General features: G+C 62.7%; 108 protein-coding genes and 1 tRNA gene. 48 read left to right on the forward strand and 61 right to left on the reverse strand.

The window, feature by feature from the left end; translation table 11 throughout:
- From FHX11_RS24840 to FHX11_RS24855, 4 genes are all read right to left on the reverse strand, one after another.
- The coding region (locus tag FHX11_RS24840; protein WP_184362413.1) for an ACT domain-containing protein at positions 1-137 on the reverse strand (137 nt) is incomplete at its 3' end.
- 212 nt (positions 138-349) lie between these two features.
- The gene (locus FHX11_RS24845) at positions 350-1,375 is read right to left on the reverse strand and encodes an acyltransferase (protein ID WP_184362416.1); all 1,026 of its coding nucleotides are present in this window, start codon (positions 1,373-1,375) and stop codon (positions 350-352) included.
- A 33-nt stretch (positions 1,376-1,408) separates the two neighbouring features.
- Positions 1,409-2,653, reverse strand: a complete 1,245-nt coding sequence (locus tag FHX11_RS24850) for a hypothetical protein (protein ID WP_184362419.1) — start codon at positions 2,651-2,653, stop codon at positions 1,409-1,411.
- A 94-nt stretch (positions 2,654-2,747) separates the two neighbouring features.
- Entirely contained in the window at positions 2,748-3,827 is a 1,080-nt protein-coding gene (locus FHX11_RS24855) for a glycoside hydrolase family 5 protein (protein WP_184362421.1), read from the reverse strand.
- 196 nt (positions 3,828-4,023) lie between these two features.
- Between FHX11_RS24855 and FHX11_RS24860 the strand changes: the two genes are divergently transcribed.
- Together FHX11_RS24860 and FHX11_RS24865 are read left to right on the forward strand one after the other, a co-directional pair.
- Positions 4,024-5,676, forward strand: coding sequence for a GumC family protein (locus FHX11_RS24860; RefSeq protein ID WP_184362423.1), 1,653 nt, complete (start codon positions 4,024-4,026; stop codon positions 5,674-5,676).
- A gap of 280 nt (positions 5,677-5,956) precedes the next feature.
- On the forward strand, positions 5,957-7,945 hold the full coding sequence (locus FHX11_RS24865; protein ID WP_184362426.1) for a nucleoside-diphosphate sugar epimerase/dehydratase: 1,989 nt from the start codon (positions 5,957-5,959) through the stop codon (positions 7,943-7,945).
- Between the two features lie 60 nt (positions 7,946-8,005).
- Here the strand turns inward: FHX11_RS24865 and FHX11_RS24870 are convergent, their stop codons facing one another.
- The gene (locus tag FHX11_RS24870) at positions 8,006-8,839 is read right to left on the reverse strand and encodes a glycosyltransferase family 25 protein (RefSeq protein WP_184362428.1); all 834 of its coding nucleotides are present in this window, start codon (positions 8,837-8,839) and stop codon (positions 8,006-8,008) included.
- A 294-nt stretch (positions 8,840-9,133) separates the two neighbouring features.
- Between FHX11_RS24870 and FHX11_RS24875 the strand changes: the two genes are divergently transcribed.
- The 6 genes from FHX11_RS24875 (at position 9,134) to ugpC (ending at position 15,066) form a co-directional block, all read left to right on the forward strand.
- Complete coding sequence (locus FHX11_RS24875) at positions 9,134-9,466, forward strand: hypothetical protein (protein ID WP_184362429.1); 333 nt, start codon at positions 9,134-9,136, stop codon at positions 9,464-9,466.
- Between the two features lie 195 nt (positions 9,467-9,661).
- Positions 9,662-10,822 carry a Gfo/Idh/MocA family oxidoreductase gene (locus tag FHX11_RS24880; RefSeq protein WP_184362431.1) on the forward strand — a complete coding sequence of 387 codons (1,161 nt, stop codon included), beginning with the start codon at positions 9,662-9,664 and terminating at the stop codon, positions 10,820-10,822.
- A 14-nt stretch (positions 10,823-10,836) separates the two neighbouring features.
- A complete protein-coding gene (locus tag FHX11_RS24885) occupies positions 10,837-11,721 on the forward strand; it encodes a sugar ABC transporter permease (protein WP_184362433.1) in 885 nt (294 codons plus the stop codon).
- Positions 11,718-12,575, forward strand: coding sequence for a carbohydrate ABC transporter permease (locus FHX11_RS24890; protein WP_184362435.1), 858 nt, complete (start codon positions 11,718-11,720; stop codon positions 12,573-12,575). The genes FHX11_RS24885 and FHX11_RS24890 overlap by 4 nt, the downstream gene beginning before the upstream one ends.
- Before the next feature lie 39 nt (positions 12,576-12,614).
- Entirely contained in the window at positions 12,615-13,844 is a 1,230-nt protein-coding gene (locus tag FHX11_RS24895) for an extracellular solute-binding protein (RefSeq protein WP_184362438.1), read from the forward strand.
- 85 nt (positions 13,845-13,929) lie between these two features.
- Positions 13,930-15,066: a sn-glycerol-3-phosphate ABC transporter ATP-binding protein UgpC gene (gene ugpC, locus FHX11_RS24900; RefSeq protein ID WP_184362440.1), complete on the forward strand. Its 1,137-nt coding sequence runs from the start codon at positions 13,930-13,932 to the stop codon at positions 15,064-15,066.
- Positions 15,067-15,271: 205 nt separating this feature from the next.
- On the opposite strand, the gene FHX11_RS24905 is transcribed toward ugpC, so the two are convergent.
- From FHX11_RS24905 to FHX11_RS24915, 3 genes are read right to left on the reverse strand one after another with little or no spacing between them, the layout of a single operon-like run.
- Positions 15,272-16,375 (reverse strand): D-TA family PLP-dependent enzyme, encoded by a 1,104-nt coding sequence (locus tag FHX11_RS24905; RefSeq protein ID WP_184362442.1) that lies wholly within the window; start codon positions 16,373-16,375, stop codon positions 15,272-15,274.
- 1 nt (position 16,376) lies between these two features.
- Complete coding sequence (locus tag FHX11_RS24910; RefSeq protein ID WP_184362444.1) at positions 16,377-17,852, reverse strand: M81 family metallopeptidase; 1,476 nt, start codon at positions 17,850-17,852, stop codon at positions 16,377-16,379.
- An 11-nt stretch (positions 17,853-17,863) separates the two neighbouring features.
- On the reverse strand, positions 17,864-18,349 hold the full coding sequence (locus FHX11_RS24915; protein WP_184362446.1) for a hypothetical protein: 486 nt from the start codon (positions 18,347-18,349) through the stop codon (positions 17,864-17,866).
- 112 nt (positions 18,350-18,461) lie between these two features.
- On the opposite strand from FHX11_RS24915, the gene FHX11_RS24920 reads away from it, so the two are divergent.
- The 5 genes from FHX11_RS24920 to FHX11_RS24940 all read left to right on the forward strand — a co-directional run bounded on the left by FHX11_RS24920 (position 18,462) and on the right by FHX11_RS24940 (position 23,037).
- On the forward strand, positions 18,462-18,851 hold the full coding sequence (locus FHX11_RS24920) for a RidA family protein (RefSeq protein WP_184362448.1): 390 nt from the start codon (positions 18,462-18,464) through the stop codon (positions 18,849-18,851).
- A gap of 24 nt (positions 18,852-18,875) precedes the next feature.
- The gene (locus tag FHX11_RS24925) at positions 18,876-19,739 is read left to right on the forward strand and encodes a MurR/RpiR family transcriptional regulator (RefSeq protein ID WP_184362450.1); all 864 of its coding nucleotides are present in this window, start codon (positions 18,876-18,878) and stop codon (positions 19,737-19,739) included.
- A gap of 24 nt (positions 19,740-19,763) precedes the next feature.
- On the forward strand, positions 19,764-20,540 hold the full coding sequence (locus FHX11_RS24930) for an SDR family oxidoreductase (RefSeq protein ID WP_184362452.1): 777 nt from the start codon (positions 19,764-19,766) through the stop codon (positions 20,538-20,540).
- A gap of 27 nt (positions 20,541-20,567) precedes the next feature.
- On the forward strand, positions 20,568-22,487 hold the full coding sequence (locus FHX11_RS24935) for a beta-N-acetylhexosaminidase (protein WP_184362455.1): 1,920 nt from the start codon (positions 20,568-20,570) through the stop codon (positions 22,485-22,487).
- A gap of 235 nt (positions 22,488-22,722) precedes the next feature.
- Positions 22,723-23,037: a hypothetical protein gene (locus tag FHX11_RS24940; protein ID WP_184362458.1), complete on the forward strand. Its 315-nt coding sequence runs from the start codon at positions 22,723-22,725 to the stop codon at positions 23,035-23,037.
- A gap of 47 nt (positions 23,038-23,084) precedes the next feature.
- Here FHX11_RS24940 and FHX11_RS24945 read toward each other — a convergent pair whose 3' ends face one another.
- The 3 genes from FHX11_RS24945 to FHX11_RS24955 all read right to left on the reverse strand — a co-directional run bounded on the left by FHX11_RS24945 (position 23,085) and on the right by FHX11_RS24955 (position 25,975).
- Positions 23,085-23,945 (reverse strand): WcbI family polysaccharide biosynthesis putative acetyltransferase, encoded by an 861-nt coding sequence (locus tag FHX11_RS24945; RefSeq protein ID WP_184362461.1) that lies wholly within the window; start codon positions 23,943-23,945, stop codon positions 23,085-23,087.
- 431 nt (positions 23,946-24,376) lie between these two features.
- Positions 24,377-24,461 (reverse strand) — tRNA-Leu (locus FHX11_RS24950).
- 92 nt (positions 24,462-24,553) lie between these two features.
- Positions 24,554-25,975, reverse strand: a complete 1,422-nt coding sequence (locus tag FHX11_RS24955) for a phosphomannomutase (RefSeq protein WP_184363062.1) — start codon at positions 25,973-25,975, stop codon at positions 24,554-24,556.
- A 195-nt stretch (positions 25,976-26,170) separates the two neighbouring features.
- On the opposite strand from FHX11_RS24955, the gene FHX11_RS24960 reads away from it, so the two are divergent.
- The gene (locus FHX11_RS24960) at positions 26,171-26,602 is read left to right on the forward strand and encodes a BA14K family protein (protein ID WP_184362463.1); all 432 of its coding nucleotides are present in this window, start codon (positions 26,171-26,173) and stop codon (positions 26,600-26,602) included.
- Positions 26,603-26,620: 18 nt separating this feature from the next.
- On the opposite strand, the gene FHX11_RS24965 is transcribed toward FHX11_RS24960, so the two are convergent.
- Positions 26,621-26,914 carry a SelT/SelW/SelH family protein gene (locus FHX11_RS24965; protein WP_184362466.1) on the reverse strand — a complete coding sequence of 98 codons (294 nt, stop codon included), beginning with the start codon at positions 26,912-26,914 and terminating at the stop codon, positions 26,621-26,623.
- A gap of 227 nt (positions 26,915-27,141) precedes the next feature.
- Here FHX11_RS24965 and FHX11_RS24970 point away from each other — a divergent pair, with 227 nt between their 5' ends.
- The 5 genes from FHX11_RS24970 to FHX11_RS24990 all read left to right on the forward strand — a co-directional run bounded on the left by FHX11_RS24970 (position 27,142) and on the right by FHX11_RS24990 (position 30,116).
- Positions 27,142-27,870 carry a type 1 glutamine amidotransferase gene (locus FHX11_RS24970; protein ID WP_184362469.1) on the forward strand — a complete coding sequence of 243 codons (729 nt, stop codon included), beginning with the start codon at positions 27,142-27,144 and terminating at the stop codon, positions 27,868-27,870.
- Between the two features lie 137 nt (positions 27,871-28,007).
- A complete protein-coding gene (locus tag FHX11_RS24975; RefSeq protein ID WP_184362471.1) occupies positions 28,008-28,259 on the forward strand; it encodes a type II toxin-antitoxin system Phd/YefM family antitoxin in 252 nt (83 codons plus the stop codon).
- Positions 28,256-28,705, forward strand: a complete 450-nt coding sequence (locus FHX11_RS24980) for a type II toxin-antitoxin system VapC family toxin (RefSeq protein WP_184362474.1) — start codon at positions 28,256-28,258, stop codon at positions 28,703-28,705. Before FHX11_RS24975 ends, FHX11_RS24980 begins: the two co-directional genes overlap by 4 nt.
- Positions 28,706-28,792: 87 nt before the next feature.
- Positions 28,793-29,248 carry a GFA family protein gene (locus FHX11_RS24985; RefSeq protein WP_184362476.1) on the forward strand — a complete coding sequence of 152 codons (456 nt, stop codon included), beginning with the start codon at positions 28,793-28,795 and terminating at the stop codon, positions 29,246-29,248.
- Positions 29,249-29,402: 154 nt separating this feature from the next.
- A complete protein-coding gene (locus tag FHX11_RS24990) occupies positions 29,403-30,116 on the forward strand; it encodes a class I SAM-dependent methyltransferase (RefSeq protein WP_184362479.1) in 714 nt (237 codons plus the stop codon).
- Positions 30,117-30,177: 61 nt separating this feature from the next.
- On the opposite strand, the gene lepA is transcribed toward FHX11_RS24990, so the two are convergent.
- The 3 genes from lepA to FHX11_RS25005 form a co-directional block, all read right to left on the reverse strand.
- On the reverse strand, positions 30,178-32,010 hold the full coding sequence (gene lepA / locus FHX11_RS24995) for a translation elongation factor 4 (protein ID WP_184362483.1): 1,833 nt from the start codon (positions 32,008-32,010) through the stop codon (positions 30,178-30,180).
- 96 nt (positions 32,011-32,106) lie between these two features.
- Complete coding sequence (locus tag FHX11_RS25000; RefSeq protein WP_184362486.1) at positions 32,107-33,267, reverse strand: pentapeptide repeat-containing protein; 1,161 nt, start codon at positions 33,265-33,267, stop codon at positions 32,107-32,109.
- On the reverse strand, positions 33,260-34,030 hold the full coding sequence (locus tag FHX11_RS25005; RefSeq protein WP_184362489.1) for a hypothetical protein: 771 nt from the start codon (positions 34,028-34,030) through the stop codon (positions 33,260-33,262). The genes FHX11_RS25000 and FHX11_RS25005 overlap by 8 nt, the downstream gene beginning before the upstream one ends.
- A gap of 217 nt (positions 34,031-34,247) precedes the next feature.
- Here FHX11_RS25005 and FHX11_RS25010 point away from each other — a divergent pair, with 217 nt between their 5' ends.
- A complete protein-coding gene (locus FHX11_RS25010) occupies positions 34,248-34,817 on the forward strand; it encodes a helix-turn-helix domain-containing protein (RefSeq protein ID WP_184363064.1) in 570 nt (189 codons plus the stop codon).
- A 30-nt stretch (positions 34,818-34,847) separates the two neighbouring features.
- A complete protein-coding gene (locus FHX11_RS25015; RefSeq protein ID WP_184362492.1) occupies positions 34,848-35,369 on the forward strand; it encodes a GNAT family N-acetyltransferase in 522 nt (173 codons plus the stop codon).
- A 3-nt stretch (positions 35,370-35,372) separates the two neighbouring features.
- On the opposite strand, the gene FHX11_RS25020 is transcribed toward FHX11_RS25015, so the two are convergent.
- On the reverse strand, positions 35,373-35,981 hold the full coding sequence (locus FHX11_RS25020) for an HAD-IA family hydrolase (protein ID WP_184362495.1): 609 nt from the start codon (positions 35,979-35,981) through the stop codon (positions 35,373-35,375).
- Between the two features lie 151 nt (positions 35,982-36,132).
- On the opposite strand from FHX11_RS25020, the gene FHX11_RS25025 reads away from it, so the two are divergent.
- A complete protein-coding gene (locus FHX11_RS25025) occupies positions 36,133-37,158 on the forward strand; it encodes a histone deacetylase family protein (protein ID WP_184362497.1) in 1,026 nt (341 codons plus the stop codon).
- Between the two features lie 101 nt (positions 37,159-37,259).
- Positions 37,260-38,174, forward strand: a complete 915-nt coding sequence (locus FHX11_RS25030; protein WP_184362498.1) for an EamA family transporter — start codon at positions 37,260-37,262, stop codon at positions 38,172-38,174.
- Positions 38,175-38,177: 3 nt separating this feature from the next.
- Here the strand turns inward: FHX11_RS25030 and FHX11_RS25035 are convergent, their stop codons facing one another.
- Complete coding sequence (locus tag FHX11_RS25035; protein WP_184362500.1) at positions 38,178-38,645, reverse strand: truncated hemoglobin; 468 nt, start codon at positions 38,643-38,645, stop codon at positions 38,178-38,180.
- A 258-nt stretch (positions 38,646-38,903) separates the two neighbouring features.
- Here FHX11_RS25035 and mbfA point away from each other — a divergent pair, with 258 nt between their 5' ends.
- The gene (gene mbfA, locus FHX11_RS25040; protein WP_184362502.1) at positions 38,904-39,887 is read left to right on the forward strand and encodes an iron exporter MbfA; all 984 of its coding nucleotides are present in this window, start codon (positions 38,904-38,906) and stop codon (positions 39,885-39,887) included.
- 80 nt (positions 39,888-39,967) lie between these two features.
- Here the strand turns inward: mbfA and FHX11_RS25045 are convergent, their stop codons facing one another.
- On the reverse strand, positions 39,968-40,567 hold the full coding sequence (locus tag FHX11_RS25045; RefSeq protein WP_184362504.1) for a transglutaminase-like cysteine peptidase: 600 nt from the start codon (positions 40,565-40,567) through the stop codon (positions 39,968-39,970).
- A gap of 235 nt (positions 40,568-40,802) precedes the next feature.
- Positions 40,803-41,615 carry an alpha/beta hydrolase gene (locus FHX11_RS25050; RefSeq protein WP_184362506.1) on the reverse strand — a complete coding sequence of 271 codons (813 nt, stop codon included), beginning with the start codon at positions 41,613-41,615 and terminating at the stop codon, positions 40,803-40,805.
- 279 nt (positions 41,616-41,894) lie between these two features.
- On the opposite strand from FHX11_RS25050, the gene infC reads away from it, so the two are divergent.
- The 6 genes from infC (at position 41,895) to pheT (ending at position 47,951) form a co-directional block, all read left to right on the forward strand.
- On the forward strand, positions 41,895-42,431 hold the full coding sequence (gene infC, locus FHX11_RS25055) for a translation initiation factor IF-3 (RefSeq protein WP_184363066.1): 537 nt from the start codon (positions 41,895-41,897) through the stop codon (positions 42,429-42,431).
- A gap of 335 nt (positions 42,432-42,766) precedes the next feature.
- On the forward strand, positions 42,767-42,970 hold the full coding sequence (rpmI, locus tag FHX11_RS25060; RefSeq protein WP_003544621.1) for a 50S ribosomal protein L35: 204 nt from the start codon (positions 42,767-42,769) through the stop codon (positions 42,968-42,970).
- A 37-nt stretch (positions 42,971-43,007) separates the two neighbouring features.
- On the forward strand, positions 43,008-43,412 hold the full coding sequence (gene rplT / locus FHX11_RS25065) for a 50S ribosomal protein L20 (RefSeq protein WP_107106685.1): 405 nt from the start codon (positions 43,008-43,010) through the stop codon (positions 43,410-43,412).
- Positions 43,372-44,391 (forward strand): serine/threonine protein phosphatase, encoded by a 1,020-nt coding sequence (locus FHX11_RS25070; protein ID WP_246781139.1) that lies wholly within the window; start codon positions 43,372-43,374, stop codon positions 44,389-44,391. The genes rplT and FHX11_RS25070 overlap by 41 nt, the downstream gene beginning before the upstream one ends.
- Before the next feature lie 38 nt (positions 44,392-44,429).
- Positions 44,430-45,512, forward strand: a complete 1,083-nt coding sequence (pheS, locus tag FHX11_RS25075; RefSeq protein ID WP_184362508.1) for a phenylalanine--tRNA ligase subunit alpha — start codon at positions 44,430-44,432, stop codon at positions 45,510-45,512.
- 15 nt (positions 45,513-45,527) lie between these two features.
- Positions 45,528-47,951 (forward strand): phenylalanine--tRNA ligase subunit beta, encoded by a 2,424-nt coding sequence (gene pheT, locus FHX11_RS25080; protein ID WP_184362511.1) that lies wholly within the window; start codon positions 45,528-45,530, stop codon positions 47,949-47,951.
- A 39-nt stretch (positions 47,952-47,990) separates the two neighbouring features.
- On the opposite strand, the gene FHX11_RS25085 is transcribed toward pheT, so the two are convergent.
- The 4 genes from FHX11_RS25085 to FHX11_RS25100 form a co-directional block, all read right to left on the reverse strand.
- Positions 47,991-48,350, reverse strand: coding sequence for a nuclear transport factor 2 family protein (locus FHX11_RS25085; RefSeq protein WP_184362513.1), 360 nt, complete (start codon positions 48,348-48,350; stop codon positions 47,991-47,993).
- A gap of 155 nt (positions 48,351-48,505) precedes the next feature.
- A complete protein-coding gene (pbpC, locus tag FHX11_RS25090) occupies positions 48,506-50,593 on the reverse strand; it encodes a penicillin-binding protein 1C (RefSeq protein WP_184362515.1) in 2,088 nt (695 codons plus the stop codon).
- Between the two features lie 9 nt (positions 50,594-50,602).
- The gene (locus tag FHX11_RS25095) at positions 50,603-56,113 is read right to left on the reverse strand and encodes an alpha-2-macroglobulin family protein (RefSeq protein ID WP_184362517.1); all 5,511 of its coding nucleotides are present in this window, start codon (positions 56,111-56,113) and stop codon (positions 50,603-50,605) included.
- A gap of 260 nt (positions 56,114-56,373) precedes the next feature.
- A complete protein-coding gene (locus FHX11_RS25100; protein WP_184362519.1) occupies positions 56,374-57,369 on the reverse strand; it encodes an aldo/keto reductase in 996 nt (331 codons plus the stop codon).
- 137 nt (positions 57,370-57,506) lie between these two features.
- Here FHX11_RS25100 and FHX11_RS25105 point away from each other — a divergent pair, with 137 nt between their 5' ends.
- A complete protein-coding gene (locus FHX11_RS25105) occupies positions 57,507-58,400 on the forward strand; it encodes a LysR family transcriptional regulator (protein WP_184362521.1) in 894 nt (297 codons plus the stop codon).
- Between the two features lie 138 nt (positions 58,401-58,538).
- Positions 58,539-59,159: a hypothetical protein gene (locus tag FHX11_RS25110; RefSeq protein WP_184362523.1), complete on the forward strand. Its 621-nt coding sequence runs from the start codon at positions 58,539-58,541 to the stop codon at positions 59,157-59,159.
- On the opposite strand, the gene FHX11_RS25115 is transcribed toward FHX11_RS25110, so the two are convergent.
- The 4 genes from FHX11_RS25115 to FHX11_RS25130 form a co-directional block, all read right to left on the reverse strand.
- The gene (locus tag FHX11_RS25115; RefSeq protein WP_184362526.1) at positions 59,149-59,592 is read right to left on the reverse strand and encodes a GNAT family N-acetyltransferase; all 444 of its coding nucleotides are present in this window, start codon (positions 59,590-59,592) and stop codon (positions 59,149-59,151) included. The two genes, FHX11_RS25110 and FHX11_RS25115, sit on opposite strands and share 11 nt — an antisense overlap.
- Positions 59,593-59,622: 30 nt before the next feature.
- Entirely contained in the window at positions 59,623-60,573 is a 951-nt protein-coding gene (locus FHX11_RS25120) for an aldo/keto reductase (protein WP_184362529.1), read from the reverse strand.
- 220 nt (positions 60,574-60,793) lie between these two features.
- A complete protein-coding gene (locus FHX11_RS25125) occupies positions 60,794-61,792 on the reverse strand; it encodes a helix-turn-helix domain-containing protein (RefSeq protein WP_184362532.1) in 999 nt (332 codons plus the stop codon).
- On the reverse strand, positions 61,789-62,358 hold the full coding sequence (locus tag FHX11_RS25130; RefSeq protein ID WP_184362535.1) for an isochorismatase family protein: 570 nt from the start codon (positions 62,356-62,358) through the stop codon (positions 61,789-61,791). Before FHX11_RS25130 ends, FHX11_RS25125 begins: the two co-directional genes overlap by 4 nt.
- 311 nt (positions 62,359-62,669) lie before the next feature.
- Here FHX11_RS25130 and FHX11_RS25135 point away from each other — a divergent pair, with 311 nt between their 5' ends.
- The gene (locus FHX11_RS25135; protein ID WP_184362538.1) at positions 62,670-63,656 is read left to right on the forward strand and encodes a Gfo/Idh/MocA family oxidoreductase; all 987 of its coding nucleotides are present in this window, start codon (positions 62,670-62,672) and stop codon (positions 63,654-63,656) included.
- A 77-nt stretch (positions 63,657-63,733) separates the two neighbouring features.
- Here FHX11_RS25135 and FHX11_RS25140 read toward each other — a convergent pair whose 3' ends face one another.
- Together FHX11_RS25140 and FHX11_RS25145 are read right to left on the reverse strand one after the other, a co-directional pair.
- On the reverse strand, positions 63,734-64,120 hold the full coding sequence (locus FHX11_RS25140) for a GtrA family protein (protein WP_184362541.1): 387 nt from the start codon (positions 64,118-64,120) through the stop codon (positions 63,734-63,736).
- Positions 64,117-65,130, reverse strand: coding sequence for a glycosyltransferase (locus FHX11_RS25145; protein ID WP_184362544.1), 1,014 nt, complete (start codon positions 65,128-65,130; stop codon positions 64,117-64,119). Before FHX11_RS25145 ends, FHX11_RS25140 begins: the two co-directional genes overlap by 4 nt.
- 229 nt (positions 65,131-65,359) lie before the next feature.
- Between FHX11_RS25145 and FHX11_RS25150 the strand changes: the two genes are divergently transcribed.
- Positions 65,360-67,198, forward strand: coding sequence for a hypothetical protein (locus tag FHX11_RS25150; protein ID WP_184362546.1), 1,839 nt, complete (start codon positions 65,360-65,362; stop codon positions 67,196-67,198).
- Between the two features lie 9 nt (positions 67,199-67,207).
- Here the strand turns inward: FHX11_RS25150 and FHX11_RS25155 are convergent, their stop codons facing one another.
- Positions 67,208-67,435, reverse strand: a complete 228-nt coding sequence (locus FHX11_RS25155) for a homogentisate export protein (RefSeq protein ID WP_184362548.1) — start codon at positions 67,433-67,435, stop codon at positions 67,208-67,210.
- Positions 67,436-67,620: 185 nt separating this feature from the next.
- Between FHX11_RS25155 and xseA the strand changes: the two genes are divergently transcribed.
- Positions 67,621-69,237: an exodeoxyribonuclease VII large subunit gene (xseA, locus tag FHX11_RS25160; protein WP_184362550.1), complete on the forward strand. Its 1,617-nt coding sequence runs from the start codon at positions 67,621-67,623 to the stop codon at positions 69,235-69,237.
- Between the two features lie 377 nt (positions 69,238-69,614).
- On the opposite strand, the gene FHX11_RS25165 is transcribed toward xseA, so the two are convergent.
- From FHX11_RS25165 to FHX11_RS25190, 6 genes are all read right to left on the reverse strand, one after another.
- Complete coding sequence (locus FHX11_RS25165; protein ID WP_184362552.1) at positions 69,615-70,868, reverse strand: aminopeptidase; 1,254 nt, start codon at positions 70,866-70,868, stop codon at positions 69,615-69,617.
- 95 nt (positions 70,869-70,963) lie between these two features.
- A complete protein-coding gene (gene ybaK, locus FHX11_RS25170) occupies positions 70,964-71,437 on the reverse strand; it encodes a Cys-tRNA(Pro) deacylase (RefSeq protein ID WP_184362554.1) in 474 nt (157 codons plus the stop codon).
- 10 nt (positions 71,438-71,447) lie between these two features.
- On the reverse strand, positions 71,448-71,804 hold the full coding sequence (locus FHX11_RS25175; RefSeq protein WP_184362555.1) for an ArsC family reductase: 357 nt from the start codon (positions 71,802-71,804) through the stop codon (positions 71,448-71,450).
- A 24-nt stretch (positions 71,805-71,828) separates the two neighbouring features.
- Positions 71,829-72,890, reverse strand: a complete 1,062-nt coding sequence (locus tag FHX11_RS25180) for a succinylglutamate desuccinylase/aspartoacylase family protein (protein ID WP_184362558.1) — start codon at positions 72,888-72,890, stop codon at positions 71,829-71,831.
- Positions 72,891-73,016: 126 nt separating this feature from the next.
- Positions 73,017-74,198: an MFS transporter gene (locus FHX11_RS25185; RefSeq protein WP_184362561.1), complete on the reverse strand. Its 1,182-nt coding sequence runs from the start codon at positions 74,196-74,198 to the stop codon at positions 73,017-73,019.
- A 203-nt stretch (positions 74,199-74,401) separates the two neighbouring features.
- Complete coding sequence (locus tag FHX11_RS25190) at positions 74,402-75,376, reverse strand: quinone oxidoreductase (RefSeq protein WP_184362564.1); 975 nt, start codon at positions 75,374-75,376, stop codon at positions 74,402-74,404.
- A 60-nt stretch (positions 75,377-75,436) separates the two neighbouring features.
- Between FHX11_RS25190 and FHX11_RS25195 the strand changes: the two genes are divergently transcribed.
- Positions 75,437-76,348 carry a LysR family transcriptional regulator gene (locus FHX11_RS25195; protein ID WP_246781140.1) on the forward strand — a complete coding sequence of 304 codons (912 nt, stop codon included), beginning with the start codon at positions 75,437-75,439 and terminating at the stop codon, positions 76,346-76,348.
- A gap of 89 nt (positions 76,349-76,437) precedes the next feature.
- Positions 76,438-78,069: a SulP family inorganic anion transporter gene (locus FHX11_RS25200; RefSeq protein WP_184362566.1), complete on the forward strand. Its 1,632-nt coding sequence runs from the start codon at positions 76,438-76,440 to the stop codon at positions 78,067-78,069.
- A 10-nt stretch (positions 78,070-78,079) separates the two neighbouring features.
- Here the strand turns inward: FHX11_RS25200 and FHX11_RS25205 are convergent, their stop codons facing one another.
- Complete coding sequence (locus FHX11_RS25205) at positions 78,080-78,691, reverse strand: 2'-5' RNA ligase family protein (protein WP_184362569.1); 612 nt, start codon at positions 78,689-78,691, stop codon at positions 78,080-78,082.
- Between the two features lie 287 nt (positions 78,692-78,978).
- On the opposite strand from FHX11_RS25205, the gene FHX11_RS25210 reads away from it, so the two are divergent.
- Positions 78,979-79,542: a methylated-DNA--[protein]-cysteine S-methyltransferase gene (locus FHX11_RS25210; protein WP_184362572.1), complete on the forward strand. Its 564-nt coding sequence runs from the start codon at positions 78,979-78,981 to the stop codon at positions 79,540-79,542.
- 31 nt (positions 79,543-79,573) lie between these two features.
- Here FHX11_RS25210 and FHX11_RS25215 read toward each other — a convergent pair whose 3' ends face one another.
- Positions 79,574-80,491, reverse strand: coding sequence for a LysR family transcriptional regulator (locus tag FHX11_RS25215; RefSeq protein ID WP_184362575.1), 918 nt, complete (start codon positions 80,489-80,491; stop codon positions 79,574-79,576).
- A 199-nt stretch (positions 80,492-80,690) separates the two neighbouring features.
- Between FHX11_RS25215 and FHX11_RS25220 the strand changes: the two genes are divergently transcribed.
- The gene (locus FHX11_RS25220; protein WP_184362577.1) at positions 80,691-81,680 is read left to right on the forward strand and encodes a zinc-dependent alcohol dehydrogenase family protein; all 990 of its coding nucleotides are present in this window, start codon (positions 80,691-80,693) and stop codon (positions 81,678-81,680) included.
- A gap of 40 nt (positions 81,681-81,720) precedes the next feature.
- On the opposite strand, the gene FHX11_RS25225 is transcribed toward FHX11_RS25220, so the two are convergent.
- A complete protein-coding gene (locus tag FHX11_RS25225; RefSeq protein WP_184362580.1) occupies positions 81,721-82,653 on the reverse strand; it encodes a LysR family transcriptional regulator in 933 nt (310 codons plus the stop codon).
- 99 nt (positions 82,654-82,752) lie between these two features.
- Here FHX11_RS25225 and FHX11_RS25230 point away from each other — a divergent pair, with 99 nt between their 5' ends.
- Entirely contained in the window at positions 82,753-83,550 is a 798-nt protein-coding gene (locus FHX11_RS25230; protein WP_184362583.1) for an NAD(P)H-dependent oxidoreductase, read from the forward strand.
- A 31-nt stretch (positions 83,551-83,581) separates the two neighbouring features.
- On the opposite strand, the gene FHX11_RS25235 is transcribed toward FHX11_RS25230, so the two are convergent.
- The gene (locus FHX11_RS25235; protein WP_184362586.1) at positions 83,582-84,013 is read right to left on the reverse strand and encodes a helix-turn-helix domain-containing protein; all 432 of its coding nucleotides are present in this window, start codon (positions 84,011-84,013) and stop codon (positions 83,582-83,584) included.
- Positions 84,014-84,103: 90 nt separating this feature from the next.
- On the opposite strand from FHX11_RS25235, the gene FHX11_RS25240 reads away from it, so the two are divergent.
- The gene (locus FHX11_RS25240; protein ID WP_184362588.1) at positions 84,104-84,919 is read left to right on the forward strand and encodes an oxidoreductase; all 816 of its coding nucleotides are present in this window, start codon (positions 84,104-84,106) and stop codon (positions 84,917-84,919) included.
- Between the two features lie 35 nt (positions 84,920-84,954).
- On the forward strand, positions 84,955-85,956 hold the full coding sequence (locus tag FHX11_RS25245) for an NADP-dependent oxidoreductase (protein WP_184362591.1): 1,002 nt from the start codon (positions 84,955-84,957) through the stop codon (positions 85,954-85,956).
- A 112-nt stretch (positions 85,957-86,068) separates the two neighbouring features.
- Here FHX11_RS25245 and mug read toward each other — a convergent pair whose 3' ends face one another.
- The gene (gene mug, locus FHX11_RS25250) at positions 86,069-86,638 is read right to left on the reverse strand and encodes a G/U mismatch-specific DNA glycosylase (protein ID WP_246781141.1); all 570 of its coding nucleotides are present in this window, start codon (positions 86,636-86,638) and stop codon (positions 86,069-86,071) included.
- Positions 86,639-86,993: 355 nt separating this feature from the next.
- Here mug and FHX11_RS25255 point away from each other — a divergent pair, with 355 nt between their 5' ends.
- Positions 86,994-87,434, forward strand: coding sequence for a hypothetical protein (locus tag FHX11_RS25255; protein ID WP_184362597.1), 441 nt, complete (start codon positions 86,994-86,996; stop codon positions 87,432-87,434).
- 264 nt (positions 87,435-87,698) lie between these two features.
- Here the strand turns inward: FHX11_RS25255 and FHX11_RS25260 are convergent, their stop codons facing one another.
- Positions 87,699-88,595: a LysR family transcriptional regulator gene (locus tag FHX11_RS25260; RefSeq protein WP_184362600.1), complete on the reverse strand. Its 897-nt coding sequence runs from the start codon at positions 88,593-88,595 to the stop codon at positions 87,699-87,701.
- Between the two features lie 322 nt (positions 88,596-88,917).
- On the opposite strand from FHX11_RS25260, the gene FHX11_RS25265 reads away from it, so the two are divergent.
- Both FHX11_RS25265 and FHX11_RS25270 read left to right on the forward strand, forming a co-directional pair.
- Complete coding sequence (locus FHX11_RS25265) at positions 88,918-89,667, forward strand: glucose 1-dehydrogenase (protein ID WP_184362603.1); 750 nt, start codon at positions 88,918-88,920, stop codon at positions 89,665-89,667.
- An 81-nt stretch (positions 89,668-89,748) separates the two neighbouring features.
- The gene (locus FHX11_RS25270) at positions 89,749-90,351 is read left to right on the forward strand and encodes an NADPH-dependent F420 reductase (protein WP_281411636.1); all 603 of its coding nucleotides are present in this window, start codon (positions 89,749-89,751) and stop codon (positions 90,349-90,351) included.
- A 148-nt stretch (positions 90,352-90,499) separates the two neighbouring features.
- Here FHX11_RS25270 and guaA read toward each other — a convergent pair whose 3' ends face one another.
- The 4 genes from guaA to FHX11_RS25290 all read right to left on the reverse strand — a co-directional run bounded on the left by guaA (position 90,500) and on the right by FHX11_RS25290 (position 93,733).
- A complete protein-coding gene (gene guaA, locus FHX11_RS25275; protein WP_184362608.1) occupies positions 90,500-92,062 on the reverse strand; it encodes a glutamine-hydrolyzing GMP synthase in 1,563 nt (520 codons plus the stop codon).
- Positions 92,063-92,165: 103 nt separating this feature from the next.
- Complete coding sequence (locus FHX11_RS25280; RefSeq protein ID WP_184362610.1) at positions 92,166-92,807, reverse strand: 5'-methylthioadenosine/S-adenosylhomocysteine nucleosidase; 642 nt, start codon at positions 92,805-92,807, stop codon at positions 92,166-92,168.
- Positions 92,804-93,253, reverse strand: coding sequence for a PaaI family thioesterase (locus FHX11_RS25285; RefSeq protein ID WP_184362614.1), 450 nt, complete (start codon positions 93,251-93,253; stop codon positions 92,804-92,806). Before FHX11_RS25285 ends, FHX11_RS25280 begins: the two co-directional genes overlap by 4 nt.
- Positions 93,254-93,352: 99 nt before the next feature.
- Entirely contained in the window at positions 93,353-93,733 is a 381-nt protein-coding gene (locus FHX11_RS25290; protein ID WP_184362617.1) for a nuclear transport factor 2 family protein, read from the reverse strand.
- A 125-nt stretch (positions 93,734-93,858) separates the two neighbouring features.
- On the opposite strand from FHX11_RS25290, the gene FHX11_RS25295 reads away from it, so the two are divergent.
- Entirely contained in the window at positions 93,859-94,935 is a 1,077-nt protein-coding gene (locus FHX11_RS25295) for a DUF2252 family protein (protein WP_184362620.1), read from the forward strand.
- 55 nt (positions 94,936-94,990) lie between these two features.
- Here the strand turns inward: FHX11_RS25295 and FHX11_RS25300 are convergent, their stop codons facing one another.
- From FHX11_RS25300 to FHX11_RS25325, 6 genes are all read right to left on the reverse strand, one after another.
- Positions 94,991-96,091: a DUF1513 domain-containing protein gene (locus FHX11_RS25300; protein WP_184362623.1), complete on the reverse strand. Its 1,101-nt coding sequence runs from the start codon at positions 96,089-96,091 to the stop codon at positions 94,991-94,993.
- A gap of 5 nt (positions 96,092-96,096) precedes the next feature.
- A complete protein-coding gene (locus FHX11_RS25305) occupies positions 96,097-97,218 on the reverse strand; it encodes an imelysin family protein (RefSeq protein ID WP_184362626.1) in 1,122 nt (373 codons plus the stop codon).
- Positions 97,218-98,777, reverse strand: a complete 1,560-nt coding sequence (locus tag FHX11_RS25310; RefSeq protein ID WP_184362629.1) for a di-heme oxidoredictase family protein — start codon at positions 98,775-98,777, stop codon at positions 97,218-97,220. Before FHX11_RS25310 ends, FHX11_RS25305 begins: the two co-directional genes overlap by 1 nt.
- 48 nt (positions 98,778-98,825) lie before the next feature.
- Positions 98,826-100,103: an imelysin family protein gene (locus tag FHX11_RS25315; RefSeq protein ID WP_184362632.1), complete on the reverse strand. Its 1,278-nt coding sequence runs from the start codon at positions 100,101-100,103 to the stop codon at positions 98,826-98,828.
- Positions 100,104-100,294: 191 nt separating this feature from the next.
- Positions 100,295-101,584 carry an RsmB/NOP family class I SAM-dependent RNA methyltransferase gene (locus FHX11_RS25320; protein WP_184362635.1) on the reverse strand — a complete coding sequence of 430 codons (1,290 nt, stop codon included), beginning with the start codon at positions 101,582-101,584 and terminating at the stop codon, positions 100,295-100,297.
- A gap of 216 nt (positions 101,585-101,800) precedes the next feature.
- Positions 101,801-102,160 carry a septal ring lytic transglycosylase RlpA family protein gene (locus FHX11_RS25325; RefSeq protein ID WP_348649734.1) on the reverse strand — a complete coding sequence of 120 codons (360 nt, stop codon included), beginning with the start codon at positions 102,158-102,160 and terminating at the stop codon, positions 101,801-101,803.
- Between FHX11_RS25325 and FHX11_RS30145 the strand changes: the two genes are divergently transcribed.
- Positions 102,045-102,368 carry a hypothetical protein gene (locus FHX11_RS30145; protein ID WP_348649736.1) on the forward strand — a complete coding sequence of 108 codons (324 nt, stop codon included), beginning with the start codon at positions 102,045-102,047 and terminating at the stop codon, positions 102,366-102,368. The two genes, FHX11_RS25325 and FHX11_RS30145, sit on opposite strands and share 116 nt — an antisense overlap.
- 196 nt (positions 102,369-102,564) lie before the next feature.
- Here FHX11_RS30145 and FHX11_RS25330 read toward each other — a convergent pair whose 3' ends face one another.
- The 3 genes from FHX11_RS25330 to FHX11_RS25340 are packed head-to-tail and all read right to left on the reverse strand — an operon-like array spanning position 102,565 to position 105,299.
- A complete protein-coding gene (locus FHX11_RS25330) occupies positions 102,565-103,437 on the reverse strand; it encodes an SDR family oxidoreductase (RefSeq protein WP_184362641.1) in 873 nt (290 codons plus the stop codon).
- Complete coding sequence (queG, locus tag FHX11_RS25335) at positions 103,437-104,594, reverse strand: tRNA epoxyqueuosine(34) reductase QueG (RefSeq protein ID WP_184362644.1); 1,158 nt, start codon at positions 104,592-104,594, stop codon at positions 103,437-103,439. The genes FHX11_RS25330 and queG overlap by 1 nt, the downstream gene beginning before the upstream one ends.
- A 12-nt stretch (positions 104,595-104,606) precedes the next feature.
- Complete coding sequence (locus tag FHX11_RS25340; RefSeq protein ID WP_184362647.1) at positions 104,607-105,299, reverse strand: glutathione S-transferase family protein; 693 nt, start codon at positions 105,297-105,299, stop codon at positions 104,607-104,609.
- Positions 105,300-105,450: 151 nt separating this feature from the next.
- Between FHX11_RS25340 and FHX11_RS25345 the strand changes: the two genes are divergently transcribed.
- Positions 105,451-106,251 (forward strand): undecaprenyl-diphosphate phosphatase, encoded by an 801-nt coding sequence (locus FHX11_RS25345; RefSeq protein WP_184362650.1) that lies wholly within the window; start codon positions 105,451-105,453, stop codon positions 106,249-106,251.
- Between the two features lie 517 nt (positions 106,252-106,768).
- Here FHX11_RS25345 and FHX11_RS25350 read toward each other — a convergent pair.
- From FHX11_RS25350 to dnaN, 6 genes are all read right to left on the reverse strand, one after another.
- A complete protein-coding gene (locus FHX11_RS25350) occupies positions 106,769-107,749 on the reverse strand; it encodes a complex I NDUFA9 subunit family protein (protein ID WP_184362653.1) in 981 nt (326 codons plus the stop codon).
- A 111-nt stretch (positions 107,750-107,860) separates the two neighbouring features.
- A complete protein-coding gene (locus tag FHX11_RS25355; protein WP_184362656.1) occupies positions 107,861-108,148 on the reverse strand; it encodes a DUF1330 domain-containing protein in 288 nt (95 codons plus the stop codon).
- 27 nt (positions 108,149-108,175) lie between these two features.
- A complete protein-coding gene (pyrF, locus tag FHX11_RS25360) occupies positions 108,176-108,868 on the reverse strand; it encodes an orotidine-5'-phosphate decarboxylase (RefSeq protein ID WP_184362660.1) in 693 nt (230 codons plus the stop codon).
- A gap of 1 nt (position 108,869) precedes the next feature.
- Positions 108,870-109,457, reverse strand: a complete 588-nt coding sequence (locus FHX11_RS25365) for a histidine phosphatase family protein (RefSeq protein ID WP_184362663.1) — start codon at positions 109,455-109,457, stop codon at positions 108,870-108,872.
- Between the two features lie 87 nt (positions 109,458-109,544).
- A complete protein-coding gene (gene pmtA / locus FHX11_RS25370; RefSeq protein ID WP_184362666.1) occupies positions 109,545-110,138 on the reverse strand; it encodes a phospholipid N-methyltransferase PmtA in 594 nt (197 codons plus the stop codon).
- Between the two features lie 166 nt (positions 110,139-110,304).
- On the reverse strand, positions 110,305-111,423 hold the full coding sequence (gene dnaN / locus FHX11_RS25375) for a DNA polymerase III subunit beta (protein ID WP_184362669.1): 1,119 nt from the start codon (positions 111,421-111,423) through the stop codon (positions 110,305-110,307).
- Positions 111,424-111,670 lie beyond the last annotated feature (247 nt).

The raw sequence follows: 111,670 nt of genomic DNA on the forward strand, positions 1-111,670 counted from the left end.
AAGAACTTGCCGGTGTCGAGATCGTCGAACTGGCTGGAATCGACGATGTTGCAGCCCTGATCGGCCAGATAATTGGCGATCGCAGCCACAATCCCGCGCGTCGATTGGCACGATACCCTCAAAACATAGCTCTTCATGTCTCTTCCCTCTTACGGCGGCCCGTGATGTCGCCACCCGCTTATAGCAATCGAAAGGCGCGGGGAAGCTCCCCGCTTCGGATGCGCATTCTCGCTCCGATCTGGATGCTGAGATTAGGACAGGCGGCGGAAAATTCCGTTCCCGTTGCGTCTTCCAGACGCGTATCCCCGTCGTCCGCCGGGGAAAGCATCGGCAAATCGGCGAAAATTGCTCAGGCGATCGCCGCCTGTTTCCTTTTCCACCGTGCCCAGCGGCTGGGCGTGGTCAGCTCATGGACGATCGCCCCACCGATCGCGGATGCGACAAGGCAGCAGCCGATGAAGATCGGCGCGTGCTGCGGGATGTCGATCTTCAGCACGCCGCAGACCACGCGCAGGAAGGCCAGCGTGAAGGCATGGGTGATGTAGATGCTGTAGGAGGCGTCGCCGAGATAGTTCAGCCAGCCGAGGACAGGCAGCCGGGAGAAATCGATCGAGACGGCCGAGTAGACGATGACGATGGCGGGGATACCCCACATATAGGACCGCATGCTGGCGTCGCAGAGCGCCTCGTTGATCAGCAGGAAGGCAAAGCCGACCAGCAGAGCCGGCCATGCGACCGCCTGCGGTAGAAGCACCTTGTCGCGATAGAGCTTGGCAAGGACGACGCCGGCCAGGAACTCGTAGATGATCGGATTGCCGTAGAAGGCGGTGGCCGCCGTCGGCACCGGGAACAGCTGGCAAAGGAGGATGATTGCCGTCATCGCACCGAAAAGGGCGGGAAGCCGCCATGCCTCGCGCACCAAAAGCAGCAGACCGAAGACGAAATAGAAGAACATTTCATAGTTCAGTGTCCAGCCGGGCACGACGACGGGGGTGATGAGATCGGGACTGGCGGGATTGTGCCAGGGCAGGAACAGCAGCGAGGCGACAAGATGCGGACCATCGAAGACCGTCGATTTCAGGATGGAGGGTGCGATGAGGGCGACCGTGGCGGAAAACAATGTCGCCAGCCAGTAGAGCGGCACGATGCGTTGGATGCGGCGGCGATAGAAGTCGAGCGGCCGGATCTCCCGACCCGCCGTCGTCAACCACATGACGAAGCCGCTGAGCACGAAGAAAATGTCGACGCCGGTCTCGCCGAACAGATGAAGCTGCGTATCGATGCCGCCATCGGGCTTCGGCACCTGCAGCACCGAATGGAAATAGACGACCATGAGCGCAGCGATCGCGCGCAGATACTGCAACTGAACAAGCATCCCGACCCTCACGCGGCCGGCCGACGCGAGGAGTCAGCCCGGCACTCTGCTGCCATCTAGCTTTGCCGGCTGTGGCTGGGCGGCGCGCGGCCTGTCCGAAACGCGCATGTAACCGACCAGAAGCCAGAGCAGCCCGGCAATCTTGATGGAAAAGATCGCCGTGCCGCCGATCATCATATTCAGAAAAATGAAAAGAGAGAGTGAATGGGCGCAACGTCTCTGCGCCGGGGTCGCGCCTGCCGGATAGAGGCAGACGAACAGCCAGAAGACGATCAGGCCGAAAATGGTCGAGCCGTAGATCAGATAGACATAGCCGCTGTCGGCGAATTCGCCGATGCGCGCGATCGACAGGCCGAGCATCGACTGGATATCGAGTTCCAGCATCTTCTTGACGGTGACGCCGATGCGGCCGGTGAAGTTGTCGCCCATTTCGTCCGGCTTCATGAAATGCACGAAGAAGCCGGTGAGGATGATCAGCGGCATCAGCAGGAGGTCGAAGGCTTTCGGGATCTTCGGGAAGACGAAATAGCCGACGATGCTGACAAAGGAAAAGATCAGCATGGTGCGCGTGTCGTTGGTGAGCAGGATCAGCACCACGGTCGAGACGAAGAGCACCTTCTCCTTGCCCGTGAGCCTCGGCCAGAACGAGAGCAGGTAGATGACGATGACACCGCAGAAATTGGCGAGCGACACCTGTTCCAGGAAGAGCGATGAGGAACGATGGTCGATCAGGCCGAAGGAAAAACGGCCCTCGAAGCCGAGCGCGTTGGCGAAGAGGCCGGTATTGTTGAAGCTCGCCTGCTTGATGCCGCGCGTATTCTCGAAATATTCGCCGGGATGGAACAGGCTGACATAGAAGGGCGTGCTGACGATCTCGCAGATCAGGAAGAGCAGCACGCAGAAGCAGCCGATCCGGAAGGCGAGCTTTACCGTCCGCTCGCTCGCCCAGCTGCCGATGCCGGCAAAGGCGACGATGATCAGCACGTTGCGGAACTGGTCGATGAAGGGCACCCGGTTGAAGATCGTGATGTAGATGGTGACGATCAGCGTGAAGATCAGGAAGAGAAAGATCGGCAGATCCTCCTCGTAGATGCCCTTTTTCAGCAGATAGGCGACGCTGGAGAGCATCATCAGGCCCTCGCAGAGCACGACATGCGAGACGGACAGCGGCATGACGTTATGGTTTATGTAGGCGAGGATGCCGTTGTAGAGCAGCGAAAACAGCGTGATCGCCAGGATCGGGTAATCGATGCGCTGTGTGTCGGTGGGGCTATTCATGAAATGTCCAGGGCTGCCGCATCCGTCGGCCGGCGCAACCATAGCAGCGCCGTGATTCGCGACAAAGCGCTATCCGTTCGGGCCTTTCGGACCGTCAGCCGCCCGGCTTGACACTGGCGCAGGCCGGCGCGAGTGGCGCCTTTCTGCCGGCGGCGGCCGTAATGACCTTCATCTGCGGTCGGTCCTTGCCGCTGCGCGGCTGCACGTTGAGTGGCTCCTCGGCCGGCCACCATTCGCCGGCGGCCCAATAGGTCCAGCCGAGCCAGACATCGCCGTTGCCCGCCATCACATCGAAGACGCCCTTCAGCCCGTCGAGGCAGGGCTGGCTCGCGGGCGTGCCGAATTCGCCGAGAAAGCCGCGTTTGCCATTCTCGCGCAGCCAGGTCGTCACGTCGATGAGCCCTTGCCTGGCCGCATCGCTGCCATCGCAGACCGGATGCGTGCCGGAGCTGTCGGCATCGAGATATTGATGGAATTCATAGGCGTAGAAATCGAGCGGGTCCTTGACGCCGAGCATGACGGTCGCGTTCGCGCCGCCGCCGAGCCTGTCGGTTCCCCAGCTGGCGGCGCCTGTCCAGTTCGTGCCCGGCACGAGGATGAGATTGCGGGCGCCGACGGTGCGGATGCTGCGAATGGCGGTATTGGCCGCTTCCAGCCAGTCGGGTGCCTTGATGTCGTGCGGCTCGTTCATCAGGCCAAAGATCACGCCCTTGCGATTGGCGAATTCGGCGGCAAGCCGCGCCCAGAAGTCGCCGAAGGCGAGGTCGGTTGCGGGCGCCTGCGTCAGTTGCCCCTTGTCGTAATAGCCGAAATTATGAGGGTCGAGGAGGACGGCCATGCCATGCTTCTGGATAAGATCGACGGCATCCTTGAGCCGCTGTAACTCGGCCCCGTCGAGCGGCTGGCCCAGCACAGGTTGCAGCCGCTCCCATTTGAACGGCAGGCGGACGATGGTCATGCCCTTGCCGGCGAAATAGCGCACCGTAGCTTCGGACGGATAGGTGAAATTGGTGCCGGGAACGCCGTCGCGGTCGCCATATTCGGCGCCGGAGAGATTGATGCCGCGATAGCAGAGCTGCGGCGCGGCAAGGCCGGCATCGGCCCGTGCGACGACGGCGAGCAACAGGGTCGCGGCGAGCGACCGGCGCAACAGTCTCGTCATCGATCCGGCCATTGCAAGCTCCCGCTTTCCCGTCGCGCTAGGCCCGCTTCATGAAGGCCGCCCGGTTGAATATTGGTGAAGAACCCGGCTTTGCCGGCGTTTGCCGGGGGACTTCATGGGAATGTCCTTAATGTTCCGTTAGCCAAACATTTCTAAACTCCGGGCATCTGCTGCGCGGACCGTGCGAGCGGGTTCCTGAAAGTCTGGTATGAGCTCATTGGAACGAAGCAAACGATCGAGCCACTTTCCGAGTTGGCGCAGCAACGAGCCTGCCGAAGGGCAGGGCGAAGGCCTGCGCCTGCGCGGTCCGGTGGTGCGTCCGAGGGATTTCGTCCGTGAGCCCCGGCCCGTTGCCGTCGAGCAGGCAGCCGAGACCGCAAAGCCGATACCGCCCGAACAGCCGCGTATGATCGCGCCTGAACCGCAAGCCGCATCGCAGCCGGCAGCCATACCGACCGTGGCCACCACCGCACCGGCCGCCGCCTCGCCGCCGGCGTCGCCCGTGCTTGCCGCTGACGCCGACGCGCCGCTTCTGGACCTGCGTTCCGCCGTCCGCTCCATCTGGGCGAAGAAACGGCTGGTCCTGACCCTTGCAGCTGCCGGCGCCGTGCTGGGCGCGGCGATCATCCCCTTATTGCCGCAGAAGTTCACGGCCGAAACCAGCCTTTATTTCGATCCGCGCCAGGTCGGCGGCGGCGATGCGTCCCAGTCCGCGCCGGTCGCGCCGGAACTGATCCTGACCATGATCGACAGCCAGACGCAGATCCTGTCCTCCGGCAAGGTGCTCGGCCGGGTGGTCGATGCGCTGAAGCTCGATCAGGACCCGCAATTCGACGGCGGCGCCAGCGGCGAGGCGGCGAAACACATGGCCGCCGCAGTTCTGGCGAAGGCCGTGCAGATCGCCCGCGAGGCCAGCACCTATGTCGTATCGCTGAAGGTGACGACGCGCGACCCGCAGAAGTCGGCGCTGATCGCCAACCAGCTCGTTGCATCCTTCCTTGAGGAAGAAAACAAGGCGGCGGCGAACAGCTACCAGACCAGCAATACCGCGCTCGACGGCAGGCTGGACGAGCTGCGCCAGCAGGTGCTCGCCGCCGAAAAGGCGGTGGAATCCTATCGCGCCGACAACGACATGGTCGCGGTCGAAGGCAACCTGATTTCCGACAAGCGCCTGACCGCGCTGAATGAGATGCTGGTGGCTGCCCAGCAGAAGACGATCGAGGCCAAGGCGCGCGCCGACGCCGCCGACAGGCTGAGCTTCGAGGACGTCGTCGCGACCGGACCTTCGGCCGGGGCGACCGCCGCATCCACATCGCTCGGCAACCTGCGCCAGCAATATGCGGTGCTCGCGGCCAATGTCGGCAGCCTGCAAAGCCAGCTCGGCGCTCGCCATCCGCGCCTGCTGGCCGCAAAATCCTCGTTGGACAGTCTCGCGGCCGAAATCCGCAGCGAGCTGCAGCGGCAGACGACCTCGGCCCGCGCCGATTACGAACAGGCGCGGAAGGCCGAGCAGGATGTCGCCAAGGAGCTTTCGGTGCAGAAGGCCTCGCAGGTCAATACCTCGGGCAAGCTGGTCGGGCTCAACGAGTTGCAGCGAAAAGCCGCCGCCGCGCGCGAACAATACGAGGCGCTGCTGAAGCGCTCCGGCCAGACGAGCGACGCCCGCGACCTGTCGCAGAGCAATATCCGCGTCATTTCCGAAGCCGAGCCGCCGCTGACCGCGGATGGGCCGAGCCGCAAGGTGATGATGGTCGCCGGTCTGATTGCCGGCGCGGTCTTCGGCATGGGGCTCGGCATGGCCTTTGCCGTCTTTGCCGGCCTGTTCCGGCATCCGCTGGTCCGCACCTATCTCGGGAAGTGACGTCCATTGCCATCTTTTTGCAGCAAGTCTCTGTTTCAAGATCAAGGATGCAATTGCGCGCCGGCTGTTCTATCTCTCTGCTTTGACGCAATTCCGGACGGAAAGCCGTTGTGCGCTTTTCCTGGAATTGCTCTAGAAGTGAATGGGCCCAGAGAATGATTGCTTTTTGCTAATAGAAGCCTGAAGACGATCATACTGAGTCGAGCAATACATGGTGGTGCAATTTATGCGAGAGAAGCGGTGTGCCGTTCCGTTGACCGGCGCCGGGGGAAAATGACCGATGGTGCCCGCGGATAAGCTCGTCCTGCCGTTCCTGGCGCTGCCGCGCTCGACCAAGCGCGCGCTGGCGCTGCTTGTCGATGCCAGCCTTTGCGTGCTGACCGTCTGGTTCGCCTATTGCCTGCGCCTGGATGACTGGGTGATTCTCGAGGGCGTCGAATGGCTGCCCGCCATCGTCTCCCTGCTCGTCGCCATCCCGATCTTCATCGTCCTCGGCCTTTACCGCGCTATTTTCCGCTATGCCGGCATGTCGGCCTTCATGACGGTGGTCAAGGCGGTGGCGATCTACGCGCTCGCCTTCATGACGATCTTCACGGCCATCAGCGTGCCGGGCGTCCCGCGCACGGTCGGCATTCTACAGCCGCTGCTGCTCCTGATCGCCATCGGCCTGTCGCGCATGTGGACGCGCTATTGGCTCGGCAATGCCTATCAGCGGCTTTTGAACCGCAACCAGCTTGCCAAGGTGCTGATCTACGGCGCCGGCGCTTCCGGCCGCCAGCTCGCCGGCGCGCTCGCCAACAGCTCCGAGCTGAACGTCGTCGGCTATCTGGACGATGACCGCAACCTGCACGGCAGCATCATGGGCGGCCTGCCGATCTATGATCCGACCGACCTGCCGGCGCTGTCGGCCTCGGGCGATATTCACGAAGTGCTGCTTGCGTTGCCGAACGCCTCGCGTCAGCGCCGCAACGAGATCCTCGAAGACATTCGCAAGGCCCGCGTTACCGTGCGCACCATGCCCGACCTGACGGCTCTCGCCCAGGGACGCGTTGCCGTGTCCGATCTGCGCGAGCTGGATATCGAGGATCTGCTCGGCCGCAACGTCATCGCGCCCGATCGCGCGCTGATCGACAAGAACATCCGTGGCAAGGTCGTCATGGTGACCGGTGCCGGCGGCTCGATCGGCAGCGAGCTTTGCCGCCAGATCCTGAAGAACGGCCCCTCCTGCCTGCTGCTGGTGGAGCAGAACGAGTTCGGGCTCTATGCCATCCATGGCGAACTGGAAAAAACGCTGGCGACGGCGGAAAACAGCGATATCCGCATCATCCCCTTCCTGGCCTCCATCCGTGACGGCCATCGGCTTCGGCAGATCATGGAAGCCTGGCGGCCGAAGACCGTCTATCACGCCGCCGCCTACAAGCATGTGCCGCTCGTCGAATACAATCCCGTCGAGGGCATCCGCAACAATGTGCTGGGAACGCAGACGACGGCCGAGGTGGCGCGCGATTGCGGCGTCGAGGATTTCGTCCTCATCAGCACCGACAAGGCCGTGCGCCCGACCAATATCATGGGGGCCAGCAAGCGGCTGGCGGAGATGGTGCTGCAGGCGATGGACGCCGACCGCAAGGCTGGCGTCGAGAGCACGAATTTCGCCATGGTCCGTTTCGGCAACGTGCTCGGCTCCTCCGGCTCCGTCGTGCCGCTCTTCCGCCAGCAGATTCGCGATGGCGGGCCGATCACGCTGACACATCCCGACATCACCCGCTATTTCATGACGATCCCCGAGGCGTCGCAGCTCGTCATCCAGGCTGGCGCCATGTCCGGCGGTGGCGACGTTTTCCTGCTCGACATGGGCGAGCCGGTCCGCATCGCCGATCTCGCGCGCCGCATGGTCGAGTTGTCCGGCCTGACCGTCAGGGATGAGAACGAGCCCGATGGCGATATCGAGCTGGAGATCACCGGCCTTAGGCCAGGCGAGAAGCTCTACGAAGAGCTGTTGATCGGCGACAATCCGCAGGCGACCACGCATCCGCGCATCATGCGGGCCAAGGAGGATTTCCTCCCCTGGGCGGAGCTGTCGAAGAGGCTCGCGGCGCTCGAGAGCGCCCTCGACGAAAACGACATACCGCTGGCGCGGGAACTGCTGCAGAAACTCGTCTCCGGCTACGCGCCGAGCGGGGAGGTGGTCGATCTCGTCTTCCGCGAGCGTGAGGTGGATTTCCCGCTCGACGAGCCGGGATTCGACAATGCGGTGCGGCTGTCTCCCTGAGGCAATTCAAGGAAAATTCGCGGCGGGTTTGCGTGCGGAATTGTGCCGGACGAGATCGTCTCAGCGTTTGTCCGGCTTCGGCTGAGGTTTGGCCTTCATGGTATAATACCACCGACGAAGCTGATCGCAGGCGCGGAACCAATGCGCCGTCGCCCGCAGCAGGAAATGCCGCTTCACCGCGCGGTAATGGATGCGCTTGCCGATTGTCGTATCGGCGCGGTGCGGGCTGAAGTCCGCGAGATTTTCCAGCGTGGAGAAGGTTTCGACCCCGGTTGACCAGCCGCGCTCCAGGGCGACGTCATAGGGCAGCAGCAACTGCTTCAGCGTGACCACCAGCTTCTTTGCCGCGGCGCGATTGACGATATAACAGGCGGCCGACCCCTGCGGACCATGCATGCAGCGGCCGACGACGTCGTTTTCACGGGTTTCGGCGATCGGCTTGAAGCCGACCAGGCGGTGATTGACGAGCTTGACCAGGCGTGCGCCGCAGACGCTGTCCATGGCCGCCAGCGCGCGGGGAACCAGCCTCTCGTTGAGCTCGACATCGTCTTCCATGACCAGCGCCATCTTGTCGCCGCTGGCGATGAATTGCTGAAGCGCCAGCAGATGGCTGCGATAACAGCCATATTCGCCGGCCAGAAGTTGGCGCCCGTTATGATAGACGAATTGCTGCGGATGGAAATCGATCCGCTCGCTCTCGGGAATCTTGCTGCCGTCGATAGCGGAAACGCGGACGACGTTCAGGCCGTAAAGCACGGCCTGGCGGCACAGCCGTTCCCAGCGCTCGTGTGAACGATCGAGGTTGATGACGTAAATCTGGACCTGCCGGGCCAGACAGTCGTCGCCGCTTTCTTGCGTATGTTCGATGATTCGATTGGCTCGCTCGAGAATCACCTGTACTCCCACAAGTAGAAATTATGACGACTGCATACTATAGCGCTAGTACCTTTACTATATAACGGTGAGCTTATTTTTCGCAAACCCGGATTCCGGGTGCCCGGCTCATCTTTCGGTAAAAGCGTTCCCGCCATCGTAACTTGCCGTGATCGGCCTTCATGTTCACGTCTTCGTTTCCGGTGTCGATTCTGGCCGGCAGCCTGTTGGCCCGGTGCGAGAGCGACATTATATCTGTGACGAGCCCGACGGCTGTTTGTCGGGTTCGTGCATGCGGAAGGATCGTAAGGCGCCATGTGGATCAGATCGAAAATCGTCATCGCTGCTTTGCTGCTTGCAAGCGCCGTGCCGGCGACGAGCTTTGCCGACAATCCGCTGCTTCCCAAACCCTATGTCCGTCCGGTCTACCCCTACAAGAACCTGCCCGGGGTAACCGCGCCGAAAATGGCCGAGGACGAGAAATTCCAGTGCCGCACGACCACCATCCATCTTCGCGGCTTTCGCGACGGCATCTTCTGGCGCGGTCTGCCGCGCCTCGGTTACGTTTGCGAACAGGACGGCGTCATCTCCGAGAGCACGAGCAAGCCTAACTATCAATATTGGCAATATAACGGTCCCGGCAGATAATCCCGCCACGCTGCCGAAATAAACGGCAGAAATGCCAGTTTCCATGCAGTCCGCCTTTTTCGCGTCTCCACGTTGCTTTAGCTTGGTCTGAAAATAAATTTCATCTTTTCGGCTATTTTACCGAAGCTCGTTGACGAATGCGAAAATTTGTCTCAAGCTGACGAAAATAAATTACGTAGCGGGAACGATACGAGTATGCGAGTGGGAATTATTGGGCTCGGATTCCGTCTGGGGTATCTGGGCTATGTATTCAAGGCGGTCGATCCAAGCTTCGAGATCGTGGGCTATGTCGATCCGGAGCCGGCGGGTCTGCCCGGTCTGATCGAAAACGGCGTTTCCGCCGGCAAGGCCTATGCCACGCCCCAGGAACTGATCGCCAACGAGACGCTCGATCTGCTGATGATCGGCTCGCCGAACCATCTGCATCTCGACCATATCCGCCTGGGGCTCGAAGCGGGCCTGAAGATCTTCTGCGAAAAGCCCGTCGTGACCAGTATCGAGGACAGCATCGAGCTGGCGCGTCTGATGGCCAAGTACGGTCACGAGCAGCTGACCGTCGGCCTCGTGTTGCGCTATTCGCCGATGTATCGCGATCTTCTGGCCGCGCAGGCCGCCGGCAAGCTGGGCAATATTGTCTCCATCGAGGCGGCCGAGCATATCGAGCCTTACCACGGCGCCTTCTTCATGCGCGACTGGCGCCGTTACGAGCATTATTCCGGCAGCTTCATGCTGGAGAAATGCTGCCACGATCTCGACCTTTATAATGGCGTGGTCGGCGCGCGACCGGAGCGGGTCGCCAGCTTCGGCGGCCGCAAGAGCTTCATTCCGGACAACGATCCGGCAAAGGAAGGGATCAACGACCTCGAACTCTTCCATCGCAAGCCGAGCGGCTGGATGGGATCGGACAAGGTCTTCGACAGCGACGGCGACATCATCGATTATCAGGTGGCGATCGTCGAATACGCCAATGGTGTCGGCATGAATTTCCACACCAACCTCAATGTGCCGGACCAGTTCCGCCGTTTCGCGATCATGGGCTCGCGCGGCATGGCCGAGGGCGATTTCATCCGCGGCTATCTGAATGTCCATGAAATGCTGACCGGCAACAAGGTGGTCGAGAATACCTATGCGACGCGGACGGTGCTCTCCCAGCATTACGGCGCCGACGAGCAGATGGCGGCCGATATCATCGCTCACGTCAAATCGGGCCAGCATCTGCCGGTCTCGACGCTGAACGCGCTCGAGGCGGGCATCCTGGCTCTGTCCATGGACGAGGCGCGGATCAAGAAGCAGGTGGTGGACCTGCGACCCGTCTGGGACAGGTTCGACGAAGCGCTGCATTCGCGGGCCGTATAAGAGGGAGGCGCGAGATGGGTGTTCAACGCAGCACGGTCATCTTCGCCTGGCTCCTGCTTCTTCCGGCGGTCCTCTACGTCACCGTCATCGTCGCCTACCCGCTGGTCGATACCATCATCCTGTCCTTCACCGACGCGTCGCTGAAGAAGCTGACGAACTGGGTCGGCTTCGACAATTATGCCAAGATCTTCAACGACACCTTCGCCTCGGTGATCGTCCGCACCTTCATCTGGACGTTCTTTTCCGTGTCGATCAAGATGATCATCGGCACTTGCGGAGCGATGCTTCTGAACGCCGCCGTCCCCGGCCGCGCGTTGTTCCGGGTGCTGACCATGCCGCCCTGGATCGTGCCGATGGCCATCGGCATCTTCATGTGGGGCTGGATGTACAACGGCCAGTTCGGCATGATTTCCGGTCTTCTGCAGCGCTTCGGCCTCGTCGACAGTCCGGTTGCCTTTCTCGCCTATGGCAGCACCGCCTTCTGGGCGACGATCATCACCGACGTCTGGATCGGCGTGCCGATGGTGACGCTCTACATGCTGGCGGCGATGCAGGCGATCCCGCAGGATCTCTATGAGGCGGCCTGGACCGACGGCGCCGGCCGCTTCTATCGCCTCCGCCGCATCACGCTGCCGCTCATGGTGCCCTCGATGGTCACCATGTCGATGCTGTCGCTGATCTCGACCTTCAATTCCTTCGACATCATCTGGATCTTGACGCGCGGTGGCCCGGACGGCGAGACGACGACGATGATCATCGATACCTATCGCACGGCGATCGGGTCGTACAAATACGGCGAAGGAGCGGCCCGGGCGGTGCTGATCTGCATCTTCCTGTCGCTCTTCTGCCTTGCCTACTTCCGCCTGACCAGCCGCTTCTCAGCAGGAGCCAAGCGATGAACCACCCGATGATGATCAATCGCTACAAATGGTATGAGCTGATCGGCATCTATGCCGGCGTCCTGCTGTTCCTGACCTTCGTTCTCGCCCCCTTCGTCGAGGGCTTTCTGGTCTCGCTGAAGCCGCTCAGCCAGCTCTTCTCCTCTCCCTATCGCTTCATTCCCGAAAACGGCTCGTTCGAGGCCTATCGAACGATGTGGGAAAGCGTGCCGGGCTTCGGCTGGTACATCTTCAACTCCTTCCTGATATCAGGCACCATCACCATCATCGTGCTGATTCTGGTGGTGCCGGCGGCCTATGCCTTCGCCCGCTTCGAGTTCAGGGGATCGGGCCTGCTGCTCGGTGCCTTTCTCGCCGTCAAGATGTTCTCCGGCGCCGTGCTGCTGATCCCGCTGTTCCGGCTGATGCGCTCCTTTGGCGTGCTCAACACCTATTTCGCCATGATCGTGCCGGGCGTCGCCTTCATCATCCCCACCGGGATCTGGCTGCTGCATACCTATATGAGACGCATCCCGCGGGAGCTCGACGAGGCCGCCTATGTCGACGGCGCCAGCCAGCTCTATACGCTGCGCCGCGTCATCCTGCCGATCGCCATGCCCGGCATCATCGTGGTGGCGATCTCCTCCTTCATCGAGGCCTATGCGCAGCAGTTCATCTATGCGCTGACCTTCAATTCAAAGACCGAATACATGCCGCTGCCGGTCGGGCTGTTTGCCTATTTCGGCCGGCAGGAGGTTGTCTGGAACGAGCTCATGGCCGCAAGCTTCGTCGGGATCGCGCCGGCGCTGGTCGTGATCTTCTTCCTGCAACGCTATCTCGTCAGCGGCCTGACCGCCGGCGCGGTAAAGCAATAATAAGTCAAAGAACAACCACCAGAGAACGGGAGCTTAAACGTGACAATCCATTTCAAGACAGGGCTGCTTGCCCTCGCTTTGCTCGGCTCCACCGCGCTTGGCGCCGTGAATGCCCAGGCCGCCGACAAGGAGATCAGCTGGATCTATTGCGGCGACAAGATCGACCCGATCCATGAGAAATACATCAAGGAGTGGGAAGGCAAGAATCCGGGTTGGGCGGTCAAGCCCGAGGTCGTCGGCTGGGAACAGTGCCAGGACAAGGCGACGACGCTGGCCGCGGCCGGCACGCCGGTCGCCATGGCCTATGTCGGCTCGCGCACGCTCAAGCAGTTTGGCGAGAACGACCTCATCGTTCCGGTGCCGATGACGGACGACGAGAAGAAGAGCTATTACCCGAACATCGTCGATACCGTGACCTCGGACGGCCAGCAGTGGGGCGTGCCGATCGCCTTCTCCACCAAGGCTCTCTACTGGAACAAGGATCTCTTCAAGCAGGCCGGCCTCGATCCGGAAAAGCCGCCGACCACCTGGGCGGAGGAAATCGCCGACGCCAAGGCGATCAAGGAAAAGACCGGGATCGCCGGCTACGGCCTGCCGGCCAAGACCTTCGACAACACCATGCACCAGTTCCTGCATTGGGTTTACACAAATAATGGCAAGGTGATCGACGGCGACAAGATCGTCCTCGACAGCCCGGAAGTGCTGGCGGCCCTTCAGGCCTACAAGGACATCACACCCTATTCCGTTGAGGGTGCCACCGCCTATGAGCAGAACGAGATTCGCGCCATCTTCCTCGACGGCAAGATCGGCATGATCCAGGCCGGTTCCGGCGCCGCCGCGCGCCTGAAGGATACGAAGATCAACTGGGGTGTGGCGCCGCTGCCGCTCGGTCCTGCGGCCAAGGGCCAGGGCACCCTGCTCATCACCGACAGCCTTGCCGTCTTCAAGGGCAGCGGTGTCGAGGACAAGGCGATCGAATTCGCCAAGTTCATTACTTCGCCGGCTCCGCAGGGCGAATACGAACTGCAGGGCGGCGCCGGTCTCACGCCGTTGCGCCCGTCCGCGCAGGTCGACGAGTTCGTCAAGAAGGACGCTTCCTGGAAGCCGTTCATCGACGGCATCGCCTATGGTGGCCCCGAGCCGTTGTTCAAGGACTACAAGGGCTTCCAGAACGTGATGATCCAGATGGTCCAGTCGGTCGTGACGGGCAAGGCCGAGCCGGCGGATGCCTTGAAGAAGGCGGCCGCCGATCTCGAGCAGTACAAGTAAACTTGCAACTCGCCGGGCCGCGCGCATCGCGCGCGGCCTTTCGAGCCCTGCCCGCCTTTGTTGCGGTGCCGTGCGGAGACAGAGTTTGGGACAGCTTCACCTTAAACAGGTCAAGAAATTCTACGGCCATTTCGAAGTCATCAAGGGCGTCGAGCTCGATGTGACGGATGGCGAGTTCGTGGTGTTCGTCGGCCCGTCCGGCTGCGGCAAGTCGACCCTGCTGCGCATGATCGCCGGCCTCGACGACGTCAGCAGCGGCGATATCGTCATCGACGGCGCCCGCGTCAACGATCTGCCGCCGGTCAAGCGCGGCATCGCCATGGTCTTCCAGTCCTACGCGCTCTATCCGCACATGACGGTGTTCGAGAACATCGCCTTTCCGTTGCGCGTCGAGAAGATGGCCGAAGACAAGCTCAAGGCCAGGGTGGAGCATGCCGCCCGCATCCTGCATCTCGACCAGCGGCTGCAGCAGAAGCCGGGCATGCTGTCGGGCGGCCAGCGCCAGCGCGTCGCCATCGGCCGGGCGATCGTGCGCGAGCCGAAAATCTTCCTGTTCGACGAGCCGCTGTCGAACCTCGACGCTGCGCTGCGCGCCGACATGCGCATCGAGCTTGCCAAGCTGCATCGCCAGCTGCAGGCGACGATGATCTATGTGACGCATGACCAGGTCGAGGCCATGACCATGGCCGACCGCATCGTCGTGCTCAATGCCGGCGAGATCGCCCAGACCGGCGAGCCGCTGGAGCTGTATCATAAGCCGGCGAATAAATTCGTCGCTGGCTTCATCGGCAATCCGAAGATGAATTTCCTGCCCGTGACCTGCAGGGGCGTCAGCGAGGCCGGCGTCGAGGTCGAGTATCGCGGCCAGACAGTGTCGCTGCCCGTTGCCCCGCGCGACGGCGTCGTCGGCAAGGCGCTGACGCTCGGCATCAGGCCGGAGCATGTGCAGATCGGCGATGGCGACATATCGATCACTATTGTGCCCACGGTGATCGAACGGCTCGGCGCGCAGACCGTCGCCTATGCGGCGCTGGAGGAAGGCGGAGCTGAGAATTTCTGCGCCACCCTGCCGGGAAGCGTCGCCATCCGGCCGGAAGCACCGCTGAAGACCGGCATTCGCGCCGTCGACTGCCATCTCTTCGATGAAGAGGGTGTGGCGTTCGAGCGCCGCGTCGAGCTGACGGATATCGATATGGATCTGCTGAGCTCGGCTGCCTCTTGAGGAGCAGGCGTTGAGCCACGGGCCATCCTCGTCCTTCGAGGCTTCGGCCTCCGCGCCTTAGGATGAGGATGGAGTGAACTTCAGGCCTGCGGGGAACGATCCCGGATGAGAGGACCAGCCCTCATGCTGAGGAGGCCTAAAGGGTCGTCTCGAAGCACGAGGGCGGATGATGGGCTGCTGAGCCTGCAAGAACGCGGGCGGTGGCCTACCAGACCAGCCCGCGCGCCGCGACATCCTCGACGCGGGTGACGATGCCGTCGCGGTGGAACACCATCGTGTCGAACAGGTTGGACACCACGCAGGTATGATTGGGGATGATGCGGATCTTGTCGCCGATCTCCGGGCGGGGGCCGGTACATTTGGAAAGATCGATCACTCCATGCTCTTCCGAAAGGCCGGTGATGACCGCTTCGGGATAGCCGACGACGACGCCGTGATCGGAAAAGCCGAGCAGATCGGAGGTCAGCGCCTTTGAGCCGGCGTCGACGACGGCCCGGTCGGGCGTCGGCCGCGAGACGACGGTCGCGAGGATATGCATGGCGCAATCCTCCTCGCGGCAATGGCCGGCGCGCACCATGGAGCGGTCGTTATAGATATAGGTGCCGGCGCGATGTTCGGTGGCGGCGGGAACGAGATGGGCGTCGAACAGGCTCGGCGAGCCGCCATTGCTGACGATCGCGCAGTCGATGCCGTCCCGCTTCAGAAGCGCAATGGTCTCGGCCAGGAAGGCTTGCGTGGCGGCGGCGCTGTTCGGCTTCGGATAGTTCATCAATCCGCCGAAGGTGAGGCCCGGCTTGGTGGCGATGCGTTTCGCCAGTGCCGCGGCATCCTGCGGTGACTGCACGCCGCAGCGCCCGCCGCCGGTGTCGCATTCCACCAGCACGGTCAGCGGCTTGCGTGCCGCAAACCACGTCGAAAGACCGTCGACCGTATGATTGCTGTCGGCGACCACCTTCAGTCCCGCGATGCGGTCGTTGAGCGCCGAGAGGCGGGCGAGCTTCTCCGGCCCCATGATATTGTAGGTGATGAGGATGTCCTCGAAGCCGGTATCGGCGAAGACCTCGGCCTCGGTGATCTTCTGGCAGTTGATCCCCTTGGCGCCGGCCGCCACCTGGGCGCTGGCAAGCGCGGGAATCTTGTGCGTCTTGATGTGCGGCCGGAAGTTCAGCCCATGCGCGTCCATATAGGACTGCACGCGGGCGATGTTGGCCGCCATGCGGTCTTCGTCGATGATCGGCCGCGGCGTCGAAATATCCTCGATGCGCTCGCCCGGCTTCGGGCTGATCTCGGAGGCGATGGCGTTCGTCATCTCAGTTTGCTCCCTGCTTTGCCGCATGCGGATCGGCAATCATCGGCCAGATGTCCCTGGGCGCGCGGCGATAGGGCGTACGCGCCGGATTGTTCGGATAGGGCGTTCCCGCCGAGCAGTAAAGAATGTCCGACGCGATTTTCGAGAAAGAAGCATAGAAGTGATTGGTCGACTTGATCACCAATATCTTCTTGCGCGTAGGATCGATGCCCATCACCGAGAACAGGCTGGGATCGAAGCTCTGGGCGCGTGTGGAATTGAGGATGATGTCGATGCCGTCGAGTTCGATATGCGCCGCATCGCCGAAGGGCGCGAAGCTCTCGCCGAAGCGCATCTCGGCATTGGCGACCAGGCGGACGACCTTGACGATGCCGTCGATCGGATGGCCGGTGCCGGGCGCCGATTTCGCGCCGAAGCGCAGCGGGATTTCCGCGCCTTCACCGGCGGCCATGCAGATCTGCACCGCCATCGGGTCCCAGATCGTTCCGATCGCCGTGTCGCGCGCGCCGCGGTCGAGCAGCTCCTGAAGGACGACGGTGGCGTCGCCCGCCGTGCCGCCGCCGGGATTGTCCCAGAGATCGGCGATGACGACCGGACCGGCGGTCGCCGCCATGGCCTGGGCCACCGCCTGCTTCTCGTCGATCTGCGGCATGATGAAGGTGCCGCGCTTGGAAAAAAGCTCCAGGCCGAGCTCGCGGGCGATGTCGGCGCCCTTATCCGGCTTATTATCGGTGACGACCAGTAGCTTCGTGCCCATTTCCGGGACGTCGCCGGCCATGAAGCCATGGATGACGGAGATCGACAGTATCTCCTTGTCGTCCTTTTCCATGGCCATGATCTTGTCGACGAAGGAGCGCATCGGCTCGCGCGAGGTCGGGAAGACATCGATCATCCGGCAGTCGAAGACCGACATGACCGGTTTTGCGCGGCCCTCCAGCGTGTCGATGGCGATGCGCCAGAGATCCTCGGCACGATCGACGAAATCGGTATGCGGAAACTCCTTGAAATAGACGAGGAAATCCACCGCCGCGAGGCGCTTCTTCGTCAGGTGGCTGTGCGGATCGAGTTCGGCGCAGACCAGGATGTCCGGCCCGACGATCTCGCGCACGCGGGCAAGAAAATCGCCTTCGGTGTCCTCGTAGCCGTCGGCAACCATGGCGCCGTGCAGGCCGAGCACCACGGCATCGACCGGCATGGCGGCGCGAAGCTGATCGAGGATTTCGTCGCGCAGATCCTCATAGGCGCGGCGGTTGACCAGGCCGGCCGGGTCGGCCCAGGCAGCACTACCCTCGATCAGTTCGAAGCCCTTTTCGGCGGCGATCCTGCGGCCCACGGTGATCGGCGCGGAGCAGAGCGTCGGCGTTTCCGGATGCTTGCCGGGCGGCGCATAGAGGGACGCCTCGAAGGCGCGCCGATCGATACAGATCGGCGAGAACGTATTGGTCTCGGTGGCGAGCACCGCCGTAAAAATGCGCAATGCGGTTGCCTCTATTCCATCGGGTTGGGCAGATAACCGGTAAAGCCGGAAATCTTCCAGCGGCCCTCATGCAGGCGGCAATAGTAGAGTGTCTGCCATTTCAGCACGTCGATGCCGCCATCGGCCTTCTTCAGGCTGCCGTCGAATTTCTTGCGCACCAGCGCTGTCTCGCCTTCGATCTCGATGTCTTCCAGCGTCGTGGTGGTGAAAATGGCGGTGCGGGGGTCTTCGGCGAAGGACTGGCCGGCGAAATCGCGCGCCTGGCGCAGCCATTCGTCGCGATAGGCTGATAGCGTCGGGAAGGCGAGGCGCCATTTGTCGGGGCTGACCTCGCGGCGGCCGTCGATGCCGATGAAGCCGTCCTCGACGAAATCATCCGCGACAAGGGACCAGTCGGCGGCGAGAAAAGCATCGATATCGCGCGGGACAAGCATCTCCCAGATTGCGTGCCTGATGGTATCGTCGGCGGGGAAGGGATTTTTGAATGGATCGCGCATCGGATTGGCCCGTATTTAAATTCTTTTCATAAATTGCGATTTTGACTGGTCAAATTCTGCTTTCTATGGTCACTTGTCAACGTATTAAGAAAATAATTTGCAGGAATGGAAAATGACCATCAAGCGTTATGGCACCGTCCAGGCCGGTGCCGGCGGTAAGCCCTTGCCTTTTGCGCGCGCTGTCGAGGCCAATGGCTGGCTGCATGTCTCCGGCCAGGTTGCCATGGAGGGTGGCGAGGTCATCGACGGCGGCATCGTCGTCCAGACGCACAAGGCGATCGGCAATCTCATCGCCATCCTCCACGAGGCGGGCTATGGCGTCGAGCATGTCGTGCGCTGCGGCGTCTGGCTTGACGATCCCCGCGATTTCTGGAGCTTCAACAAGATCTATCAGGATTATTTCGGCGCCCATCCGCCGGCGCGCGCCTGCGTGCAGTCGTCGATGATGGTGGATTGCAAGGTGGAGATCGATTGCGTCGCCTATAAAGCACCGGAAGCTTGAGGCGCAGCGGGAAGGGGAGGCTTGATGGACATTTTCACGACGATGCAGGAGGAGAAGGCGCGGCTTTCGCAATCGGAAAGCCGCATCGCCGATATCGTCCTCAATGACTTCGAATTCGCGGTCAATGCCTCCATCATCGAGCTTGCCGGCAGGGCCGACGTCTCGCCGCCGACCGTCACCCGCTTCTGCCGCCGGCTCGGCTGCGAGAGCTTTTCCGATTTCAAGGTTCAGCTCGCCCGCACCGCCTATGTCGGCATGCGCTATATCAAGCCGGAGCCGAAGAGCATCGCGCCGGCCGACGTCGCCCAGGACATCATCACCAAGGCGCAGAACGCCCTGTTCCTGCTGCATCGCGGACTCGATATCCCGGCCATAGAACGGGCGGCGGACCGGCTTGCGGGCGCCGAGATGATCTATGCCTTCGGCTCCGGCGGCAATTCCTCGATGATCGCCAGCGAATTGCAGAACCGCCTGTTCCGCCTCGGCCTGCGCGTCACGGCAAGTTCCGATCACAGCATGCAGCTGATGATGACGGCCGCCGCCAAGCCGGCGGACGTGCTGATCGGCTCGTCCTTCTCCGGCCGCAATGCCGAACTGGTGCGCGCCTTCACGCTGGCGCGCGAAGCGAAATTGCCGACGATCGCCTTGACGCAGAGCAACAGCCCGGTGGCGCTGGCAGCCGATATCACCGTGCCCGTCGACTTGCCGGAAGGCGACAATATCTATCGGCCGACATCGACGCGCATCGCCTATCTCGCGGTGGTGGATATCCTTGCAAGCCTGGTCGCCTATCGCGTCCAGCCGCAGGCGACGGTGACCTTGCGCCGCATCAAACAGCAGCTCGTTGCCCACCGGGATGGCGATGACCGCCAGCTCCTCGGCGACTAGACCATAATAGAGGGCCATAACCACATGAGCAGATCCGTCGCCATCGTCACCGGAGCCGCTGGCGATATCGGCCGCGCCATCGCGCGGCGCCTCGCCGAAGACCACGATATCGTCCTGCTTGCCGATATCGATGCTTCCGCCGCCGAGGAGGCCGCACGCGCTCTGGGGCCGGCGGAACGCTTCGTCGCCCTGAAGGTCGATGTGACCAGTGAGGCCGATACTGCGAGCATGGCGAAGGTCGCGGCCGGGCTCGGCGTGGTACGAACGCTGGTCAACAATGCCGGTGCCGCCCGCGCCGTCAGCCTGCACGACACGACGCCGGAGATCTGGCGCGCCGATACCGCCCTCAATCTCGAAGCCGCCTTCCTGTGTTTCCGCGCTGTCGAGGACCTGCTGAAGGCGTCGCAGGGATCGGTGGTCAACATCGCCTCGGTCAACGGCATGGCGGTCTTCGGCCATCCGGCCTATAGCGCCGCCAAGGCGGGGCTTCTGCATTTCACCCGGCTGGTCGCGGTCGAATATGGCAAGTTCGGCATCCGCGCCAATGCGGTCGCGCCCGGCACGGTGCGCACGCAGGCCTGGGAGGCGCGCGCGGCCAGCAACCCCAATGTCTTCGAGGAGGCGCGCCGCTGGTATCCGCTGCGGCGTGTCGTCGATCCCGCCGACGTCGCCAATGCCGTCGGCTTTCTCGCAAGCCCGCTTGCCGGCGCCATCACCGGCGTTTGCCTGCCGGTCGATTGCGGCCTGACGGCCGGGCAGGCCGAGCTCGCCCACACATTCTCGCAGTCCGATCACTATTGAACGCTCGCTACCATAAAGGGAACAGACATGCAGCCGGCTTCCTATCATCTCGAACACACTTGGTCTCCCGATGGCGGGCCGAACGGGCGCCTGACCTTCACACTGATCAATCTGTCGGATGCGCCGCTCACGGGGTTTAGCCTCGTCTATACGTCGCTGACGCGCGTCATCGATACCAAGGCATGCGACAATGCCGTCTTCCTGCGCCGCAATGCCAATTTCCACGAGTTCGCCCCGCCCGCCGGCCTGTCCGTTGCGCCCGGCGGCCGCTGGACCTTCAGCGTCAGCGGTTTGCACCGCGTCGCGAAACATTGCACCGACGGCGCCAAATCCGCCTATCTGACGCTTGCAGACGGCAGCCATGTCGATGTCTCCATCACCGATCTCCTGCTCGAAGGCCGTGCCAGCGAGCCGCCGCCGGTGCTGCTGCCGGAAGGCAAGCTCGACCTGCCCTTTGCCATCCAGCCCTGGCCGGCGGCGATCGACGTCAAGCCCGGCGAAGACTTTCCGGTTGCGCTCTATCCCGCCAAGGAAACGGATGGCGCCAGCCTGAAAGCCGTTGCGGCGGCGCAGGCGCTCTTCCAGCGCCTGTTTCCCGTCAATCACACTCCGTTCAGCCTCATCGCCGTGCCACAGGGAAGGCCCCTGCGCTTCGTCGAGCGGCCCGCCCTTGCCAGGGAGGCCTACGAGCTCTCTTTCTCCTCCAGCGAGATCGTGCTCGCCTATTCCGCAGACGCCGGTCGCCTCTACGGCCTGACGACGCTGGCGCAGCTTCTGGACGGGGCGCGGCGCGAATCGGGCAAGTTCCGCTTTCCGGTCGCCGGCACGATCTCGGACCAGCCCCGCTATGGCTGGCGCGGCTGCCATCTTGACGTCTCCCGGCAATTCACGCCCAAGGACGATGTGAAGCGGCTGCTCGACATCCTCGCCTGGCTGAAGCTCAACATCTTCCATTGGCACCTGACCGACGACGAAGCCTGGCGGCTGGAGATCAAGGCCTATCCGCAGCTGACCTCGACCGGCGTGCTGCGCGGCCCGGACGAGCCCCTGCTGCCGCAGCTCGGCAATGGCGCCGAGCCGGTCGGCGGCTTCTATACGCAGGACGACATCAGGGAGATCGTCGCGCACGCCCTAGCGCTCGGCATCGAGGTGGTGCCGGAAATCGACATTCCCGGCCACAGCACCGCCGCGCTCGTCGCCCTGCCGGATCTTACCGATGGGCAGGAGGCGCCGGAAAGCTATCATTCCGTCCAGGGCTATCCCAACAATGCGCTGAACCCGGCCATCGAGCTGACCTACGAATTCCTCGGCAAGGTCTTCGACGAAATGGTCGAACTGTTTCCCTCGCAATATCTCCATATCGGCGGCGACGAGGTGGCGAACGGCTCCTGGCTTGCATCGCCGATGGCGCGCAGGCTGATGGAGCAGGAGGGCATCTCCGGCACCTTCGCGCTGCAATCCCATTTCCTGAAGCGGGTGAAGACGATGCTGACCGAGCGCGGCCGCAAGCTCTCCGGCTGGAACGAAGTCGCCCATGGCGGCGGCGTCGGCACCGAAGGCACCCTGCTGATGGCCTGGGAGAAGCCCGAGGTCGGCATCGAGCTGGCGCGCGAGGGCTATGATGTGGTGATGACGCCCGGCCAGGCCTATTACCTCGACATGGTGCAGGCCGAGGCCTGGCAGGAGCCGGGCGCGAGCTGGGCCGGCACGGTGCCGCCGGCGCATACCTATGCCTATGAGGCCGAGGGCGATTTTCCGGATGAGCTGAAGGACCGGCTGAAGGGCGTGCAAGCGTGCATCTGGCAGGAAAATTTCCTGTCGCGCGCCTATTTCAACCGCCTGGTCTTCCCGCGCCTTCCGGCGATCGCCGAAGCCGCCTGGACGCCGAAGGCGGGCAAGGACTGGCAGCGGTTCGCCGCCATCGTGCCGCTCAGCCCGAGCCTCTAGGGTAATTCCGGGAAAAGTGCATAGCGGTTTTCCGTCCGGAATTACGCAAGAACAAAGGGATGGAGCGTTTTCGCGATTCGCAGAAAAGCGGAAATGCTCCAAGGCCGCTTCTCGAAAGCCTGGTGCTGCCTGCGACATTGTGTGCAGCGCACCATACTGTCACAAAAATGATATGAGACACATAATAATAGGGTGCTTCCGATAGCAAAGTCTATGACCGAGAAGAGGAAACCCCATGAAGAAGATGATGTTGGTCGCGGCATTCGGTTTGTGTGCCTCGAGCGCGATGGCCATATCGCGCTATGATACCCAGTCCATGAGCTGCGCGGCCGTGCACGACAAGATCACCCAGGAAGGTGAGGCCGTGCTGCAGCATCCCTCCAGCACCGTCAGCAACCTGACGGTCTATGATCGCTATGTGTCGAACTCCGCGGCTTGCGTGAACCGCGGCGTTCCCTCAAAGGCATCCGTGCCCACTTCGGACGATCCGAGCTGCAAGGTGATGCTTTGCGCGCCGGCGACGGGCAAGGGGCACAACCGCAAGCGCTGAACCGCAGCCGTCCACTCTTGGTGCCCGAAACGGGCAGTCGGATGTCCCTATCCGGCTGCCTCGGCAATCACGGTCTTGACCTGCGCATATCGGTCGCGGACCGATCTCTCGATATGCAGCGTGTCGGCGGGAAAGCGCGAATAGCTGTCGAAGCTGAGATCGATGAATCGCTCCAGCGAAATCAGGCGATAATCATTCGGTATCTTGAAGAGGTAGGAGCCCTTGACCCCGAATGTTTCGGCAATTTCCGGATAGACCGGGTAGCATGCGCCCTTGAGAAGATTGTCCATGGGAACGATGCCGCCTTCGAAGGTCTCGACGCCGAGGCGTTTCATGAACGCGCGCGCAATGTCGTAGACGCAATGAATCTTCGGATGGTTCACCGAATACATGAAGGAACCGCCACGGGACCAGCTCCTGAAAGAGGAGGAAATATCCAGCCCATGCCGGGCGAAGGTGTTGATGAGATCCGTGCGTTCCTCCTCCCAGCGCGAGAGGTAGCCGCATCTTTCGAAGACGTCGCGGCGAAACAGCCTGCGGGTTTTCTCGGGGGACAGCCCGGCCTGATAGGCGGCCAGCACGATCATCGAGTGATATGAGCTCATGGGCCCCTCGAGCGGACCGCCGCTCTCCGAGAAAGCGTAGCAGACATCGGGATGATAGGCGTCGAATTCTATCGAAGGAATGATGTCGAGATTGCGCGCGGCCGTGAAATCGAAATCCATGGTCTGGAAATGCGGGTGGATGATCACCCTGAAATAATTCGGTAATGTCGCCCTGTATTTCTCGATATCATGCTTGAACGCATAGATATCGACCGCCTCGATATGGAATCTGGGATTGAGCAGGTTCAGCGAACTTGCAAGCCCGAACGTCTGGCAATTCGAAAGCAGGAGCCATGTCTCCATCAAATCCATCCTCGGCTTCTGTTTTGAACACTGTTCCTACGATGAGGCGCGATCCGTGGCGTCGGTGGAGCTCGTTTGAACAAGGACGCATGCGAAAACCATAACCAACTATGTTTTCGGGTCTTAGGCCTGTCTATATAAATAGCGCCACCTGTGGGCTATTTGCGGCGTGCGGCGGTTATGCGCAGCAATGGTGTCGCGTCTGGTCCAGCTTCGGAACAGGTTCCGCGAATCGCGCGTGGCGAAGTTCCTGGGAAACTGGAGAGGGATGGCCAATATTGTCCGGACGGCGGAACGAACCGTTTGTCGCGCGACATATATGTGGGCTGTTTGGAAAACTGCCACCGAAATTTGCCTCGCCCCCAGAAGGGGAGTTCACATGACAAAATCCGGTGAAAGAGCCAACGAAATCAACGTTGGCTAAAGGGAAATGGTGCCCAGAAGAGGACTCGAACCTCCACGCCTCGCGGCACAGGTACCTGAAACCTGCGCGTCTACCAATTCCGCCATCTGGGCGACGGACACGCATGTAAGGGGGTGGCCGTCCGGTGTCAACAGGGTTTTTGAAGTTTTCGTGTCTATCTGCAAAAAAGCGGTTGAAGCCCGGCTTACGCCCGGGCTGCCGCCCAGGCGCGAATGAGGCCAAGTCCCTGTTCCAGAAGGGCCTTTGCTTCCTGTTCTCCCGCCGCCTCGACATAGCAGCGCATCTCCGGCGCATTGCCGGAGGGGCGGAAATGAATGATGCGGCGATCGGAGAGCGTCACGCGCAGTCCGTCGATATCGCTCTTCGACGCGACACCGGCGACCGGAGCCAGGAACGTGGCGAGATTGGCGTCGGCGGCGCGCAGATAAGCCATCAGCGCGGCGCTGGTCTCGACCGGAAAATTCTCCAGCCGGTCGGCGGCGGCGAAGGGCAGGCTGTAACCGCTGGCAACGGCCGAGAGCGGCTGTTTGGTGCTCGCGGCCGCATAGAGCGTCGCAAGGATCGGCAGGAAGCTGTCGCGGGTCGGCAGCGCCCGCAGCGGCTCGCCCTCGACGATGAAGCGGCTGGCCGTCAGCGTGCCGCCATTGGCCTCGAAGCCCATGACATTGGCCTTGCCGGCTGCCACGGCTTCGTCCATGCCGGCAATCACATAGGGAGAACCGACGCGGGTGCGGATGACCGAATAGGTGCCGGCGGCCTCAATGCCGGAATTGGAGGTGACCGGCGTCACCACCACATCGGCACCGAGGAAATTCGCGGCGATCAGGCCGAGCAGGTCGCCGCGTAGCGGCTCGCCGGTTTCGTCGGCCACCAGCGGCCGGTCGCCATCGCCATCGGCGGAGACGATCGCATCGAGCCTGTGCTCAGGCGCCCAGCCCTTCAGGAGCCGGATGGTGTCGGGGGAGACGGCTTCGGTATCGACCGGAATGAAGCTTTCGGAGCGGCCGAGCGGCACGACGCGGGCGCCGTAATGGGCAAGCACGAGGCCGAGCAGGTCGCGCGCCACGGTGCTGTGCTGATAGACGCCAACGCTCAGGCCGGAGAGGCTATCGGCCGGCAGCAGGCCGGTATTGCGCTCGAAGAACAGCTCTTCGGTCCGGGCCGTGCGATTTTCCGCTTCGCCGGGCGTGTCGTCGATATCAGCATCGCCGATCGCCGCGGCCTCGGCGCTGATCGCCAGCTCGTCCTGTTTGTCGATCTCGCCATCCGGGCGATAGAATTTGATGCCGTTGCGGTCGGCCGGGATATGGGAGCCGGTGATCATCAGCGATGCCGCCTTGAGTTCCAGCCCGTAGAGCGCCAGCGCCGGGGTCGGCAGCGTGCCGCAATCGATCGGCGTGAAGCCGGCGCGCTTCAGCGCCCCGATGCAGGTTGCCGAGATCGCCGGGCTCGAATCGCGGAAATCCCGGCCGACGAGGATGAGATCGCCGGGCTGGGCATGGCCGCTCTTCAGGAGATGCCGGGCGAAGGCCGTCGCATAGAGGGCGGAGGCCCGTCCCATGAGGTCGATGGACAGGCCGCGAAGGCCACTGGTGCCGAATTTCAAGCTGCTCACGCGCAATCTCCTCGTAGTGATTGCGCTCCTTATGAAACATGCGGAGAAAAGGATCAACCGATCGATGTCGGCTGGTGTCGCGGCACTGGTTTTGCCGGGGGCAAGAGCCCATATGGGCCTGATGGGACGACGCGCCGCCAAGGGAGCGGTATGGGGTCGCCGAGACCGACGATACGGGAGCCCGCCATGACTGTTTTCGGCAAGATCGCCTGTGGCTTCGCGTTGGGCCTCGGCTTGCTATTTCTTCCGGGCGGCGGCAATGCGGCCTCGAACGGCTCCAGGATCGTCATTCCGCCGCGCGCGCCCGGATCGGTTCTCTGCGATTATCGCGGCTGTTTCGGCTTTGGGCGGGAGCAATGGTATCGGCGGCCGGGGCAGCCGATCCCCAATCCGCCGCCATCCGCCGGCGGACGGAACCGCTTCGACACTCCCGGCATCGTCATTCCGCCCCGCAACAATTATGTACCGCCGAAGACCGACTATCGCGCGCCCGTCGACAGCCGCATCCGCCGCCACCAGATATGGTGCGCGCAGCGCTACCGGACCTACAATCCCGGAACCAACCTCTACACCACGCTTCGCAACGGCTTCCAGCCCTGCCGGTCTCCCTATGATTGACGGGAGTGCCGCGCCTGCTCAGCTTTCCAGCGAGGCACGATCGGTATGCCCGAGATCGCGATCGGGATCGATGACGTCGCGCACCCGCTGCTTCAGCTCCTTCGGTCCCGGAAAGCCGCCATCGCGCTTGCGCTCCCACAGGAGTTCGCCGTCGATGCGGATCTCGAAGACACCGCCGGTGCCGGGGATCAGCGCCACTTCGCTGAGGCTGTCCGTGAAGGTCTGCAGCAGTTCCTGCGCCATCCAGCCGGAGCGCAGCAGCCAATTGCATTGCGTGCAATAGAGAATGGTGATCCGCGGCTTGTCGCTCATCGTCGGTTTCCTTGTTGCTGACTGACATCTAAAGCATGTCACGCAAAACTGTGCAGCGGTTTTGCGAGCACGACATGCTTAAAATCAAAGACCTAAAGCGCAAGACGCGAATCTGAAAGATCGCCATGCGCTTTAGGCCGGGCTTCGGCTTGCCGCAAGCGTCCAGCTCTTGCGCCGCAGGCCAGCTCATGGTCATCTTCGGCGACGTCGTTTTTGGGAGCTATGGGATGCGGGTTGCAATCGTCGAGAACATGAAGAACACGCCGCTGGGCGCTCTCGGCATCGCGCTCTCGGAAGCCGGCGCGGAGATCGAATGGTTCCGGCCGTGGGACGGCGAGGCGCTTCCGCAGGATGGATCGGCGCATGATGCCCTGGTGGTCCTCGGCGGCGAGCAGAGCGCCCGCGACGACCACACCCATCCCTATCTGCCGGAACTGGCGCGGCTGATGCGCCGCTTCGAGAGCGAGGACAAGGCCGTGCTCGGCATCTGCCTCGGCAGCCAGATCCTTGCGCGTGCCTACGACGCCGAAAATCTCCTTGGCGCTGCCCGCGAGTTTGGCTGGACAACGGTCGGCCTCACGGAGGAGGGCAAGGCCGATCCCCTCCTGTCGGGCGTCGGTGACGCCTTCACCATCTTCGAATGGCATTCCGATACGTTCACGCTGCCCGCAGGCGCCGTGCATCTCGCCACCAATGATGTCGCCCGCAACCAGGCCTACCGCATCGGCCGCGCCGCCTATGGCACGCAATTTCATTTCGAGGCCAATGCCGAGGTGGTCGATGGCTGGCGGACGGAATTTGCGGTCACGATCGAGCGCATCGCGCCCGGCTGGCTGGCGCGCTATCCCGAGATCGCGACACGGGATGCAGCGGCCGCGGAGGTGGCGGGACTGGCGATCGCGCGCGCCTGGGTGGGGACGATTCGGATCGGCGCGGCACTCCGCGAGGCGTCATAGGGACAAAGCAGGCCCGGTGTCGGCCTAAAATCCTTGAAAAACCATGCCGATTGCCGCCGGGGCCTCGGGCCGATCTATTGATTCTTCGGGGGATATCAGTAGAGTGGTCATTAGTGACTACTTTTGAGGACGCGACTATGTCCATCGTAAGTTTGAAGGATGCGAAGGCAGGCTTTTCCAATCTCGTCGACGAAGCCATCAAAGGCGAATTCGTGACGATCACCCGTCATGGCAAGCCGGTGGCGGCTATCGTTAGCATCGAAGCCGCGGAGGCGGCGAAGAAAAGCCTGAGAAAGCCACGGAAGAACCTGATCGATTTCCTGATGGAGTTTCCGGATAATATCGATTTCGAGCGCAATCCGTCGAAGTCGCGGGATGTCGATCTGTGAGAGGTTATCTGCTCGACACCAACGTGGTGTCCATGCTGCTGCCGGCGAAGAGGACAGCAACGCCCGCATTTCTTCAATGGCTGAGGGCACGCTATGGCGAGGATGCGCTTTTTCTGTCGGTGATCACTGTGCAGGAAATCGAAAAGGGTGCCGAGAAGCTGGCTTGCATAAAAGGCGGAAGCCAGCAGCGAGCCGCGTCGATCAAATCCTGGCTGGAGCAGCTCGTCGGGGAATATGGCGACCGCATACTGCCGATCGATATGATGGTCGCAAAACATGCCGGGCAGCTTGAAGGCAAGGCGCTTGCGGCTGGCCATGATCCGGGTTTGGCCGATATTCTCATTGCCGCCACGGCAAAAGCGCATGATCTTACCGTCCTGACATGGAATCTGAAAGATTTTCGCTCGATCGATGTACGGGTCCAGACGCCGGAAGACATAGTCTGATAGGGCGGTGAGGTCTGAATCGTCTGCTTTGAACCAGGTTCGGACCGTGGCGACGGAAGGTTATGATTGGAGGAAGGAACCAACATCATGGGCAAGCAGGATCTACCCTGGGAAGGCGGATGCCGGTGTGGGCGGGTGCGGTTGAAGATCAGCGCCAGGCCGATGCTGACCATGGCCTGCCATTGCACCGGCTGCCAGCGCATGACCGGCAGCGCCTATTCGCTGAGCGCCGCGATTCCGAGCGAGGGCTTCGAGGTCACGCAGGGCGAGCCGGTCATCGGCGGGCTGCATGGGAAGGTCATCCATCATTATTTCTGCCCGCATTGCATGAGCTGGATGTTCACGCGTGTTGAAGGTATGGACTGGTTCGTCAATATTCGCGCCACCATGCTCGATGACGCCGGATGGTTCACGCCCTTCATCGAGACCTGGACGAGCGAAAAGCTGCCTTGGGCGACGACGCCGGCCGAGCACAGCTATGCGGCGCTGCCGGCGGTGGAGGATTTCGAGGTGCTGACGAAAGAATATATGGGGCGGCATTGAGACCGGCCGAGCGTCGTGGGATGGCAATTGCCGCCATGTCTCCGGACGCTGTGGAGCCGCTGCCCCTTGCTGTATTGATTTGGAGCGGCCGCAAGGACCGTTCGCCTAGGTAATATTTCATCTCAATAGGTGCCCAAAGGGGGACGATAGTCATATGTCGAATGGATGGCCGGAATCTGCAGCCGCATGGATCGACGGTATCGGGGAGCGAGGCGATTTCGGGCGCGAGTTCGTGCTCGACGCTCCGATGATGGAGCGCATCTCCGGTAGATCGTTCGAGCTTGCGCTGGATGTCGGGTGCGGCGAGGGGCGCTTCTGCCGGATGCTGCGCGAAAAGGGCATAAGGACCGTCGGCATCGATCCGACCGAGGCCCTGATTGCGCAAGCCAGGCATCGCGATCCCGAAGGCGATTACCGGATCGGTCGTGCCGAGGACCTGCAGCTGCCGGACGGCGCCTTTGATCTGGTGGTGACCTATCTGTCACTCATCGATATTCCGGATTTGCCTGCGGCCATCGCCGAGATGGTTCGCGTGCTGAAACCGGGAGGCACGCTTCTGATCGCCAATCTGAACAGCTTCAGCACCGCCGGACTGCCGCAGGGCTGGCAGCGCGGCGCGGATGGCGAGACCCGTTTCCACATCGACAATTATCTGGAGGAGCGCGCCATCTGGTTCACCTGGCGCGGGGTGGGCATCCGCAACTGGCATCGGCCGCTGAGCACCTATATGGGCCTGCTGCTGAAATCCGGCCTGCTGCTGAAATATTTCGCCGAACCGGCTCCGAGCGTCGCAAATTCACCCGAGGCCGAGGAATATCGGCGCGTTCCCTATTTCCACATCATGGAATGGCAAAAGCCGGCGGCGTAGCGGCGTTTGCTACGCATGGCTTATGCTGGCGTCGAGGATGAGGTGTGGAGTTTTCAGCTCCTCACTCATCCCCCATCTTCAGCGCGGCGATGAAGGCTTCCTGCGGAATTTCGACCTTGCCGAACTGCCGCATGCGCTTCTTGCCTTCTTTCTGCTTGTCGAGCAGCTTGCGCTTGCGCGAGGCGTCGCCGCCGTAGCACTTGGCGGTCACGTCCTTGCGCAATGCCTTCACCGTCTCGCGCGCGATGATGCGCCCGCCGATGGCGGCCTGGATCGGGATCTGGAACATATGCTGCGGGATCAGGTCCTTCAGCTTCTCGCACATGACGCGGCCGCGCTTTTCGGCGGCGGAACGGTGCACGAGCATGGACAGCGCATCCACCGGCTCGGCATTGACGAGGATCGACATCTTGACGAGATCGCTCTCGCGATAGTCGGTCAGGCTGTAGTCGAAGGAGGCGTAGCCCTTGGAGATCGACTTCAGGCGGTCGTAGAAGTCGAAGACGACTTCGTTGAGCGGCAGGTCGTAGGTGATCATGGCGCGGTTGCCGACATAGGTCAGCTCGGTCTGGATGCCGCGGCGGTCCTGGCAGAGCTTCAGGATCGAGCCGAGATAATCGTCCGGCGTCAGGATGGTCGCCTTGATCCAGGGCTCGCGGAACTCGGCAATCTTGACCACGTCGGGCATGTCGGCCGGATTGTGCAGTTCGATCTCGGTGCCGTCGGTCATGGTGAGCTGATAGACGACCGAAGGAGCCGTCGCGATCAGGTCGAGGTTGAATTCGCGTTCGAGACGCTCCTGGATGATTTCCAGATGCAGGAGGCCGAGGAAGCCGCAGCGGAAGCCGAAGCCGAGGGCGGCGGACGATTCCATTTCGAAGGAGAAGCTGGCGTCGTTGAGGCGCAGCTTGCCCATGGCCGAGCGCAGGTCCTCGAAGTCGGCGGCATCGACCGGGAAGAGGCCGCAGAACACCACAGGCTGCGCCGGCTTGAAGCCCGGCAGGGCCTCGGCCGTCGGTCGCTTGTCCTCGGTGATGGTATCGCCGACGCGGGTGTCGGCCACTTCCTTGATCGAGGCGGTGATGAAGCCGATCTCGCCGGGGCCGAGGCTGTCGACGGCGACCATCTTCGGCGTGAGAACGCCGACGCGCTCGATCTGGTATTTCGCGTCCGTGCCCATCATGCGGATGGTCTGGCCCTTGGTCAGGGTGCCGTCGATGATGCGCACGAGAACCATGACGCCGAGATAGGTGTCGTACCAGCTGTCGACCAGCAGTGCCTTCAGGGGCGCCTTTTCGCCGCCCGCGCTCTTCGGCGCCGGCAGCTTATGGACGATCGCCTCCAGCACGTCGGGAATGCCGAGGCCGGTCTTGGCCGAAATCAATACGGCGTCCGACGCGTCGATGCCGATCACTTCCTCGATCTGATCCTTGATGCGGTCCGGTTCGGCCGCCGGCAGGTCGATCTTGTTGAGGACGGTGACGAGCTCGTGATTGTTGTCGATCGCCTGATAGACGTTGGCGAGCGTCTGCGCTTCCACACCCTGCGATGCGTCGACCACCAGCAGCGAGCCCTCGCAGGCCGACAGCGAGCGTGAGACTTCATAGGCGAAGTCGACGTGTCCGGGCGTGTCGATCAGGTTGAGGATATAGGTCTCGCCATTGTTCGCCTTGTAGTGCAGGCGCACGGTCTGGGCCTTGATGGTGATGCCGCGCTCGCGCTCGATCTCCATATTATCCAGCACCTGCTCCGACATCTCGCGTTCGGCAAGGCCGCCCGTCGTCTGGATCAGGCGGTCGGCCAGCGTCGATTTGCCGTGGTCGATATGCGCCACGATCGAGAAGTTGCGGATATGCGAAAGCGGAGTGGAGGAATTGGTGCTCATGCGCGCCATATAGCAGCGCCGCCCCGCGCCGCAAAGCGGAAAAAGCAGGGTTTTGTTAGGCTCTATTCGTATCAGCAGGGTTGTCCAAGTGAACCATTCGGGCGCTCAGGTATCTGTGAAGCTTGGGCCGGTCTGAAAAGGCGGTAGCTTTCTCAAAATCGCCTTGAAGGTCGCAACTGAATAGTCGAGCTGCAAGGGAAGGCCGAGATCGGCAACTCTTCGGAGGGTTGGCTCAAAGTAATCGATGCTCTCGATAAATTCCCGCTCGCTGACATCCGTCCCAAGAGAAACAATGGCTCCTGCGCGTTGAATTTGAGAGGCTTTGCGTTCGATTTTCATCGCCTTAACGGCGCCGCGGATAAGTTTTTCGAACACTCGATCATCGATATGCTCGGCATAATCTTGGAACGACTTCTTGTCGTTTCGATATAACAACCGAAGCGCAGTGGGGCCAACTTTTTGCGCAAACAACTGCGTGTAGAGCATGCGTAATGATGGATCGGTTTCGGTATAGACACTTCTCAGGATGGCTTCCCTATTCTCGATAAAAAATGGTTTTACCATTACTGGTGGGATGCAAAGCTTTCGTATTTCCTTATCGCTGTGGCCTAGATAAAGCAGAAGCATTTTTTTGACGATCGGATCTGCCGCGAACACACTTCCTAATATATCTAAAACGCCCCTTAGTGATCGTCGAGTGAGGGATCTGTCTGACAATTGAATAAGAAGAAATTCTTTGTATTCTTCTGATGATTTAAATGTGCCCATTATGCCGTAAAGTATTTGATTTTTATATGTTTGATCTTTTACGGATGCGTACAAATATTTGGCAATTCTGGCAGATGCCTCAAAGTTCTTTGAGTTTTTTCGCAGGTTTTCGCCCACCCAAAGTGCGCCCGTAGTCCAGTATTCTTTCTGAAGGCGCTTATACAGTGAGTAATGATCCTCATGCATACTGAAATATTCTCGCTTTTCCTTTTCTACAGCGAGGATAGAGCCGGCAACGTTGGCATCTGTGAGAACTGTCGTTTCATCGAGGCGAACGTTGATTCCATAGCATCCTGCGAGATTTGCGCCGGTAAAATTGAAACCACGCAGATCCGAATTCGAAAAGTCAACATGACTTAAATCGGCTTCGATGAAATCTGAGGTTTTCGACAAAAGCGACAACTCGACCAATTTAGTGAAATTGGTTCCCTCAAAGGCCGCAATTGTAGAAAGCCTTTCCTTTCCTTCATCTGATATTTCTAATGATATACTAAACATCCGGATTAAAGCTTCTGACTATTGACAGTTCAATATAAGAATTCCGATCAAGACCTTCCTTGCCTCCCTCCATCAGCTTTCCTAATAGAATCTTGGAAATCTTCTCCTTGTTTTTATTCTCACCATTAATAAGAGAAAATCGTGACTTTTGTTCATCTTGCGAGGTAAGAACGATGTCATGCTTATGTGCATAGAGGTAAGCCTGCACTCCTGTCTGATTTGCTCCCTCTTTCGGCCTGATCACGCAAAGTGCGTTTTCCTTCGTGAGATATTTTGCTGAAAGTGGCACCTGTTTTTCGTGGGAGGATATCTCCCATTTTCCATTCGGCTTAGCGGTCACGTGCTTGGTGATAGTTGTTTGTGACGTCTCACTCTTTAATGTTGACGTGTGGGAGGCTTCCGCTCCAACGGAGACATTCAAAGTTGGAGTCGGATTTATCTTACCAGTGTCGAGGGTAAAGCCACCGCCAACTTTGGCTTTTGTACTCGTATCCGACTGAATAGCGGTCTTAGTCACTAAGTCAGGTGGAACGCTGTCCCCGTACCGTTCACCTAGCGCAATATCTGTTCCCAGACATTCCAATTGCAGAGTGATTCGATGAAATCCGACTAACACACGTCGATCTTCCAGGTTAAGCTCGTAGCTGCTGGTATATAGCTCAAGCTTAAACTCAGTTTCCGTCGAGAAATTACTATCAGTAACCGTATTATCGATCCGAAGTTCGGCGATATCTGGCCAGTTATTTTTCACATCCCAAGCCATGCGAATCCCTCATTATAGAAAGACAGTAAATCACGCAGTGATAATGGTAAGCAATGTGATTCCATATGCGGCTTGGAAAAAGTGGCTGCTCTCAGGAGGATCGCTAGAACCTCAAATACTGTACGTCGCTGGCATTCACATCTATCAAAATTGTTATTTGGCTTGATTCCATCATTCGATCGTATATTTCTCTTATAATAGAATTATGGTGACGATGATGGATAATGATCTCGAAAGCGCGATTGGCGCGCGCATCAAGCGGCTGCGAATGGAGCGTGGCCTGACACTGGACGAGCTGGCGAGCGCTTCGGCCGTCAGCCGGGCGATGATCTCGCGCATCGAGCGCGCCGAGGCGAGCCCCACGGCGTCGCTGCTTGCCCGGCTTTGTGCGGCACTCGGCCTGTCGCTTTCGACCTTTTTCGCCGAGGAGGAAGAACTTGTGTCGCCCTTGGCCCGGCGCGATGACCAGCCGGTCTGGCGCGATCCGGAGACCGGATACGTCCGCCGCGCGGTCTCGCCGGCGGGCATGCAATCGCCCGTCGATCTGGTCGAGGTCAGCTTTCCCGCCGGCGCGCGCGTCAGCTTTCCACCGAATACCGCCAGCCGCGGCATGAGCCAGCACGTCTGGCTGTTCGAAGGCGAAATGGAGATGACGGTCGGCGACACCGTGTATCGCCTGCTGCCCGGCGATTGCCTGTTCATGGGCATCGGCGACGGCCACGTGTTTCACAATCCAGGCGACCAGCCGGCGCGCTACTGCGTCGTGCTGGATCGCCCCCGCTCATAATTTGCCGGTCATCGTTCCAGGGATATTGTCATGATCGATATTCATCTTCTTTCCGCCGCCGAAGCCCGCGCCGTTTCCGCCGATCTCTGCGAGGTGCTGGCCGATTGCGTCAATGGCGGCGCTTCCGTCGGCTTCATGCAGCCTTACGGAACGGCTGATGCCTTGCCCTACTGGCAGGGCGTGGCTGACAGCGTCGAAACCGGCGCGACGCTGCTGCTCGTCGCCGTCATCGAGGCCAAGGTGGTCGGCACGGTGCAGGTCGGCGCCGCGCAGATGCCGAACCAGCCGCATCGCGGCGATTTGAAGAAGTTGCTGGTGCATCGGTCTGCTCGCGGCAAGGGCCTTGCCCGCCTGCTGATGGAAGCGGCCGAGCGCGAGGCGGCCAGGCGCGGCAAGACCCTGCTGGTGCTCGATACCGCGACCGGCAGCGACGCCGAAGCTATCTATCCCCGCCTCGGCTGGGAACGCGTCGGCGTTATCCCAGACTACGCCATGTGGCCGCAGGGTGGGCTCTGCGACACGACCGTCTTCTACAAGCGCATAGCTGCGTAAGTTTCAGAGCGAGAATGCGGCAAGAGCGTCTTCCAGCTTGGAGCCCGGCGCCCAATGCATCGCCTTCCAGCCGAATTGCCGCGCCGCTTCGATGTTGGCGGGGTAATCGTCGATGAAGGCGATCTCGCTGGCCTCGATACCGACCCGCTCGGTCGCCAGCCGGAAGAATTCCGGCGCCGGCTTCTGGTATCCGAGCATGGCGGAATAGAAGATCCCGTCGAAATAGGAGGAGAGCCCGAGATTCTCCATCAGATAGGCGGCGCGGCGATGCTCCTGATTGGTCGCAAGGAACATCGGGATGCCCTTGGCTCGCAGGGAGGCGAGATCGGCGAGAAGGGTGCGGTCGAGGCGGGAATCATTCTCGAACCAGTAATCGATCAGCGTCGCGGCGCTGAGGCCGGGTGCGATCTTCGTCAGGACGCTGGCGAGCCTCGGTTCCAGATGGTCACGGCCGGTGACCACATCCTGCCAGTGATCTTTCCTGAAGAATTCCTCCTGGAACAGGTCGCTCCTGAGCCCGAGATCGCGCTCCAGATAGGTGCAGTAATGCAGGCCATCGCCGGGTCTGCCGTGAACCAGTACGCCGTCGACATCGACCATCAGGACTTTCATGCTGCGCGAATCTCCCAATTGATGGAAAGGCGGGTGGAAGGTGCTGCCCTTTCCTGTCGCGTTCAAGGGTGCGCGACGCCCTTTTTTCCCGGCCGCGATCCATGTAAGCCTTGGGATCATCCAATGAAATTCGCAGGCGAGGGGGCCAGTCATGCGCGTCATTTATTCGGAAGATCACAAGCTGAGAGACGCCAAGACCGAGCTGCATGACGGCCAGCTCGTGACGCCCTTCGAAGCGCCGTTCCGCGCCGAATGGATTCTTTCGGCGGTGAAGGAAGCAGGCTTCATCGATGTCATCGCGCCGGACGCGCATGGGCTGGAGACGGCGCGCAAGGTGCATGATCCCGCCTATCTCGATTTCCTGGGCATGGTCTGGGACCGTTGGGTCGCGGCCGGCTACAAGGGCGAGGCGATCGCCAATTCCTTCCCGGTGCGGCGCACCAGCCAGCGCGTGCCGGACAATATCGTCGGCATGATCGGCCACTATGCCAATGCCGCCGACACCTCGATCAGCAAGGGCTCCTATGAGGCGGCCGTCGCCTCGATGCGCTGTGCGCTGACCGGCGCCGACTGGCTCCATGCCGGCCATCGCTTCGCCTTCGCGCTTTGCCGCCCGCCCGGCCATCACGCCGGCTTCGATCTCTTTGGCGGCTATTGCTTCATCAACAATGCGGCGGTGGCAGCACAGTGCCTCCTCGATCACGGCGCCAAGAAGGTGGCCGTGCTCGACGTCGATTTCCATCACGGCAACGGCACGCAGGACATCTTCTATAAGCGCGGCGATGTCTTCACCGCCTCGCTGCATGGCGACCCCATCCACGCCTTTCCCTATTTCCTCGGCCATGCCGACGAGGAGGGCGACGGCGACGGGCAGGGCGCCAACCGCAACTATCCGATGCCGCGCGGCACGCTCTGGGCGCAATGGTCGGCGGCGCTGGACGACGCCCTTGCCCGCATCAGGGGCTTCGGCGCGGAAGCAATCGTCCTGTCTCTCGGCGTCGATACCTTCGAGCGCGATCCGATCTCCTTCTTCAAGCTGACCTCCGAGGATTTCATCCGCATCGGCGAGCGCGTCGCCGGTGCCGGCCTGCCGGTTCTCACCTGCATGGAAGGCGGCTATGGCGTGCCGGAGATCGGCCTCAATGTCGCCAACGTGCTGAAAGGGCTCGAAGGCTGATCCGCGCACTTCGCATCAACGCGCCTGATCCAAACGATGAAAAGTTTGAATTTGCGTCGTTGCCGCCCGCCCTCTAGAAGCCGGATGGAAGAGGAGCGGCCATGGACCAGAAGATGATCGAGAGCGGCACGGACGGCGGCGCGGTGCTGATGCCGCATCCGGATGTGCCGGCATCGTCGGGCGGCGTTGCCGCCGGTGTCGTCATGTGCCTGCTGTCGATGTGCTGCATCCAGTTCGGTGCGGCCCTGTCGTCCTCTGCCATTGCCACCTATGGGCCGGCCGGTGCGACATGGCTGCGGCTGGGTTTCGCCGCCGTCCTGCTCGCCATCATCGTCCGGCCGAAGGTCATGCGCTACAACCGCGCCCAATGGCTCGGCGCGCTGACGCTCGGCACCGTGTCGGCGCTGATGACGCTCTCCTTCTTTTCGGCGATCGAGCGCATCCCCCTGGGCCTCGCCGTCGCCATCGATTTCCTCGGGCCGCTGCTGGTGGCGACCCTTGGTTTCGGCCTGAGCCGCCAGCTTGCCTGGCCGCTGCTCGCCGGGCTCGGCGTGCTTTTCCTCGCCTATGACGGCGAGGGGTGGGTCGGCAATCTTCCGGGCATTTTGTTCGCCTGTGGCGCCGGCGCCGGCTGGGCCTGCTATATCCTGCTGACCAAGAAGGTCGGCAGCGTTTTCGATGGCTTCGAGGGGCTTTCCATGTCGCTCATCGTTGCCGCCGTCGTCGCGACCCCCTTCGGCTTCGCATCCGCCGCGCCGCATCTGACCGGTTACGGCCTGCTCGAAATGGCGGGTCTGGCGTTGCTCGTGCCGCTTCTGCCCTATGCGCTGGAAATGGTCGCGCTCCGGCGCATGCCGACATCCTCCTTCGGCATCCTCATGAGCCTGGAGCCGGCCATCGGCGCCTTGGCCGGTTTCGTCATCTTGACGCAGCCGCTGACGCTCTCGCAGATGTTCGGCACGGCGCTGGTCGTGGCGGCCAGCATTGGGGCGACGGTGTTTGTTGCGAAGAGTTGAGGTTTAGACCGGCTTCTTCGCCGGATCATCCATCGCCGGATTGTAGAACAGCGACAAGGTCAGGCTCCTGGCGATGCGCTCCGCCGTTGCCATGAACCAGGCCTTGGCCTCGTCGCTGGGGGCGATATCGTCCAGCGTCTGCGAAAACAGCGCCAGCCATTCCGGAAAGAGGTCGGGGGCGATGCCCTCGACGCCGAGATGTGCCTGCACCGGCTTGCCGCCATAGGCGCCATTCTTGAAGGCGACGGACGACCAGAAGCGCTTCATCTTTTCCATATGATCAGGCCAGCGCCCGGCAAGCCGGCCGTCGAAGACCGGGCCAAGCCGGGGGTGCGCCTGGATGCGGCCATAGAAGGTGTCGACCAGCCGGTGGATGAAGGCGGCGTCGACGCCCATGCGCGCCATCTCCGCCTCGGCTTTTTCGCGAATGCCGGCCAGATGGGCGGCGCGGCCCTGTAGGTCATTGTCCATGTCGTGCTCCTGGCGGCCGGCGCGAGATCCGCATGCCGGCAGCTTTCGTTCGCCCCTATGTATGCGATTTTTCGGCGCAACCAAGCTGTCATGCCGCCATTGCGGCAATCTGTCAGAATTCACGGGTTCGGACGTCGTTGGCGCGCACGGCTCCCATGCCTTTTGCCCCATGCCTGTATGCTACAGGATCGCCTTTGCGCTTGACCCGCACATCCCACATCTTTAGAATTAGAATAATTCTAAAGAATGGAGATTTTGATGCTGCTTGGTTTTTTCCGCTCGCCGAAGCGTTCCTTTGATTCTTTGTCCGAACAGGAAATTCTCGCCGTCGCCATTGCCGCCGAGGAGGATGATGCCCGCATCTTTCTAGCCTACGCCGATATTCTTCGCGACCAGTATCCCGACTCCGCCAAGGTCTTCGAGGACATGGCCGAGGTGGAGGACACCCATCGCAAGACGCTGATCGACATGCACCGCCGGCGGTTCGGCGAGCGCATCCCGCTGATCCGGCGCGAGCATGTCAGCGGCTTCTATGACCGCAAGCCCGATTGGCTGCGCAGGAACCTGTCGCTCGATGCCATCCGCCAGGAAGCGGAGGCGATGGAGCAGCAGGCCTATAATTTCTATGTCGAGGCGGCCAAGAGGGTTTCCGACGCCTCCACCCGCCAGCTCCTCGGCGACCTCGCGCTTGCCGAGCAGGGTCATGAGGATGTCGCCCGCATGCTCGGAGACAGGCACACGCCGGAAACCGTCAAGCAGGAAGAGGATGCGCATGCGCGCCGCCAGTTCGTGCTCACCTATGTGCAGCCGGGCCTCGCCGGCCTGATGGACGGCTCGGTCTCGACGCTGGCACCGATCTTTGCGGCTGCCTTTGCCACGCAGCACACATGGCAGACCTTCCTCGTCGGCCTGTCGGCCTCGGTTGGCGCTGGCATTTCCATGGGCTTCACCGAAGCCGCCCATGACGACGGCAAGATTTCCGGCCGCGGCTCGCCGATCAAGCGCGGCCTTGCCTGCGGCATCATGACGGCGCTGGGCGGCCTTGGCCACGCGCTTCCCTATCTCATCCCGCATTTCTGGACGGCGACCCTCATTGCCGCCATCGTCGTCTTCTTCGAGCTCTGGGCGATCGCCTTCATCCAGAACAAATATATGGAGACGCCCTTCCTGCGTGCTGCCTTCCAGGTGGTGGTCGGCGGCTCGCTGGTGCTGGCGGCGGGCATATTGATCGGAAATGCTTAGTCTGCGGTCTTTCCGAGATGCGATAAAACAAGAAGGCCGGCGATTTTGCCGGCCTTCTTGTTTGTATTCGATCCGAAAGCTTACTTGACCGCGCCGACCAGAACGTCGTTGCCGTTGTCGATGGTCACCCAGCGGCCGGCATTGTAGCTCGCCTGGCGCTTCAGGTAGGAATAGGGGGTCTTGTACCAGACCTTCACCTCGTCATCGAGGTTGTCGAGGATAAAGTCGCCCTGCTTGGTGCGCAGCGTCAGCACGGCATGGCCCTCGCCATCGGGCTTGCGGACGACGGTCATCAGCAGGTTGGCGGCGGAGATGCCTCTCTGCATCAGGATCTTGCGCTTCAGCAGCGCGAAATCCTCGCAGTCGCCGGCCGTCTTCGGATATTCCCAATATTCTTCCTGGCCGTAGACTTCCATGTCGGTCGCCGGCGTAATGGTCTTGTTGACGTGCAGGTTCACCTGGTTGACGAGCGCCCAGGCATTCGCATCCATGTCGACGGGGCCGGCATTGCGGATCGGGCCGCACTCGTCGCTGTGGCGCTCGCAGAATTCATAATGCCCGATGGGCTGCGACGTAACGCTACCGATGGTCATCGATGCGGTCTTCTGCGGGGCCGGCATGGCCGACGACGACATGGCAACTATAGCCGCGAAGGCAACGAATACGCCCTTGATACGCACGCCCACTATCCTTGTATCGTCCCTGCATTTGTTAACAAATTGTTAATGTAGGGGGGCGCGTGAAGTCAATCATTACTTAAGTGTTAACGGCGGAACTCGCCTATATGGTTAATTTCAGCACAATCAAGGGGATAGTTGCCACAATTTCATGCTGCCTGTGATTACGGAAGAACAAGCAAATCCGGCCCGGCGAAGGGAAGCTTCGCCGGTTTTATCTTTCCATAGGATTTTGTTTTTACTGGATATTATGCAGCGCCAGCGTTTCCGCGGCGGTGAGCATGCGCTCGATATCCTGCGGACGGGACAGGCGGTGGTCGCCGTCGCGCACAAGTGTTAACACGACATCGTCGGCCGGCAAATGTTCGACCAGCTTTAACGAATGGGAGAAGGGCACATCCTCGTCCTGCATGCCCTGCAGGATGTGGACCGGGCAGCCGGTCTCGATGATGCCGGTCAGGACGCGATTGGCGCGGCCGTCCTCGATGAGCGCGCGGGTGAAGATGTTGGGCTCGGAACTATACTCCGAGGGCTCCTCGAAATAGCCGCGCTCGGCCAGCGACCGCCGCTCGCTGTCCGAAAGGTTCGGCTCGATAAGGTCGAGGGTGAAGTCCGGGGCGGGAGCGATCAGCACCATGCCCTGGACGACGGGCGCCTTCTTCTGTTTGCGCAGTTCCTGGATGAGCCGGAGCGCGATCCAGCCGCCCATGGAGGAGCCGACGAGCACGATGCGCTTCGGTTTGGCATGGTCGATGACGGCGAGCGCTTCTTCCAGCCAGCGCGAGATCGTGCCGTCGGTGAACTTGCCGCCCGACTGCCCATGGCCGGAATAATCGAAGCGGATGCAGCCGAGGCCCAGCCGCTCGGCGAGCGCGTCGATTTCCAGCGCCTTGGTGCCGCCCATGTCGGAGCGATAGCCGGAGAGCCAGACGAAGGTGGTGCCCTTGGCTCCCTTGGTGGCGGCGCGTTGCTGAACGGCGATTTGCCGCTGATCGTTGCCGGCGCCGACGGTCAGGAAGGTCGGTTCAAGGCTGGCTCGTGCTTCGGACATCAAGAAACTCCCGTCTTTTCGGGCTCTATAAAGCAGATTCGCGCCGGCGTGACTCCAAAAATCCTGCCGATTTTTGAGGGCGCGTGTCCGCTATCCTGAAATGTTACTGTGTCCTTTGAGCATCTTGCGGATGCCGGGCACAGTATTGGCGCGCGGGAGGTGCTTTTTTCCTGGCGGCATGCTATTGACTTCAACACAGCTTTTACGACATTTCCGTCAGTTGCGCCGACGGGAGCGAGAGGCTGCAGCAATCCGAAACAATTCGTGGAGAATACGACCATTCGCAGACCCTTTAAAACCGATGCGCCCGTAAAGGACGGGCCACGTTCCAACAGGGAAATCCGCATTCCCAAAGTCCAGCTTATCGCGGCTGACGGCGCGAATATGGGCATCGTAGCGACGGACCAGGCGTTGAGAATGGCAGAGGAGGCCGGTCTCGATCTGGTAGAGATTTCCCCCAATGCTGAACCGCCTGTGTGCAAGATCCTCGATCTGGGCAAGCTGAAATACGCCAACCAGAAGAAGGCCGCCGAGGCGCGCAAGAAGCAGAAGATCGTCGAAGTCAAAGAAATCAAGATGCGCCCGAACATCGACACCCATGACTATGAGGTGAAGATGAAGGCGATCGGCCGTTTCTTCGAGGAAGGCGACAAGGTGAAGGTGACCTTGAAGTTCCGCGGCCGCGAAATGGCCCACCAGGAACTCGGCATGAAGCTTCTCCAGCAGGTCAAGGAAGACACGCTTGAGATCGCCAAGGTCGAAGCCGAGCCCAAGCTCGAAGGCCGCCAGATGATGATGGTGCTTGCGCCCAAGTAAGGCGCGTGCATGGTTTCAGAGGTCGGAGCCGTCCCCTTGGACGGCTTTTTCCTTTTGTGCCGCAGGGTCCCTATTGGTCATCGATGCCTGTCATCGATCCGTAAAGAATCCCGCGTCAGGCCCGTTGCACTTATGGGCAAGTGCGGTTATAAGCGCGCGTCCGAACTGACCGGCAGGGCATGCCGTGGCAGTTCAGAATGCTGGCGGGACGGTTCGTCACCGTATCCGCCGATCAACAACAAACGCTCCGGCACCTTGTTGCAGCCCGGCCTGGCCGGATCTGTGGGAAGGGCTTTTCAGAAAAGCGCGCCAGGAAGCATCGAAGGAGTAGCAAAATGCCCAAGATGAAGACGAAGTCCTCTGCCAAGAAGCGGTTCAAGATCACCGCGACCGGCAAGGTCAAGGCCGCCGCTGCTGGCAAGCGCCACGGCATGATCAAGCGTAGCAACAAGTTCATTCGCGATGCTCGCGGCACCATGGTTCTCGCAGAACCGGATGGCCGTAAGGTTATCAAGAACTACTTGCCGAACGGTCTCTAAGACTATTCGTAACGCTATAGACTAAGGAGATCATGACATGGCACGCGTAAAAAGAGGCGTTACCGCCCACGCCAAGCACAAGAAGGTTCTGAAGCAGGCCAAGGGTTTCTACGGCCGCCGTAAGAACACCATCCGGACCGCCAAGGCCGCCGTCGACCGTTCCAAGCAGTACGCTTATCGCGACCGCAAGGTGAACAAGCGCAACTTCCGCGCTCTGTGGATCCAGCGTATCAACGCTGCCGTCCGCGAATTCGGCCTCACCTACGGCCGCTTCATCGATGGCCTGAACAAGGCTGGCATCGAAGTCGACCGCAAGGTTCTCTCCGACATGGCAATCCATGAGCCGGAAGCTTTCGGCGCGCTCGTCGTTGCCTCGAAGAAGGCTCTGGAATACCTCAAGGATGCCGGCACGAAGAACGAGTTCGAAGCCGTCGTCAGCTAAGACCGCTTCGCACGCAATTCGTGTATTCATTGCAAAACCCGCGCTGGCAAAACCGGCGCGGGTTTTGTATTTTTCGCAGTGCATCTTTTCATCGAATCACACTGCTCCGTCGGGCGTGAGGTCACCGGCAGGCAGCCAGCGCATTGAGCGACGATCCATGGATCTATCTTCCATACCCGATCTGGGAGCCGAAGACGTCGAAACCCTTCTGGCCGTCCTGGTTGCAGGCCAGAAACGTGTTCAGCGCGTGCCGTTGTCGCGGCGGGCGGTATGGATCAAGCGCCATGGCGACAAGGAGCTGCCTCTATGGCGCTTGTTGCAATCGGCTCTTGCGCGCCTTGTGCCGCTGACCATCCTCCGTCCGTCGATCTATCTCTCGCCCGCGCGCATGATCGAGCGCGAGGTTCGACGCATCCACCTGTTCGCGGAAAGGGAGTTCGCCGTGCCCGAGGTTCTCTATGCCTCGAAGGCCGCGATGGTTCTCTCCGACGTCGGGATCACGGTGCAGCACCGTCTCGGTGAACTGAAGCGCGACGATCCTGCCGGCCACGACGATCTGCTGGTGGCCTGCGCAGCGGAACTTGGCCGGCTGCATGCCGCGGGTCTCTGCCATGGCCGGCCCTATCCGCGCGACATGTTCTTTGCCGGCGGGCGGCTGGGCTTCATGGATTTCGAGGAGGATCCGCAAACGGTGATGCCGCTTGCCGGCGCCCAGGCCCGCGATATCTGGCTGCTGTTTCTGCAGATTGCCACCGGCGCCCATCTCGGGGGCGAGACGCATGATCGGGCCTATGCGGCGTGGTCGAAGCGTGCTCCGCCGGAGGCAATCGCCGAACTTCGGCGCATGACCTGCTTTCTTGGCGGCTTTTTGTCATTTGCCCGGTTGATTGGCCGCGTGCACATGGGTAGTGATCTGCAGCGCTTCATCGTTGCGACAAGCTATCTGATGCATGCGTTCATCAATTATTCCGCGGAATGAGCGGCGTTCCAAGCCCGCCGCCCGCAAGGCAGGACCAGATGACGGAACTCGTAACACTTGAAACCCAACTCATGGCCGACGTGGCGGCTGCGACCGACGAGCAGTCGATCGAGGCTGTCCGGGTCGCCGCGCTCGGCAAGAAGGGCTCGGTTTCGGAACTGCTGAAGACGCTGGGCTCGATGTCGCCGGAAGAACGGCAGACGCGTGGTGCTGCGATCAACGCACTGAAGAACTCCGTCACCGACGCCATCAACGCCCGCAAGGGCGCGCTGAAGGATGCCGCCATCGAGGCGAAGCTGAAGGCCGAGACGGTCGATGTCAGCTTGCCGGTGCGCTCGTCGCCGGCCGAGCGCGGCCGGATACATCCGATCAGCCAGATCGTCGACGAGATCACCGCGATCTTCGGCGACATGGGCTTCTCGATCGCAGAAGGTCCTGACGTCGAGACCGACTATTATAACTTCACGGCGCTGAACTTCCCCGAGGGACATCCGGCGCGCGAGATGCACGACACCTTCTTCTTCCAGCCGGATGAAAAGGGTGAGCGCAAGGTGCTGCGTACGCACACCTCGCCGGTGCAGGTGCGCACCATGGAAGCGCAAAAGCCGCCGATCCGCATCATCATCCCCGGCAAGACCTACCGCCAGGATTCGGACGCCACGCATTCGCCGATGTTCCATCAGGTGGAAGGCCTGGTGATCGACAAGACGGCCAATGTCGCCAATATCCGCTGGGTGCTGGAAGAGTTCTGCAAGACCTTCTTCGAGGTCGACAATGTAACGATGCGCTTCCGCCCGTCCTTCTTCCCCTTCACCGAGCCGTCCTTCGAGGTCGATATCCAGTGCGACCGCTCCGGCCCGATCGTCAAGTTCGGCGAAGGCACCGACTGGATGGAAATCCTCGGCTGCGGCATGGTGCATCCGAACGTGCTGCGCTATGGCGGCCTCGATCCGGACGAATATCAGGGCTTCGCCTGGGGCATGGGCCTCGACCGCATCGCCATGCTGAAATACGGCATGCCCGACCTGCGCGACTTCTTCAACGCCGACGTCCGCTGGATGAACCACTACGGCTTCCGCCCGCTCGACATGCCGACTTTGTTCGGTGGCCTGAGCGCGTAAGGAAGGGATAAACACATGAAATTCACACTCTCCTGGCTGAAAGAGCATCTGGATACCGACGCCACGCTCGATGAGATCTGCGCCCGCCTGACCATGATCGGGCTGGAGGTCGAAGACGTCGACGACAAGGCGGCATTCAAGCCCTTCGTCATCGCCAAGGTTCTCTCGGCCGAAAAGCATCCGCAGGCCGATCGCCTGAAGGTGCTGATGGTCGACAATGGTTCCGGCAAGCCGGTGCAGGTGGTCTGCGGCGCGCCGAATGCGCGTGCCGGCCTCGTCGGCGCCTTTGCCGCCCCCGGCACCTATGTTCCCGGCATCGACGTGACGCTTGCCGTCGGCAACATCCGCGGCGTCGAAAGCCACGGCATGATGTGCTCGGAAAAGGAACTGGAAATCTCCGATAGCCACGACGGCATCATCGACCTTCCGGAAGATGCGCCGGTCGGCACCAGCTTTGCCGCCTATGCCGGCCTCGACGATCCGATCATCGAGATCAACCTGACGCCGAACCGTCCGGATTGCACCGGTGTCTACGGCATCGCCCGCGATCTCGCCGCCTCCGGTCTCGGCACGCTGAAGCCACGCACCACGCCGTCCTTCGCCGTCGAAGGCGAAACGACGACCGGGCTCACGATCGATCTGGATGACACGCGCCTTTGCCCGGGCTTCGCGCTGCGTCTGGTGCGCGGCGTCAAGAACGGCCCGAGCCCGAAATGGATGCAGCAGCGGCTGCAGGCGATCGGCCTGCGTCCGATCAACGCGCTGGTCGACATCACCAACTACATGACCTTCGATCAGGGCCGGCCGATGCACGTCTTCGACGCCGCCAAGGTCAAGGGCAATCTGGTCGTGCGCCGCGCCAAGGACGGCGAGACCGTGCTGGCGCTGGACGAGCGCGAATACAAGCTGAACCCGAGCAATGTCGTCATTTCCGATGACAATGGCGTCGAGTCGATCGGCGGCATCATGGGCGGCGAGCATTCCGGCTGCGACGAGAACACCGTCGACGTGCTGATCGAATCGGCGCTCTGGGACCCGATGAACATCGCCAAGAGCGGCCGTGGCCTCGGCATCATCACCGATGCCCGCTATCGTTTCGAGCGCGGCGTCGACCCCGAATATATGGTTCCGGGTCTGGAGCGCACGACCGAGCTGGTGCTGGAACTTTGCGGCGGCATCGCCGCCAAGGCCAAGGTCGAGGGTTACAAGGGCTATGAGGCCAAGGTCGTCGATTTCCCCTTCTCCGAAGTCAAGCGCCTGACCGGCCTTGAGGTCTCGGTCGAGGAGAGCAAGTCGATCCTGACGAAGCTCGGCTTCTCGGTTGCCGGTTCCGGCGAGCGCGTTTCCGTCTCCGTGCCGTCCTGGCGCCCGGATGTCGACGGCAAGGCCGATCTCGTCGAGGAGATCATGCGCATCCACGGCGTCGACAACATCAAGCCGCAGCCGCTGGCGAGCCACGCCGCCGTCAACGGCAAGATCCTGACGACATTGCAGATCCGCACCCGTGCCGCCAAGCGCGCGCTCGCCTCGCGCGGCATGCTGGAGGCCGTCACCTGGTCCTTCATCTCGGAAGATCAGGCCAAGCTTTTCGGCGGCGGTTCCAACGCGCTGAAGCTCGCCAATCCGATCGCCGCCGACATGTCCGACATGCGTCCCTCGCTGCTGCCGGGCCTGCTGTCGGCCGCGCAACGCAATGCCGACAAGGGCTATGGCGACGTCGCGATCTTCGAAGTCTCCGGCACCTATGAGAACGACACGCCCGCGGGCCAGCGCCGCGTCGCCGGCGGTATCCGTCGCGGCACGGCGACGCTTTCCGGCGCCGGCCGCATGTGGTCGAACGCCGCCAAGGGCGGCGGCAAGCCGGTCGACGTCTTCGACGCCAAGGCCGATGCGCTAGCGGTGCTCGAAGCCTGCGGCCTGCCGATGGGCAATATCCAGATCGAGCAGGGCGGCCCAGCCTGGTATCATCCCGGCCGCTCCGGCACCATCAAGATGGGCCCGAAGGTCATTCTCGGCTATTTCGGTGAATTCCACCCGAAGACGCTGGAAGCCCTCGATGTCTCCGGCGCGCTGGCCGGCTTCGAAGTCTATGTCGACGCCATGCCCGAGCCGAAGAAGAAGGCGACCCGCACCAAGCCGGCGCTGGAGCTTTCTCCCTTCCAGGCCGTCAAGCGCGATTTCGCCTTCGTGGTCGACAAGTCGGTGGAAGCCGGCGCCATCATCCGCGCCGCCACCGGCGCCGACCGCAAGCTGATTACCGGCGTCAACGTCTTCGACATCTTCGAGGGCGCATCGCTCGGCGAGGATAAGAAGTCGGTCGCCATCGAAGTGCAGATCCAGCCGGCCGAGCGCACGCTCACCGACGAGGATTTCGAGGCATTGACCCAGAAGATCGTCGCCAATGTCACGAAGACGACGGGTGGGGTGTTGAGAGGGTAATGGGGTCTTCCTTCTCCCCTCGGGGAGAAGGTGAAAGACCTACCGGTGCAGATGATAGACCTTGTTCACCACACTCCAGCGCCCGTCGATCTTCAGCAGCGATAGATAGTCCGAAAACCGCATGCCGGCGAATTCGTCGACGACCTTGACGCTTGCGGCATCGCCTTCGATGTCGATCAGTTCGATCTCCATCAGCGGTATCGTACCGGGCGGGGCGCTGCCTTCCTCGACGATCGCGGCGATGAATTCGTCGCGGGTCATCCATTCGACCGCGCCCTGATAATTGCCGATGATCTCGGCGCGCGGGTGGAAGGCCTTGCGCAACGCCGGCTCATTCGCGAATGCCATGCCATCGACATAGAGATGAACAACCGCGCGGATTGCCTGCTCTTCCGACATCTCGTCATTCCTCGTTTGAGTGAGGCATAAGATAGCATGGGCGGCTGCAGCTGGCAAAAAAGCGGCGGCGCAATCGCGATGATTTGAGCGCTCTATTCTATCGTTTTGCGCAATTCCGGACGGAAAGCGGCTCACGCACTTTTCCTGGGATTGCTCTATTCCACGAAAACGCTGACGCTCGCGGCGCGGCCGGAGGCGTCGATGACGGTCAGCGTCGAATAGCCGGCGCCGTCGGGAACCCATTGGTTGGTGCGGCGACGGGAAAGGTCCGGCAGCGGCTTGCCGTTGGCGAGCCAGCGGAACGGCGCGCGGCCGCCCTGCAGCTTGAGCGCCAGCGGCATGATCGGGCTGGCGCCGCTGTTGGCGCCGAGATCAACGCGCGCACCCTCGGGCGGATAGACGATCTGCGGCGCCGGCTCGCGGGCCGAGGCCGACAGCAGGCCGGCGGCCGTTAGCGAGAAGCGCCGTTGGCTGACCGGCAGTTCGCTCGCGGCGATGCGCGTCGCCCCCATCGGCGCCGACGGGAAGGGGGCGATGGCGACCCCCGACTTGGAAAAGCCCTCGAACAGGATCGGTGCCGCCGAGACATAGCCGGCGAGCCCCGGCACCGCGCCATTGTCCGGCCGTCCGACCCAGACGCCGAGCACATGCGCGCCGTCATAGCCGATCGACCAGGCGTCGCGGTTGCCGTAGCTGGTGCCGGTCTTGTAGGCGATGCCGAGCTTGCGGCTGCCGGCCGGCGCGACGACGCCCGAGAGAATGTCCGTGATGTTCCAGGCCGCCACCGGCTCCATCAGCGACTGGCCTTCGATCTGCCCCGGCTGGTCCAGAATGCCATCGCCGATGCGGACCGGCTTGCCGCGGTTGGCAAGTCCCGCATAGAGCTGCACCAGGTCTTTAAGACTGATGCCGACGCCGCCGAGGCCGATGGCGAGACCAGGCGCCTCGTTGGGCGGCAGCACCGGCTTCACCTCGGCGCGGCGGAAGCGCACCAAGAGCCGCGTCGGCCCGACCGCGCTGAGCAGGCGCACGGCGGGCACGTTGAGCGACAGCTGCAGCGCCTCGCGCACGCTGACATCGCCCTGGTAGCTCATGTCGAAATTGCGCGGACGATAGCCGTAGAAATCGGCGGGGCGGTCCTCGATGATGGTTTCCTGGGCGACGTATCCCTCCTCGAAGGCGAGGCCGTAGATGAAGGGTTTCAGCGTCGAGCCGGGCGAGCGCAGCACACGGGTCATGTCGACCCAGCCGGCGCGGCTGGAATCGAAATAATTGGCCGAGCCGACCTCGCCGACGATCTCGCCGGTCAGGACGTCGGCCATGACCATGGCAACCGACACCTTTGGCCCCAGCCGCCGGGCGGCCTCGTCGGCCACTGCTTCCAGATTTTGTTGGATCGAGCGGCGCAGCGTCGTGCGGTGCTGGACGATGTCGGGCTGCTTGCGCTTCGCAGCTTCGGCGAGATGCGCCGCAGAGGCGGGCAATTGCCGCCTAACCGCCGGGATCGGAACCAGCGCCGCCCGCTCCGCCTCGCCGTCGCCGACGATATCGGCAACCGCGGCCCGGTCGAGCACGCGCTTGCGGGCGGCTTCGGCGCTCGCCAGATTGCGGTCCGGGCGCCGCTTTTCCGGCAGTTGCGGCAGTGCCACAAGCAAAGCCGCCTGCGCCACGCTCAGACGCCGCGGCTCCTTGCCGAAATAGGCGAGGCTTGCGGCGCGGACGCCCTCCAGATTGCCGCCATAGGGCGCATGCGTCAGGTAGAGGTCGAGGATCTGCTCCTTGCTGAGTCGCCGCTCGATCTGGATGGCGCGGGCGATCTGCCGCAGCTTGGCCGTGAGCGAGCGCTCGCTGCGTGGCTCGATCAGCCGGGCCACCTGCATCGATAGGGTCGAGCCGCCGGAGACGATGCGGCCATGGCTGACAAATTGCAGCAAGGCGCGGCCGAAGGCCATCGGATCGACGCCGTGATGGTCGTAGAAGCGCCGGTCCTCATAGGCGACCAGCATGCGCAGGAATTGCGGATCGACATCGCCGACGCCGGTCTTCAGCCGCCAGCGCCCTTCCGGCGTCGCGAAGGCGCGCAGCAGCTCGCCATCGGCGTCCAGCACCTCGGACGAGACGATGCCGGCTCTGTCCAGCGGCGGCGGGAAGGCGCGGTCGGCAGCCACGAGGCCAAGGAGGACCGCAGCCGCCGAAAGGGCGGCTCCGCCAAGACCGATCGCAATCTTCCACCGTGCCTTCATGGCCTCTTCTTACTGCTGGGCTGCCAGCACTTCCATGCGGCCCATCGCCGTGCGGGCCGAGAATTGCGGCCGATACATGTCCTCGACACTCGCGGCCGGATGATCGTAGGTGCCGGGGGTGACGGCGCGCACGACATAGGCGAAGGTCAGGTCGCGGTCGCCGCCGGTCTGGTCGAAGGCGGCAACGAAGCGGTCGTTGCGGAATTCGACATGGGCCGGCTCGACGTCGCTGAGCCAGTCGAAGCTGCCCAGCTGCGCGCTGTTGACGATGCTCGGATTGTCGATCTCGAAGCCGGCGGGCAGGAGATCGGTGACGAGGATGCGCTGCGGCCAGTCATTGGTCTCGGTGACGTGCAGGACGACCACATAGCGCTCGTTCTGCTGCGCCTGGCTGACGTTCGCCTCCTCGCCGTCGAGCGTGTAGTATTTGCGCTCGATGGTGAAGCCGTTGCCGCCGGCCGGCAGTGGCGCCGCCGGGGCCGCGACCGTCGTGACGGCGGCGGCGAGCGGCTGGCGGGTGGTGTTGGTGACCGTCAGCGGATGGCCGATCAGGGCATCGCCCGTCATCTGCGCCATATAGGTGCCGGTATGGGCCGCACCATTCACATCGACCGTCAGGCCGTCGTCGCCGGTCTGCAGCGCGCGGGCGGCCAGCAGCATCCAGGTCTGTTCCTGGGTGCTGGTGTAGCTCTTGGTCTGCCATTCCTTGCCGACCACGGTCGCCAGTTCCGGAATGATCGGCGGCACGGGGCGGCTTTCGGCGGCAAGCGCCAGCACGGCCGCGCCATCGCGCAGCGACGAGCCGTAATCCGAACGGGTGAAGCTGACCTTCGTCACCGCCGCCTTCTCCGACATCTGCAAGGCGTCGACGAAGATGTTGCGCGAGCGCTGGGCATCGCCATAGAGCGCCAGCGCCGCCGCCAAATGTGCCTTGGAGAGCGGTGTCGGGAAGTCGTTCAGCAGCGTATCGGCATAGTAGCGCAGGTCGCTGATCGAGGCCCTCTTGTTGCGGGCGAGCACGTAAAGGGCATAGGCGATCTCGTTGCCGTTGTCCTTGACATTGGTATTGGCGCTCAGCGCGTTCTGCAGATTGTCCAGCGCCTGCGCCATCGCCTGGTCCGGCACGGCATATTGCTCTTCGCGCGCCCGCGTCAGGAAGTCGGTGACATAGGCGTCGAGCCAGAGGTCGCCGGAGCCCGGTCCCCAGAGGCCGAAGCTGCCGGTGGAGGACTGGTAGGACATTTCGCGATAGATCGCGTCCTGGATGCGCTGACGGATTTCCGTGTCGTCGGCCAGTCCGTTCTTCTTGGCCAGCTCGCTGAAATAGAGCAGCGGCATGGCGCTGCTGGCGGTCTGCTCGGCGCAGCCATAGGGATAGCGGCTGAGGCTCATCAGCAGCGCCGGCACGTCGAAGGCGCTGGAGCGGCTGACATTGACGCTGACCGAAGCGCCGGGCAGCACGCTGTCGGCGAGAAGCGCCGCGTTGACCGTCAGGCTCTTGCCGGGCGCAAGCGTTACGAGCCGCCGCGTCGTCAACGGCAGCTGCGCCGGGCGAACGGGCAGCTCCACGGTCTGGTCGAGCGACAGTCCGGAGCCGCCGGACAGGTTGATCGAGACCGTACCCGCCCCCGGCTGCCCACCCGTCAACGGCAGGGTGATATTGTATTTACCGCCGGGTTGCAGGTTGATCGTCTGTTGCGCGGCGCTGGCATCGACGGTGACGGCGGCGTTGCCGGTGACCGCCAGTCTGTAGTCTCCGGCCGGCGCATCGGTATTGGCGATGTCGAGCCGCAGATTGGCCTTGTCCCCCGGTGCGAGGAACCTCGGCAGGCTGGCGGTAACGACGACCGGATCGCGGATGATGACGTCCTGTGTCGCATGCCCGACCCCGGTCTTCGACCATGCCACCGCCATCAGCCGTGCCGTGCCGTTGAACTGCGGAATGTCGAAGCTGACATTGGCCTTGCCTTCGCCGTCGAGCTTGACCGGGCCGGAGAAGAAGGCGACCAGCTTTTCGGTCGGAGGGCTCGCCTGCAGCGCTGCTTGCCCGCCGTCGCCGCCGGTGCGCAGCTTACCGGTGTCGCCGAGCGAACCGTCGATCAGCCGGCCGTAGAGGTCGCGGATTTCAAGGCCGAGCTGCCGCTGACCGTAATACCAGTCGTCGGGAGCCGGCGGCTGGTAGCGCGTCAGGTTGAGAATGCCGACATCGACAGCGGCGACCGTCACATAGGCATCCTCGTTGGCGCCGGCGCCGGAGACCTGCAGACCGATGGTCAGCGGCTGGCGCGGCAGGGTCTTCTGGGGCGCGTCGAGCTTCACCTGCAGCTTGCGTTCGCCGGGATCGACCGGCGCCCATTTGATGCCGATGGCCCGCATCGGCATGCGGCTTTCCTGGGCTTCGCCGGGACGGAAGAGGGTCGCGGTCACATAGGTGCCGGCACCCCATTCGGCGGTGACGGGGATATCGACCTCGCCGCCGGTGGCGCCGATTTCGGCCGTTGTCATCGAGATCAGCGTCTCGGCGCCGGCCGTCACCATCAACTGGCCGGCATAGCGCGAGGTGACCCTGAGCTTCGCCGTGTCGCCGATATGGTAGCTGTCCTTGTCCAGCGCGATTTCGAGTGCATCCGGAGTCTCCGTCGAGGTCGAGGCGACATACCAGCCGGCATTGAACTCCACGCTGGATTCCGGACCGTCGGTGTCGGCCGTGCTCACCTCCAGCCGATAGCGGCCCCAGGTGACCGGCGCCGAGATGTCCACGCCGTCCGCAGTAGCGTCGACCGTGCCGATCGCGACCTGCTTGGTCGATATGACCGGCTCGTATTTCCAGCTGTTGCCGGAGCGATACCATTGATAGTCGCGCTCGACGCTGAGCAGCTTCCAGGTCAGGCCCCGCATGGCTTGCTTGCGGCCGTCCTGGCCGACGGCGATCACATGGAACTTGCCGATGGAATTCTCGGCGAGATCGCCGTCGAATTCCGGCTTGATGCCGATGCGCGGCCCATCCGCCTTGACCGGCAGCGTCAGCGAGCGCTCGACGGCGCGGCCGCCGGCCTCCTGCATGCGCACGGTGATATTGGCGTTGAGCAATTGTGTCGTCGAGGGCGTGTCGGCGATGGTGACGTCGAAGGTGGTTTTGCCGTCCTCGTCCAGCGCCTGCAGGTCCTCGAGCGCAACCTGCGTGCTTTCGGCCTTGTTGTCGCTGCTATCGTCATCGCTGTCGTCGCTGGCATTCTGCCCGGCGCCTTCGTCGGCGAGGCCGAACTGATAGCCCTTGTAATCGTCGCTCTGGCGCGTCGGCTTCAGCGTCACTTCGCCTTCGAGGCTCAGGCCGGCGGCGGGAGCGCCGTAAAGATAGCGGCCCTCGATGCTGACCGGCGTCGGCTTGCCGACTTCGATCGCCTTGGCCTCGCTCTTCATGTCGAACTCGATGCGATCCGGCACGAAGTCGTCGACGAGGAAGGTCTGCGAACCGATGGAGGCACCCTTCGGATCGGTGTAGATGTTCATCGTCCAGGTGCCGCGAATCGCCGTCTGCTGCAGCGCCAGGTCGACATTGTAGCCGCCGAGCTTTTCGCCGGCGACGATGACGCGGCGGTCCTCCACGCCGTCGGGGCGCAGGAAGACGAAGGTGAGCGGCAGGTTCTCCACCGCCACGGAGCTGACGTCACGGGCAAGGGCGGAAGCATGCACGGTCTCGCCGGCGCGGTAGATGCCGCGTTCGGTCCAGGCCAAGAGGTCGATTGCGCCGGGCGCGACCCGGCCGGCGACGCCGCGGTCGGAGAGATCGAAGCCGGCGCGGGTCATATCGAGGAAGACGTAATCCTGATCGCCGTTCTGGGCGGTGATGACGGCCGGCGTCATGCCCGCCGTTCCGCGCATCAGCCCGGCGCTGAAGGTGGCGCGGCCATTCGCATCGGTCTTGGCGGTGCCGAGGATCTCGTTGTTCTTGGCCAGCAATTGCAGCGCGACGCCGGCAATCGGCTTGGCGCTGCCGAGCGAGCGGGCAAAGACGTTCAGCCCGTCCGTGCCGGCATAGGTGGTGATGCCGATGTCGGAGACCACGAACCATTGCGTGGCCTGCGTGTCCCATTCCTCGCCGCCGCCATTTGCCGCGACCGCCGTCAGGACATAGACGCCGGGCTTGCGCTGCGGCAGCGCCTCGTCGACGGGGAAGCTGGTGACGACGTCCTTGTTCAGGTCCTGCTTGATCTCGATCGAGCCCTGCCAGACCAGTTCGCCGCTGGTATCCTGGATGCTCTGGGCGCTGTAGCCGCTCATCTGCGTCAGGAATTGCGAATTGGCGAGAAGCTGGGCGATGTTGCGGTCGCCGATGCGATAGAGCTTCAGATTGGCGCTGTTGGTGTTGACCGAGACGATCGGTATGCCGCGCCGGGCGGTCGAGGGCAGCACGAAATTGTCGCCGGTGAAGCGGATCGAGGCCGAGCGGTCACGGACATAGACGTCGATATTGACCTGCGTGGCCAGGTTCTCGTCGACGGAGGAGGGCAGGCCGGCGCGCAGCGCAACGCGGTAGTGCTGGCCGAATTCCAGGCCCTCGACGCAGATCTGGTTGTCCTTGGCGTCGACGCCCTTGGGGGCGGCGCCGTTGACCGTGACGAAAGGCGTGTAGTCGACCCCGCTCTTCACCAGCTTTTCGGAGAATTGCACGCAGGCGCGCGGCGAGGCATTGTCATTGTCGAGCGTATTGCCGGTGACGCGGAAGCCCTGGCGGGCACGCAGATCGTCATAGGCGGCCTGGACGGCGGCGGAGCTGGTCAGCGCAAGACTGGCCTTGTAGGCGCTGAGCGCCTGGCGATAGGTCTGGGCGTTCTGCAGCGACGTGGCGAGAACGGCGAGCGCATCGGCGCGGCTGCGCGTCGTGCGCGAAAGCTGGTAGCCGTTGAGCGCGGCATAGGCGGCCTGCGTTGCGAGCGAGGTGTCGTTCGTCACCGTATCGGCGGCGCGTGCCATCTCCACCCAGAGATCGCCATTGTCGGGATTGAGCGACAGCGCGCCCTGGAAGGCGTTCAGGGCATTGTTGACATTGCCGGAGGTCAGCTCGATGCGGCCGAGCGCGATCAGGCTTTCGACGCCCTGGCCCTTCAGCTCGTTGCTGAGCGTCAGCCTGTCCTTGGCGTCGCGGGCGGCTTGCGTGAAGTCGTCGGAGAGGAAGGGAAGTGCTGGAGCCGCGCCGATATCGGGCTCGTTGGCAGCGGCTTCGACGATCTTGCCGGCGATGGCGCCGGGAAAGCTGTTGAGCTGGTTGAAGTCGGTCTTCAGGAAGCACCATTTCACCTTGGGATTATAGGTGAAGGCCTTGCACGACTTGTCGCCGATACAGGATGCCGAGCATTGGTCGAGCGTGACGTTCTGCTCGGTGCGCAGGTCGAAGCCGAAATAGTCGCCATCCGGGGTGGTGACCACCTGGCGCTTGGTCTCGGCGCCGCTTGCGGGCAGCAGAATGGAGAACGTGGAAAGCAGAAGAGCGGAAAATCCGAGAAACGCGCGCTTAGACATAAGTCCCCCCAACGCTGTCCGTTTTTGATTGGCCGCACTCTTCAAATTTCGGGCTGGTTTGTCAACCAAGCGTGGAGAAATGAATGCGCGGTTTGCGACTATGACGCTATATCTGGCGCAGGAAACGACACGGACAAGATGTAGCGGATGCGCGGTGACAGATTCTATCCGAGGCTTTGCTCTCCTGGTCATCTACGCAACGAAAAAGGGCACCGGCCGGAAAGCCGATGCCCTGTTGCACTGGATGCGCAACGGCGATCCTAGATATTTGTCATTGCCAGCGAGGCCTCGGTGTAGCGCTTGCCGGCCACTTGTTCGAGCGGGATGATGTCGCTCAGTTCGGCAAGCTCGCCGGCGGAAAGAACGATATCGGCGGCGGCGGCGTTCTGCTCGAGATGATGCAGCTTGCGGGCGCCGGGGATCGGCACGATGTCGTCGCCCTGATGCAGCACCCAGGCCAGGGCCAGCTGCGCGGCCGTCACGCCCTTGTCGCCGGCAAGCGCTTCAAGCCGGGAGACGAGAGCGGCATTGGCATCGAAATTCTGGTCCTGGAAGCGCGGCAGGCTGCGGCGGAAATCGTCGGCCGCAAGTTCGTCCGGCTTGCGGATTGCTCCGGTGAGGAAGCCGCGGCCGAGCGGGCTATAGGGCACGAAGCCGATGCCGAGCTCGCGGCAGACAGCCAACACCTCCTCTTCCGGATCGCGGCTCCACAGCGAATATTCACTCTGCAGCGCGGCGATCGGATGCACCGCATGGGCGCGGCGGATGGTTGCCGCGCCCGCTTCCGACAGGCCGAGCGCGCGAACCTTGCCCTCCTTCACCAGCTCCGCCATGGCGCCGACCGTATCCTCGATCGGCACGTTCGGATCGACGCGGTGCTGGTAGAAGAGGTCGATGACATCGGTGCCGAGCCGCTTCAGCGAGGCTTCGGCCACCTGCTTGACATGTTCCGGCCGGCTGTCGACGCCGCTTATGGCGGCCGGCCCGGACTTCGTGAGGTCAAGTTTGAAGCCGAATTTGGTGGCGATGACGACGCGGTCGCGCACCGGCTTCAGCGCCTTGCCGACCAGCTCCTCATTGGTGAAGGGGCCGTAGACCTCGGCCGTGTCGAAAAAATTGACGCCGAGCTCGACGGCGCGGTGCAGCGTCTTGACTGCTTCCTGTTCATCGGAGGCGCCATAGGCGAAGCTCATGCCCATGCAGCCGAGGCCGACGGCGGAAACGGTGAGATCCTTGCCAAGCTTGCGGGTTTTCATTGTCGTAGTCCTCTTGGGCTGTGTTGCGATCGGATGCGGCCGGGCTGGCCGTCCGCGCTGACAAGGAGAAGATAGAGGGCCCGATAATGAACAAAAACCCATGCAAATTCTAACAGGCTGTTCTATAATTTAGATCAATGAATCGGACCCAGCTCTCTCAATTGGCGGTTTTCGCCGCCGTCGCCGCCCATCGCAGCTTCCGCGCCGCCGGCAAGGAACTGTCGATCGCGCCGTCCGCCGTCAGTCATGCCGTTTCGAGCCTGGAGGACAGTCTCGGCGTGCGGCTGCTTGCCCGCACCACCCGCAGCGTCCTGCCGACAGAGGAGGGCAGGACGCTGTTGCAACGGCTGGCGCCGGCGCTGGAGGAAATCGATATCGCGCTGGAGGATACGCTGGCCACCCGTGGGCGCCCGGCGGGCAATCTGCGCATCACCGCGCCGCGCTTCGCCTCCGACCTGTTGATGGCGCCGCGGCTCGGCGATTTCCTCAATGCCTATCCGGACATCACGCTGGAGATTGCCAACGAGGACGGCTTCAACGACATCGTCGGGGAAGGCTTCGATGCCGGCATCCGGCTGGAGGAAAGCGTGGAGGCGGATATGATCGCGGTGAAGATGTCGCCCGATATCCGTACCGTCATCGCCGGCTCCCCGGCCTATTTCGAGACGAACCCCAAGCCGCTGCATCCGCGCGATCTCGTGCATCACCGCTGCATCAAGCGGCGCTTTGCCGACGGGTCGGTCTATCGCTGGGAATTCGAGAAGGATGGCCGCGAGATGATCGTCGCCGTCGATGGTCCGCTGATTGTCGGCGAGGACCGGCTTGCGGTCCTGGCAGCGCTCAATGGCGCCGGCCTCTCCTATTTCTTCGACATTCGGGTGGCGGAGGAACTGGCCGAAGGCCGGCTCATCCGCGTATTGGAGGATTGGTGTCCGCCCTATTCCGGCTTCTGCATCTATTATCCAAGCCGGCGCCAGATGCGCCCGGCGCTTCGGGCCTTCATCGATTTCTTCAAATATGCCGGGCCTTAGCCCGGCTCCGCAATGCCGGACCGGCAACCGCCTTGCGACTGCCCCTGAAGGTGTTTTTGCGAGCTACTGACAGAAATCGGGTGGCGGGCATGCGATCAATCGTCCGAACTGGCTGGGTAGACCGAGGAAGGGACCGCAATGACGAGAAAACCCGGCTCGATGAAGGGGCTCGAGGAACTCGGCCGCGTCAGACTGTCGAAGAATTTCTTCTTCCGCGATTTCCTGCATTCGGAGATCGCCGATTTCTACCGCATTCCCAATATTCCGGAAGACCCCGACCTGGCGATCGAGAGCGGCCGCCGGATGTGCGAGGAGCTGCTGGAGCCGCTGGAGGCGACGTTTGGCCGGCTACATATCCGTTCCGGCTATCGTTCGCCTGCGGTCAACGCCTTCGGCAACAGGAACGGGTTGAACTGCTCGACCAACGCCCATACCGCCGCGCATCATATCTGGGACATGCGCGATCTGGACGGCTGCATGGGCGCTGCCGTCTGCGTCGTCGTGCCCTGGCTGATCGACCATTGCCGCGAGGAGGGTGATTGGCAAAAACTCGCCTGGTGGATCCACGACCACCTGCCCTATGCCTCGCTCTGCTTCTTCCCGAAATTATGGGCCTTCAACATCCAGTGGCACGAACGGCCGATGCGGACCATCCAGAGCTATGCCGGCCCGCGCGGCATGCTGACCAAGAAGGGCATGGCGAACTGGGAGGGCGATCATGCCGCTCTCTATGAAGGGCTGCCAAAGCTCAGAACTTGATGCGATAGCGGATAAGGCCATCACTCGTGATGTAGCTGTCATAGAGCTTGCGGGCGGTGGCGTTGTTTTCCTCGGTATGCCAATACAGCCGCGCCCAGCCGTTCTTTTTGCAGAGGGCAACGAGATCGTCGAGCAATGCCCGACCGACACCCTGGCCGCGCGCGCCTTCATCGACGAACAGGTCTTCCAGATAGCATTCCGGCTCTCTGAGCCATGTACTCTCATGCGTCAGGCAAAGCGCGAAGCCCTTGACCTCGCCATCGACCTCGGCAACGCGCATGAACATGGCCGACGCCGGATCGAAGATCCGGCGCCATGTCATGTCGGTGATATCGGGCGCGACGTCGGCCCTGTAGAAGGCGAGATAGCCGGCCCAGAGCTTGCGCCAGCGGGCTTCGTCTTCGGGCTTGGCGTCGCGCACGACCACGCTCATCAGTTCGTCCTTGTCTCTTCGTCAGCCCATCTATTCGCCGGCTTTGTCGAGCAGGGCCATGGCCTCGTCGGAAAGCTTGAGCTTCGCCGAATTGATCAGCGCGTCAAGCTGGCTAAGGCTGGTGGCGCTGGCGATCGGGGCGGTGACACCGCGCTTGCGCAACAGCCAGGCCAGCGCGATCTCGGCCAGCTTCGAACCGGTTTCGGCGGAAACCTTGTCGAGGGCCGCGAGAATGCGCAGGCCCTTGTCGTCGAGATAGGTGGCCACGCGGTTTTCGCGCGCCCGGCCTTCGGTGTCGGCCTTGCTGCGGTACTTGCCGGTGAGGAAGCCGGCGGCGAGGCTGAAATAGGTGATGACGCCGATATCTTCCCTGACGCAGAGATCCGCCAGCGGGCCTTCGAAACTGTCGCGGGCATAAAGATTATATTCCGGCTGCAGCACGTCGTAGCGCGGCAGGCCCGCCTTGGCGGCGGCGTCGAGCGAGGCCTGCAATTGCGTCGCGTCGAGGTTGGAGCAGCCGACATGGCGGATCTTGCCCTGTTCCTTCAGCTTGGCATAGGCGGCAAGCGATTCCTCATGCGGCGTGTCCGGATCCGGCCAGTGCGAGAGGTAGAGGTCGATATAGTCGGTCTGCAGCCGCTTCAGCGAGGCGTCGACCGCCTGCAGGATATAGTTCGCCTTCAGGCCCTTCTTGTCCGGCCCCATGTCCGAGCCGACCTTGGTGATGATGATGGCCTTGTCGCGGGCGACGCGGCCCTGCTTCAGCCATTTGCCGATGATCTCCTCGGAATCGCCGCCCTTGTTGCCGGGAACCCAGCTTGAATAGACGTCGGCGGTGTCGATGGTGTTGAAGCCGGCGTTGAAGAAGGCGTCGAGCAATGCGTAGGAGGTTTTCTCGTCGGCCGTCCAGCCGAAGACATTGCCGCCGAAGACGATCGGGGCGACGAAAAGATCGGTGTGTCCAAGCTTGCGCGTTTCCATATGGGCTCTCCAAATCAGTTGAGCAAAAGACCGGCACGGAACAGGCCGGAGAGGGTGGGGACGAACAAAGCTATCGTCCTACCAATGGAAATGCCACTGGAGGCGGATAATTTTAGGTCGGATCGACCTAAAATTTGAATCCGCTCTAGAATCAAAAGAGAGAGCATGATGTCGGCCGAAAACCGCTTACACTTTTCGGCATCGTGCTCGGACGTTTTCTTTATTCGGCTGCCGATCGCCGGTAGTGGCTGGGCGGCAGCTCATTGTATTTCGACCAGACGCGGCGCATATGCCGCGGCGAGGCGAAGCCGGATTTTTCCGCCACGCGCTCCATGTCCAGCCGCGAATTGGCGAGCACGTCGCGGGCGAGCGTGACGCGCATCAGATTGACATAGGCCGTCACCGACAATTCGGCATGTTCCTGAAACAGCCGGGAAATATGCCGCGCGCTCATCGCGCCGATGCCGGCAAGCTCGGACAGCGACCAGCTGTGAGCCGGATCGGCCATGATCGCATCTTGCACCCGGTGGATGGCGGGGTGGACATGGTTGCGGCCGCTGAGCCAGGGCGAAAGCTGCGGCTCGGCGCCGGTGCGGCGCATGTAGACGACCATGTGGCGGGCGATGGTCAGCGCCGTCATCGGCGAGGTGAGTTTCGAGGCGATATGCAGCATCAGGTCGGTACCGGTGGTGATGCCGGCGCTGGAATAGCGCTCGCGGTCCTCGACATAGAGCCGGTTGTCGAGCACCCTTGCGGTCGGGGCATAGTGCCGGACCTCCTCGAGGCAGGCGGCATGCGTGGTGCAGGCGTGACCGTCGAGCAGGCCGGCGCGGGCGGCGAGCACGGCGCCCGAGCAGATGGTGACGAGGGTGATGCCGGGTCGGATGGCCGCCTTCAGCCATGTGGTAAGAACATCCAGTTCCGGCTCGACGTCCTCGGCGTCGGATGGCGGCGTCACGCTGCCGGAGACGATGACATAAGCGCCATCGGGAAGATGATCCGGCAAGGGGGAGAGATCGGCAAGCATCAGCCCGACCGATGTCGTCTGGGACGGCCGGGCAGCGATGAAGCGATAGTCGAACAGGATGTCCTCCTGTTCGAGATTGGCGCGGCGCAGCACCTCCACCGGCCCGGCGACATCCATCAGCAGCGTGTAGGGCGGCAGGACGACATAGACCGGGATGATACGGCGATGGAGGTGTCTGTCGTCCTGGCTCATGCGGCGCTCCGGATCGTCGCGCCGGCAAGCGCGTCCTCGACCGTCGCGATGCGGGCGAAGCGGCCCGACAGCACCAGCTCCGTGCGCTTCTTGATGTCGTCGGCGCTGAAGATCGTGCCCGACGCATGCGTCATCGGGAAGGTCAGCGTCGCCTCGGTGACGTAATCGACATCGTAACCGAGATCGGAAGCATGGCGCGTCGTCGTCTCGCAGCACTGCTCGGTGCGGATGCCGGACACGATCAGCTTGCGGATGCCGTGTTCCACCAGCCAGACATCGAGGCCGGAGCCGACGAGCGCGGAATGGCGGTGCTTGTGGAAGACCGCATCGGCCTCCAGCGTGATTTCCTCGAGCTTGCGGACATAGCCGCTGGTCAGGCCGAAATGCGCATCGCCGTCCGCGACATGGAAGATCTGCACGACCGGAATGCCGCGCGCCTTGGCACCGTCGATCAGTGCCTGCAGGCGATCGGTGAAAGCCGGCAGGTCATCCGTTTGCCAGTAGGGGCGCTGGCGGAAGGATTCCTGCACATCGATGACCAAGAGGGCAGTATCGGCATGGGACATTTTCGTATCTCCTATGTTTGAAGCATAACCGAGATTAAAAGCTGATAGAAAGCCATGAAAGCCACGTGGCGGACAAAAAACGGACAAATCCGGACATAGACTGATGCGACGCATGGTGCGTTTTGTGGATGTCGACCGCCGCGGGCCGTTGCGCCATCGGTTGGGGGCGAATAAGCTTGCCCCGGTTTCGTCTCGAGCGGGACTCTCGTTTCGCTCCGCCCCTCATGTTCAAAACGATCCCGCCGGAAGGCCGTATCGCGACCTCCGCTCTGCGGCTGTCCGCTTCGGGATCATGCTCCAGGAGAAAAATCATGTTGCGCTTCGGAATTCTGTCGACGGCGAAGATCGGTCGCGAGCTGGTGGTACCCGCCATTCAGGATGCGGAAAATTGCGTGGTGACGGCGATCGCCAGCCGCGATCTGGCCCGCGCCCGGCAGATGGCCGATCGTTTCTCCGTGCCGCACGCCTTCGGCTCCTACGAGGAGATGCTGGCCTCCGACACGATCGATGCCGTCTATATTCCGCTGCCGACCTCGCAGCATGTCGAATGGACGATCAAGGCGGCCGATGCCGGCAAGCATGTGCTCTGCGAAAAGCCGATCGCGCTGAAGGCAGGGGAGATCGACGGCCTGATCGCCGCCCGCGACCGCAACAAGGTGCTGGTGAGCGAAGCCTATATGGTCACCTACGCGCCGGTCTGGCGCAAGGTGCGCTCGCTTGTGGCCGATGGCGCCATCGGCCGCCTGCGCCATATCCAGGGTGCCTTCACCTATTTCAACCGCGATGCCGGCAACATGCGCAATATCCCGGCGCTCGGCGGCGGCGGCCTGCCCGATATTGGCGTCTACCCGACGATATCAGCCCGTTTCGTCACCGGCCGCGAACCCCTGCGCATCCAGGCGGTCACCGAGCGCGACCCGGAATTCGGCACCGACATCTATTCCAGCGTCAAGGCCGACTTCGGCGATTTCGACATGAGCTTCTATATTTCGACGCAGCTCGCCAACCGCCAGGTCATGGTCTTCCACGGCACGGAAGGTTTCATCGAGGTGAAGTCGCCGTTCAATGCCGACCGTTACGGCGCCGAGGAGCTGGAGCTGACCAATCGCGGCCATTCGGAATCGCAGATCTTCCGCTTCCCCGACAGCCGGCAATACCGGCGCGAGGCGGAAGCCTTCGCATCGGCCGCGCTCGGCCAGGGCGCCGAGATCGTACCGCTCGAAAGCTCGAAGCTCAACCAGAAGGTCATCGACGCCATCTACCGCGCCAGCGAGAAGGAAGGCTGGGAACCGGTCTGAGGGGATTCCTTATTTTCTGACGATTTTCTGACGCAATTCCGGACGGAAAACCGCTGCACACTTTTCCTGGAATTGCTTCAAGAATTCTGCCGGTGGCGGAAGACGAAGCGTGAATAGCCGAAGAAGCTGAACGCCGTTGCCGCCGCCGATGCCAGCGTCAAAGCGATGATCGGCCGCAGGCTCGGCTCGGTCATCAGCAGCGAGCTGAACAGGGCGTAGTTCAGCAAGGCCGAGGTCAGGCCGACTGAACCGTAGCGGAAGCCCTCGGCTGCCAGCGAACGGTCAGACCGGCCGAAGGTGAAATTGCGGTTGAGGAACCATGTGGCGAGCAGCGCGCTTGGTATCGACACCGCCCGGCCGACGAAGGGGCCGAAGGGCGTGAACCAGAGCAGCAGATGCAGCACACCCGCATCGACCACGAAGCCGACGCCGCCGGCGATCAGGAAGCGAAGAAGCTTCTTCATGCGGCCTTCGCCCTTTTTCGCCGGCTTGCCGGCTTCTCGTGATCCGCCATGTAGACCGGCCGCTCGTCGCCGATCTGGCGGGCTGCCGGTTTGGCCAGGTTCATATAGTGGATGCGCAGCTGTTCGGCACGGGCGCGGGCGACCGAATCGAGGATCAGTCCGGCGGTAAACAGCATGAAGGAGATCATGAGCAGCGCCATCGACAGCACCCAGGTCGGCATGCGCAAGACCAGGCCGGTCTCGAAATATTCGAAGAAGACCGGGATCGAGAAGCCGATACTCATCTCCATGCAGACGGTGCCGAGAATGCCGAAGAAGGCGAAGGGCCGGGTTTCCTTCATCAGCATGGCGAACATCCAGAGGATTTTCCAGCCATCGCGGAAAGTCGACAGCTTGGAATGCGATCCTTCCGGCCGACGACCATAGTCGAGCTCCAGCTCGCTGACCGGCAGTTTCAGCCGCGAGGCATGCACCGACATTTCCGTCTCGATTTCGAAACCGCCGGAGACGGCCGGGAAGCTCTTGACGAAGCGGCGCGAGAAGGCGCGGTAGCCGGAGAAGATATCGGTGAAATCCGGGCCGAAGATGGTGCGATAGAGCCAGTTGAAGATGCGGTTGCCGAAGGCATGACCCTGGCGGCCGGCATCGCTATGGACGTTGCGGCGCGTGCCGACGACCATGTCCGAGCCCTCGCTCAGAAGCGTGCGGATCAGCTCCTCCGCGTCTTCGGGCGCATAGGTGCCGTCGCCATCGGCCATCAGATAGATGTCGGCGTCGATATCGGCGAACATGCGGCGTACCACATGCCCCTTGCCCTGCCGGCGCTCGCGCACCACGGTCGCGCCCGCCAGCATCGCATGCAGCGCGGTGCCGTCGGTGGAATTGTTGTCGTAGACGTAGATCACCGCCTGGGGCAGTGCCTTGCGAAAGCCGCGCACGACGTCGCCGATCGTGGCGGCCTCGTTGTAGCAGGGCAGGAGAACGGCGATGTTCAGCTTCTCGTTCCACATGGTCTCTGGCCGCTTCTTACGCGTGACTTTACTGGGTTCCAATGGACGGGAACTTACCCTGCCGCGCGTTAATAAGACCCTAGGGCTGTGGGCGAAAAATGGCCGATTGCGGGATCGGCGGGAACATTCTCGTGATATCGGCGGCCGCATCGCCCCGCTTTACGCTTTCTTGATCGCCAGCGGTTAGCGTGGCGCCCCGGATGTCCTTCGAACACGGGGTTTTATCGAGATGGCGCAGACGCTGGCAGTATCGCGCGGAGCGGCCGTTACGACGCGAGCGCAAGCACCGTCGCTCTGGTCGCGGCCGGTGCTCGTCGCGCTGATCTATGCCGTCTTCACCATCGTCGCGCTGCTGGTCTTCAATCGCCACGCCACCGACTATGTCGGTCCCGACAATGACGACATCATGCGTCTGGTCGAAGTGCGCGATCTCCTTGGCGGCCAGGGCTGGTTCGACATGATGCAATACCGCCTCGGCCTCGATGGCGGCACGCTGATGCACTGGTCGCGCTTCATCGACCTGCCGATCGCCGGCCTGATCGCCTTTTTCCGGCTGTTCCTTGCGCCGGAAAGCGCGGAAGCGGCCGCCTTGACCATCTGGCCGCTGATGCTCGTGCTGCCGCTGATGTTTTTCATGGGCCTTGCCGGCCGCCGGATCGCCGGCGTCGAGGGCATGCATTTCTCGCTGATCCTGACGACGCTCTTCGTGCTGACGTCCCGCCGTTTCCTGCCGGGCTCCATCGATCATGACAATGTCCAGCTCGGCCTGGTGGCGCTCTCCGTCGCGATGCTTTCCGACGAGAGCTACCGTCCGCGCAGTTTCGCCATCGCCGCCGTCGCTCTTGCCATCGCGCTCGGCATCGGCGCGGAAACCACGCCCTTCGTCGCCGTCGCCTGTATGGCGGTGGCCGGCCTCTGGGCCTGGGATGGCGAGGTCTTCGCGCCCGCCGCCCGCGCCTTCGCCCTGACGCTGACGATCGCCGTCAGCGCGGCCTTCCTCGCGCTGGTGCCGCCGCATCTCTATGCCACCGTCACCTGCGACAACCTCTCGCTTGGTTTTTACAGCATCATCAGCGTTGGCGGCGTGGGTCTGCTTCTGTCGGCGCTGTTTGCCAGCCGCCTGTCCATGCCCTGGCGCCTGACCGTGCTGGCAGCCAACGGCGTCGCCGTTTTCGCGACGGCTTTGGTGATCGCGCCGCAATGCCTGCGCAATCCGCTTGCCGATCTCGACCCGATGCTGGTGCAGCTCTGGCTGAACAAGGTGACCGAGGCGCAGTCGATTGTCTCGCTGGCGCAACATCAGCCGGAAACGCTCGGCGCCTTCTACGCCACGGGCCTGCTGGCGATCGTCCTGTGCATCGTCCGTATCCTGCGCGGCGATCGCGCCCGGCTGCATGCGGTTCTGCTGGCCTTGGTCGCCGTTAACTGGATCATCGCGCTGGTGCAGGTGCGCGGTGCCGAGTTCTCCAATCTGCTCGCCATCCCGCCGCTCGCCATCCTGCTGGCGGAGCTTCGCCGCATCTCCGCCGCCGATACCAGGAATATCCGCGCGGCGCTCACCTATGTCGTCGCGACGCTGCTTGCCGCGCCCGCCGTCTGGGCCGTCGGCGGCGCGCTCGCCAAGAATGGCATCGTCAACAGCTTTACCGCCGCTCCCGTCGCCGATGCGGACGAGGCTGGCGACTGCTATTCCAGGCAGGCATTGGCGCTCATCGCCGGCCTCGATCCCGGCGTCGTCGCCGCGCCGTCCAACATGGGCTCGCCCCTGCTGCGTTTCACGCCGCACCGCGCGCTGTCCGGACCCTATCACCGCGACCAGGGCGGCATGCTCACCGAGCTGCATATCGGCCTTGCCGAGCTGAAGGAGGCGGAAGCCTTCCTGCGCGGCGCGCATGTGACGCTGCTTGCCTTTTGCAAGAGCGATCCGCAGGTACGGCAGCTTTCGGAACTGAAGCCGGATGGGCTTTACGCCCAGCTCGGCCAGGGACATGTGCCGGCCTATCTTCAGCCGATCCCGGCGCCGGCGAAATCGGACGTGCAGTTCTTCCGGTTCATGCCGGCGGATTGAGCGCGCGGCTCAGGCCCGGCGCTGTTCCAGCACGTCGAGGGTGATGAGATAACTGATAAAGCCGAGATTGTAGCCGCCGAGTGCGATGAGCAATGTCATAAGCGGCGGGGGAGCCATGGAAAGGGCGACGGCGGCCATGAAGGCGATGCTGATCAGGGCGGCACCCAGGACCGAGCCGATCGCCGAGCGCTGCAGGCCGGCGGCAATTCCGATGATCGTGGCGGTTACGAATATCATCGCGCCACCTCCTCTTTACCAAAAACCAGTTTGCACAGAATTGCACGGGGATGGCTAAGAAAGGCTTTGGAGATAGGGTTAACGCTTGGTGAAGCCCGCCCCTTGCCGTCCATCCCGTCGATCCGCGAGGGAATGGCGGCACTTTCAATCTCCGCATTCGCCGCGACTTCGGATAAAAGAACCGCATGAGCAGTTTCTTTGAGAATGATTCGCCGTCGAATCTCGCGGAATATTCGGTCTCGGAATTGTCGGGATCGATCAAGCGCACCGTCGAGAGTGCGTTCGATCAGGTGCGCGTGCGCGGCGAAATCTCCGGCTATCGCGGGCCGCACTCCTCCGGCCACGCCTATTTCTCACTGAAGGACGACCGTGCCCGCATTGACGCGGTGATCTGGAAAGGCACATTTTCCAAGCTGAAATTCCGCCCCGAGGAGGGAATGGAGGTCATCGCCACCGGCAAGGTAACGACCTTCCCCGGCTCGTCGAAATACCAGATCGTCATCGAGACGCTGGAGCCGGCCGGCGCCGGCGCGCTGATGGCGCTGCTCGAGGAGCGCAAGCGCAAGCTCGGTGCCGAAGGCCTGTTTGATGCCGAGCGCAAGCGCCGGCTGCCCTTCCTGCCGAAGGTGATCGGCGTCGTCACCTCGCCGACCGGCGCGGTCATTCGCGATATCCTGCACCGCATCTCCGATCGCTTTCCCGTGCATGTGCTGGTCTGGCCGGTGAAGGTGCAGGGGGAGGGGTCGGGCGATGAGGTCGCCAACGCCATCCGCGGCTTCAACGAATTTGCGCCCGATGGCCCCATTCCGCGCCCGGACGTGCTGATCGTCGCCCGTGGCGGCGGCAGCCTGGAGGATCTCTGGAGCTTCAACGACGAGGCGGTGGTGCGCGCCGCCGCCGCCAGCGACATACCGCTGATCTCCGCCGTTGGCCACGAGACCGACTGGACGCTGATCGACCATGCCGCCGATGTCCGCGCGCCGACGCCGACCGGGGCCGCCGAAATGGCTGTGCCGGTCAGAGCCGAACTCGAAGCGCAGCTTGCAAGTCTCGCCGCCCGCCTGCAGGGCGGTGTCAGCAGGCAGATGGACCAGCGGCGGCAAGTGGTGCGGGCGCTCTTGCGCGCCTTGCCCTCGCTCGATCAGCTTCTGGCGCTGCCGCGCCGCCGTTTCGATGAGGCGGCGTCCGGCCTCGGTCGCGGGCTCGAGCTGAACACGCTGAACAAGCGCCGCACCTTCGAGCGTGCCGCCTCGCATCTGCGGCCCGATGTCCTGTCGAACCGTCTCCTGGAGCGGCGGCAGATGCTGAGCGAGCGGATGACCCGCGCCGAGCGCACCGTCGAGCGGATGATCGATCGTGCACGCGCCCGCATCGGCCGCGCCGACGCCGTTTTCGCGACGCTGCCCTCGCGGCTGGAAACGCAGACCGGCCGCGCCCGCGATCTGCTCGGCAATCTCTCCCGCCGCACCGATACGGCGATCCGCCATCAGCTCGTACGGGCGCGCGGCGAATTGGCGGCGCAGGAGCGGGTGCTGCAGTCGCTGTCCTACAAGAACGTGCTGAAGCGCGGCTACGCCGTCGTGCGCGACGAGGCCGACCGGCCGGTGTCGCTGGCCGCAGCCCTTGCAACCGGCGCGGCGATCTCGATCGAATTCGCCGACGGCCGCGTCGGTGCGGTCACCGGAGACAATCCTGTGGCACCGGCTCCCACGGAACCGCCGACCGGCGCGCCGCCGCAAAAGAAGCGCGTCGCGAAACCGGCGGGTCCCGCCGATCCGCCGAAGCAGGGCAGCCTGTTCTGAGGTGTATGAAAAGGGTGGTCTCTCGTCTTGCGGAGCCGCCCCCTCATCCGCCCTGTCAGGCACCTTCTCCCCGCGGGGGATAAGAGGGATTCAGACACGCTATGCTCAGCAAAAGAGCCCCGCTGAAAGATGAGGCAACTTAGAGCGATTCCAGGAAAAGTGCGCAGCGGTTTTCCGTCCGGAATTGCGTGAAAACAAAAAGATAGAGCAGTTCAGCGATTCCGTGAATTGCTGAACTGCTCTAATATCGCTTCAAACTAGCTGAACGTTTGCCGCTAAAAAAGCGGCACCTCCCTTCTCCCCTCGGGGAGAAAGTGGCCCGAAGGGTCGGATGCGGGGGCTTGCGGGGCAGCAATATTCAGGCCGAGGCCCTTACCTTATGCCCACTCGCCCTTGCGCATGACCGGAACGCGCGAACCGTCGGCATTGATGCCGTCGATATCGACCTTGTCGGAGCCGATCATCCAGTCGATGTGGATCAGGCTGGAATTGCCGCCCTGTGCCTTGATCTGCTCCTGGCTGAGTGATGCGCCGTCGATGAAGCACTTGGAATAGCACTGGCCGAGGGCGATGTGGCAGGAGGCGTTTTCGTCAAAGAGCGTATTGTAGAACAGGATGCCGCTCGCCGAGATCGGCGAGGAATGCGGCACCAGTGCCACTTCGCCGAGCCGGCGCGCGCCTTCGTCGGTGTCGAGCACCTTGTTCAGCACTTCTTCGCCGCGCGTCGCCTTGGCCTCGACGATGCGGCCGCCTTCGAAGCGCACCTGGATATTGTCGATCAGCGTGCCCTGATGCGACAGCGGCTTGGTCGAGGAGACATGGCCTTCGACGCGCAGCGCATGCGGCGTGGTGAAGACCTCTTCCGTCGGAATGTTCGGATTGCAGGTGATGCCGTTCTTGGCTGTGGAAGCGCCACCATGCCATTCATGGCCGTCGGCGAGGCCGACCGTCAGGTCCGTGCCCGGTCCCTGGAAATGCAGGGCGGCAAAGCGCTGGCCGTTCATCCAGGTCGAACGCTTGTGCAGATTGGCATTGTGCTCGGCCCAGGCGGCGATCGGATCTTCGACATCGACGCGCGACGCCGAGAAGATCGCCTTGGCGAGCTTGGCGACGGCGATCGCCTCCGGATCGTCGGGGAAGACCAGCTTTGCCCAGGAGGGGTTCGGGTAGGAGACGATGTTCCAGTTGATGTCGAAATTGGAGATCTTCTCCAGCGCCGGCTTGTAAGCGGCCGAATTGGCGCGGTTGGCGCGCGCCACCTTGGACGGGTCCTGGCCGGAGAGCAGCATTGGATTGTCGCCGGAAATGGCGAGCCGCGCGGTATTGTTGGCGAAGGCCTTGCCCATGCCGTCATAGAGCCAGCCCGCCGCGCGATCGAAGCTCTGGTCGTGGCCGTATTCGTAGCGGGCAAGCGTGGTCTCCTCGTCCGAGTAAAAAGTGGAGACGAGCCCCGCGCCGGCCTTGTAGGCCTCGCGCGTGATCAGCCGCACCAGCGGCATCGCCGCGACCGGTGCCGTCATCAGCAGATCCTGCCCGGCCTGCAGCTGCAGCCCGACCTTCACGGCCACTTCCGCCAGCTTCTCCAGCTTGGCGTGATCGACGGGATGATGGTTGGGAGAGGCTGATGTCATGGCGAAACCTGCTTGGCTGATATCGAAAGAATGGTCAGAAGACTTAGACCGGTTTGCGGCGAAATTGAAGGCGGTTTGTCCGATCGCGGCATGGCTCAGGCAATCAGCGGTGCAGCCTTGGCCTTCAGGACGGTCAAGGCATCCTGCGGGCTGAGCCGCACCTGCAGGCCGCGCTGGCCGCCATTGATATAGACGTAAGCCTCGGTCATCGCCTGCGCCTCGATTGCCGTCGGCACGCTCTTTTTCTGGCCGAAGGGGCTGATGCCGCCGACATGATAGCCCGTCAGCCGCTCGGCATCTGCGGGCTTCATCATGGCAGCCGATTTGCCGCCGAAAGCGGCGGCGAGCTTCTTCATGCTGACTTCGTGATTGGAAGGCACGACCACGCAAACCGGCTTGCCATCCACCTCCGCCATCAGCGTCTTCAGCACCCGATGCGGCTCCTCGCCGATGGCCTCCGCCGCCTGCATGCCGATGCGCTCGGCATTCGGATCGTAATCATAGGCGTGAACCGTGAAGGCGACCTTGGCCTGGGTCAGCACTTGCGTGGCGCGGGTGGTTTTGGACATGGCGCGATCTTCAGGCAGCCTTGCCGAATGCGGCCGCATAAATCTCCGGCTTGAACCCAACAAGCAACTTGCCGCCCGCTTCCAGTACCGGACGCTTGATCATCGAAGGCTGGGCCAGCATCAGGGCAATCGCCTTTTCCTTGGTGAGATCGGAACGGTCCGCCTCGGGCAGGGCCCTGAAGGTGGTGCCGGCGCGGTTGAGCACGATGTCCCAGCCGGCTTCGCTCGTCCAGCGCTCCAGATGATCCCGGTCGATGCCGACGGCCTTGTAGTCGTGGAAATCATAGGCGATGCCGTGGCTTTCCAGCCAGGTCCGGGCCTTCTTCATCGTGTCGCAATTCTTGATGCCGTAAATGGTGATCGTCATGTCAAACCCGTCTGTTGCTCTGTCTCAGTCTTCCAGTGTTCCCGGCTTGCGGCCGGCGGCACTCGGCCTGTCGCAGCCGATCTTCATCAGGTCGCCGCGGCGGCGGACCAGCCGGTCGGAGACGCGTGTGACGATGAGGCCGGCTTGCGGCGCATGAACGTCGATGCTGCCATCAGGCATGCCGGGCGCGGTGATGATCGTTGCCAGCAGATCGCCCTGTTCGACGCGCTCGCCGATATTGCGATGGAAAAGCACGGTACCGGCCTGCGGCGCGCGGATCATCTCGACATTGTCGAGCGGCACCGCCGGTCCGGTGAAAGCGGATAGGGTGACGCCGTCGTCCCTGACCGCGCCACGGGCGGCAAGGAAGCGCCAGAGCCCTTCGGCATCTTTCCTCGCCATTTCCGGATAGACATCGCGCGTGCCGCGCAGCTCGACGGTCACCGACAGCCTTCCTGATAGATGCGCCTTCTTCTCGCCGGGGACTTCATATTTCCAGGCAAAGCTGACCGCTTCCTCGAAGGCCGAGCTTTCGCCGTCCGACAACAGCACGGCATCCATGTCGAGCGCCGCCGCCAGATCGGCCGCCTCCGGCCAGAAGGCGTCGTCGATATAGGCATATTGCAGGGATTCGTCGTCGCAATGCAGGTCGATCACCAGATCCGCGCCGAGCGCCATATGGATGAGCTGTCGCTTCAGCCGGTCGACGGCGGAATAGCGCTCCAGGTTTGCGATCAGCAGATTTCGGTCGCGCAGCGAGATCAGCGGGAAGTCGCGGTTGAAGTTCGTGCGCGAGCCGAGGTCGAAACGGCCCTGCATCTCGCCGAAATGCGATTGCGCGGCACCGATCGGGTTGGCGTGCGGCACGACGGTGATATCGCTGAGAAGCGCGCCGTCCGCCTCGGCCTGCCGCAACCGTTCGCAGAGGAAATGGACAAGCGCCGTGCCCGGCAGCTCGCCGGCGTGGAGCGCGGCCTGGATATAGATTTTCGGGGCATCCGGCTTGCTGCCCTTGAAATGCAGCACCGGCAGCCGCCAGGAGATGCCCGCGCTATCGCCCTCGAGAACGATTTCGGTGATGTCCATGCGCCTGTCTCCTGCTTGCTTGTGATTGTCGCAGGTCCATACCAAGCCCCGATCGCTTCGCGCAATGATTATCAGGGATTATCGGGCGGCGGGATCAAAGGCTTCGGTTTGCCGAAGCCTTTGGCCCTAGCCGTTGCTGGTCCTACGCAGGCAGAGGCAGATTGCAAGGCCGAGCACGACTGCGCCGCCACCGAGGAGGAAAGGCGCGGTATAGCCGAAGTGATCGGCAAGCACGCCGGCGATCGGGCCGGTGCCGCCGAGCGCCACGTCGAGGAAGATCGAGTAGAGGCCAAGCGCCACGCCGCGGTTCTGTGGCGGAATGCGTGCCATCGCCTCGTTGCCAAGTGCGGGGAAGATCGGCGCGAAGCCGGCGCCGGCAAGGGCCGCGCCGATGATGGCGACGGTGGGCGTGGGGGCGAAGGCAATCGTCAGCAGGCCGACGATCTCCAGCACCAGCGAAATACGCGCCAGCGGCAGGCCGCCAAAGCGGGCGACGGCTTGCGCCAATCCAAGGCGGATGCCCATGAAGGCGAGGCCGAAGGCGCTCAAGGCCAGCGAAGCCCCGTCCCAATCGCGGTTATGGAAAAACAGGGCGACGAAGGCCATGACGACGCCGAAGCCGCTGGAGGCCAGTGCCAATGCCACGCCGTAAGGCAGGATGCGGCCGAGCACCTGGCCGGTGCCGATGCCCTTCTCCTTGATACCGGGCACGGGCGGCCGCGTTTGTGCCAGCATCAGGCCGGCAATCGCCAGGCCGATCGTCATCGCGCCGATGGCGAAGAAACCATATTGTCCGGTAAGCCAGGCGCCGAAGGGAGCTGCGAGCGCGATACCGCCATAGGTGGCGATGCCGTTCCACGAGATGATGCGCACGGTTTCGCGCGAACCCATCAGGCCGATCGCCCAGGTGATCGCCGCCGTGCTGACCAGGCTTTCGCCGATACCGAGCGCCAGGCGTCCGGCAAGCAACAACGACAGGCTCGCCGCCGGAATGTCCGTCACAAGCGCCGATGCCAGCGTCAGGGTGCCACAAAGTCCATAGGAGAAAAAGCCGAGGAAGACCGAACGGCGCGGCCCGTATTGGTCGCACAATCGGCCGACCTGCGCGCGGCTGACGATGGTCGCCACATATTGCGTGCTGATGGCAATACCGGCCCAGACGACGCCGAAACCGAGGCCGCTATCGACATGGGTCGGCAGCACGGCGAGCGGCAGACCGATGGCGAGATAGCCGAAGAAGGTCAGCGCGACGATGGAAACGAGGGTAAGAGCCGAATTCGACTGGATGGTTTGAGACGCAGTGTTCACGAGATATCGCCTGCGGGCACCGGCCAGGCGGTGTCCATGCTGTTTGCCACGACGGATCGGGGTTCATATCGGCTGGAAGGGGCCGGATAGAAATGGCAGCGATGCCACTCCCAACTGGTATCAGGCAAAAGCAGGCTCGGTCAATGGAAGTGCTGCTATGCAGCAAAGACCATTGACGCGGCCCGGCGATTGTGGGTGGCGGTTCACATCGTCAGCACGACGCTCGCCGTCGTCCGCCCCGCTTCCAGATCGGCATGCGCGACAGCGGCGTCCCTCAGCGCATATTCCGCGCCGATGGGGTTGGTGAGTCCGGCCTGCAGCTCTGCCATCAGCGCCTTGGCGCCGTGGCGGTAAAGTTCCGGATCGTTTGCATAGACAAGCACGCTCGGGCGGGAAAGGGCGATGGCGCGGGGCGCGGTCAACTCCTCGATCTGGATCGGTGGGATCGGGCCGGCCGGCTGGCCGAGGCTGGCGGCCATGCCGAAGGGGCGCACGGCGGCGAGCGTCTGCGACAGCATCGCGCCGCCGATACCGTCGATGGCGAGATGCACGCCCCGCCGGTCGGCGATGCGGCGGGTTTCCTCCACCCAGTCCTCGGAATTGTGCAGCAGCACCGCATCGGCGCCGGCTTCATAGGCAAATTCGGCCTTGGCCTCGGAGCCGACGGTGCCGATGACATTCGCGCCCAGGCGCTTCGCCCAGCGTGTGACGATCTGCCCGAGGCCGCCGGCGGCGGCATGCACCAGGATCCATTCGCCGGGCTGCACGGGATGAACCTTGTGAAGCAGCATATGGGCGGTCAGCCCGCGCAGCATGGTGCTGCCGGCAAGCCGCTCGCTGACGCCGTCGGGCAGCAGCACCAGCCGCGAGGCCGGCAGCGTGCGGACCTCGGCATAGCTTCCGAGCGGATGGCCGACATAGGCGACGCGGTCGCCGACCTTCAGCTCCTCGACGCCGGGGCCGATCGCTTCCACCACGCCTGCGCCCTCGAAGCCAAGAACGGTCTGGCCGGGCGACAGGGGATAGAGTCCCGAGCGGATATAGATATCGACGAAATTCACTCCTGAAATGCTTTGGCGGATGCGTGCCTGGCCTGGCCCCGGCTCGACGATCGGGAGTTCGACGAGCCTCATGGTTTCAGGGCTTCCGGGACTGGTGATGGCAATGGCGTGGGGCATGGGGCAGTCTCCTTTCAGACGCACTTTTTGAGCACAAAGGCGGGACTGAATAAATTCGGTATGAACTCACTGCTCCTGTGCAATAATGCACAGATGATCGATTGGCAGGACCTCCTCCATTTCGCCGCCCTGGCGCGCACCGGCTCGCTTTCGGCCGCCGCGCGCGAGCTCGGCGTCGACCACGCCACCGTGGGACGCCGCATCGCCGCGCTGGAGCGGGCGCTGGATCTGCGCCTCGTGGATCGCCGGCCACGCACCTCGCCGCTGACGGCCGACGGCCGGGCGATCGCCGAGCTGGTGGCGGGCATGGAGGAGAATGTCGAGGCGATCAGGCGTTATTCGAAAAGCGCGGTCGCCGGGCTCTCGGCCGCCGTCAAGATCAGCGCCCCTCCTTCCGTCGCCGCGCATCTCATCGCTCCGAAGGCGGTGGGTTTCCGCGCCGCGCATCCGGATATCATGCTCACCATCGCCGGTGTGACCAGGCGTTCCGCGCTGGATCACGGCGAGGCCGATATCGCCGTGCGCATGACGCGTCCCGAGGAGAGCGATCTTCTGGTGCGCCGTATCGGCGTCATGCGGTTCGGGCTCTATGCCACGGCCGAGATTGCGCAAACGCCGGAGGAGGACTGGGTCTTCATCGGCTATGACGCGGCGCTCGATCATCTGACCCAGCAGACCTGGTTGCGCAGTCTGCTGGCCGGCCGACCCATCGTGTTCCGCGCCGGCGATGTCTTCGGCCAGCTGGAAGCGGCTCGCGCCGGTCTCGGCGTGGTCGCTCTCCCGGCATTCCTCGGCGATGGCGAGGCGGAGCTCAAGCGCTTGCCGGTGGCCATCCCATCGCCCATGCGAGACCTGTGGCTGGTGACCTATCCCGACCTGCGCCGTTCGCCCGCCATCCGGGCGGTGATGGATTTCGTCAGCGAGACGATCGGCGCGAGCTGCCCGATCAGGGACCCCGACGGCGACGATTAAGGCGGCGGGCTTCGGTCGATTTTTCTGTTGCGGCCCGGCCGCGAATCTCTAGACATAAGTCAGTTGTGCGTTCCTGTGGTCGATGATCGATGGCGAAGCTGAACGGCTGGCCCGTGCTGAACAGAGCCGATGTGCTGGCAGGCATATCGGTGGCGGGCCTGATGCTGCCGGAAGCCGTTGCCTATGCCGGCATTGCCGGCCTGCCGCCGCATCGTGCCATCCTCGCCGGTATCGCCGGCTGTCTCGTCTATGCGATTTTCGGGCGCAGCCGCTTCGCGATCGTCTCGCCGACATCCTCCTCCGCCGCGATTCTGGCCGCGACGCTGGCGATTGTGCCAGGGGACGCCACCGTCAAGGCCGGCCTTGCGACCATCGCCGTCGCCCTCGCGGGCGTCCTGTTTCTCATCGCCGGCGCCCTGCGTCTCGGTGGCATCACTGGCTTCATCTCGCGGCCCGTGTTGCGCGGCTTCGCGCTGGGATTGGCGATCACCATCATTCTGCATCAATTGCCGATCCTGGTCGGCGCCCCCGTGCAGGGTTCCAACATCCTGACCTATGCCGCGGCATTGCTCGCGGCCATCCCGCACTGGAATCCGGTGAGCGTCGCCATCGGTGTGGTGGCGCTCATGGCGTTGCTGCTGCTCAAACGGCTGCCGGGTATTCCCGGCGCTTTCCTGGTGTTGGCGGCGGGTATCCTCGCCTCCGTCGTGTTCGATCTCGAAAACCATGGCGTCAAGCTGGTGGGAGCCATCGAGATCCTGCCGCAATGGCCGTCGTTGCCCGATGCTGGATGGGCGGCCTATTCGCGGCTGGCGCAGTTCACCGTGCCGCTGGTGCTCATTCTCTTCGCCGAATCCTGGGGGACGATGCGGGCGCTGGCGCTGCGCTATGGTGATACCCTCGAGGTCAATCGCGAGCTGGGCGCACTCGGTTTCGCCAATATCGCCAGCGCCGTCGTGCAGGGCATGCCGGTCGGCGCCGGCTTTTCGGCGGGGTTCGCCAGCGAGGCGGCGGGCGCCAAGACGCGTGCCACCGCCGCCTTTGCCGCTATCGGCCTTGCCATCCTGATCGCCTGTGCCGGGCCGCTGGTGGCGCGATTGCCGGAACCGGTGCTGGCCGCCGTGGTGATCGCGGCGCTGACGCATGCGCTCGATCCCGGCCCCATCCTGCGGCTGAGGCGGCTGCACCGCGATTTCTACGTGGCGCTTGGCGCCACCGCCGGTGTGCTGTTCTTCGGTGTGCTGAATGGCATGCTGCTGGCGATCGCGCTGTCGCTGGCAGCCATGATGCATCGCTTGGCATCCCCCTATATCGCCCGCCTCGGACGGTTCGGGGCCGGACATGATTTCGTCGATGTCAGCCGTCACTCGGAGGCATCGGAAATCCCCGGCATTCTCATCTGGCGCCCCGGCGAGACGCTGTTCTTCGGCAATGCCGATACGATCTTTGGCGAAATCCTGTCCCGCAGCCGTGCCGAAGCCGGCCTGCGGGCCGTCGTTCTCAGCCTCGAGGAAAGCTCGGATCTCGACAGCACCGCGCTGGATGCGCTGATGGAATTCGACGGCGCCATGCGCGCCGCCGGTATTCGCCTGCAATTCGCCCGCGTCCATGACCGGGCCCGCGACCTGATGGCGACGGCCGGAGTCCCGGATCTGGACAGCCGTTGCAGCTTCAGCGTCGACGATGCCGTGGCGGCGGTAGAGGGCCGACCGGCCGCGTGAGCGAATGCGCTCAGTCCGATAGCCGCCAATAGCAGAGATGATCGTGCCGGCTCAGTCCCTGCAGGCTGTTGATCAGCACGAAATCGCGCACGGTCCACGTGATCGGCGTTTCGAGCATCACCTCCGGAATGAGATGGCCGCGATAGAGCAGGGTCATATGCGGCTCGAACGGCCGCCCTTTATGCCGGGCAAAGCCGGTGAGCTGCATGGCGTCGTCCAGCTCCCGGTAAAGTGCCCGCATCTCCGCATTGCCGTCCTTGTTCCAGAGGACGAGCGGGCGGTTGTCGCCGCCGCCGAAGCTGACCGCCCGGTCGAAAACGGCCTGGAATGACCGCATTCTCACGGTCGAGGCCGCTTGCATTGCCGCGAATGCCGCCTCTTCCGGCAGGCCGTGAAAGGAGCCGACCTCATAGAGCGAGATATGAGACAGATCGGCGCGTCTTGGCTTCGCCCCAAAGCCGTACTGGCGGCGAAAATCACCGGCAAGTTCGAGGCTCCGCGCCGCGATTTCCGGATCGGGAAGGATGGCGAAGTAAAGAGCATCCACATGTGCCGGCGCGGTTCCGGATCGCCTGCTCTCTGGCTGGCCGAGATTGAGCGAAAGTTGTCCGTTGTTCTTCATGAAACCGCATCAGGACCAACCGGCCTGCTTCATCCTGTCTCTGTCACTGCCGGACATCCTAGAAGCACCGGCTTGCGAGATCAAGAACAAATAAAGAACAAAATGCTCGACAACGGCGGTAGTCGATATTAGGCTGTGCATGAGCCTCATGACCGCAACATTGCCGCTTTCCCTGTTGTTCTTCGGGCGGCGAAATGCCGATAGCGGTCATGCCGCGCAAGAATCGGGTTGAACTCGACCCTTGGAAGCATGATTTTCGTGGCAAGTGGAAACATGGAGATTGAGCCATGAGCGATGCACGGCACTCTTATCTGGTCTTTGAAACCGCGGGTGGATTCTGCGGGATCGCCTGGAACGATATCGGCGTCACCCGCTTCCAGCTGCCGACGAAAAGCGCCGGCGCGACCGAGCGCCTGCTGCTGCAACGGCGGTCGGATGCCCGCCCCGGCACGCCGACGCCGGACGTGGTCGCGGCGATTGATGCGGTGAAACGTTACTTCGCCGGCGAAGAAGTCGATTTCTCCGGCGTTAAGCTGGATCTCGGCGAGCAGGATGCCTTCTTCAAACAGGTCTACGCCGCCGCCCGCCAGATTGGATGGGGCAGCACCACGACCTATGGCGCGCTGGCGAAGCAGCTCGGCGCGGGACCGGAAGCGGCGCGGGATGTCGGCCAGGCGATGGCGAAAAACCCCGTGGCGCTGATCATCCCCTGCCACCGGGTTCTCGCCGCCGGCGGCAAGATCGGCGGCTTCTCGGCGCCCGGCGGCTCCACCGCCAAGGCCCGGATGCTGGAGTTGGAGGGTGTCCAGCTCGCGCCGCCGAAGCCGGTGCAGCAATCGCTGGGATTTTAAGCGGTGGTTGAGGCGGACTGCTCGTTGCCGCTCAGGGTCTTTCGATCCAGCGGCTGTCCAGCGAGCGGAACAGCGCCGCGATCCAGTCGATGAAAACGCGGACCTGTGGTGCGAGATGCTCGCGGTTGGGATACATGATGGATAGGGGCAGGCGAAACGCTTGGCTATCCGGCAGTACCTGCACCAGCCGGCCGGCCTCCAGATGCTCGGCAACGCTCGTCCCCGCCACCTGGATGAGGCCGTAGCCGGCAAGCGCGCAGGCAATGAATGCCTCGGTGTCGTTGACCAGGATGGCGGGCGGCATCTTGACGGTATGGTGCCGTCCGTTTTCCGGCATCTGCCATTCCATGATGCGCCGTCCGCGTCCCGAGAAATACAGGACCGCCCGGTGAGCGGCGAGATCCTCGATCGATTGCGGCGTTCCGTGCTCGGTGAGGTAGCCGGGCGAAGCGCATATGACCATCCTCGCATGGGCAATGAGGCGGCTGACCATGCTGCCGGCCGGAAGGCTCCCAAGCCGCAGCACGCAGTCGATTCCCTCGGCGATCAGATCCGCCGGCTGATCGCTGACGCCGAGGATCAGCTCTATGCCGGGATAACGGCGGCTGAACTCCGGCAGGCGGGGAATGATCAGCGGTTTTGCAAGCGCGACCGGAATGTCGATGCGCAGCCGCCCGCGTGGCGTATCGGCCGATCCTCCGAAGAGATTTCGGACATCGGAGACATCGGCGAGAAGCCGCACCGCCCGCTCATGGAAAAGCTCGCCTTCCCCCGTCAGGCTGATGCGTCTGGTCGTACGATGCAGCAGGCGCGCGCCGACCATGCCTTCGAGGCCGCGGACCGCATTGGTAACGCCTGGGCGGGCCATCCGAAGAGCCTCGGCGGCGCGCGCAAAGCTGCCATTGTCGACCACAGCCACGAAGATCCTCAGTTGCTGGACGAAATCCATCCGGTTCTTTCCCATTCCCTGCCGTGCCGATCCTATCATTATTATCGATATTGATAACAATGTAAGCAAAATTCCGAATCTTCCCGGTAACGGAGCGGCGGTCTAGCTTCTGCCCGAAAACGCTGATTGGCGGGCCTTGCCGATACATCTGGTTCTTCGATGAGCAGGCAAGCCGATCACTGCCAGGAAAGGAAATTCCATGCCCCGTATCGTCCGCTTCCATGACTATGGCGACGCAGACGTCCTCAGGATCGAGGAGCTGCCGGTTGCGGCTCCCGCTGCCGACGAAGTCCAGATTTCTGTACGCAGCATCGGCCTGAATCGCGCCGAAACCATGTTCCGCCGCAACGCCTATCTGCAGGAGGCGGTGTTTCCGAGCCAATTGGGCTATGAGGCCGCCGGCATCGTCGCAGCCGTTGGCGCCGGCGTGACCGATTTCAAACCCGGCGACGCGGTGAGCGTGATCCCGACACTGGATATGGCGCGCTGGGGCACCTATGGCGAACGCATCAATATCCCCGCCCGGCATGTGGTCAGGCACCCGGCCAATGTATCCTTCGAGGAGGCTGCCGCCGCGTGGATGCAATATATCACCGCGTGGGGTGCCCTGATCGAGCAGGCGAAATTGTCGGCCGGCGATTTCGTGATCGTCACGGCGGCGTCGAGCAGCGTCGGCATTGCCGCCTTCGAGATCGCGCGGGCCGTCGGCGCGACGGTGATCGCGACGACCCGCACCAGCGCCAAGCGGCAGGCCCTTCTCGATGCGGGTGCCCATCATGTCATCGCCACATCCGAAGAGGATCTGGTCGCCAGGGTGATGGACATCACCGCCGGCGCCGGCGCCCGCGTGGTCTTCGATCCGGTCGGCGGGCCGTCCTTCGAACCGCTGACGAGCAGCATGGCCCGAGGCGGCATCCTGATCGAATATGGCGCCTTGAGCAGCGAGCCCACGCCTTTTCCGCTCTTCACCGTGCTCGGCAGGAGCCTGACGCTCAAGGGCTATCTTTACACCGAAGTCATCGCGGACGACGCTATTCTCGATCGTGCGAAGGCGTTCATCACCGCCGGTCTCGCATCGGGCCAGCTCAAGCCGCTGATCGCAAGGGTGTTCCCCTTCGAGCAGATCCGGGAGGCGACGCGGTTTCTGGAGTCGAACGAGCAGATCGGCAAGATCGTCGTCAACCTCTGAATTCTCCGGGAACGGGCGTTCCCTGGGCAGGGGGGAGATCCTAACGCTCGGGCCGCGCCCGTTCGATGCCGGCGATGGCGGCGATCTCCTCGGCGAGGAAATCGACCAGCAGCCTGACCCTGGCAATTCCCGTGCGCTCGGGAACGATCAGCATGTTGAGGGGCACGGGCGGCAGTCTGTAGTCGGGTAGAATTTCCACCAGCCCGCCCGTCGCCAACAGATCGTCGATGAGCCAGTGATGGGCGGGGGCGATGCCGCGCCCCGCGGCGAGGGCTTCGCGGGCCGCCAGCCCGTGATCGACGCGCAGCCGCCCGCCGAAGGATACCGCATGGCGCTCGCCGTCCGGCCCGTCGAGAACCAGATTGTCGCTGCCTGCAATGTTCGACATGCGGATGTTCTCGTGGCCGGCCAGATCCCGCGGAACGACAGGCGTTCCGCGCGCCGCCAGATAGGCCGGGGCTGCCACCAGCACGCGCCGGCTTTGGCCGAGGGCGCGCAGTTTCATCGAGCTGTCGGTGAGCGGCCCCAGGCGCAGCGCGATATCGACGCCCTCTGCCACGAGGTCGATGCGCTCGTCGGTGAGGCTGAGATCGATGCCGATCTCGGGATAGCGGTCCTGAAACGAAAAGATCAGCCGGCTGACATGCCGGACGCCGAAGGCGGCCGTGCAGGAGATGCGGATCGTGCCGGCAGGCGCCCCGCGCGTGCTGCGCGCCTCGTCGCCGGCCTGCTCGACCAGACGCAGGATCTGGATACTGTCGGCATAGTAGCGGCTGCCCTCATCGGTCATGGTGACGCGCCGGGTGGTGCGCGACAGCAGGGGGACGCCGATGGCTTCCTCCAGTTCCCGCAGATGCCGCGTCACCGTCGACTGGCCGATCCCCAGTTCGCGCGCCACCGCCGACAGGCTGCCGCGCTCCGCCACACGGACGAAAGTTCGCATTCGTTCGAGCGTGACTTCGGATTTATCCATTTTTCGGCATGATCTTATACATTCCCGATATATAGCGGATTATTCGGGTGTTGACTACTTTGCGGTTCGATCGTCCATTCACGTAAGGATTGCTGCCCCATGAAAGTTCTGCTCGTCTTCGCCCACCCCGAACCGCGTTCGCTCAACGGCGCGCTGCGCGACGTCGCCGTCAAGGAATTGCAGGCGCAAGGCCATGAGGTGCGGGTGTCGGACCTCTATGCCGACGGCTGGAAATCGGAAATCGACCGCGCCGATTTCCCCTCCTTGGCAGCGGATGCCCGCCTGATGCCGGTGGCGGCCTCCAGGAACGCCTTCGGCACCGACACGCTGACCGACGATGTCAAAGCCGAGATCGAGAAGCTCCTGTGGGCGGATGTCCTGATCCTGCAATTCCCCCTCTGGTGGTTCTCCATGCCGGCCATCCTGAAGGGCTGGGTCGACCGCGTCTTCGCCTTCGGTTTCGCCTATGGCGTCGGCGAACACAGCGACAAGCGCTGGGGAGACCGCTATGGTGAAGGGACCCTCGTGGGCAAGCGCGCCATGCTGATCGTCACCGCCGGCGGCTGGGAGGCGCATTACGCATCCCGCGGCGTCAATGGACCGATCGACGACTTGCTGTTCCCGATCAATCACGGGATTCTCTATTATCCCGGCTATGACGTGCTTCCGCCCTTCGTGACCTACAGCGTCGATCGTCTCGACGAGGCCGGCTTCGAGCCCGTTGCCGAAAGCCTGCGCGCGCGCATGCGCACCCTCGAAACGACGCCCCCCATTCCCTATCGCCGTCAGAATGGCGGCGATTATCATATTCCGAGCATGCAGCTGCGCCCGGAGCTGGGCGAGGCCGTCGCGGCCGGCTTCGCACTGCATGTGCAGGACGAGACGGCGGCGGGTTAGCCGGATGCCGCTCTTCCGCGGCCGATGCCGTTCACTCAGGCCAGGCGATGCGGATCGGGCGCGTTCCGATCGGAGCGCCCGTCGCCCGGTCGATCATGACCGGATCGATCTCCGTTCCGGCCTCGGCGTCGAAGAACCGGGTGACGCCGTCTGCGTTGCGGTGCTTTCGCCCCCAGGCGCCGATCGCGAACAGGACCGGCAGGAAGTCCAGGCCAGCCGCCGTCAGCACATATTCGTCGCGCGGCGGCCGCTCCGAATAGCGCCGCTTCTCCAGCAGCCCATCCTCCGTCAGCGCCGCTAACCGGCGGGTCAGCATCGTCGGCGCGATGCTGAGGCTCTTGCGGAATTCGTCGAAGCGGGTGAGGCCGGCATGGGCATCCCGCAGGATCAGCATGCTCCATGCATCTCCCACCAGCGAGAGGCTGCGGGCGATCAGGCATGGCTGGTCTGAAAGATTCTGCATGTTAGTATCTTTTTGATAGTGACTTAGTTTCAAAATGATAGTAACTTAGTTTTCATCGATGTTCCACGGCAAAAATGAAAGCTGAGACGAATGAGCAATAGAGAACGCGGCGTCGCCCTGGTCACGGGCGCTTCCTCCGGCATCGGGCTGGCGACGGCACGAGCGCTGCGCCGTGACGGCTACCGGGTGTTCGGCACCAGCCGGAAACCGATGGCGGATACCTCGGATGGTGTGACGATGCTGGTCTGCGACGTCACCGATGATGCGTCCGTGCGCAATATGGTCGACGATATTATCAGCCGTGCCGGGCGGATCGATCTTCTCGTCAACAATGCCGGGATCGGGCTGCTCGGAGGGGCCGAGGAGTCCTCCGCCGCGCAGGCAAAGGCGCTGTTCGACGTGAATGTCTTCGGCGTCGTGCGCCTGACGAATGCGATCCTGCCTGTCATGCGGCGCCAGCGAAAAGGCCGGATCGTCAATCTGAGTTCCATTCTCGGGCTGATCCCGGCGCCGTTCAACGCCCTCTATGCGTCGACCAAGCACGCGATCGAGGGCTATTCGGAATCGCTCGACCATGAGGTGCGGACGCAAGGCATCCGCGTCGTGCTGGTGGAGCCCGGCGTCACCCGCACCTCCTTCGAGGAAAATCTCACGCGACCGGATCAGCCGCTGCCTGTCTATGATACCGTTCGTGCCGATGCCGAGATGCTGATGCGTGAAGTCGTCGAGACCGGAGATGCACCGGAGATCGTCGCGGAGATGGTGGTGAGGGCGGCCAACGCGGCATCGCCGAAACGGCGATACACTGCAGGCAAGGCGGCCGGCCAGGTCCGTTTCATACGCCGTTTTCTGCCCGAGTCGTTCGTCGACAAGAATCTGCGCAAATTCAACCGACTTCCGGCCTGAGCCCTATCGCCACACCGCTACGAAAGCCCATACACATGAAAGCATTCCTGATCGATCGCTACGCCAAAGGCGAGCCTCTGCGTTTCGGCGAAGCCCCTGAGCCGGAGCTGCGGGAAAACGACGTCCTCGTCCGGATTCATGCCACCAGCGTCAACCCGTTGGACAGCAAGATCAGGGACGGCGAGTTCAAGCTCATCCTGCCGTACCGCCTGCCGCTGATCCTTGGCAATGACGCGGCGGGCGTCGTGGTCCGGGTCGGGCCCAAGGTCAGGCGTTTCAAGCCGGGCGACGAAGTCTATGCGCGTCCGGCCAAGGACCGCATCGGCACCTTCGCGGAGCTCATCGCGATGGACGAGGCCGATGTGGCGGCAAAGCCGAAGACCCTGACGATGGAAGAGGCGGCATCGATGCCGCTGGTCGCCCTGACCGCCTGGCAGGCGCTGGTCGAGCGGGCAAAGCTGAAGAAGGGGCAGAAGGTCCTGATCCATGCCGGCTCGGGTGGCGTCGGGGCGATCGCCATCCAGCTCGCCAAGCATATCGGCGCGACCGTGGCGACGACCACGAGCACGGCCAATGTCGATCTCGTCAGAAGCCTCGGAGCGGATGTCGTCGTCGACTACAAGAAGGACGATTTCGAAAATGTCCTGCAGGGCTATGACGTCGTGCTGAACAGTCTCGGCAAGGAGACGCTGGAGAAATCGCTGCGCGTTCTGAAGCCGGGCGGAAAGCTCATCTCGATCTCCGGTCCGCCCGATCCGGAATTTGCCAGGGAAAACGGCTTCGGCTGGCTGCTTCGGCAGGTCATGCGCGCCTTGAGCTTCGGCATCCGCAGGAAATCGAAGCGTCTTGGCGTCAGCTATTCCTTCCTCTTCATGAAGTCGAGTGGCGTTCAGCTTGAACAGATCGCCGCGCTGATCGAGACGGGAGCCATACGCCCCGTCATCGATCGGGTCTTCCCGTTCGAGAAGACCAACGAGGCGCTGGCCCATGTCGAGACCGGTCGCGCCAAGGGCAAGGTCGTGATCGCGGTGAAGTGAGGCATATTGGAACCCCCAAGTTCCGGGACTTCGTTTTGGAGACCCGGAACGTCTTGCCGTCGGTCTGGCGAGCCAGTGGCGGTGGGCGGTTCCTTGCCCTCTTCATTGCGGGCTATTCAACAGGCTGGTCTGTCGCCTGGGTTATCGCCAATCTCATCTCGCGATAATGTTGCGTCAATCTCGTCAGATCGAACGCCCTGTTGAGCCCGCTCGGATTTGGAAGCACCCAGATCGAAGTGCCGGCAAAATCGTCCGGCTGCCTGCCCCATTCGATCTGTCTGCGGAGGCTGATTGCTGCATATGCCGCCTTGCCCAGAAACGCCAAATTCCCTGGCGCAAGCCGTCTGATCTTCTCTTCCAGCGCGGGACTGGCGGTGATGTAGTCGTGTTTCTTTAGCTCGCTGGCGCTTTTCGTGGGACGGGAGACTGCCGATGTCAGGCCCAGGCCGTATCGCAGCATCTCCCGTTCTTCCTCCGCCCGCAGCAGGCGCGGCGTAAAGCCGGCGAGATGCAGGACGCGCCAGAAGCGGTTGCTGCGGTTCGAGAAATTGTGGCCGTCGCGATGGGCGGACAAGGCGGGATTCAATCCGCAGAAAATCACGGACAATCGCGGAGCAAGAATCTCCGACAGTCCACCGGCGGGCGCGGCTGTTTCGCTTTGAACGTCCATATTCTCGGCCATGGCATCATCTTGCATAGGGAGACGTCCGGGTGACAGTGGAAACGAGAAAAGACGCGGCGTAATTGCCGTGTCCTCATCGAAGTTAACCGATGGGCTATCGCCTGACCATCGCCGACCTCGGGCTTTCGCGGGGCAGCCCATTGGCCGAAGCCGCGCGACGGGCGACGAGCTCGTGGATGGAACGATATCACCGCCGGCCTTACTCCGCCCGGATGATGGGTTCCTGCTCTAACGCTTTGTTATTATCGTGCTTTGGAACTAATGACGTGCGAAACTGTTCAGCTATAACTTGGATACGACACCGAAGTCGTACCCGGCCGGCTGGGTAAGCGGCGTTCTTGAGGAGTATCTCATCATGAAGATTTCGTCCGGATTTCGTTCAGTCGCGGTTGCCGTCGTCGCCGCCGCGGGAATCAGCTTTGCCAGCGCCGCGCATGCCGATAGCGGTACGATCCGCTTCGCCGTCTACAAGGCCGCCTTCTTTGTCGGCGGTTCCGGCGGCGAGGGCACGCTGACCTTCCACGGCCGCCGCTATCCGATCTCGATCGGCGGCATCTCCGGCGGTCTCGCTTTCGGGGCGTCCAAGACCTATTTCAGCGGTACAGTGCGCCACATTCGCCGCGCTCGGGATGTGAGCGGGGTCTACGGTGCCGCGGGCGGCGGCGGCGCGATCGGCAAAGGGGCCCAGATGATCGTCATGACCAATGACAAGGGCGCCCAGCTCGAACTCACCGGCAGGCAGGTCGGCCTGCAGATCAATGCCGATATCAGCGGCTTGAGCATCACGGTGAAGTAAGGGCGACACTCCCTTGTTCATTCCTTGGATAGGCCCGATTTGCTGACCTCAGCGATCGGGCCTTTCCGGAAATTTACGCAGGCTGTGCCCTTCGCCCCTCACTCCCACTCATTGTTCGCATCATGCCTAAGGCGATGCCGTACCGCCTGCATAGTCGAAGACGACCGGCAGCGGCGCGAGAGATTGACCGCGATGTCGCTGAGAGCGATGGCAGCTCGGCTTCCGGCCGGATTTTGGCAAGCATCGCCGGCGACCTGCCGCGCGTCAGTCGCGCGATACGGATAATCCGGTGAGAAGCGGAGCGTACGCAGCGAGCCGGCGGGATACGAACTCAGTAAAGAGCCGCACGCGTTTCATCTTGCGTGTCTCCCCCTGTGTGAGAAGCCAGAGTGTTCCGTACATATGCAGGTCGGTGCCCGGCACCCTCACCAGTAGCGGGTCGGCATCTCCGACGAAGCACGGCAGTGTCGTGATCCCGAGCCCTTGTCGTACTGCCACGATCTGCGCTAGGGCGTCCGTGACCCTGAACGGAACCCCCGTGATGGGAACCTCACCCTCACGGACCCAGTCCGGGATTCCATGACTGCTTATGACGATCCACCGGATGGGATCCGGCACGCCTGTACGCCATGCGGCTAGCAGATCGCGGGACATGTAGATACCGCCGAATATATCCGGTCCCTTCAGGCCGTGAAGATTGAGCGGCAGGGTTTTGCGGTTGTAGACGACGCGGATCGCGACGTCAGCCTCTCGGTTGGTCAGATTAGCCAGCTCACCGGACGACAGGATTTCCATCTCGATGTCCGGATGCAGACGCGCGAAATCGGCGAAGTCCGGCATGAGCAGGTGCGTCGCGAGGGTCGGCGCCAGCGTCACCCGCAGAAGCCCGCGCACGCTCTGGTCGCGGCTGAAGACACGCGTCTGCAGCTGGTGCGACGACGCTTCCATCTGCTCCGCGAGTTCGAGGACCTCCTCCCCCGCAACTGTCAGGCGGTAGCCCGAAGGCAGTTTCTCGAACATGTGCGCCCCGAGCCGTTCCTCCAGTTGAGCGACGCGTCGCAGCACGGTCGAGTGGTTCACCCCAAGGCGCTCGGCGGCAGCCCGCACCGAGCGTCCGCGGGCAACGGCAAGAAAATAGCGAACATCGTCCCAGTCGATCATGGTGCAATCCGGCACCACCAGGGTGCGCTTCCTTATATCCGCGTCCAGTCCCGTCGAATAGCCTCTCGTACTCGGACAGATGAGGTAGCGAGTTTGCTGCCCCTTTCATCGGTCGCTCTTCCATCCTCACGAACCGCGGACAGTGCGCTTCAGGGCTGAATCTACTAGCGCACCTGGTTCGATTTTGCACCACCGATGTGCAAGCTTCCGCACTGAACTCGTAACGCAGCCAGCCCCATTTCAACGTCGACACCATCCCCGGACGAATGCTCGGGGCAATGGGAGCAGAGGCGCTGCCCGACACGACGAAAGGTGAAAAGTCATGGGAAAGCTTGAGGGTAAGGTTGCGGTCATCACGGGTGGCAACAGCGGGATTGGTTTGGCCACAGCCAAGCGCTTCGTGGAAGAAGGTGCGCATGTCGTGATCACCGGTCGACGGGAGAAAGAGCTGAAAGAGGCCGCAGTCTTGATCGGGAAAAACGTCACGACGGTCACGGCCGACGTAACGCGCTTGGAGGATTTGGACCGGCTCTATGCCGTCGTGAAAGAGAAACACGGTCACATCGACATACTCTTCGCAAATGCCGGCTGGGGAGAAGTTGCACTGCTCGAGACGGCTACCGAAGCTCATTTCGACAAAACCTTCGACTTAAATGCGAAGGGAACGTTCTTCACAGTGCAGAAGTCCCTTCCCCTCTTCAAGGATGGAGGCTCGATTATCCTGACCTCTTCAGTCGCGAACGTCAGGGGAGACATAGCCTTTAGCGCTTACGCCGCCAGCAAGGCAGCCGTGCGCTGCTTCGCTCGCGGCTGGGCGATGGAGCTGAAGGATCGGAAGATTCGAGTGAATTCGATGAGTCCTGGCCCAATCGAAACTCCGGCTTTGGAAAAGGTGGGCCTCACCGCTGAACAGGTGGAACAAGCGATCGCTCATTTCGCCTCGCAAGTTCCGCTCGGTCGCAGGGGTAAACCTGAGGAGATTGCGGCCGCCGTCGTGTTCCTCGCCTCCGACGAAAGTTCTTACGTTACCGGCGTGGATCTCGCCGTCGATGGAGGCATGGCGCAGGTCTAATCACGGCGCGGTCCTGCGGCTGGCCTTCTAGCCCCGCCAGTCGCGGGACCACTTCTAATTCCAACACAAGATCGGAGAAGCATGATGAGCTATGCAATTATAGGATTCGGTAAGGTAGGCCAGGCCCTCGCCTCCGCCTTCGCCCGTAAAAACATCGAGGTGGCCGTCGCGAGCCGCCGGCCGGCCGAGGCGTTGGCGCCGCAGGCTCGGGCGATTGGACCGACCGTCGTCGCCAAGTCGCTGCGGGATGCACTCGAGGCGGACACGATCATCCTGGCGGTCCCGTTCGGGGAGCATCGCGAGGTTGCGAAGGCCCTGCCGAGCTGGGAAGGCAAGACGGTCATCGACGCGATGAACGCGTTGGTTCCCCCTGAAGAACTGGACGGCCTCCCGTCCTCTGCCTTCGTTGCGAAGGCGTTCACCGGCGCCAAGCTCGTGAAAGTTTTCAATCACCTGGTTGCGGCCACCCTGGCTGCCGATCCGGTCGTCGAGGGCGGACACCGGGTCGTCTTTCTGTCTGGTGACGACGAGGATGCGACTGCTCCCGTGGCGGATTTGGCCAAGCAACTCGGCTTCGCACCCGTCAGGCTGGGAAAGCTCAACGAAGGTGGCGCGCTGGTGCACGCACGCGGCCGCGTCTGGGGCCAGCTCATCTTCCAGGATTTGTTCAAGAAGGAACAGTAATTGGCGTATCGGCGCCGTCCGAAGAGCAGGAAGACGCCCGATGGAGCCGGAGGATCTGCGGGTCGTTTGGATCCGTCGCCCACGATCGATGGCCTAGATCCGCCCAAAGGGTCTTTGCCATCCGATATGCCACTCTACCGTATTCCCCTCACTCCCACTCGATCGTGCCGGGCGGCTTCGACGTCACGTCGTAGACCACGCGGTTGATGCCGCGGACTTCGTTGATGATGCGGGTCGCGGCGCGGCCGAGGAATTCCATGTCGTAGTGGTAGAAATCCGCCGTCATGCCGTCGACGGAGGTGACGGCGCGCAGCGCGCAGACGAATTCGTAGGTGCGGCCGTCGCCCATGACGCCGACGGTCTGCACCGGCAGCAGCACGGCGAATGCCTGCCAGATGGCATCGTAGAGGCCAGCCTTGCGGATCTCGTCGAGATAGATGGCATCGGCTTCGCGCAGGATTTCCAGCTTCTCGCGGGTGATGCCGCCGGGGCAGCGGATGGCGAGGCCGGGACCGGGGAAGGGGTGGCGGCCGATGAAGCTGTCGGGCAGGCCGAGCTCCTTGCCGAGCACGCGCACTTCATCCTTAAAGAGTTCGCGCAGCGGCTCGACGAGCTGCATCTTCATGCGCTCCGGCAGGCCGCCGACATTGTGGTGCGACTTGATGGTGACCGAGGGACCGCCGGTGAAGGAGACGCTCTCGATGACGTCGGGATAGAGCGTGCCCTGACCGAGGAAATCGGCACCGCCGAGCTTCTTGGCTTCCTCTTCGAAGGTCTCGATGAACAGCCGGCCGATGATCTTGCGCTTGGTCTCGGGGTCGGAAACGCCTTCCAGCTCGCCGATGAAGCGGTCGGAGGCATCGACGTGCAGCAGATGCAGATTGTAGTGCTCGCGGAACATGGCGACGACGTTGGCCGCCTCGTCCTTGCGCATCAACCCGTGGTCGACGAGGATGCAGGTGAGCTGGTCGCCGACGGCCTCATGGATCAGCAGCGCCGCAACGGAAGAGTCGACGCCGCCGGAGAGCGCGCAGATGACGCGCTTGTCGCCGACCTGATCGCGGATCGCCTGAACGGCCTTGGCGCGATAGGCCGACATCGACCAGTCGCCCTTGATGCCGGCGATGTTGTGGATGAAGTTGCCGATCAGCTTGGCGCCATCGGGCGTATGCACGACTTCCGGATGGAACTGCACGCCGTAATATTTGCGCTTCTCGTCGGCGATGAAGGCGTAAGGCGCGTTCGAGGATGTGGCGACCACTTCGAATCCATCAGGCAGCGCGGTGACGCGATCGCCGTGGCTCATCCAGACCTGATGGCGCGAGCCGCTCGACCACAGGCCTTCGAAGAGGGCGCAGTCCTTGTCGACATCGAGGAAGGCGCGGCCGAATTCGCGGTGATGGCCGCTCTCGACCTTGCCGCCGAGCTGCATGCACATGGTCTGCTGGCCGTAGCAGATGCCGAACACCGGCACGCCGCTGTCGAAGATGATCTGTGGCGCCCTGGGCGAGCCTTCGTCCACGGTCGATGCCGGGCTGCCGGAGAGGATCACGGCCTTCGGCTGCAGCCGCTTGAAGCCGGCTTCGGCGGATTGGAAGGGGACGATCTCGCAATAGACGCCCGCTTCGCGCACGCGCCGTGCGATGAGCTGCGTCACCTGGCTGCCAAAATCGACGATGAGAACGGTGTCTGGATGTGCTGTCTGGGTCATGGCGAGCCTTTAATGAAAAGCGCTTTCCCTGGCAATCGGGCAAATGACGGTCAAGCCGATTTTATTGTCCCGATTGTCCTTGTTTTCAACCGTTTCTGCTGCCTCAGAACCAGAATACGCCGTCCTCCAGCGCCGTGAAAAGACTGTCGACGGCATAGGAGAGCTTTCGGTCGATGACATGCAGATATTCCGTCCAGTCGGAAACATGCTGCAGCTCGACCTTGCCATCGGAAATGCCGCGCAGCCCGATCAGTGGCCGATTGTAGATCTGGCAGGCGCGCAGCACGGCATAGGTTTCCATATCCACCATGTCGGCGCCGATCCGGCCATAGGCCTCCATGCCGGAAATGACGTTGCCGCCGGTCGAAAGGCTCGCTTCGGCAACGGTCGGGATGCGCAGCGGCAGCTCGATCGTGGCCGGCAGGTCGAGGAACGGCGTGCGGCCCTTCTCGAAGCCGAGCGGCGAGGCATCCATGTCGCGGTAGGAAACGGAGGTTGCCTGATAGACCTCCGTCTGGTCCAGCCTGGCGGAACCGGCCGAACCCAGCGAGACCACGATGTCGGGAAGATCGTTCTGTGCCTCGAGCTGGGCAAAGGCGCGCGTCAGTGCGATGGCCGCCTCGACCGGGCCGACACCGGTCATCAGCGGCTCGAAGCGGGAGCGCAGGAACGGGCCGTATTCGGCCTCGACCGCCATCACGAACAGGATGGATTTTCCCGATACGCGCTTCAGTTCGAATGTCATCCGGTAATTCCTTCTCGGCCGCGAATGACCATCATCGTTCCGGTCATGGAGGCAATCAGCTTGGCGGGACCGTCGCCGATGGCATAGCCGCGCCCGTCGGCGACGATGATCGTGGTGCCTGGCTTGGTCACTTCGCCGCGGAAGAGGAAGCGCTCGCCGCGTCCGGGCGACATCAGGTTGACCTTGAATTCGATGGTCAGGATCGAGGCCGTGGGATCGATGACGCTATAGGCGGCGAAACCGCAGGCCGAATCCAGCGCCGCCGAAATGATGCCGGCATGCAGGATGCCGTGCTGCTGCGTCAGCTTGACGTCGAAGGGCAGCTCGATCTCGATCATGCCATGCTCGACGCGCGTCAGTTCCGCGCCGATGGTCGCCATCGCCGCCTGCCGCTCGAAACTCGTCCTGATGCGCGCCCGAAAGTCGCCGCTGTTTTCCCCGGTCATGCTGTTCCCTTTCGCGGGTGCGAAATTGGCATGGCGGGGTTCTTTGGACAAGGGCGATATGATGGAATTCGACAATAAGGGCGGCCGTTGAGCGCAGGGTCAAGCGGCGGTTGAATGCAGGCGCGGGGTGCCCAGCTTGAACCAGGCCTTAGCGATCTTGCCGCCCTCGATCTCGTAAATGCAGATTACGTCCACCTCGCCGCGTCCCTCCGGGAAGTTGCGAGTGACGGTCTCGTGGTCGACGACCATGTTTCCAACCGTCATTCGGGCAATAAGCCTGCCGAAAAGATCAGGTTCGGCAAAACGGGCGAGGTGCCGTTCGCGGATTTCATCCGCACCGGAGGCGAGAAGGGTGGACGGGAATGCGTAATACTGACAGTCGTCGGCCCACCATTGCATGAAGCCTTCAATGTCCTTCGCATTATAGGCATCCAGCTGCATCCGGACCGGAAACGTGACGTCGCGATGATCGATACTCATTTCGGGAGGCTCTGGTTTGCGGAGGGGACGACGAAATAATTTTCGGTTGGGTTCTATCGCCGACATTGAAAATCCTCAATGGCGCGTTCTGCTATTTTGAAGCGAAGATTCGAGACGGGGCTGAGATGGCGACGATTCTGCAATCGACGAAAGCCTATGAAGCCTGGATGCGCAAGCAGCTCGGCGACGATCTGGTCGAGGCGGATCTGGCGAAGAAATACAGGAAGATGAAAAGCGACGGCTTCGTCTTCCTGCGCGCCACCTACTGGCGCTGGGCCGAAACGATCTTCGACATCTGCCCCGATCTTGCCGATGCGCCGAAACTGCTGGCGATCGGCGACACGCATCTGGAGAATTTCGGCACCTGGCGCGACGAGGAGGGACGGCTGGTCTGGGGCGTCAACGATTTCGACGATGCCGCCACCATGCCCTATGCGCTCGATCTGGTGCGGCTGGCGGCGAGCGCGATCCTGGCGCGGGGCGATGACGGCCCGACGCCGCGCGTCATTGCCGATGCCATTCTGGGCGGCTATCGGCGCGGCATGCAGAAGCCCTCGGCGATCATTCTCGAACGCGATTACAAATGGCTGCGCAACGACGTGATCCTCTCCAACGCCGAGCGCAAGGCTTTCTGGGACAAGTTTCGCGACCTGCCGCTGGCGACCAAGCCCGTGCCGGCGCTCTATCTCGACGCGCTGCGGCGGTCGCTGCCCGACCCGACGCTGCCCTTCGTGCCGAAGCCGCGCACCGCCGGCACCGGCAGTCTCGGTCGCCCGCGTTTCATTGTCGACCTCGAATGGCGTGGCGGCCCGGTGTTGCGCGAAGTCAAGGCGCTTGCCCAATCCGCCTGGTCGCTTTGGCATGATCCGTCCGACACGGCGATCCACACGGGCGTCATCGCCGCCGGACCGACCCGGTCGCCCGATCCGCGCTATCATGTTACCGGCAATCTGCTGGTCCGGCGCCTGTCGCCCAACAGCCGCAAGATCGAGGTGGCGGGCGATGCGCAGATCCTGCTGTCGCCGGATATGCTCGACCTGATGGGCTTCGAGATCGCCAATTGCCATGCGGGCGACGTCGCGCGCATCCCGCCGGTTCTGGCCGATCTCGACAAGCGGCCGGCGGACTGGCTGCGGACATCCGCCAAGGCGGCCGCCGCGGCGATCGGCGCGGAGCAGGCGGAGTTCGCCAGGCGATGGTGAGGAGGGGTGAGGCCCACATCCGCCCTCGAAGGACGAGGGCGGCCCAGTAAACACCTCACCCCCGCAAAGTCGCGGGCTGCCCGATCCGCACGATATGCTGGTCCCAGGCGACATCGCTGTGCCGCCCCAGAAACTCCCCGCGATAGGACGATACCGCGAACCCATGCGTAGCCGCGGCGATGCCGGCGGCATCCGCAACGCTTTCGACCTTCAGCACCTTTCCGGTCCTGGCATCCAGCGTCACGGATGTTCCGCCCACCGGCGACGTCACGCCGACGAGATTGTCGGCGCGGTTGACGGCGATGGCGCCGACATAATTGCCGAGCGCGCGGGTGGTGTCGTCGGGCAGCGAGATGAAGGTCAGATCCTCGCCCTGGGCGAAATGGCCGACGAGCGGCGGCAGGTCGTTGCGGTGCCCCTCATACTGGCAGGCGAACCAGATGCGGCCGGCGGCATCGATATCGACGTGGCGGGTGGAGACCTGGGCGTATTGCGGCGGCAGGGCGTGCTTTTCGATCAGCCGGCCGCTGGCCGCGTCGATCAGCGTCAGCGACGGCTGCATATGGTCGAGATTGAGCTTGGTGCGGCCGAAATCCGGATGGGTCTCGATGCCGCCATTGGCGACGATCAGCAGCCGGCCGTCGTCGGAGACGGTCATGTCGTGCGGCCCGGTGCCGTAGGTCTCGTATTCTCCGATGCGGGCAAAGCGGTTGCGGGCGTCGTAGATGCCGATCATGCCCCTGTTGGCGTCGAAATCGTTCTCGCTGGCATAGAGCAGCGTGCCGTCCGGCGAGAACGTGCCGTGGCCGTAGAAGTGCCGGCCCTCGCGCGCGGTGATGACGATCGGCTCGCCCCTGTTCCAGGGGTCGAAGATCATCGCGTAGGTGCCGGGCCGGCGGGCGAAGGCGACGGTCTTGCCGGTCGCCTTCGAAAAAGCCATGCCATGGGCGCGCGCCGGCAGCGCCACCCGGTCGACGATCTCACCGCGCTCGGTGACGGTCGCCACCGCGAAGGTGCCGTCGGGGGCGCGAAAGCCGGACGCATAGACAGCATCGGCCCGCTCAAGCGCCATCAGGGCGCCCGGCTTCAGGGCCGTCAGGAAGGTCAGCCCGGCGGCCTTGACGAAGGCTCTGCGGTCGATCAGCGCGCTGCGCATGGTCGTCAGTCTCCGTCGGCGAAGGAGAAGCCGGCGGAAAGCCCGATGGCGCCGCCGTAATTGTCGCTGAAGCCGGTGGTGAGGTCGCGGGTCTCGGCAAGCAGCATGTCGATCTTGGCCCGGTCGGCGTCGCTGGCGATCGCCGCCTCGATATCGGGATTGATCGTCGGCGCGGTGGCGATCAGCCTGTCGAGGAGCGCGTCGATCTTGCCGGCCATGTCACGCTTGTCGGCGGGCAGGAGGTCGGCCATCCCGGCCTTTTGCCAGAGCGTCTTCAGCCCTTCGAGATTGCCGGTGAGCGAGGTCCAGGTGTTGCCGGAGCGCCAGTAGATCGCCATCTTCGGCCGCGCCGCGGTCGGATCGCCCTTGTAGAAGGTTTCCAGCCGCTGGTCGCGCACATTGCCGGCACCATGCACGAGGATGCCGAGCAGCGCCGTCACCGCTTCCTTATCGTCCATGAACTCCTCGCTGTCCTTGCCGGGGTTCTTCCAGGATTTCTGCACGCCGTTTGGATCGTCCCATTCGTCGGCGATGTCCTTGGCGGTGGCCTCGATATTGCCGGCAATGGCGGCGCCATAGCGGCAGCGGAAGCTCTGCTTCTGCGAATTGAGGACATCCGAGCCGTTGCCGTAGAGCACATATTCGAGCGCCGTCAGGCTCATCAGCGCCACGCTCTTGCCGGCGACGGCCTCGACGGTGGTGTCGTGCTCGTCTGCCTTGGCGATCAGTGCCTGCACCTGCTTCAGGCCGACGCCCTTGCGATCGGGATAGAACAGGATGTGCTCGAAGCGGTTCTTCTCGATGATCGGTCCGGTCTGCACGATCTCGATGCGCGACCAGCTCTTGATCGTGTCGCCGAAGGCGGCGTGCGCGGCGGAAAGGCTCGCGGCGGAAGGATCGGCGCAGAGCGCCTTCATCGCAGTGGTGAGCTTCGAGGCACTCTCATGCATCGCCCGGTAGCCGGGACGGATGACGTCGTCGACCGCCTTCTGCAGGACACCCGGCACCGCTGCTTCGTTCAGGCCCGCGCCATTGGCCATCGCCTCCTGCGCACTGGCGGGAAGCGATAGGAGGCCGAGAAAAAGGCCGGCGGCGAGAGGCTTGGCAAGGAATGTCCAGGGACGCATCAGAGGGACTCCAGAAAGTTGATCAGCGCTTGCCTGTCGCCCTGCGGCAGGTTCGCGAATGCGGTGCGGGCTCTTTCGGCCTCTCCTCCATGCCAGAGGATGGCTTCGGTCAGCGTGCGGGCGCGGCCATCGTGCAGATAGGCCTGCCGGCCGCTCACCGTTTGCGTCAGGCCTATACCCCAGAGCGGTGGCGTCCGCCAATCGCGGCCGGATGCCACACCCACTGGCTGGCCGTCGGAGAGACCGTCACCCATGTCGTGCAGCAGGAAATCGGAATAGGGCCAGATCAGTTGGAAGGCCTGGGGAGCCTCCTTGCCGTCGCCATCCTTGAGGTCGTCCCGGGTGACGAATTTCGGCGTATGACAGGCAGCACAGCCGGTTCGATAGAACATCTCCTTACCGTGCAGCACATCCGGGAAGCTCGCCTTGCGGCGGGCGGGTACGGCAAGGTTTTCGGAATAGAAGGTGACGAGATCGAGGATCGGGTCCGGCGCTTCCGTATCGCCGAGGCGTTTCTGCACGCCGGTCGGCATGGCGAGACAGCGCGCTTCCCTGGCCGTGCAATCGCCATGGGCGTCCGGGCGGTCGGGCGTGGAAATGCCGATATCGGCGGAAAAGGCGGCGGCCACCTGATCGCGCACGGTCGCATTCTGCGCCTTCCAGCCGAAGCGGCCAAGCGCGAGCTGGCCGGTGCGATGGTCGCGGACGATGGCGGCACGGCCGCGAATGCCGTCGCCGTCCCTGTCGTCGGGGTCGGCATGGGCGAGGATATCGGCCTCAGGAATGGCTTCGACCAGGCCGAGGCCGATCATTGGCGGCGCGACACGCGGTGAAAGCGTGGTCGTCTCGCCGAGCGGACCATAGGCGAGATCGGCCACGGCATAATGCGGCTTGCGCAGCGTGACGGTTTCACCGCCCGCAAGCGCGATACTCTCGTCGCTATAGGTGACAGTCACCTTGCCCTCGGCGGCAAGGCCGGGCACGGCCAGATCCTGCAACTGCACCCCATAGGTCGGGTCCGGAAAATTGATCACCTTGAAATCCTTGAGCGCCTGTTCCTCTTCCGGCGTGACTGCCGGCCGGGCGAGCCTCAAGACCATGGAGGTGGCCGGACCTCCCGCGGTCTCGAGCGGATGGCCGCGGCCGTCGCGGATATGACAGCTTTCGCAGGAGCGGGCGTTGAACAGCGGTCCCAGCCCGTCGGAGGCCTGGGTGGAGGAGGGGGCGGAGACCCAGAGCTTGCGGAAAAGCGCGTTGCCGAGGTGGAAATTCTGTTCGCGCTCCAGGCCGAGATTGGCCGAGGGCTGGGAGAAGATGGTGCGATTGACGGGGGCGACCGTCGTGGTCGCGCCGCTCTGCATCGCCTCATAGGGCTCGGCCTTGGAGAAATCCGCGGTCGGCCTGACGACATCGGCGACGCGCTTCGATTGCTCCGGCGTCAGATCGTTGCGGATGTTGGGAAAGTTCAGGACATCGGCGGCCGCCAGGGTGACGGCAAAAACCACAAAGCCCGCGGCGAGGGCGGGCAGCAGGGCGCGATGAGCCGGCATACGGATCATGGGGGTCAGGGCGGCAGAACCCGGGATGGGTGCGGCCGCCCTCCTTCGTTACTTCTTGAAGACGGCGTTAGGATTATCCAGGCTGTCCGAACCTTCAAGCTTGATGGTGCCGAGATCGAGGGCGGCGACGACGCGCTGGATGCTCTTCGTCTGGTCGAGCAGGCCGTCGATCGCCTTCTGGACGGTGGCGTTGCCAACGGTGTTGCCCTCGGCGATCATCTGGTCGTATTTCTCGACCGTCTCGCCGCGGTGGACCATGGCCTTCATGGCGTCGAGCGTCGCCTTGAGCTTGCCTTCCATCTCCTTGTCGAGCGCCTTGTCCTTGGCGGCGACCAGGTCGTGCAGCGACGGGCCCTTCAGCTTCTTGCCGTCGATGCGCGTATAGGTACCGTTATAGGCGGCAGCGATGCCGATGGCGTCGTTGTTATGCGAGTTGTAGGTGTTGTCCGAGAAGCAATCATGCTCTTCTTCGGGATCGTGCAGCAGCAGGCCGAGCTTCATGCGCTCGCCGGCAAGTTCGCCGTAGGAGAGCGAGCCCATGCCGGTCAGGATGGCGGCGAGGCCGGCCTTCGGATCGGCTTCGACATGCTTGGTGGCCTCGCCCTCCGGCGTCCACTTCTCGGTCATTTCCTGAAGATCGGAAACCAGCAGCGTCGAGGCCGACTTCAGATATTCGGCGCGGCGGTCGCAATTGCCGTGCGTGCAATTCTTGAGATCGTAGTCCGTGGCCGGGCGTTCGCCGGCGCCGGGACCGGTGCCGTGCAGATCCTGACCCCAGAGCAGAAATTCGATGGCGTGATAGCCGGTCGCGACATTGGCTTCGACGCCGCCGGCCTGATGCAGCGTGCCGGAGAGGAATTCCGGCGTCAGATGCGAGGCGTCGACATCCTTGCCGTTGATCTTGATCGTCTTGTTGGCGATGACATTGGCGACATAGAGCGAATTCTCGTCGCTTTCGGTGCCGTAGGAGGCGTCGACATAGTCGATCAGGCCTTCGTCGAGCGGCCAGGAGTTCACCTTGCCTTCCCAGTCATCGACGATCGGGTTGCCGAAACGGTAGACTTCCGACTGCTGATAGGGAACGCGAGCCTTGATCCAGGCGGCCTGGGCGGCCTTCAGCGTCTTGTCGCTGGGATTGGCGAGGAGGGCGTCGATGGCCTTGTCCAGCGCCTTGGCCGTGATCAGCGAGTCCTCGTATTTGGCATGCGCGACTTCGGCATAGTGCTTGATGATCGCCGCCGGCTCGGGAGCCTTGGCGAGCGCCGGCAGGGCGGATGTGGCGACGGCCAGCGCCAGGGCGGCGCCGAAATGGATGTTCAGTTTCATGTTCCTCTCCTGTGACGGCTGGGGCACCGCCTAAAACTTGGCGCTTGCTGTCATGTATTAAAAATAAACTGGTGTCAAACGCTCTAGTTTATGACGATTTTCTAAGGGAGGGCATTGAGGATCGTCACCGCACATCGATGATGTCTTTGCGTGAAAGCACAGGTGAGTGCGGGCCGGCGGGCGAGGTTGCCCTAGCCCTTGCGCTGTAGCCGGCAGAAGAAGAAGCCGTCGGTGTCCGTCGATGCCGGCGTCAGCGTAATGGTCTTGCCATCAGAGGATCGCGGCTTGGCGGCGTCGTGGCCGAACAGCTTGTCCCAGGCGCTCAGCGCTTCGATGACTTCGAAGTCGGGATTGTTGGCCGCGAAACGGTTGACCTGGGCCTCGTTTTCTTCCGGCAGCACCGAGCATGTGACGTAAAGGAGCGCGCCGCCGGGGCGGACGAATTCGCTGGCCTGGGCCAAGGCTTCCTGCTGCTGGCTGGTACGCTCGTCGAGATTCTTCTGGGTGAGGCGCCATTTCGTGTCGGGGCGGCGCCGCCATGTGCCCGTGCCGGTGCAGGGCGCGTCGACCAGCACCTTGTCGAATTTGCCGCGCAGGGCCAGCAGGTCGTTTCGTTCGTCATGGACCTGGACATTGCGCGTGCCGGCGCGCCTCAGGCGCTCGATGATCGGCGCCAGCCGCCGCCGATCGCTGTCGTAGGCGTGGACCTGGCCCTTATTGTGCATGGCTGCCGACATGGCGAGCGTCTTGCCGCCACCGCCGGCGCAATAGTCGAGCACCTGGTCGCCTTCCTCGGGCAGGACGAGATCGGCGACGATCTGCGATCCTTCGTCCTGAACCTCGAACCAGCCTTTCTGGAAGGAAAGCTCGGCGGTGACGTTGGGCAGGCGCGAGGCGCCTTCGCCGGCGGGAATGCGCATGCCGTAGCGGGCGATCTTCGAGGGCTGGGCTCCGGCGCGTTCCAGCGCCTTGACCGCCTTGTCGCGGTTCGCCTTCAGCGCGTTGGCGCGCAGGTCCAGCGTCGGCCGCTCGGCGAGCGCCTGCGCCTCGGCCAGCCAGCCGTCGCCGAAAGCCTGTTGGAAGGAGGGTTCGACCCATTCGGGAACGTCGCCCTGGATATGGCGAGGTGCGTCATCGAGCTTGCGGGCGGCGAAGGAGGCCAGTGTCTCGGCGCTCGGCGGTGCGGGCGCGAATTTGTCGCCGTCGAGTTCGGCGGCCAGCGCTTCGGGCGTCAGGCCCCATTGGCGAAAGAGAACGGCATGCGCGAGCGCCGAGGGGCTGTCGTGGTCCATCAGCCAGGCATGCGACAGCCGCATGCGCAGGGCGTCGTAGACGATGTTGCCGATCGCGGCGCGGTCGCCGGAACCGGCAAAGCGGTGGGCAAGGCCCCAATCCTTCAGGGCATCGGCCACCGGTCGCTTGCGCGCTTCGATATCGGCAAGAACTTCGATGGCCCCCTGCAGCCGGCCGCCCAAACGCATTACTGCTCTCCTGCTTGCGCGTGGCCCCGAAAATCACCGTGGATCGCCGGAAAGGCCGATGCGCCTGATCATGATCTTGCTGACAGCTCATCAATCCGCGCGAAGAAAGCACATGGCGGCGGATTATTGAGACGTCTCAACCGCGTGGTAGCCGCGATTGACGGAGAGAGCAAGCGTTACGCCGATATGCCGGGTCTTTCCCGGCCGATCCGCATATTATTTGGAGGCGACGATCTCGTAGCAGACCTTGGCCGTGCCGGAGGAAACCATGCCGATGTCCTGTGCGGCTGCACGGGAAAGATCGAGGACGCGTCCCTTGATGAAAGGTCCGCGATCATTGATGCGGACGACGACGCTGCGGCCATTGTGACGGTTGGTGACCTTCAGACGGGTGCCGAAGGCAAGCGAGCGATGAGCGGCAGTAAGACGAGAGGAACTCATCCGTTCCCCGGAAGCAGTCTTGGTGGTTCCGCCGTACCATGATGCGCCCCCGCATCCCGTTGCTGCAAATGCATTCGTAGAAAGAATAGCAAAAGAGGCGGATATAGTCGCGGCGATCGCAATAGCACGTTTGATTTTCTTCAAACCGATTTTCCCTCAAGCAATTGAACTTGCGCCCAACAGGCGGCGGGGGCTTAAATCGGGCCAAAAATGGCGAAAAAGTGCCTCTGAAAATCACGGAATGTTACAGACTGTAACATTTGTGATATTGAAATGCGAAGATGACCGGGAGTCCAAAAGCGCAATTCTTGGAAAAAACCTAATGGAATCAGTTAAAAACTGAATAAATTTTCTCGCACTTCCAATGCTGCGCCGGAGATCACAAAATTTGAAAAAATAATTTTCCGGCTTTGCCTTAATTGCTGCCGCATTTGTGCAATTTTAGAGATCGTTAACCATAAATATGGAGCAAATTGAACTAGGCTGCCTACCTTAGTAGGAATTTTCATGCGAAATTGGGGTTCGTAATCGCGGCGTTTTCAGCCCCGCCAGCGGCCCGATGTCCAGAGTTCGGCTAGCGACATGCGATAGTCCGGATAGCGGAAGAGGAAGCCGAGGGAGCGCAGTTTCGCGTTCGAAACCCGCTTGTTCTCGCCGTAGAAGGAACGCGTCATCGGCGTCAGTTCCGCCGTTTCGAAGGGCTGTTCCGGCGGCGGCTCGACGCCCATCAGGCGGGCGGCCTCGACGATGATATCCTGCGGCGCGTTCGGCTCGTCATCCGTGACATTATAGATACCGCCGAGGCTGCGGTCGGACAGGAACTTGGCGCAGGCGCCGATATCCTCGACGCGGATGCGGTTGAAAACCTGGTTGGCCTTGATCAGCCGCCGGGCGGTGCCCTTTTCCAGATTGCAGAAGGCGTTGCGGCCGGGGCCATAAATGCCGGCAAGCCGGAGCACCGCGACCGGGATGCCAAGCCGGATGCCGAGGCGCAGCCAGCCGTCCTCCGCCTCGACGCGTTCGACGGAGCGTTCGGAAACCGGGTGCAGCGACGTCTGCTCGCTCACCCACGCACCCTTGTGATCGCCATAGACGCCGACGGTCGAGAGATAGCAGACCCATTCGAGCTTCGGCATCAGGGCGCGCAGATCGAGCTGCGCCAGCTTGAGCAGCGGATCGCCCGATTTGCCGGGCGCGATCGACTGCACGAGATGTGTGGCGGATTTCATCGCTTCGGCCAGCGCCGGATCGAGCGCCTCGCCGTCGAAGACGAAAGCTTCCACGCCTTGGCCGGCCAGAAGCTCCGCCTTGTCGGCCGAGCGGGTCGTGCCGGATACGCGGATGCCGGAGCCGGCAAAGGCCTTGGCGATGGCCGTTCCCGAATAGCCGCAGCCGAAAATCATCACATGCATCACGCCACTCCCGCCAGTTTCCATTCGGCCCGGACATCCTCGTCCGGCTCCTCGGTTCTTTCTGCCGCAAAAACGCGGAACTCGCCAGCCGTCATCAGCCGCGACAGCGCCCAGACCGCCATGCCGCGCACGACGGGCGAGGCGTCGCCGGCGAGCCGCCGACAGGCCGGAATAAAGGCGCGATCACCGGAATTGCCGGCGGCGATCAGCACATTGCGGATGAAGCGGTCACGGCCGATGCGCTTGACCGGCGATCCGCTGAAGAAGGCACGAAACGCGGCATCGTCGAGATCGAGCAGAAAGGCGATCGATGGTTCCTTGAGATCGTCGCGGGCGACAAGCTTCATCTCCGAGGCGGCGCTGGCGAATTTGTTCCAGGGACAGGCGGCGAGACAGTCGTCGCAGCCATAGATGCGATTGCCGATCAGCGGCCGGAGCAGCGGATCGATCGGCCCCTTGTGCTCGATGGTGAGATAGGAGATGCAGCGGCGCGCGTCGATCTGATAGGGCGCCGGAAAGGCGGCCGTCGGACAGGCGTCGAGGCAGGCGCGGCAGGAGCCGCAATGGTCGATCTCGGGCTCGTCCGGTTCGAGATCGGCGGTGGTGAACATCGAGCCGAGAAACAGCCATGAGCCATGCGTGCGGCTGACGAGATTGGTGTGCTTGCCCTGCCAGCCGAGGCCGGCGGCGGCCGCCAGCGGTTTTTCCATCACGGGCGCGGTATCGACGAAGACCTTGACGTCCTCTTTCGAGCGCGCCGCAAAACGGGTGGCGATCTCCTTCAACCGGCCTTTGATAATGTCGTGATAGTCGCGGTTGCGGGCATAGACGGAGATGGCCGCCTTGTCGGGCTTTTCCAGAATGCCGCGTGGATCCTCGTCCGCTCCGTAGTTCAGGCCGAAGACGGCGATGGAACGCACCTCGCCCCAAAGGACGCGCGGGTCGGCGCGGCGTTCACGGGTCTCTTCCATCCACGCCATGGTGCCGTGGTAGCCCTGTTCCACGAACTCGCTGAGCCTGATGCCGGCTTGCGGAATGGCGTCCGGCCGGGTGATGCGGCAGAGATCGAAGCCCTGCGCCCGCGCCTCGTCGCGAAGAAAGGCGGTGAGCGTCTGCCGCCGCCTGCTTTCTTTTTCCGCTTTTCGGTCTTCGGGCATATCGAGCCCTCGTCAGAAATCCAGATCGGCGTAATGCGAGACCGGCGTGACGCCGCGCACACGCTCCGCCAGGATCGGACGGAAGGACGGGCGCGATTTCAGCCGCTGATACCATTCCTTGGCAACGGGCGATTCCGCCCAGTCGATCTCGCCGAGATAATCGAGGACGGAGATGGAGGCTGCCGCCGCAAGGTCCGCGTAGCTTAGCCGGTCGCCGGCGAGCCATTGCCGGGAGCCGGCGAGCCAGGAGAGATATTTCATGTGCTGGCGGATATTGCCGCGCGCCATGCGCATCACCTTGGAATCGGGTGCTCCGCCGCCCTGGTCGGCCGTCATCTGCAGCTTGAGCACCCGTTCGCGCGTCAGCGGCCGCGTGACGTCCTGTTCCATCTTCTGCATGAACCATTCCGTCAGCCGGCGGATTTCGGCGCGCTGGAAGGGATCTTCCGCCAGGAGCCGGCGATCGCGCTTGAGCACGCCATGCGTCTCGTCGAGATATTCGGAGATCACCGTCGCGCCGCACAGGGCCCGCATGCTGTCATCCACATAGACAGGCAGGGTGCCGGCCGGATTGAGCGCCAGGAAGTCGCGCCGCTTTTCCCATGTTTGTTCCTCGATCAGCTCCGTCTGATAGCCGTATTCGGTCAGGATCAGACGGACGAACCGTGATGGGGATGACATGGAGTGATGGTACAGCGTCGGCATTGGTACTCTGGCTTTAATGAATGTTGCTTGGAGGCGTTTCGGGTTCGCCACTTTGCGACCCTAGTCATGCGTCATCGGTTGAAGCTATAGGAGCTTGGCCTAGTTAACACAAGCGAATCGGGCCGCCCCGCCGTTTGACAAAGGACACAATATGGCTGAACAAATTATTATCGCGCTGGTTTTGGGCCTCGTGGAGGGCCTCACGGAGTTTATTCCCGTTTCCTCCACGGGTCATTTGATATTGATCGGACATTTTCTCGGGTTTAAATCCGCGGGCACCTTTGAGGTTCTTATCCAGCTCGGCGCGATTCTCGCCATCCTGCTCGTCTATTTCAATCGCCTCGTCCAGATTGCCAAGGCCTTGCCGGTCAGCGTCAAGGCGCGGCATTTCGTGCTGGCCGTTCTCTTCGGCTTCCTGCCGGCCGCGGTCATCGGCGCACTCGCGCATGATTTCATCAAGGGTGTGCTGTTCGAAACGCCAGCCATCATCTGTATCTCGCTGATCCTCGGCGGCATCGTCCTGCTCGTCATCGACAGGATCGAGTTCAAGCCGAGATATACCAGCGCCTATGACTTCTCCTGGCCGATGGCGATCAAGATAGGCTTCTTCCAGTGCCTGGCCATGATCCCCGGCACCTCGCGCTCCGGCTCGACCATCGTCGGCGCCCTGCTGCTCGGCGCGGACAAGCGTTCGGCGGCCGAGTTTTCCTTCTTCCTCGCCATGCCCACAATGGTCGGCGCCTTCACGCTGGATCTGTGGAAGAGCCGTCACGATCTCAGCATGGATCAGGGCCTGCTGATCGTCATCGGTTTTGTCGCCGCCTTCATCACGGCGCTGTTCGTGGTCCGCGCCTTGCTCGACTTCGTCTCGCGCCGCGGCTACGCGCCCTTCGCCTGGTGGCGCATCGGCGTCGGCATACTCGGCCTGATCGGCCTTTATACCGTCGGTTGAGCCGCGCTACTCGCGTCAAAAGCTGAAAACAATTGAGGCCGGTTTTCACCGGCCTTTTTCATGCTCGATCAGTTCGAGGATGACGGGGTGATGGAGCCCGTGGTGCAGGGGTCGACGCCATAGGTAGGCGTGCATTCACCCTTGACCGAAGCGATGCTGCCGCGGGCCATGAACGAGCCAGCGAGAATCACCAGTGCCGCGCACGCAAACAAAAGCGCGATAGACTTGCCCATCGAAGAATGCCTTTCCGCAGAAGTAGAGCGCGTCTCGAAAGGGCTCTTTCGGCGAGTCCCGGACGCGCGGTTGTGTTAGTCAGTGACGTGACCAATAGCAATAAATCTTCATGTTAAATTTGACGTTAATGCTACTATTTTCGCGGTGCGTCTTTTCGGCAACGCCAGGCTGTGAATGAGGGCGGGCAAGGTCGCGTTTTCAAGGCGGAAGTGTGGCCGGCGAAAACGAAAACGCCGCCTGGGCGGAGCCAGGCGGCGCTTGAATTTTCCGAACGTTCAAAACGTCAGGCAGCCTTGCCGGAGCCAGTGAACTGGCCCTGCGGACGATAGCGCACCAGATAGGACGGCAGTACCGAGATGAGCAGCGTCGGCAGCATGCCGATGCCTTTCAGCGTCCGTCCCTCGGCTTCGGCTTCCTTGGAGACGACATTGTCGCTCTTCAGCAACGTGACCTGATCGGAGGTGATCGGTGGCGTGATCAGCGGCACCAGCGAAGCGAGGGAGCCGATCACCGAGGCCAGGCTGAAGGGGAGGGAGACGAGCGGCTTCTTGCGGTTGATGACGGCAAGCGTGGTCTCCAGACATTCGCGGAAGGACAGCACTTCCGGACCGCCGAGTTCGTAGATCGTGCCGGCCTTCAGCTTGCCATCGACGCCACGGGCGACCGCTTCGGCGACGTCCTCGACATAAACCGGCTGGAACTTCGTCTTGCCGCCGCCGATCAGCGGCAGGAAGGGGGCCGTGCGCGACATGTCGGCGAACTTGTTGAAGAAGCCGTCTTCCTGTCCGAAGACGATCGACGGCCGCAGAATGACGGCGTCCGGCCTGACGGACAGGATGGCGCTTTCGGCGCGCGCCTTGGTGCGGGCATAGGCCGAGGGGGAGCTGGCATTGGCGCCGAGAGCCGAGATATGCGTCAGCGAGGCGCCGACGCCGCGGGCTGCTTCCGCCACGGCCTTGGCGCCGAATTCCTGCACGGCGTCAAAGGTGTTGCGGCCGCTCTCCGAAAGAATGCCGACGCAGTTGACCACATGCTGGGCGCCTTCGACGGCACGGTCGATGGAGTTGCGGTAGCGCAGGTTGGCCTGAACGATCGAGATCTGGCCGAGATTGCCGAGCGGCTGCAGGTAGCCGGCAAGATCGGGACGGCGCACGGCGACGCGGATGCGGTAGCCGCGCTTGGCGAGCGCGCGCACGACATGCCGGCCGATGAAGCCCGATCCTCCGAACACGGTCACGAGCGGGGGAAGGTTGGACAGGGTCATGGCAGGTTCCTCGAAAGGCTTGGTAGGGCTGATCTGGTTTCGTCTTAGCCGATCCGCGAGCCGAGGTGAAGTGCTATCGCGCTGCATCGCAGCGTCGCATTTTCAAAGGGTTCAAACCCCTTCGACGACCACCATTTCCACATCGGCCACTTCCTGGCGGATTTTGGCGGCGATCTGGTATTCCGGCGAGTTGTAGCAATCCACCGCATGCTGCAGCGACGGGAATTCGATGACGACGTTGCGGCCGCGGGCCTGGCCCTCCAGCGGCGTGAAAGCACCGCCGCGGGCAAGGAAAACGGCGCCGTAGCGCTCGAAGGCCGGCTTGGCGGCGGCAACATAATCCTTGTAGCGCTCGGGATCGCGAACATCGACGCGTGCGATCCAATATCCCTTTGCCATGCTTGCCTCCCTGTTTGCTGTCGTCGTTTAGAGCGCGGCGTCCATTTCCGCGAGAATGGCGCGAGCGGCTTCCCGCGGATCGGCGGCCTTGACGATCGGCCGTGCCACCACGAGATGGCTCGATCCGGCCTTGATGGCGTCGGCCGGCGTCATCACGCGCTTCTGGTCGCCCTTGTCGCTGCCCGCCGGGCGGATGCCGGGGGTGACCAGCGCCATGTCGGGACCGATGATCTTGCGCACGGCCGAGGCTTCCTCGGCCGAGCAGACGATACCGCCCATGCCGGCGAGATGCGCCTGTTCGGCGCGCCTCAGCACCAGCGTATGCGGATCATATTCGTATCCGGCCGCAATCAGGTCTTCCTCATCCATAGAGGTGAGCACGGTGACGCCGAGCAGGCAGAGATCGGAGCCCTTGGCGGCGGCCACGGCCGCCTTCATCGCCTTGGGATAGGCGTGCAGCGTCAGCATCGACATGCCCATCTTGACGATGTTCTCGACGCCGGAGGCGACGGTGTTGTCGATATCGAGCAGCTTCATGTCGAGGAAGATCTTCTTGCCGTCCCTGGCAAGGTCGCGGGCGAATTCCAGCCCGCCGGCAAAGGCGAGCTGATAACCGATCTTGTAGAAGAGAATATCATCGCCGAGAATGCTGACGACCTTTTCGGCCTCCTGAAGGTTTGGAACATCCAGTCCAACGATCAAGCGGTCGCGCGCGGTCATCTCAAGCCCATCCCTGCCAATTTTCCATAGGCGTCCAGTCGCATGAGACGGCGCGCTTCGCAAGATCGAATGCGAAAAGATTGCCGCCGCCCGGCGGCTGGTCGCCCTGGCGCGCGATCGGCTTGCCCTCAAGATGGCATTTCAGCAGCGTGCCGACGCCGCCATGGCCGACAAAGGCGATGGGCACGCGAGGGTCATGCTGCGACAGAACCGCTTCCACCTGCGAGACGATCCGCGACTGCGCGTCGACTGCGCGCTCCCAGCCTTTGAAGCTCTCGTGCGGATGGGCGAAAAACCAGTCCGCCGCCTTTTCGAAGTCCGGCGGGGCGAGAAAGCCGGTGGCGCTGCGGTCGTTCTCATGGGTGGCCTGGATGATCTCGACGGCGCTGCTGCTTGCCGTCGCCAGGGCCTCGGCAGTCTCGATCGCCTTGCGCTCGGCGCTGGAAATGATCAGGCCGAGCTGACTGGCCCAGGGCCGCGTCGCGGCAAGGGCGGCGCGCGCCGCCCCGATATCGGAGAGGCCCCATTCCGGAACGGGAATGGCGGGATCGATGCGGACTTGCGGATGAGTAATATAAAGAGCGAACATCGTCGGCATGATCCCATGATGAACAGTTTCGGATCAGGAATATGTCCAGCCGAAGCATGGCGGCTATATGGCTCGTCTCGGCGGGTATCAGCCGCGCCGATAGACCCAGAGCTGCGCCGGCGGGATATTGCGGACGATGAAGTCGAAATGCTGGATATGATAGCGATCCGGCCGGGCGATGATCGGCGAAACCGGACCGTAGGAAATCTGCACCACCGGCCGGCCGGCCGGCATGCGGTCCAGCAGGCTTTCGAGCAGCGCCACGCGCGCCTTCATCGGGAAGTTCAGCAGCGGAATGCCCGACACGACGGAATCGAAGGTCTGGCCGCGCAGCACGCCCAGCGTCTTGTCGAGGTCGAAGGCGTCGCCGTTGATGAAATGGACGCCCGGATAGAGCCGGACGAGATGATTGTAGAAGTCGGTGGAATATTCGACGGCGACGAGATTTTGCGGTTCGACGCCGCGCGCCAGGATCGCCTTGGTGATGGCACCGGTTCCGGGACCGAGCTCCAGGATCGGCAGGCCGGACTGAGGATTGACGACGCTCGCCATCTTGCGGGCTGTGATCGAGGATGTCGGAACGATGGAGCCGACCGTCTTCGGCCCCTGCATCATGCCCTTGAAGAAACGGATTTCCTCGTCGAATTTCTTGCCCAGCCGTTCCTTGAGACGTAGCGCCATGCTCTCCCCCCACCAATTCTTACAGCTACGACTTACATATTGCTTGTTTCTAATCTTGCAATGCTGTGACGCAATAACAAAAGAAAATGTCGCAATCAACGCGCGTTAAAATAAAAGCGTCCTTTCCCGTGCCCATGGAAACGCGGGAAAGGACGCTTTGGTTTCGTCAGACGCGCATCGGCATCAGAACATAGAGGGCGTCGTCGCCGGCCGTGTCGCGGATGAGCGTCGGCGAGCCGGCATCGGCCAGCAGGAAGATCGCCGCGTCGCCGGAAAGCTGGGCGGTGATGTCGAGCAGATATTTGGCGTTGAAGCCGATTTCCATCGGGTCCATCTCGTAGCCGACGGCGACTTCTTCGGTAGCGCTTCCCGAATCCGGGTTGTTGACCGTCAGCAGTAGCTGGCTATCCGACAGCGCCAGCTTCACGGCGCGGCCGCGCTCCGACGAGATGGTCGAGACGCGGTCGACGGCCTGGGCGAAGGTCTGGCAATCGACCCGCATTTCCTTGTCGTTGTTCGTGGGAATGACGCGCTGGTAATCCGGGAAGGTGCCGTCGATCAGCTTCGACGTCATGACGATCGAGCCGATCGTCAGGCGGATCTTCGCGTCCGACACTTCGACGGTGACGATGACGTCGGGGCTGTCGACCAGCTTCTGCAACTCGCCGACCGTCTTGCGCGGGATGATGATGCCCGGCATGCCTTCGGAACCCGAGGGGGCGCTGACATCGGCGCGGGCGAGGCGATGGCCGTCGGTGGCGACGGCCCTGAGTTTCAGGTCGCCGTCGCTTTCGATCGTGTGGAAGAAGATGCCGTTCAGATAGTAGCGGGTCTCTTCGGTGGAGATCGCGAACTGCGTCCGGTCGATCAGCATCTTCAGGTCCGATGCCTTCAGCTTGAAGGAATGGCTGAAGCTGCCGGCGGTGAGATCCGGGAAATCGGATTCCGGCAGGCATTGCAGCGAGAATTTCGAGCGCCCGGAGGCGACCGTCATCGAGCTGCCGTCGGCATTGGTGGCGAGCAGCACTTCCGAGCCGTCGGGCAGCTTGCGCACGATGTCGTAGAGCAGGTGTGCCGGAACGGTGGTGGCGCCAGCCTGCTCGACATTGGCGGGCGTCGCCTCGGTGATTTCGAGGTCGAGGTCGGTCGCCTTCATGTCGAGGCTCGCGCCTTCGGCTTTCAGCAACACGTTGGACAGGATCGGGATCGTGTTGCGACGCTCGACCACGCGATGCACGTGGTTCAGCGATTTCAGGAGGTTCGACCGCTCAATTGTAATACGCATGATGCTACCGCTTTCGACCGTGACTGCCCGAGCGACCCGGAGTGCCCGAGGTATCCCGGAGTGCCCGAGGGATATGGTTCCGGACCGGGCCTGAAAGGGCCGCCCGGAAGATGGGACGGGCAAAATGACAGAACTCAGCATGCGAATGCAAGAGGCATCGGGACTTGCCGCGCGTCAATTCAGCATTTGCAGGGCAAAGCTCACAGGATTTGCTGCGCTCTTGCCGTGAGACCGCGCCTCGCCCATA

The organism is Rhizobium sp. BK602, assembly GCF_014195095.1.
In the GTDB taxonomy this organism is placed as follows: Bacteria; Pseudomonadota; Alphaproteobacteria; order Rhizobiales; family Rhizobiaceae; genus Rhizobium.

Coding starts and splice junctions, on each gene's coding strand:
- FHX11_RS25355 (WP_184362656.1), bottom strand. CDS start 108,148: ATGGCAAAGGGATATTGGATCGCACGCGTCGATGTTCGCGATCCCGAG.
- FHX11_RS24845 (WP_184362416.1), bottom strand. CDS start 1,375: ATGCTTGTTCAGTTGCAGTATCTGCGCGCGATCGCTGCGCTCATGGTC.
- FHX11_RS24890 (WP_184362435.1), top strand. CDS start 11,718: ATGAACCACCCGATGATGATCAATCGCTACAAATGGTATGAGCTGATC.
- FHX11_RS25025 (WP_184362497.1), top strand. CDS start 36,133: ATGCGCGTCATTTATTCGGAAGATCACAAGCTGAGAGACGCCAAGACC.
- FHX11_RS25165 (WP_184362552.1), bottom strand. CDS start 70,868: ATGACATCAGCCTCTCCCAACCATCATCCCGTCGATCACGCCAAGCTG.
- ybaK (WP_184362554.1), bottom strand. CDS start 71,437: ATGTCCAAAACCACCCGCGCCACGCAAGTGCTGACCCAGGCCAAGGTC.
- FHX11_RS25000 (WP_184362486.1), bottom strand. CDS start 33,267: ATGTTTAGTATATCATTAGAAATATCAGATGAAGGAAAGGAAAGGCTT.
- FHX11_RS25115 (WP_184362526.1), bottom strand. CDS start 59,592: ATGAGCGTGGTCGTGCGCGACGCCAAGCCCGAAGACGAAGCCCGCTGG.
- FHX11_RS25030 (WP_184362498.1), top strand. CDS start 37,260: ATGGACCAGAAGATGATCGAGAGCGGCACGGACGGCGGCGCGGTGCTG.
- FHX11_RS25110 (WP_184362523.1), top strand. CDS start 58,539: ATGACGAGAAAACCCGGCTCGATGAAGGGGCTCGAGGAACTCGGCCGC.
- FHX11_RS25340 (WP_184362647.1), bottom strand. CDS start 105,299: ATGCCGACGCTGTACCATCACTCCATGTCATCCCCATCACGGTTCGTC.
- FHX11_RS25145 (WP_184362544.1), bottom strand. CDS start 65,130: ATGTGGAACGAGAAGCTGAACATCGCCGTTCTCCTGCCCTGCTACAAC.
- FHX11_RS25345 (WP_184362650.1), top strand. CDS start 105,451: ATGGCTGAACAAATTATTATCGCGCTGGTTTTGGGCCTCGTGGAGGGC.
- FHX11_RS25010 (WP_184363064.1), top strand. CDS start 34,248: ATGGATAATGATCTCGAAAGCGCGATTGGCGCGCGCATCAAGCGGCTG.
- pheS (WP_184362508.1), top strand. CDS start 44,430: ATGACGGAACTCGTAACACTTGAAACCCAACTCATGGCCGACGTGGCG.
- FHX11_RS24975 (WP_184362471.1), top strand. CDS start 28,008: ATGTCCATCGTAAGTTTGAAGGATGCGAAGGCAGGCTTTTCCAATCTC.
- lepA (WP_184362483.1), bottom strand. CDS start 32,010: ATGGCGCGCATGAGCACCAATTCCTCCACTCCGCTTTCGCATATCCGC.
- FHX11_RS25205 (WP_184362569.1), bottom strand. CDS start 78,691: ATGAAGAACAACGGACAACTTTCGCTCAATCTCGGCCAGCCAGAGAGC.
- FHX11_RS25350 (WP_184362653.1), bottom strand. CDS start 107,749: ATGACCCTGTCCAACCTTCCCCCGCTCGTGACCGTGTTCGGAGGATCG.
- FHX11_RS25235 (WP_184362586.1), bottom strand. CDS start 84,013: ATGCAGAATCTTTCAGACCAGCCATGCCTGATCGCCCGCAGCCTCTCG.
- FHX11_RS25220 (WP_184362577.1), top strand. CDS start 80,691: ATGCCCCGTATCGTCCGCTTCCATGACTATGGCGACGCAGACGTCCTC.
- mug (WP_246781141.1), bottom strand. CDS start 86,638: ATGGCCGAGAATATGGACGTTCAAAGCGAAACAGCCGCGCCCGCCGGT.
- FHX11_RS25260 (WP_184362600.1), bottom strand. CDS start 88,595: ATGATCGACTGGGACGATGTTCGCTATTTTCTTGCCGTTGCCCGCGGA.
- FHX11_RS25290 (WP_184362617.1), bottom strand. CDS start 93,733: ATGAGTATCGATCATCGCGACGTCACGTTTCCGGTCCGGATGCAGCTG.
- FHX11_RS25280 (WP_184362610.1), bottom strand. CDS start 92,807: ATGACATTCGAACTGAAGCGCGTATCGGGAAAATCCATCCTGTTCGTG.
- FHX11_RS24935 (WP_184362455.1), top strand. CDS start 20,568: ATGCAGCCGGCTTCCTATCATCTCGAACACACTTGGTCTCCCGATGGC.
- FHX11_RS24865 (WP_184362426.1), top strand. CDS start 5,957: ATGGTGCCCGCGGATAAGCTCGTCCTGCCGTTCCTGGCGCTGCCGCGC.
- FHX11_RS25180 (WP_184362558.1), bottom strand. CDS start 72,890: ATGGACATCACCGAAATCGTTCTCGAGGGCGATAGCGCGGGCATCTCC.
- FHX11_RS25020 (WP_184362495.1), bottom strand. CDS start 35,981: ATGAAAGTCCTGATGGTCGATGTCGACGGCGTACTGGTTCACGGCAGA.
- FHX11_RS25300 (WP_184362623.1), bottom strand. CDS start 96,091: ATGCGCAGCGCGCTGATCGACCGCAGAGCCTTCGTCAAGGCCGCCGGG.
- FHX11_RS24930 (WP_184362452.1), top strand. CDS start 19,764: ATGAGCAGATCCGTCGCCATCGTCACCGGAGCCGCTGGCGATATCGGC.
- FHX11_RS25105 (WP_184362521.1), top strand. CDS start 57,507: ATGAATCGGACCCAGCTCTCTCAATTGGCGGTTTTCGCCGCCGTCGCC.
- FHX11_RS25005 (WP_184362489.1), bottom strand. CDS start 34,030: ATGGCTTGGGATGTGAAAAATAACTGGCCAGATATCGCCGAACTTCGG.
- FHX11_RS25230 (WP_184362583.1), top strand. CDS start 82,753: ATGAAAGTTCTGCTCGTCTTCGCCCACCCCGAACCGCGTTCGCTCAAC.
- FHX11_RS25200 (WP_184362566.1), top strand. CDS start 76,438: ATGGCGAAGCTGAACGGCTGGCCCGTGCTGAACAGAGCCGATGTGCTG.
- FHX11_RS25155 (WP_184362548.1), bottom strand. CDS start 67,435: ATGATATTCGTAACCGCCACGATCATCGGAATTGCCGCCGGCCTGCAG.
- FHX11_RS24945 (WP_184362461.1), bottom strand. CDS start 23,945: ATGGAGACATGGCTCCTGCTTTCGAATTGCCAGACGTTCGGGCTTGCA.
- FHX11_RS25365 (WP_184362663.1), bottom strand. CDS start 109,457: ATGTTCGCTCTTTATATTACTCATCCGCAAGTCCGCATCGATCCCGCC.
- FHX11_RS25295 (WP_184362620.1), top strand. CDS start 93,859: ATGGCGACGATTCTGCAATCGACGAAAGCCTATGAAGCCTGGATGCGC.
- FHX11_RS25195 (WP_246781140.1), top strand. CDS start 75,437: ATGAACTCACTGCTCCTGTGCAATAATGCACAGATGATCGATTGGCAG.
- FHX11_RS25085 (WP_184362513.1), bottom strand. CDS start 48,350: ATGTCGGAAGAGCAGGCAATCCGCGCGGTTGTTCATCTCTATGTCGAT.
- mbfA (WP_184362502.1), top strand. CDS start 38,904: ATGCTGCTTGGTTTTTTCCGCTCGCCGAAGCGTTCCTTTGATTCTTTG.
- FHX11_RS25330 (WP_184362641.1), bottom strand. CDS start 103,437: ATGCATGTGATGATTTTCGGCTGCGGCTATTCGGGAACGGCCATCGCC.
- FHX11_RS25225 (WP_184362580.1), bottom strand. CDS start 82,653: ATGGATAAATCCGAAGTCACGCTCGAACGAATGCGAACTTTCGTCCGT.
- FHX11_RS24940 (WP_184362458.1), top strand. CDS start 22,723: ATGAAGAAGATGATGTTGGTCGCGGCATTCGGTTTGTGTGCCTCGAGC.
- guaA (WP_184362608.1), bottom strand. CDS start 92,062: ATGACCCAGACAGCACATCCAGACACCGTTCTCATCGTCGATTTTGGC.
- FHX11_RS25015 (WP_184362492.1), top strand. CDS start 34,848: ATGATCGATATTCATCTTCTTTCCGCCGCCGAAGCCCGCGCCGTTTCC.
- FHX11_RS24850 (WP_184362419.1), bottom strand. CDS start 2,653: ATGAATAGCCCCACCGACACACAGCGCATCGATTACCCGATCCTGGCG.
- queG (WP_184362644.1), bottom strand. CDS start 104,594: ATGCCCGAAGACCGAAAAGCGGAAAAAGAAAGCAGGCGGCGGCAGACG.
- FHX11_RS25150 (WP_184362546.1), top strand. CDS start 65,360: ATGGCGCAGACGCTGGCAGTATCGCGCGGAGCGGCCGTTACGACGCGA.
- FHX11_RS25100 (WP_184362519.1), bottom strand. CDS start 57,369: ATGAAAACCCGCAAGCTTGGCAAGGATCTCACCGTTTCCGCCGTCGGC.
- FHX11_RS25035 (WP_184362500.1), bottom strand. CDS start 38,645: ATGGACAATGACCTACAGGGCCGCGCCGCCCATCTGGCCGGCATTCGC.
- FHX11_RS25135 (WP_184362538.1), top strand. CDS start 62,670: ATGTTGCGCTTCGGAATTCTGTCGACGGCGAAGATCGGTCGCGAGCTG.
- FHX11_RS25125 (WP_184362532.1), bottom strand. CDS start 61,792: ATGAGCCAGGACGACAGACACCTCCATCGCCGTATCATCCCGGTCTAT.
- FHX11_RS25320 (WP_184362635.1), bottom strand. CDS start 101,584: ATGCGTTTGGGCGGCCGGCTGCAGGGGGCCATCGAAGTTCTTGCCGAT.
- FHX11_RS25265 (WP_184362603.1), top strand. CDS start 88,918: ATGGGAAAGCTTGAGGGTAAGGTTGCGGTCATCACGGGTGGCAACAGC.
- FHX11_RS24905 (WP_184362442.1), bottom strand. CDS start 16,375: ATGACGAACGCCATCGCCTCCGAGATCAGCCCGAAGCCGGGCGAGCGC.
- FHX11_RS25310 (WP_184362629.1), bottom strand. CDS start 98,777: ATGATCCGTATGCCGGCTCATCGCGCCCTGCTGCCCGCCCTCGCCGCG.
- FHX11_RS24990 (WP_184362479.1), top strand. CDS start 29,403: ATGTCGAATGGATGGCCGGAATCTGCAGCCGCATGGATCGACGGTATC.
- FHX11_RS25245 (WP_184362591.1), top strand. CDS start 84,955: ATGAAAGCATTCCTGATCGATCGCTACGCCAAAGGCGAGCCTCTGCGT.
- FHX11_RS25255 (WP_184362597.1), top strand. CDS start 86,994: ATGAAGATTTCGTCCGGATTTCGTTCAGTCGCGGTTGCCGTCGTCGCC.
- FHX11_RS25215 (WP_184362575.1), bottom strand. CDS start 80,491: ATGGATTTCGTCCAGCAACTGAGGATCTTCGTGGCTGTGGTCGACAAT.
- FHX11_RS25285 (WP_184362614.1), bottom strand. CDS start 93,253: ATGACCGGGGAAAACAGCGGCGACTTTCGGGCGCGCATCAGGACGAGT.
- FHX11_RS24965 (WP_184362466.1), bottom strand. CDS start 26,914: ATGAGCGACAAGCCGCGGATCACCATTCTCTATTGCACGCAATGCAAT.
- FHX11_RS24915 (WP_184362446.1), bottom strand. CDS start 18,349: ATGCGCGATCCATTCAAAAATCCCTTCCCCGCCGACGATACCATCAGG.
- FHX11_RS25270 (WP_281411636.1), top strand. CDS start 89,749: ATGATGAGCTATGCAATTATAGGATTCGGTAAGGTAGGCCAGGCCCTC.
- FHX11_RS24985 (WP_184362476.1), top strand. CDS start 28,793: ATGGGCAAGCAGGATCTACCCTGGGAAGGCGGATGCCGGTGTGGGCGG.
- dnaN (WP_184362669.1), bottom strand. CDS start 111,423: ATGCGTATTACAATTGAGCGGTCGAACCTCCTGAAATCGCTGAACCAC.
- FHX11_RS25175 (WP_184362555.1), bottom strand. CDS start 71,804: ATGACGATCACCATTTACGGCATCAAGAATTGCGACACGATGAAGAAG.
- FHX11_RS24920 (WP_184362448.1), top strand. CDS start 18,462: ATGACCATCAAGCGTTATGGCACCGTCCAGGCCGGTGCCGGCGGTAAG.
- pmtA (WP_184362666.1), bottom strand. CDS start 110,138: ATGGCGCTACGTCTCAAGGAACGGCTGGGCAAGAAATTCGACGAGGAA.
- FHX11_RS25050 (WP_184362506.1), bottom strand. CDS start 41,615: ATGTCCGAAGCACGAGCCAGCCTTGAACCGACCTTCCTGACCGTCGGC.
- FHX11_RS25130 (WP_184362535.1), bottom strand. CDS start 62,358: ATGTCCCATGCCGATACTGCCCTCTTGGTCATCGATGTGCAGGAATCC.
- FHX11_RS24885 (WP_184362433.1), top strand. CDS start 10,837: ATGGGTGTTCAACGCAGCACGGTCATCTTCGCCTGGCTCCTGCTTCTT.
- FHX11_RS25070 (WP_246781139.1), top strand. CDS start 43,372: ATGCCGGCACGAAGAACGAGTTCGAAGCCGTCGTCAGCTAAGACCGCT.
- FHX11_RS25210 (WP_184362572.1), top strand. CDS start 78,979: ATGAGCGATGCACGGCACTCTTATCTGGTCTTTGAAACCGCGGGTGGA.
- FHX11_RS24880 (WP_184362431.1), top strand. CDS start 9,662: ATGCGAGTGGGAATTATTGGGCTCGGATTCCGTCTGGGGTATCTGGGC.
- FHX11_RS24970 (WP_184362469.1), top strand. CDS start 27,142: ATGCGGGTTGCAATCGTCGAGAACATGAAGAACACGCCGCTGGGCGCT.
- xseA (WP_184362550.1), top strand. CDS start 67,621: ATGAGCAGTTTCTTTGAGAATGATTCGCCGTCGAATCTCGCGGAATAT.
- FHX11_RS25315 (WP_184362632.1), bottom strand. CDS start 100,103: ATGAAACTGAACATCCATTTCGGCGCCGCCCTGGCGCTGGCCGTCGCC.
- FHX11_RS24875 (WP_184362429.1), top strand. CDS start 9,134: ATGTGGATCAGATCGAAAATCGTCATCGCTGCTTTGCTGCTTGCAAGC.
- FHX11_RS24860 (WP_184362423.1), top strand. CDS start 4,024: ATGAGCTCATTGGAACGAAGCAAACGATCGAGCCACTTTCCGAGTTGG.
- rplT (WP_107106685.1), top strand. CDS start 43,008: ATGGCACGCGTAAAAAGAGGCGTTACCGCCCACGCCAAGCACAAGAAG.
- FHX11_RS25305 (WP_184362626.1), bottom strand. CDS start 97,218: ATGCGTCCCTGGACATTCCTTGCCAAGCCTCTCGCCGCCGGCCTTTTT.
- FHX11_RS25120 (WP_184362529.1), bottom strand. CDS start 60,573: ATGGAAACGCGCAAGCTTGGACACACCGATCTTTTCGTCGCCCCGATC.
- FHX11_RS25240 (WP_184362588.1), top strand. CDS start 84,104: ATGAGCAATAGAGAACGCGGCGTCGCCCTGGTCACGGGCGCTTCCTCC.
- FHX11_RS24855 (WP_184362421.1), bottom strand. CDS start 3,827: ATGGCCGGATCGATGACGAGACTGTTGCGCCGGTCGCTCGCCGCGACC.
- FHX11_RS24925 (WP_184362450.1), top strand. CDS start 18,876: ATGGACATTTTCACGACGATGCAGGAGGAGAAGGCGCGGCTTTCGCAA.
- FHX11_RS25140 (WP_184362541.1), bottom strand. CDS start 64,120: ATGAAGAAGCTTCTTCGCTTCCTGATCGCCGGCGGCGTCGGCTTCGTG.
- FHX11_RS24960 (WP_184362463.1), top strand. CDS start 26,171: ATGACTGTTTTCGGCAAGATCGCCTGTGGCTTCGCGTTGGGCCTCGGC.
- pyrF (WP_184362660.1), bottom strand. CDS start 108,868: ATGACCGCGCGCGACCGCTTGATCGTTGGACTGGATGTTCCAAACCTT.
- pbpC (WP_184362515.1), bottom strand. CDS start 50,593: ATGAAGGCACGGTGGAAGATTGCGATCGGTCTTGGCGGAGCCGCCCTT.
- rpmI (WP_003544621.1), top strand. CDS start 42,767: ATGCCCAAGATGAAGACGAAGTCCTCTGCCAAGAAGCGGTTCAAGATC.
- pheT (WP_184362511.1), top strand. CDS start 45,528: ATGAAATTCACACTCTCCTGGCTGAAAGAGCATCTGGATACCGACGCC.
- FHX11_RS25190 (WP_184362564.1), bottom strand. CDS start 75,376: ATGCCCCACGCCATTGCCATCACCAGTCCCGGAAGCCCTGAAACCATG.
- FHX11_RS25095 (WP_184362517.1), bottom strand. CDS start 56,113: ATGTCTAAGCGCGCGTTTCTCGGATTTTCCGCTCTTCTGCTTTCCACG.